Here is a 97,560-nt window from a genome sequence, read left to right as displayed (position 1 = left end):
TCGCCGGCATCGTGTCCCAGCCGGGCAGTGACGGCTGGGAAAAGACCTCGTAGCTCAGTCCGCGCGGGATTGTGACTTCGATGTAGTGCTGGTTGGGCGGCAGTCGGCCGCTGCCATGCACCAGCTTTTCCAACAGGGTCGTCGAATAGTGCTCGCTGGTGTAGATGATAGGACTTCCGGGCGTGTTCCACCGCCCAGGCGCGATTGTCGAGCCGGTCGCATCGAAGATCGGGTAGGTGCCGGCCGGATCGCCGATACGAAAGGACAATAGTGTGCGATCGAGTATCTGCGCCGTCACGCAGCACTGCCGTACTTCAGACCTGCGAGAATATCGACCACCATTTCGGCACCGAACTCGCTCATGATAACGACGTCGATCGGTCGCTTGTCCTCAATCATCGGGTGCGGCCGAAACAAGAAATCACGCGCTTCCTCTTCGTTCTGCCAGACATCGACAGCAAGGCCCCAGACGCGCGCGACGCGGGCCAATCGTGTGCCCTCGTCCGACGAGAGACGATGTACCGCCTTGCGCCGCTCATAGGTCGCCTTGGGGATCAGCCGATATTTGAACTGAGCATCGCCAGGCGCTAGAAGATGCGCAACGCGCTCGAGCGCCCCGATGGGAAGTCCATGCTCGATCCGGGAGATCAGCCCGAAAGGCGACCGCGCCGCCACCTCCTTAACGGGCAGCCCCAACACGTCGGCGACATTTCCGAGCGCTAGCATATCACTCTCCATTCCATGTGAGGCAATAGTTAGCCTCACATGATGCGTCGTGCAAGCCACCCGTTCAATCTGCGGCCTGTCTGCGAATACGAGAGCGTAACCGCAGGCAGCAGAGAACGTCGATGCGTTCATCCTCTCTCTAATCCCGATCCGGGTTTGGATAGGTAGAGCCATCGTGCCAGTCACGATCATGCGAATACCGGTCCGAACCCGGTGGTTGCGACGATACAGTCGCGCCCCCTGTTCTTTGCGACATAGAGATTCTGATCAGCGCGCAGCAAGATGTCGTTCAAGGTTTGGCCTGGTCCGTCCACGCAAATCCCGATGCTGACGGTGATTTCTCAGTCCTCGATGCCGACTGCCCGTCTGACACCCGCATGTTCTGTCTGATGCGCTCGGCTACTTCCAATGTCTTGTCGCGGCCGGCTTCGACCAGGAACACAGCGAACTCCTCGCCGCCGATGCGCGCCGCCAAGTCGCTTGCGAATAACGCTGCCCATCTCCTGAAGGACCGCATCACCGATGGCATGACCAAAAGTCTCGTTGACGGATTTGAAATGATCGGCGTCGATGAACAGTACGGCGCCTTCCTTGAAGGCCTCGGAACCCACGATTGCCTCGGCCCCCTCAAAGAAGGTTTTCCTGTTGGCGAGGCTTGTGAGGTGGTCGATGCGTGCTGCCCGGTCGAGCCTGGCGCCCATCAAGGCGAGATTCAACTGCTGTCTCAGGAAGAAATAGCCGAGCGGAAATCCAACCGCGACGGTGATGACCGTTGTCAAAAACAAGTCCAAGAGGAGGCGGTCGGCAAAGAAGATACCATAGAAAACGAGGGTGAGAGTATCCGCACCGATGATGGCCGCCAGAACCACGACGCAGGTCTGCCTGAACAGCGAGAGCTTCCCGAAGCGTGTCAGGAAATAATGTGATGCCGTCATTCCGCCAACTGCCTTTGGGTAACCCTAACCCGTGAGTGGTAAACACAAGTTACAACTAGCGGCAGCAATTTGGACACAACCCGCACGTCAGATCCTACACATTGCGCGAAAACCCTTGCACCTCGTGGGAAGTTGGGACGGGCAATAGCCTGCAGCGGATCGCATGATATTGATGCAAGTCAATGAGGTCCCTTACTAACTAAACCCTACGTTGTGGTCGATGGGATCGACGGCGCTTTCTCTGCAACGAGCAGGTTGCGCCGCTTTTGTTGAAGAAGTCGGGCGTCGAAGCGGGGCGCTGCGTCGGCTGATGAATTCCACGACTTGGCGGAAGAACCGCTTCAAGCATTCGCTTCCGGCAGGAAATCTTTCGTCGATTCCACTTTGCCACAATGTCTTAATCCGCCTTTAAGCAACCACGGGTAACATCTTTTGTGAGCTTCGGTATGTCTTGATGGGCGACGGACATGAACAGCGCGGAAACTGGGACAATAGCTATAAAGCGGCGCAATACGCGTCATCTAAAACGCAAATTACACCAGTTTCGAGAATCGTCCGGAACGTCCGCGATCGAATTCGCACTGCTTGCGCCCTTTTTTATCCTGCTTCTGCTCGGCATGGTTGCATATGGCATCTATTTTGGCGCCAGTCACTCCGTGCAGCAGATTGCAGCGGACGTCGCACGCACGGCGATTGCCGGGCTGAACGAAGTTGAGCGCCAGGCGCTGGTGACCAGTTTCGTCACCACCAATGCCGCGGGATATCCATTCGTCGAGTCCGACAAGCTGACTTACCAGGCCAAGGACAGCACGGCCGACGGAAACCAGTTCGTCGTGTCCATCCAATATGATGCCCGCAACCTGCCTGTCTGGAATCTGTTTCCGGCGCTGCCCATGCCTGGCACCACGATCTCACGCCAGTCGACAATCCGGGTCGGAGGCATCTGAATGTCGCAAACTTTGGCGCGCAGGATCGGCCGGGTCGCCCGCTCGATGCTTGGCGACCTGACGGCGAACTTCGCCGTCATGACGGCGCTGTGCGCACCGTTCGCGCTGGCGCTGGCCGCCTTCGCCATCGATGAAGGCTCGATCTATGTGGAGCGCCGGGAAGCTCAAGCAATGACCGATCTGGCGGCAATCACCGCCGCCTCCAACATCAACAACATTGACGCCGCGGTGGTGACCACGCTGGGCGACAACGGAATGCCGGGTATCGTTGTTCAGAAGGCAGGGCAGACGATCACCCCTGCCCTCGGAAAGACTGTCGTGTCGGTCACCCCCGGCCGATATTCAGCAGAGTCGTCGCTCGGCGTCGACAAGCGCTTCGAGGCCGGCAAAACGCCCTACAACGCCGTCCATGTCAGGCTAAAAAATGTTCCTGCCCGCTATTTCGCGAGTTCGCTTATCCCTACGCCGGTGATCGGCACCCAAGCCGTGGCCAGCATAGCGCCGCAGGCGATGTTCTCGGTCGGGTCCAGGCTTCTCAGCGTCAATGGCGGCACCCTCAACGCTCTTCTCAACAAGTTCCTGGGCGGCAACATCGCGCTCAGCGTCATGGACTACAACGCTCTGATCGCTGCCGACGTGAACCTGCTTTCGTTCATCGATGCCCTTGCCGTTGAGATGCAGCTGACGGGTGTCAGCTATTCGGAGGTGCTGGTTTCCAAAGCGACGGTGGGCGAGATAGCGACCGCCATGGCTAATGTTTCACCCGTTGGCAGCACCAGCAAGCTGGCTTTGCAGACAATCGCGTCAAGGACCACCAACACGGTCAAGATACCGCTCAATCATCTTGTCGATCTTGGTTCAATGGGCCAGTTGGGCCTCGGGCAAAAGTCGCCCGGCTTTTCGGTCGACGCCAGCGCCATGGGCATGCTGACCACCGCTGCTGCACTGGCCAACGGCTCGAAGCAGGTCGAGCTCAATCTCGGAGCCGCCATTCCGGGGCTTGCCTCCACCACGCTTGCGATTGCAATCGGCGAACCTGCACAATTCTCGCCATGGCTGACAATCGGCGAGAAGGGTGCTGTGGTGCGTACGGCGCAGACGCGGATCAAGCTGGTGGCGTCCGTCGGCGGCAGCAATGCGACTCTCGGTGGCGGCATCAGCCTGCTGGCCGTCAAACTGCCGTTGCATGTCGAGGTGGCCTCTGCCGAAGCCAAGCTGACCGACATCAGCTGCCCGACGGGGCACCCCGACAGTTTGAAAGTTACCATTGCCGCACGTCCGGGCCTTGCCTCGCTGCACCTCGGCGCCAGCGATGCCGATAACAGCCCCTCCGCCTTCGCCGATTTCAGCAACCCACAGTCGTTTCAAAATGCCGAAATCGCGCAGGTCAGCGTGAAGCTTCTGTTTCTCACCCTCAATCTGATCGGCGTGAATGGTTCTGCAGCCGTTGAGATCGCCAACAACGATCCGACGATCTTGATCTTCAACAGCACCGACATCGCAAGCAAGACGATAAAGAACGCCTCGACGAAGAACCTGACGCAATCTCTCACCACGTCGCTGGTAAACAATTTGTCGCTTTCGGTCAGTGCGCTGGGCCTCGGGCTTGATGTAACCGCCTTGCTCGGAACCGTGAAGCCGGCAGTGGTGGCGCTGCTGAACGGCGTGACGGCGCCGGTCGACGAATTGGTTTACAACGTGCTTGGGGCGCTGGGCGTGCGCGTCGGCGAGGCCGATGTCCGGGTCATGGGCGCGACTTGCGGGCGCTCTGTGCTTGTTCAGTGAGTTGGAGAGATCAGCCGGCTCGTCCGAGAAAGCAGCCCAACGGCGGCAGCGACAGAATCTTTTCCTGCAAGGCGGCACCAGCGCCAAGGTCGATCGTCTCTGCGACATCGCTACCCTGCGGCAACGGCCAGTTGGCCGGCTCCTCGGCGAAGTTGAAAACGCACAGCAGCTTCTCGCCGCCGCCTTCGCGAATGAAGGCAAGCACTTCGCCCTCGGCATCGAGAAAACGGATCGAACCTTGTACCAGCGCCGCATGCCGCTTGCGCAACGCCAGCATCGCCCGATAGCTGGCCAGAACTGACTTTTCCTCGCCGTTCTGGATATCGACCGCGCGGGCGCGATGGCTTTCCGGGATTGGAAGCCACGGCCTGCCGATTGAAAAGCCGGCATTGTTGGCGCCCTTCTCCCACACCATCGGCGTGCGGCAGCCATCCCTGCCCTTGAACCCCGGCCAGAAGCGGATGCCGTAAGGATCGCGCAGATCCTCGAACGCCAATTCCGCCTCCTCCAGCCCGAGTTCCTCACCCTGATAGAAGCAGATCGATCCACGCAGGCATGACAGCAGCGCGATGGAGAACTTCGCCGTCCTTTCCGGGTCGCCGCCGGACCTTGTCCATCGCGTCACATGGCGAACGACATCGTGGTTGGAAAACGCCCAGCAGACCCAGCCGTCGGAGACAGCACTCTCGAACGCTTTGACGCAGCCACGCACATGCGCCGCCGAGAATTGCGGACCGAGCAGGTCGAATGTGTAGCACATGTCGAGCTTGTCGCCGCCGCTGGTGTAGGCGGCGAGCGTCTGCAACGAACGGGCTTCGTCGCCGACCTCGCCGACAGCGACGCGGCCCTCATATTCGTCGAGCAACGCCCGAAACCGCTTGAGGAAAGCCAGGTTTTCGGGCTGCGTCTTGTCAAACAAATGCTCCTGATAGAGGTACGGATTGGTTTCGGTGTTGGTGCCTGAGACGCTTGACGCCAGGGGCGGGTTGCTGCGCAGCCAGCGGTCATGGACATAGTAGTTGACCGTATCGAGGCGAAACCCGTCGACGCCGCGCTCCAGCCAAAACCGCACCGTTTCCAGCAAGGCGTCCTGAACCTCCGGATTGTGGAAATTGAGGTCCGGCTGCGAGGCGAGGAAATTGTGCATGTAATATTGCCTGCGGGTCGCGTCCCACTCCCAGGCGGGGCCGCCGAAGACCGACAGCCAGTTGTTGGGCGCGGTGCCGTCGGGCTTCGGATCGGACCAGACATACCAGTCCGCCCTGGGATTATCGCGACTCGCGCGGCTTTCGACGAACCATTCGTGCCGGTCGGACGAATGCGACAGAACCTGGTCGATAATGACTTTCAGGCCGAGACGGTGCGCCTCGGCGACCACTGCGTCGAAATCCTCTGCTGTGCCGAACATCGGATCGACGGCTGTATAGTCGGATACGTCGTAGCCCATATCGGCCATCGGCGACTTAAAGAAGGGCGACAGCCAGACGGCGTCAGCGCCAAGCGATGCGACATGCGCCAGCCTCGATGTGATACCACGCAGATCGCCACTGCCGTCCCCCGTCGTGTCCCGGAAGGAGCGCGGGTAGATCTGGTAGATGACGCAGCCGCGCCACCACTCGGCGTGGTCACTTGCCACTCGGGTTCTCCTTTATCTGAGCCTGCGCGGCTTCGTGTTCGATCATGAAAATCACCGTTCGCCCCGGCACCGGCCGTGAAATTCCGGCTGCGCCGTCCGATGCTTCGATGGCTGGCTGCCAGCGAAATCCGTCGCGCTCCGGCAGCGTGAACATACATGCCCGGCGATCGCCATTGATGACAACGGCAAGGCGGCGATCATCGGTGCCGAGCATCATGACCAGGCGGTACCGCGCCGGATCGTGCCAGCCTGCCTTGTCGAGCGGCGTGCCGGTTTCAGTGAGCCAGACCGCGTCCGGGTGTTCTGATCCGGGCGGCGGCTCTCCAGTCAGGAAGCGCGTGTCGGAAAGCGCCGGCACGCAACGACGCATCGCGGCGAGCAAAACGGCGTATTGTTCCAGCGCCCGATCGCGCCCGGACCAGTCGAGCCAGGTGATCTCGTTGTCCTGCGCATAGGCGTTGTTGTTGCCCTTCTGGGTGCGGCCGAATTCGTCTCCGGCGGTCAGCATGATCGTGCCGCGTGAGGCAAACAGCGTGGCCAGAAGCGCACATCGGTCATCGAAACGTGCCGTAACGATCGCCCGGTCGCCGGTCTCGCCCTCGACGCCATTGTTCCAGGACAGATTGTCGTCGTGGCCATCGCGGTTCTGCTCGCCATTGGCCTCATTGTGCTTGTGCTCGTAGGCAACAATGTCGGCCAGCGTCATGCCGTCATGCGCGGCGATGAAATTGACGCTGCGGCTCGTCTGCTGGCTTGGCTTGGCAAAGACGTCGGACGAGCCGGCAAGCCGGGTGGCGAGCGGGCCGACCATCCCGCTGTCGCCGCGCCAGAACCGGCGGATGTCGTCGCGATATCTGTCGTTCCATTCGAGGAAGCGCGGCGGAAAATTGCCAAGCTGATAGCCGTCCGAGCCGATATCCCATGGCTCGGCGATGAGCACCCGGTCGCCAAGGAGCGGATCATCCCGAATAGCCATGAGCAGTGGCGCAGCGGCGTCGAACGCGCCATCGACCCGCCCCAGAATGGGCGCCAGATCGAAGCGGAAACCATCGACGCCGGCATGGCGGACAAAGTGACGAAGCGTGTCGAGGACCATTTCCCTGACGACCGGATGATCACAAGCGACGGTGTTGCCGGTGCCGGTGTCGTTGATCAAGCTGCCGTCCGGCCGATGCCGGTAGTAGGCGCGGCTGTCGAGGCCGCGCAGCGACAGCGTCGGCCCGAGCCTGTCGCTTTCGCCGGTGTGGTTGAAGACAAGATCGAGGATGACGCCGATGCCGGCCCCACGCAGCGTGGCAACCGTCTGCCGCAATTCCGCGAGACCGCCGGGCGCCAGACGCGGATCGAGCGCCATGAAGGTCACGGGATTGTAGCCCCAGGCATTGCGCAGCCCGAGCGGCGGCAAATGCCGCTCGTCGATCGATGCCGTCACCGGCATCAGTTCGACCGCCCCGACCCCGAGCTTTTTCAGGTGCTCGACGATAGCCGGATGGGCAAGGGCTGCAACCGTCCCGCGCTGGGGCTTCGGGATGTCCGGATGCAGCATGGTGAAGGCGCGCACCGGCACTTCATAGATCAGGCCACCGGGCTGGAACAGCGGCGGCAAGACGGGCACCGGCCGCGGCAGGGTGGCGGTAATCGCCTTCGGCAGCAGCGGCGCAGTGTCCGTGCCCTCGCCCCGGCGCGCGGCGAGCCTGACGTCATAGACATAAGACCTGTCGATTTCGACGGCATAGGGGTCGACCAGCAGCTTGTCGGGATCGAACCAAAGCCCGTTCTCGGGCGTATAATCGCCATCGGCGCGAAATCCGTATCGGGTGCCGGCGGCGAGGCCGGCAACGAAAAGCGCGTGAACGCCCTCGCCTTCCGGCTGGAGTTCGAGCCGGTCGATCTCCCCCTCTCCCTGCTCATCGAAGATCGAGACCCAGAGCCGGCTGGCCGCGGACGACCATGCGGCAAAGCGGATACCGCCGCGGGTGACGGTGGCACCGAGTGAGTTCATACGGCGACCCCTTCTCCCCTTGTGGGAGAAGGTGGATCGGCGCGCAGCGCCGAGACGGATGAGGGGNCCCCTCATCCGACCGAGCTTCGCTCGGCCACCTTCTCCCACAAGGGGAGAAGGGGGAGCCTCGCAACGCAGGCCGAACTCAGACGGCCGGCTGTCAACCAAACTCAAGTAATCACGCTCGGCTTGGCGCGGCCGGTATGGCTGCGAATCCCGGCGATATCTTCGGCTGCCGCAATCAGGTCGGCAAGCGCCTCCTGCGTGTCGAGATCGTGCCTGGACTTGTCCGGCTCGTAGCGCTCGATATAGACGCGCAGCGTCGCCCCCGAGGTACCGGTGCCGGAGAGACGGAAGACGACGCGCGATCCGCCTTCGAACAGCACCCTGATGCCCTGGTTCCTGGCTATCGAGCCGTCGACCGGGTCGTGATAGGCGAAATCGTCGGCGCTGGCGATCTTCATGCCGCGCACGCTGGTGCCGGGCAAGGAAGCGAGCCTGGCCCGCAATTGGTCGACCAGCGCATTGGCGCGGTCGGTCTCGACCTCCTCGTAGTCATGGCGTGAGTAGTAATTGCGGCCATAGGCGGCCCAGTGCTCGGTGACGATCTGCCTGGCGCTTTCGCCGCGGGCAGCGAGGATATTGAGCCACAAAAGCACGGCCCACAGCCCGTCCTTTTCGCGGACATGGTTGGAACCGGTTCCGGCACTTTCCTCGCCGCAGATCGTCGCCATGTCGGCATCGAGCAGATTGCCAAAGAATTTCCAGCCGGTCGGCGTTTCATAGATGCCGATGCCGAGCTTTTCGGCGACGCGGTCGGCTGCACCGCTGGTCGGCATCGAGCGGGCGATGCCTTTCAGGCCGGCCTTGTAGCCCGGCGCCAGATGAGCATTGGCGGCGAGCATAGCCACCGAATCCGACGGGGTGACGAAAATGCCCTTGCCGATGATCAGGTTGCGGTCGCCGTCGCCGTCGGAAGCGGCGCCGAAATCCGGCGCATCCGGTCCCATCATCTCGTCATAGAGGTGCTTTGCGTGGACCAGGTTCGGGTCTGGGTGGTGGCCGCCGAAATCCGGCAGGGGAACGAAGTTGCGGGCGGTGCCTTTCGGCGCGCCGAGCCGGTTTTCCAGGATCTCCTTGGCATAGGGACCGGTCACGGCATGCATGGCGTCGAAGCGCATGCGGAAGCCTGACTTGAACAGCCCACGCAGCGCATCGAAATCGAACAGATTTTCCATCAGCTCGGCATAGTCGGCGACCGGGTCGATCACCTCGACGGTCATGCCGCCCGCCTCGACGGTACCGATCGTGTCGAGGTCGACCGTGCCGATATCGGCGGTCTTGAAGCTCGAAATCATCTTGGTCTTGGCGAAGATCGCGTCGGTCAGCTTTTCCGGTGCCGGGCCGCCATTGCCGGCATTGTATTTGATGCCGAAATCCTCGTGCGGGCCGCCCGGATTGTGGCTGGCCGACAGGATGATGCCGCCGAAGGTGTTGTATTTGCGAATGATGTTGGAAGCGGCCGGCGTCGACAGGATGCCGCCCTGCCCGACCATCACCTTGCCGAAACCGTTTGCCGCGGCCATGGCGATGGCCTTCTGGATGACCTCGCGGTTGTAAAAGCGGCCGTCGCCGCCGATCACCAGCGTCTTGCCCTCGAACCCGTCCAGCGCATCGAAAATCGACTGGATGAAGTTCTCGGCATAGTGCTCCTGCTGGAACACCGGCACTTTCTTGCGCAGCCCGGACGTACCGGGCTTCTGGTCGAGATAAGGTTTGGTGGCGACGGTGCGTATCATGCGTCAAGCCCTTTTCGAAAGCAGCAAGCGATAGAGTTCGAGGTATTTTTCTGCGCTTTTATCCCACGAGACATCCGCCTTCATGCCTTGCCGCTGCATCGACGTCCAGATCGCAGGGTTGGCGTGCGCCGCGACCAGCCGGCGGATGGCGTGCAGCAAGGCGCCGGCATCGGCGGGTGCGAACTGGAAGCCGGTCGCCACACCTGCCGAAACCGCCGCTTCATTGGCGTCGATGACGGTGTCGGCAAGACCGCCGGTGCGGGCGACGACCGGCACGCAGCCATAGCGCAGGCCGTAAAGCTGCGTCAGTCCGCAAGGCTCGAAGCGCGACGGTATGATGATTGCGTCACAGCCGCCCTGCATGGTGTGGGAAAGCGCCTCGTCATAACCGACGACGACGCCGATGCGACCGCGATGGCGGGCAGCGGCGGCCAGCAGCGCGCCTTCGAGGCCGGCGTCGCCGGACCCCAGGATCGCCAGGCGGGCACCCCTCGCAACAATCCCGTCGACGACCGTTGCCAGTATGTCCATTCCCTTCTGCCAGGTGAGCCGGCTGATCACGCAGACGATCGGACTGTCGTCGCGGTCAAGGTTGAATCGATCCTCGACGGCGGTCCGGTTGGGGTGCCGCGCCTTCAACGTCCTGGCCGTGTAGTTGGAGACCAGATGCTTGTCGGTTTCAGGGTTCCATATCTCGGTGTCGATGCCGTTGACGATGCCATAGAGATCAACGGACCGCATGTTGATGAGGCCATCGAGCCCCATGCCGAATTCCGGCGAGCGGATCTCCTGCGCATAGGTCGGGCTGACTGTGGTGATGGCCCAGGCGGCCTGCAGGCCAGCCTTGAGGAAACCGACGCCGCCATAATATTCGACGCCGTCGAGCGCCATGGCCGCCGCCGGCAGGCCGAGTTCGCCAAAGGTGCCGGCGCCGAACTGGCCCTGGAAAGCGAGATTGTGGACGGTGATCATCGACGGCGTGCCGACCGCCTTGCCGTAGCGCATATAGGCCAGCGTCATCGCCGATTGCCAGTCATGGGCATGGACGATGTCGGGCTGGTAGCCCGAGACGGCGCCGCCGGCGATGTCGCCGCCAACCTGGCTCAGGGCCGCGAAACGCCGCCAATTGTCCGGCCAGTCGGCGCCGGTGGCATTGCCATAGGGGCCGCCGGGGCGATCGAACAGATGCGGCGCGTCGAGCACGAACAGGTCGAGCCCGGCGATCTGGACGGCATGGACCGAAGCCTTGCCGCCTTGCAGCAGCGGATAGTGGTGAACGGGTTTTTTCTTCTTGAAGGCATCGATGATCTGGGGATAGCCGGGAACAAGCGTGCGCATCGCCACGCCCTTGCCGGCGAGCGCGATGGGCAACGCGCCGGTCACGTCGGCAAGCCCGCCAGTCTTGATCAGAGGGAATATTTCGGGCGTGACCGACAGGACCTGCATTCACGACAGTCCCAGTTTGTCGATCATGGCCTGCGTGACGAGGCAGATGCCCTTTTCGGAAACGCGGAAGCGCTTGGCGTCGAGGACGGGATCCTCGCCGACCACGAGCCCTTCGGGAATCCTGACGCCATGATCGATCACCACGCGCTTCAATCTCGCGCTGCGGCCGACCTGGCAGTCGGGCAGCATGACGACGTCCTCGAGCGTCGAATAGGAGTTGATGCGCGCGCCGGTGAAGATCAGGCTTCGCTTCAGCGACGCGCCTGAGACGATGCAATCGCCCGAGACCAGCGAGGATACCGCCGAGCCACGGCGACCATCCTCGTCATGCACGAACTTCGCCGGCGGCTTCAGCTCGGCATAGGTCCAGATCGGCCAGTCGCGGTCGTAGAGATCGAGCTCGGGCGTGATGTCGGTGAGGTCGATATTGGCTTCCCAATAGGCGTCGACGGTCCCGACATCGCGCCAGTAGGCTTCGTTCTCGGCGGTCGAGCGCACGCAGGATTTGGCGAAGCGATGGGCGATCGCCTTGCCGTGCTCGACGACATAGGGGATGATGTCCTTGCCGAAGTCACGGCTTGAGCCCGGTTCGGCCGCGTCGCGGCGCAGCTGCTCCATCAGGAACCTGGTCTTGAACACGTAGATGCCCATCGAGGCCAGGGCAAAATCCGGCTTGTCGGGAATGCCGGGCGGATCGGCGGGCTTCTCGATGAAGGAGATGATGGTGTCCTTCTTGTCGACATGCATGACGCCGAAGCCGGTCGCCTCCATGCGCGGCACTTCGAGGCAGCCGACGGTGACGTCGGCGCCGGCGTCGACATGCTGGCGAAGCATCAGCTCATAGTCCATCTTGTAGACGTGATCGCCGGCCAGGATGACCATGTATTCGGGCCCGTAGGCCTCGATGATGTCGATGTTCTGGTAGACGGCATCGGCCGTGCCCTCATACCATTGCGTTTCCGATACGCGCTGACTGGCCGGCAGGATGTCGAAGCTCTCGTTGCGCTCGGGCCGAAGAAAGTTCCAGCCGCGCTGCAGGTGGCGGATCAGCGAGTGCGCCTTGTACTGGGTGGCCACGCCGAGGCGGCGAATACCCGAATTGAGCGCATTGGAGAGCGCAAAATCGATGATGCGCGTCTTGCCGCCGAAATAGACCGCCGGTTTGGCGCGCCGGTCGGTCAATTCCTTGAGGCGGCTGCCACGGCCGCCGGCCAGAACATAGGCCATGGCATCGCGCGCCAGCGGCTGGGTCCGTTTTATCTCTGCCATTCTTATCCTCCCAAGTTACGCGCTGCGAGACATCGCCTAGTCCGGAGCAAATTCGAGCATGATCGTCGACAGCGGCGGCAACAGCATCGTCGCCGAGATGCCTCCTGCTTCCTTCCGAGCCTCGACGGCACCGTCATTGCCCTTGCCGGAACCGCCATAGTCGGAGGCGTCCGTGTTGATGATCTCGCGCCATCTTCCAGCCATTGGCAACGGCACGCGGTAATTGTCGCGCGGCACCGGCGTAAAATTGGAGATGACGGCGACCGGGTTTCCGCCCGGCGCGCTGCGCAGCCAGGCAAAGACCGAGTTGGCGCTGTCGTCGACGATCAGCCAGGAAAAGCCCTCCGGTTCGCAATCGCGCGCATGCAACGCCGGCCGTGAGCGGTAGAGATAGTTGAGATCGCGCACCGTCTGCCAGACGCCGCGGTGGGCCCGGAAATCGAGCAGGTTCCAGTCGAGTGCGCGCGCCTCGCTCCACTCGCGGCGCTGGGCGAATTCCTGCCCCATGAACAACAGCTTCTTGCCGGGGTAGCCCCACATAAAGGCGTAGTAGGCGCGCAGCGTCGCGAATTTCTGCCAGTCGTCGCCGGCCATCTTGCCAAGCAGCGTCCCCTTGCCGTGCACGACCTCGTCATGGGAGAGCGGCAGCACGAAATTCTCTGAGAAGGCGTAGACCAGACCGAAGGTGATGTCGCCGTGGTGATGCTTGCGGAAAATCGGCTCCTTGGAGAAATACTCCAGCGTGTCGTGCATGAAGCCCATGTTCCACTTGAAGCCGAAACCCAGCCCGCCCTCATGCACCGGCTGCGAAACTTTTGGCCATGAGGTCGATTCCTCGGCGATCGTCATCACACCCGGATGATGACCATAGACTTCCTTGTTCATCCTCTGGAGGAAGCTGACCGCCTCGAGGTTTTCGCGCCCGCCTTTTTCGTTGGGAATCCATTCGCCGGCCTTGCGCGAATAGTCGAGGTAGAGCATCGAGGCGACGGCATCGACGCGCAAACCGTCGACATGGTATTTTTCGGCCCAGAACAGCGCATTGTTGACCAGGAACGAGACCACCTCGCGCCGGCCGAAATTGTAGATCGCGGTGTTCCAGTCGGGATGGAAGCCCTTGCGCGGGTCGGCATGCTCATAGAGCGCGGTGCCGTCGAAATTGGCCAGGCCATGCGCGTCCACCGGAAAATGCGCCGGCACCCAGTCCAGGATGACGCCGATGCCGGCGCGGTGGGCGCCGTCGACGAACCGGGCAAAACCGTCCGGATCGCCGAAGCGGGCCGACGGCGCGTAGAGGCCCGTCGTCTGATAGCCCCAGGACGGATCATAGGGATGTTCGGAGATCGGCATGAATTCGATATGGGTGAAACCCGTGTCGACGACATACGGGATCAGCCGGTCGGCAAGCTCGTCCCATGACAGGAAGCTGCCGTCGTCGTGAAGCTGCCAGGAGCCGGCATGGACCTCATAGATCGACACCGCCTCGCGGCGGGCGTCGGCGTTGCGCCAGAAATTGCGGTGCGCCTCGTCACCCCATTGATGCGCCGGCGGAAGCGCCGTCACCGAAGCGGTGGCCGGTCGCAGTTCGGACTTGAAAGCGAACGGATCGGCCTTCAGCGGCAGCCTCACGCCATCGGGCCCGATGATCTCGTATTTGTATGGCCGTCCGGCGCCGATGTCGGGGATGAACAACTCCCAGATGCCGGTGTCGCGGCGGACGCGCATCGTATGCCTGCGCCCGTCCCATTCGTTGAAGTCGCCGACCACCGAAACGCGCCTTGCATTGGGCGCCCAGACGGCGAAATGCACGCCGGACGCACCCTCGTGATCGATGAGATGCGCACCGAGCTTGTCGAACAGTCTGAGGTGCGAACCTTCGGCGATGTAATAGTCGTCCAGCGGACCCAGCACCGGACCGAACGAATAGGGATCGGTCAGCCACCAGTCGCCGCCGGCATTGCGTGCGTGATAGCGCAGCGGCAGTCGCTTTCTGAGCGACAGGCTGCCCTCGAAGAAGCCGGCTTCGTCGCGCCTGGCGAGTTCGCCGGCTTTCTTGCCGGTCAGCGTGTAGGCAGTGACGAACTCGGCATGAGGGACGAAGCAGCGGGCGACAAAGCCCTTGTCGACCTCGTGCACACCGAGGACAGCGAAAGGATCACCATGCGTGCCGGCGACAATTGCCGCGACATCGCCGGCTGACGCCAGTCCATCCGGCCCGCTTGTCGCAGCGGTCGCGCGCGGCTTCCTCATCAGGCAGTGACCCTCCCCGGACCACGTTGTTCGTGGGCCTCATGCAATCATATCAGACGGGCACGTTCCAGATTTCTTTCGCATATTGGCGGATCGTGCGATCGGACGAGAACCAGCCGACGCGGGCGACATTGCGGATTGCCTTGGCGTACCAATCCGGGCTGTCGCGCCAGACGGCGTCGACATCGCGCTGGGTTGACGCGTAGGCATCGAAATCCGCAGCGACCATGAACCAGTCGCTCTGATAGAGGCCGTTCATCAGGTCGCGATAGCGTTCCGGATCGTCAGGCGAAAAGACGCCCGTCGAAACGGCGGCCACGGCCTGCGCCAGTTCGGGAGAGGCTTCGATCACCGTTCGCGGATCGTAGCCGTTGCTGCGCCGCTCGGCGACCTCTTCGGTGGTCAGGCCGAAAATGAAAATGTTGTCGTCGCCGACGCATTCCTTGATCTCGACATTGGCGCCGTCGAGCGTGCCGATGGTCAGCGCACCGTTCAGCGCGAACTTCATGTTGCCGGTGCCGGAGGCTTCCATCCCGGCGGTCGATATCTGCTCCGAAAGATCGGCGGCCGGCATCATGATCTCGGCCAGGCTGACATTGTAGTTCGGCACGAATACCACTTTGAGCAAGCCGCGAACGGCCGGGTCGCGGTTGATGACTTTGGCGACGTCGTTGGCGAGCTTGATGATCAGCTTGGCATTGTGATAGCTGGGCGCCGCCTTGCCGCCGAAGAACTTGACGCGCGGCATCCAACTGCGCTCGGGATGGGAGCGGATCTGGTCGTAGAGCGCGACTGTTTCGAGGATGTTCAGGAGCTGGCGCTTGTATTCGTGGATGCGCTTGATCTGGATGTCGAACAACGCCGAGGGATCAATCCTGATGCCGAGGCGGTCGGCGACGAGATTGGCAAGCTTGGCCTTGTTCGCCCGCTTGACTGCGGCGAACTTGTCGCGGAAGGCGGCGTCGTCAGCAAAGGCATCGAGCTCCTTGATCGCGTCTATATCGTCGAGGAAGCGGTCGCCGATCGCTTCGCGGGTAAGCGCGGTGAGACCGGGATTGCACTGGATCAGCCAGCGCCGCGGCGTGATGCCGTTGGTCTTGTTGTTGATGCGGTCGGGGTAGAGTCGGTGGAGCTCGGCAAACACCGTTTCCTTCATCAGCTCGGTGTGAAGGGCAGAGACGCCGTTGATCGAGTGCGAGCCGACAAAGGCCAGATTGCCCATGCGCACCCGGCGCTCGCCGTTTTCCTGTATCAGCGAGATCTGGCTGATCTGCTCGTCAGAAAACTGCTCGGAGGCGCGCGCCTCCAGCAGCACTTCGGCGTTGATGGCGTAGACGATCTGCATGTGGCGCGGCAACAGCCGCTCGAACAGCGGCACCGGCCAGCTTTCGAGCGCTTCGGGGAGCAGCGTATGATTGGTATAGCCGAAGGTCCGCTTGGTGATACTCCAGGCCTGGTCGAAATCCATGCCGTGGACATCCATCAACAGGCGCAGCAGCTCGGCCACCGCAATGGCCGGATGGGTATCGTTCAGATGGATCGCCGCTTTGTCGGGCAGCGACTGCAGGTCGCCATACTGGCTGAGATGACGCTGAATGATGTCCTGCAACGATGCGGTAGAAAAGAAATACTCTTGCCTGAGCCGCAGCTCCTGACCGGCCTTGTGGGAATCAGCAGGGTAAAGGACGCGCGACAAGGCATCGGCCTTGTTGCTTTCGGCGAGCGCACCGATGTGATCGCCGGCGTTGAACTTATCGAGCAGTATCGGATCGATCGGCATGCCGGACCAGAGCCGCAGCGTGTTGACGCGGTTGGCCCGCCAGCCAACCACCGGCGTATCGTAGGCAACCGCCAAAACGTGTTCGATCGGTTTCCAGACGTGGCGCTCAAGCCTGCCGTCCTTCGAGGTGATCGAATCCACCGAGCCGCCGAAGCCGACCTCGAAGGCGCGTTCGCGGCGCTCGAACTCCCAGGGGTTGCCGTGATCGAGCCAGGTCTCGGGCAGCTCAACCTGCCAGCCGTCATGGATTTCCTGACGAAACATGCCGTTGGCGTAGCGAATGCCATAGCCATGCGCGGGGATGCCGACGGTTGCCATGCTTTCCATGAAGCAGGCGGCGAGCCGGCCGAGACCACCATTGCCAAGCGCTGCATCTGGTTCAAGGGCGGCGATGAGGTCAAGGTCGACGCCGAGAGACCGCAGCGCTTCGCGCATATTGTCCATCAGCCCGAGATTGGAGAAGGCGTCGCGCATCAGGCGACCGATGAGGAATTCCAGGGAGAGGTAATAGACGCGCTTTTCCTGATGGGCGTAGGCCTCTTGCGTCGCCTGCATCCAATGATCGACGATATGGTCGCGCACGACCTTGATCGAGGCGGTGAGCCAGTCGTATTGCGTCGCGACGCTGGTCCCCTTGCCAAGCCTGTATTTGAGGGCCTTCAAGACTTCCTCGGCAAGCGCCTTGGGATCGGAGTTTTCGAGAATGGGAGCTTCGGTCGTTATCGCGTGCGTCATGCTGCCTCTTGTGCGGTTGCCAAGATCATACCGGCTTTCACCATTCCTCCCAGCCCATGCTAGCTCATATTGTTAAGCGTTCAATCGAGTTAGATTGCCGCGGGGAAGCTTACCCTGCGGCAGTTTAGCAACCTAAAGTGCGTCGCGTTTGGGCCTCTGCGAGGCACCTTGCTTTGGGCGACATGCATCAGGCCGCCAGTGCCGCCTCCGGCGGAAGCTTCGCTCCGGTCATGAAGGCGACGGCGTCGGACATCGTATATTGCTTGGGATCGATGACACAGAGGCGACGGCCCAGCCGATGGATGTGAATGCGGTCGGCCACCTCGAAGACATGCGGCATGTTGTGGGAGATCAGCACGATCGGCAGGCCGCGCTTCTTCACGTCGAGGATCAGTTCGAGCACGCGGCGGCTCTCCTTGACGCCTAACGCCGCCGTCGGCTCATCCATGATGACCATCTTCGAGCCGAAGGCGGCGGCGCGCGCCACCGCCACGCCCTGGCGTTGGCCGCCCGAGAGCGTTTCCACGGCCTGGCTGATGTTCTGGATGGTCATCAGGCCAAGTTCGGTGAGCTTGTCGCGGGCGCGCTTTTCCATTGCCGGGCGGTCGAGCATGCGCAGCCAGTCGCCCAGAAAACCCGGTTTGCGGATCTCGCGACCGAGGAACATGTTGTCGGCGATCGACAGCGCCGGCGACAGCGCCAGGTTCTGGTAGACGGTTTCGATGCCGGCTTCGCGGGCTTCGATGGGCGACTTGAAGAGCACCTGCTTGCCGTCCAACTCGATGATCCCTTCGTCCGGGACAACGGCGCCCGAGATCGCCTTGATCAGCGTCGACTTGCCGGCTCCATTGTCGCCGATCACGGCCAGGATCTCTCCCGGATAGAGATCGAAGTCGCAGCTGTTCAGTGCGGTGACGCGGCCGTAGCGCTTGACGAGGCCGCGCGCGGTGAGGATGGGCTCCTGGGTCATGGTTACACCGAAACCTTTCTGATCCACTGGTCGATCGCCACGGCGCCGATGATCAGCACACCGGTGAGCAGCACTTTCCATTGCGGATCGGCGCCCAGCATGTTGAGGCCCATCGAAACGACGCCGACGATCATCGCGCCGAACAGCGTGCCCAGAATAGAGCCGCGCCCGCCGAAGAGGGAAATGCCGCCGATCACCGTCGCGGTGATCGCCTGCAAATTGTAGTCGGTGACGGCAGCGGACGGCGAGATCGAGCCGTTGCGGCCGATGGAGACCCAGGCAGCGAAAGCGGCGATCAGCCCGGCAAGCGTGTAGACCGAGATCAGCACCTTCTTGGTCTGGATGCCCGACAGCTTCGCTGCCTCCGGATCGTCGCCGACAGCGTAGACATGACGGCCCCATGCCGTGTGATTGAGCACGTACCACAAGAACAGCACCAGCACGACCATGGCAATGACGCCGAACGTCAGCACCGCCGTGCCGACCTTGAAGTTCAGGCCAAACAGATGCAGCAGCGGGGCTTGGACATCGACGTCGGCGTCACGGATCGTCTCATTGGCCGAATAGATGAAGTTCGTGGCCATGACGATGTTCCAGGTGCCGAGCGTGACGATGAAGGGCGGCAGCTTCATGTAGGCGACCAGCAGCCCGTTGAGCAGCCCGCAGGCCGCGCCGGCGGCAAGCCCGATCACCACGGCAAGCAAGGTCGGCAGGCCATAGGTGACCGCGCAATTGCCCATGATCACGGCCGAAATCACCATGATCACGCCGATTGACAGGTCGATGCCGGCTGTCAGGATGACCAGCGTCTGCGCGGCGCCGAGAATACCGACGATGGCGATCTGCTGCAGGATCAGCGTCAGCGTGTAGGACGAAAAGAACCGTCCTCCGATCGTGACGCCAAAGACAGCGATCGACAGGACCAGCACGATCAGCGGCACCGCAGCCGGAGTGGAATGCAGGAAATGCTGGATGCGCTTGACGAGCGACGTGCCATGCTCGTCAAAAGCAGCAACGCTTGTCTCGCTGTTCGCGAGAGCCTTTTCGAATTCCTGAACCTGAGACATGTTTCCTCCCATGAGGCTTCAGCCACGCGCCGACGCCCGTCCAACCGTTCCCGATCTGCCGCCGGAATTGTTCGCGCTTGCGATTTCCGCATCGTCCACCCGAAGCGGCCGGGGATCAAGCCCCTGGCCGCTTCGGTCTGTTGCCTGTCAGACCGGCATCAGCCCCAGCACTTGGCGAGGCCTTCCTTGGTGTCGATGGACTTCACGCCCTCCGCGGGCTTGTCGGTCACGAGGTTGACGCCCGTGTCGAAGAAATCCTTGCCTTCGGTCGGCTTGGGCTTCGTGCCGTCCTTGGCGTAAGCGGCGATCGCTTCGATGCCGAGTGCCGCCATCTGCAGCGGATATTGCTGTGAGGTCGCACCGATCACGCCCTCGGCGACCGACTTCACGCCGGGGCAGCCGCCATCGACCGACACGATCAGCACATTGCCTTCGAGACCCACGGCCTTGAGCGCCTGGTAGGCGCCGACGGCTGCCGGCTCGTTGATGGTGTGGATCACGTTGATGCCGGGGTCCTTCTGGAGGAGGTTCTCCATCGCCTTGCGGCCACCTTCCTCGTTGCCGTTGGTAACGTCGTGGCCGACGATGCGCGGATCGTCCTCATCGCCGATCTTGTTGGGGTCCTTCACGTCGATGCCGTAGCCCATCATGAAGCCCTGGTCGCGCAGCACGTCGACCGTCGGCTGCGAGGGCGTCAGGTCGAGGAAGCCGATCCTGGCATCCTTCGCCTTGTCGCCGAGCGTCGCTGCGGCCCACGCGCCGATCAGCTTGCCGGCCTCCAGATTGTCGGTCGCAAAGGTCGCGTCGGCGGCGTCGAGCGGATCAAGCGGCGTGTCGAGCGCGATCACGAGCAGACCGGCGTCACGTGCCTTATTCACCGCCGGGACGATGCCCTTGGTGTCCGACGCGGTGATCAGGATGCCCTTGGCGCCGTCGGCGATGCAGCTTTCGATCGCCGCCACCTGGCTTTCGCTGTCGCCGTCGATCTTGCCGGCATAGGCTTTGAGTTCGACGCCGAGTTCCTTGGCCTTGGCGCTCGCGCCTTCCTTCATCTTGACGAAGAACGGGTTGGTGTCGGTCTTGGTGATCAGGCAGGCGCCGACATCGGCGGCGGACGCAGCCGAGGTGAACGCCATCAGGCCCAGTCCGGCCGCGGCAAAAACGGTGGATCTTAGCAGTGCTGTCTTGGTCACGATATTCCTCCCAGTGGAACCAGTTCGGATGCCGGCCAACCGGCATCGCATGAGCATCCAGCGACTTCTCCCAGCGTGGACGCTTGCCCCAAGAGAATACCAGACTGAGGGACCTGTCAATAATTAAATCACTCTTATTTATTATTGACAGCGTGGCGTCGGTCACTCATTCTGGCCAAAAGCATTAAGGGAAACGACGGGAGGAGAAGGGGTGGAGACCGGCATACCAAGGCACGGTTCGCCCGAGGCAGCCAAAAGCCGCATTCACCGCGGCACCAACCAGAGCGGCATGCGGGACCACAATGAGCGGCTGGTGCTGTCGCTGGTGCGTCAGCACGGCAGCCTGGCGAAGTCCGACATTGCGCGCATGACCGGACTTTCGGCCCAGACCGTTTCGGTCATCATGCGCGAGCTCGAGGAGGACAACCTTCTTGTCCGCCAGGCGCCGCTGCGCGGCAAGATCGGCCAACCTTCCATTCCGATGGCGCTCAATCCCGATGGCGCCTATTTCATCGGCCTGAAGATCGGCCGTCGTAGCGCCGAACTCGTTCTGATCGATTTTCTCGGCAATGTGCGTTCGATGCTGCAGCATTCCTACCGCTATCCGGCACCGCGCGAGACGGTCGAGTTCGTCACCTCCGGCATGAAGACGATGCGCGGCGAACTCACCCCGGCGCAGGACAAGCGCATTGCCGGCCTTGGGATCGCCATGCCGTTCGAATTGTGGAGCTGGGCCGATACGGCAGGCGCGCCGCGCGACGTCATGGACGAATGGCGCCACCGAGACATCCGCGCCGACATCCAGGCGCAGTGCGAATTCCCGGTCTACCTGCAAAATGACGCCACCTCTGCCTGCGGCGCCGAACTGGTGTTCGGCAAGGCGGGCACGGCACGCGACTTCGTCTATTTCTACATCGGCGCCTTTGCCGGCGGCGGCATCGTGCTGAACGGTCACCTTTTCGGCGGGCCGACCGGCAATGCCGGCGCGCTGGGTTCGATGCCGGTGCCTGGACCGGACGGCAAGCCGACCCAATTGATCGGCGTGGCGTCGATCGCCATGCTGGAAAAGGCACTCAACGCGCGCGGCGTCGAAGCCTCACATCTGTGGACGTCACCGGAGGATTGGGGCGAAATCGGCGTCGAGCTCGACGATTGGATCGCCTGCGCCTCGCAGGCGCTCGCCTATGCCATCGTGGCGGCGTCATCGGTTATCGATTTCGAGGCGGCGGTGATCGACGGATGGATGCCGAAGGCCGTGCGGCGCCGGCTCGTCGATGCCGTTATCGATGCTATCGGCAAGATCGACGGTGAAGGCCTGAAGCTTCCGGCCGTGCGCGAGGGGACTGTCGGCATTCATGCACGTGCCCTGGGCGGTGCCAGTCTGCCGCTTTCCGAGCGCTTCCTCATCGGCTCGACCACGATTTCCAGGAGTGCCTGAGCAATGCTGATCGGGATTCCGGTGCTGCTCGGTCCACAGCTGCTGGCGACGCTGCGTGCCATGGGGCATGGCGACGAGATCGCCCTTGTCGACGGAAACTACCCGGCGAAAGAGCAGGCGCACCGGCTCATCCGCGCCGACGGCCATCATCTCGTACCGATGCTCGACGCCATCCTCAGCGTATTGCCTGTCGACGACGCAGTGCCGGAGGCGCTGTTTCGCGCCTCGGTCAAAGGTGATCCACTGATTGCCGATCCCGTTCATCACGAGATGGAGGCGATCTGCGCCAGGCGTGCTCCGGGCCGCAAGGTGGTTGCGCTTGCCGGCGCCGACTTCTATCAACGGGTCCGTTCCGCGCACGCGATCGTCGCGACAAGCGAGCCGCGGCTCTACGCCAACATCATCATCCGCAAGGGTGTGATCTATCCGCCGGAGACCAGGAAACCATGATCCTCTGTTGCGGCGAAGCCCTGATCGACATGCTGCCACGCACCACGACTGAGGGCGAGCCGGCCTTTGCCCCCTATGTCGGCGGCGCGGTGTTCAACACGGCAATAGCGCTCGGCCGGCTGGGCGCGCCCGCCGGTTTCTTTTCCGGCCTGTCGACGGATCTGTTCGGCAGCCAGTTCAAGGACGCGCTGAGGGCAAGCCAAGTCAGTTCCACCTATGCGCACACATCGCCCCGGCCGACCACGCTCGCCTTCGTACGGCTGGACGACGGCCAGGCGACCTACACGTTCTACGACGAAAATACAGCCGGACGCATGCTGACCATCGACGACCTGCCGAAACTCGGCAGCGAGATCAAAGCCATGCTGTTCGGCGCCATCAGCCTGATCTCGGAGCCGGCCGGATCCGCATATGAGGAATTCATGCGGCGCGAGCACAGCCGCCGCGTCATGATGCTCGACCCCAACATTCGGCCAAACTTCATCCCGGACAAGGCCAGGCATCTCAGGCGCATCCGCTCGATGATGGCCATGGCCGACATCGTAAAACTGTCGGACGAGGACCTCAACTGGTTCGGCGAAGCCGGCTCGCATGAGGACGTCGTCCGCAACTGGCTGGGTCGCGGTCCGACGCTGATCGTCGTCACCCATGGCAGCGAAGGCGCCATCGGCTACACCAGGGATCACAAGGTCACGGTCGTGCCGGACAAGGTCGAGGTGGTCGATACGGTCGGCGCCGGCGACACGTTCAACGCCGGCATCCTGGCCTCGCTGCACGAGCAAGGCCTGCTGTCGAAGGAGGCGATCGCCAATCTGTCGGAAGACGCCATCCACCAGGCGCTGGCGCTTGGCGCCAAGGCTGCGGCGGTAACCGTGTCGCGCGCCGGCGCCAATCCGCCCTGGCGGCATGAAATCGCCTGATTGGACGGCGATGCGCTGAAGATGCGCTAAAACATCATCACTTTATGTTTCGCCCAGCCGAGCGCATGCGACACCAAGGCCGTGTCGTGCGCAACAAAGCCCCGGATTTCCGGCGTCTGATGGGAACCTGTCGGACTGAGAGGTAACAGGCTGCGACATTTCAGCAATTCGTCGATTGGTCCGTGCAGCTTTCTCGGCCGCGCCAACTCTGATACCAGCGGCCGGTTACCTGGCTAGTCCCGTTTTGAGGCCGACATGCAGTTCATCGATCTTGGCGCGCAGCGCGAACGAATCCGCGACAGGCTGAAAGCCGCCATCGACCGCGTCGTCGACGAGGGGCGCTATATTCTCGGACCTGAGGTAACCGAATTCGAAAATAAGCTCGCCGCCTATGTCGGCACCAAGCATGTCGTCGCCTGCGCCAACGGCACTGACGCACTGCTGCTGCCGCTGTTTGCGGCCGGCATCGGTCCAGGTGACGCGGTGTTCGTGCCGAGCTTCACCTTCGCCGCCACAGCGGAAGTGGTGGCGCTGGCCAAGGCCGAGCCGGTTTTTGTCGATGTCGATCCGCAGACCTACAATATCGACATCGCCAGTCTCGAGGCGGCCATTGTCATGATCAAGGCGGAAGGCCGGCTGAAGCCAAGGGCGATCATACCCGTCGACCTGTTCGGGCTCGCCGCCGATTACGAGGCGATCATGGCCATCGCCAACCGCGAAGGGCTGATGGTGATCGAAGATGCCGCCCAGGCGATCGGCGGCTCGAGCGACGGCAAGATGCTGGGTTCGTTCGGCGCGGTCGGCTCGACCAGCTTCTACCCGGCAAAACCGCTCGGCTGTTATGGCGACGGCGGCGCGATGTTCACCAATGACGATGCGCTGGCCGAACAGCTCCGCTCGTTCGCCTTCCACGGCAAGGGCGAAACCCAATACGACAATGTCCGCGTCGGCATCAATTCGCGGCTCGACACTCTGCAGGCGGCGATCCTGATCGAGAAGCTGGCCATTCTCGAAGACGAGATGGTTGCCCGGCAAGCGGTCGCCAATCGGTATGCCGAAGGCCTCGGCGATATCGTCAAGGCGGCGCGCAATCTGGACGGCGGCCGTTCGGCCTGGGCGCAATATGCCATCGAGACGCCGAAGCGCGACGGGCTGAAGGCGCATCTCGGGGAAAAAGGCATCCCGTCGGTGATCTATTATGTGAAGCCGCTGCACAGCCAGATCGCCTACCGCGACTATCCGCGCACGCCGACAGGTCTTGCCGTTTCTGAGGAGCTGCCGAAGCGTATCCTGTGCCTGCCCATGCATCCCTATCTGAGCGAGGCCGACCAGGACCGGATCATCGAGACCATTCGGAACTATATCGGCTCGAATTCGGCGCAAATCGCCGCCGCATAGGCGCGCACCCTTGAGGGGGAGATGGCCGGCAGGCCAGAGGGGGTCGCCACGCGTGAAGCGCCGACTTTCCCTCCCTCTTTCGTTTCCATATGCGCGCACCTGCTGAGGCGACCCCCTCTGTCGCCTTCGGCGACATCTCCCCCTCAAGGGGGGAGATTACTGGCCCGCAGCCTTGCCGCTGGCGATAAAATGCGGATTGGCGAAGTCCACGTCATCGCTCTGGTTGCGCTTGCCGTAGGCCAGCGGCTGACCATCGAGCGAGCGCGTCATCCCGCCTGCGGCGCGCAGCACCGCGTCACCCGCCGCGGTGTCCCATTCCATGGTGCGGCCGAAGCGCGGATAGACGTCGGCCTCGGCGCTGGCGACAAGACAGAATTTCAGCGACGAGCCGACCGAGACGATCTCGGCAGCGCCCACCGTGCGGATATAGGCTTCGGTCTCCGGCGTATTGTGGGACCGGCTGGCGACGACGGTCAGTGGCGCCACGCCCGTTCTGGCCGAAATCGGCCGACGGCCGATGATCTGGTAATCGCCATTGATATCGATTGCTTCCGCCCTGCCCGGCCGGCCGGAAAAGAAGCGTCCGGTGCATGGCGCAAAGACCACACCGATCTCCGGCACGCCGTGGCGAACGAGCGCGATGTTGACGGTGAAGTCGGTCCTGCGATTGACGAATTCCTTGGTTCCGTCGAGTGGATCCACCAGGAAGAAGGCGTCGTCGACATCGGGCGGCACGATGCCGGCCGATGCCTCTTCCTCAGCCACGCAAGGGATATCAGGGAACGCCGCGCGCAGCCCGGCGAGAATGATCTTTTCGCTCTCGCGATCGGCTTCGGTCACTGGTGAGCTGTCAGATTTCTGGTCGACCGCGCAGCCGGCATCAAAAACACGCATCACCTCTCGCCCCGCCGCCAGGGCAAGGCGCTCGAACACCCCGAGCATCGCTTCGTCGTCAGATACCGCCGCCGCTATCGTATTGGTTTTCGGCAATGTCGCGCTCGTTCAGCCAGAGTTCCAGGGCCTCTACCATCTCCTCGGCCGACTTGCCGAGTGTCTTGAGATGGATTTCGGGATTTTCCGGGGCTTCATACGGTGAATCGACGCCGGTGAAATTCTTGATTTCGCCATTCAATGCCCGCGCATAGAGGCCCTTCGGATCGCGTCTGGCGCATTCCTCAAAGGGAGTGTCGACAAACACCTCGACGAATTCACCGCTGGCCATCAATTCCCTGGCCATGCGCCTTTCGGCGCTGAATGGCGAAATGAAGGAAACAATGACGATCAGCCCGGCATCGGCCATCAGGCGCGCCACTTCGGCCACGCGGCGAATGTTTTCGACGCGGTCGGCGTCGGTGAAGCCAAGATCGCGATTGAGCCCGTGGCGGACATTATCGCCATCCAGGATGTAGGTGTGGCGGCCGGTGGCGAACAGCTTCTTCTCGAAAAGGTTGGCGATGGTCGACTTGCCCGACCCCGAGAGCCCGGTGAACCAGAACACGGCAGGCCGCTGGTTCTTCAGATCGGCGCGGCCATGCTTGCCGACATCGAGCGATTGCCAATGGATGTTTTCGGCGCGGCGCAGCGAATGCAGGATCATGCCGGCGCCGACCGTGGCGTTGGTGATGCGGTCGATCAGGATGAAGGCGCCGGTCGTGCGGTTTTCAGCGAAAGTATCGAAGGCGATCGGCGCCCGCGTCGAGATGTTGCAAATGCCGACCTCGTTCATTTCCAACGACTTGGCCGCCTCATGGGCAAAATCGTTGACGTTGACGCGGTATTTCAGGTCGGTGACGGTAGCGCTGGTCTGATCGGTCTCGGTCCGCAGGATATAGGAGCGGCCCGGCAGCAGCGCGTGCTCGTCGAACCAGACGATGTTGGCGGCGAACTGGTCGGCGACCAGCGGCCGCGCCGCCGGCGACACCAGCATGTTGCCGCGCGAGACCTCGACCTCGTCGTCGAGAACAAGGGTGATGGCCTGGCCGGCCACCGCCTGGCTCAGATCCCCGCCATGCGAGACTATGCGCCTGACATGAGCGGACTTGCCGGATTTGGCGACAACGACCTCGTCGCCTGGTGAGATGGAGCCGGACGCAATCGTGCCGGCAAAACCGCGAAAATCGAGATTGGGGCGGTTCACATACTGCACCGGAAAACGGAACGGCAGTTCGACAACGGCTTCATCGACTGACACGGCTTCCAGATGTTCGATCAGCGTCGGGCCGGAATACCACGTCGTCTTATCCGAGCGGCTGGTGACGTTGTCGCCGTAACGGGCAGACATCGGGATGGGCACGATCGTCTCGAAGCCAAGCTTGTGCGAAAATTCCCGATAATCCTCAATGATCCGTTCGAACACCGCCTTGTCGAAGCCGACGAGATCGATCTTGTTGACGGCGAGCACAATGTGCCGGATGCCGAGCAGCGAAGCAATGATCGAGTGGCGCCTTGTCTGGCGCAGCACGCCCTGCCGGGCGTCGATCAGCACAATGGCCAGATCGGCAGTCGACGCGCCCGTCGCCATGTTGCGCGTGTATTGTTCGTGGCCGGGTGTGTCGGCAACGATGAATTTGCGTTTTGGCGTGGCGAAAAAGCGATAGGCGACATCGATGGTGATGCCCTGCTCGCGCTCGGCCTCGAGGCCATCGACCAGCAGCGCGAAGTCGACGTCGTCGCCCGTCGTCCCGTGCTTGCGCGAATCACGCTCGAGCGCAGCAAGCTGGTCCTCGAAAATCTGCTTGGTGTCCGAAAGCAGGCGCCCGATCAACGTCGACTTGCCGTCGTCGACGGAACCGCAGGTCAGGAAGCGCAGCAGCGATTTTTGTTCCTGCACCGCCAGATAGTCGCGAATGCCGTCGGTGGGGGCGAGGCTCTCGGCCGTGATGTGGCGCATGCTCAGAAATACCCCTCGCGCTTCTTCTTTTCCATCGACCCGGCCTCATCACGGTCGATCAGGCGGCCCTGCCGTTCTGAGGTGCGCGCCGTGAGCATTTCACCAACAATGGCCTCCAGCGTGTCGGCGGCCGATTCGATCGCGCCGGTCAGCGGATAGCAGCCGAGCGTGCGGAACCGCACCAGCCGGTTCTCCACCGTCTCGCCGGGACGCAACTGCATGCGGTCGTCGTCCCTCAGAATGAGCATGCCGTCACGTTCGACGACCGGCCGCTCCTTTGCGAAATAGAGCGGCACGATTGGGATGTCTTCCTGGAGAATGTACTGCCAGATGTCGAGTTCAGTCCAGTTCGACAACGGAAAGACCCGGATCGATTCACCGGTCGCGACGCGGGTGTTGAATATCTTCCACATCTCCGGCCGCTGGTTCTTCGGATCCCAGACGTGCTGGGCATTGCGGAAAGAGAAGATCCGCTCCTTGGCGCGCGATTTCTCCTCGTCGCGCCGCGCCCCACCGAAGGCTGCATCGAAGCCGTATTTGTCCAGCGCCTGGCGCAGCGCCACGGTCTTCATCACATGCGTATGGGTGTTGGAGCCATGGTCGAAGGGATTGATATTATCGCGCACACCATCGCCGTTGACATGGACCAGGAGATCGAAGCCGAGCTTTTGCGCCATCTGATCGCGAAAGGCGATCATCTCGCGGAATTTCCAGGTCGTGTCGACGTGGAGAAAGGGAAAGGGCGGCTTGGCCGGATAAAACGCCTTCATCGCAAGGTGCATCAGCACGGAGGAATCCTTGCCAACCGAATAGAGCATGACCGGCTTGGCGAAGGTCGCCGCAACCTCGCGAAAGATGTGAATGGATTCGGCTTCAAGCCGCTTCAGATGCGTAAGCGCGATGTTCATGGACTTTAAGCGTTCTCTCGTGCCGCCCAGGTCTTGCATCGACGCATCAGGCGCAATTTTCAGCGGCCCGGCCCAAGCTTCACTTCTGGACGATGTTCTTTTCGTGCAGGCGTTCTAGCAGATCGCCATTATCTATAACAATGCAAGACAGGCCTGCGCTGGAATGGTTCGAGAAAGAATTTTCCACGCAGGCACCAGAACCCGGAAATTCCTGCCCAGATCGCAGAGCCGTCGCCAGCAGGCGCTAGGACGGCGTTCCAATGGGGACAAGTAATTTTTCACCGTTGTGGTCGATCTCGATCAATTCACTCTTCTGGGCCGAACGGGCTGCAAATCCTTTGTGGAAGATAATGGCATTCATAAAGGCAAACGTCATTGCAAGCGCCTCGGTCCGTAAGGGATAATCGACGAGTGAATGAATGAGAAGAAACGACACCGAGAGAAACGCCGCCTTTTGAAGGGGATCGCGACGAACTCTAGTAAGCGCCATAAGAAGCATCACGAAATAAAGCGTCATCAATAGAACAGCAAGAACTCCGCCTTCGAAAGCTATTTCGAGATACTCATTGTGAACATGATTTACGTACTTCTCAAAAATCATCCCTTCTTTTTCGTATATCTGGTAGGCTTTTTGAAAATTCCCAAACCCAACGCCCGTCGCCCAATTCTCTTTGATCCCCTCGATGGTGGTGCGAGCGAACTCTCCTCGCCCGAAATCACGATCAATAGCTTCGGCCTCGACCTTCGTCCATGCGCCTATCGTAAACACTGAAAGTGCTATGAAAACGGCAAGGATGCCAATCCCACTCACCCTGGAACGCGTTGAAAGAAAGATTATGGATAGTACGGTAGTCGCCAGACCGATCAGAACGCCGGCACGCGAACCGACGGCCAAAAGGAGCAGCAAAAGTGTGACCAGCCCGAGCGATCCGGACAACAGATGCCCGCGAAACAGTCCATGATAAACGACGAAGGGAATAGATACAAAAAGCAATGCCGCAAAGTGATTCTCGTTGGCAAAAAGCCCGGCGTTTATCGTGAAAGGCAACAATCCCTCGATGGCGATGTCATCCGAAAGCGAATATTGAATCGCGCCTGCCAAGCCGTTGCAGATAACACCCATAAAAAAGAACGGCAGAAGGGCCTGGACCTGCGCGACACGCAAACGCAATACGCTCAAAAAAAACGCCGTCAACGCCACCAGATACAACAGACATTCGATCGTCCGTCCAACGCCGACACTGACAAAACGAAATCGGGTTTCTCCAACCAGCTCGGAATCTGCGAGCAACAGCTCCGGACGCAATCCGCTGAATGTCGCCGCAGGCAGCGGAACGATTTGCAATACCACCAGCGCCACAGCGAAGATAAGCAGCCACAGAACAGAATGGGGGATTCTTTGGCCAGAGGCCTGCGAAAAGACCGCCGCTGCCGAGACAATTGCCGCAACCTCAATCAGCGTATCCGTGTAAAGCCCGCTCGCAGTGCCACCGCCGATCAGCAGCGATACAAACAGAATCGAGCCGAGGAGATACTTATCCCATTCCGATGGCCGGTCGCTCAAGATGAAAGTCTCTCGATGGACAGCTTGTGCATTACCAACGTGCCGACGTAGCGAAAGCGCCAGCTCTCGGCAATGGCGGCAGTCTCCAGCCTCAATAATTGCATGGGGCACCCGGCCGATTCCACCGAAAACTCCTGACCGAGCGCTTGGCGATTGTATGTACCCTCCGGAATATTGAACCGCGCTGTTTCGCTGTCTGCACCCACGCACCAGATCGACCAGAACAATTCCTTTGGAAGCTTCAGGTTTCTTGCAGAAGCAAGCAAGGAAATCTTGTACGAACCAGGAGGCAATTCAATATACTGCGAAAGCGCTGCATGCTTAACCGGCGTATTCAAGAACCGCACCGTCGCCCCACCCTCGCCTTCGACGGAATCGGTCGATGTTGAAAACGCAATTTCCAGGCCCGACTGATCGTGGACTTGCCAATCGAAAGGCTTGCCGCTCCGCACCGGTTCAAAGGTACTGTTGAAAATATACCCGCCCAATTTCCGTTCCTGATCTGACAGACTGAAAAGGAACAACCGATACGCCCGTTCATATTCCTTTTGACCAATGTAGCCTTTGATCACAGCAGAGACTTCGTTCGAGTTTGGTGGCGCATTCGACCCAGTCAAATCGAGCTGCAGCCGATTTGCGAAATCAAGCCCGGCGGGGGTTTTGCCCAGCGCGACCAACAGATCGGCCCTCCAGGGCGCCGCGGCCCTGATGGCTGCCAGCACAGCCTGATATCCATCGGGGTTCGAGAGGATTGTCGGCAGCCCCTCGGCGATCGCCGGAAATTGATTTGGCCATCGCCGCAGCAGGATATCGATCTCGCCGACGGCCCCAGACAAATCGCCTGTTTCGATCGAGCGACCTATTGACCTCTGGAGCGCGTGGATTTCTGTCTTGGATAATTTTCGGGCTTGGTCGAAAAATTCATAGGCCCGGTCTTTTTCACCCTTTCGGTACTTGATCTCGCCGATCAGGCTATAGAGACGCGCGTCCGCAAGGTCAAAGCGAAGCGCGCTTTCGATCTCGGCAAGCATTGCGTCGAGATCAGGAGTGTTGCTCGCATCGTTCAGGTCGTTGGTAATCTCGCCTATCAAAGCATTGACGTTCAACGGATCCAGCGCGAGGGAAACGGTTGGCGTTTCAGTTTCAAGAAACCGACTTAGCCCGATCGATGAAGCCGCCAACGCTAGAACGGATGCGACGAACCAAACGCCTGAACGCCGGAGATTTCGCATAAGCGGGCTGGTCTGCTCCATCATCGACTTTGCCCTCAATTTTCGGGGTGCTCGTGCCGTAGTCGTAATACTGGTAGTTCATATATTTGTAGGCGTAGTTGTAGTCGAACTTGTTCACTGCAAACTTCGACATCGCGGCACCGACCACGTTCGCGCCGGCAGCTCGCAGGCGCTTCAACGCTGTCTTCGCCGACTTGCGCGTGACCTGATTGGTAGAAATGACCATCAATGTGCCCTCGGCAAGCCGGCTGAGTATGGGCGCATCTGAAAGGCCGACGACCGGCGGGGCATCGATTATGACAAGATCGAAGCGCTTGCCGAGATTGGTGACGATCAGCGCCATTTTTGGCGAAGAGAGAAGATCCGCAGGGTTCGGCGGGATCGTTCCGGAAGTCAGAACGGTCACATTAGGATATTTCGTCGCCCTGAAAATGCTGGCCAGATCCTCCTTGCGAACGGTGTTCGTCAGCAGATTGCTCAGCCCAATGGTGTTGTCGAGACCAAACAGCCGATGAAGGTTGGGCTTCCGAAGATCGCCGTCGACGATCAGAACCCTGGCGCCGAGCGCTGCAAAATCCTGTCCGAGCTTGAACGAGGTGGTCGACTTGCCTTCTGACGGCTCCGCACTCGTTACCAGCAACGATCGCGGCGCGCCCTCAGCGCCGGAGAATTGCAACGAGGTTCGAAGCGAACGGTAGGCTTCGGACAGTCCTGATTTCTGATCGGTGACGCTGGCTATGAGTTCCCTATCATCGACTAGCGGCAAGATGCCGAGCATCGCCAATCCCAATTCCTTTTCGATCTGCTCAGGATTGGTGAAGGTGTTGTTCAGTAGCTCAATAATGTAAATAATCGCCGCACTCAAAGCCGTAAAAAGAGCCAGTGCCAGTGCAAGATTTTTTGACAGGCTCGGAGAATAGGGTGAAGTCGGCTGTGCGGCGAAGTCAACGATTGCTGCACTCTGTGTCTTGAGTTCAGAGCTCACCCCGACCTCATTGAGCTTGGAGATCAAGCTGTCATACTGGGACCGGTTTGAATCAACCTCCCGTTTTAGGATCGTATATTTGATATTTTTGTCGTTGAAGATGACCTGCTGCTTTTCCAACTCGGCTAGTTTGAATTTAAGGTCTATCTCTTTGTTCTGCGCCTCCTGGTATTTCAACCTCAGTGAATCCGTTATAGCCAGAACACCATTATTATACAGCCGTTGCAACTCCTTGATCTGCGACTGGAGCTGCCGCATCTCCGGAAAACCAGGCTTCAATATACCCAATTTCTGCTGATACTGGCTGGTCAAATCTGCCAGCTTCTCGCTGAGCTTCTGCAGACCCTCGCTTTCCAGGACTGGGCCGAGGCTCGACCCGCGACCTTTGTCTATCTGGTCCACCACCCGTCCGGCATCGAGACGATCCTGGATTGCCGTTGCGAGGGCAGTATTCAGGGCCTCGATGTTCGATCCTATCAGCGATTTGGCGTCACCGGTTACTGTAATGCCCGCATCTTTGGCATAAGCAACCAGTTCCTCTTCGGATTTCTGGAGCCTTTGCTTTACCTGCAGAACCTGTTCCTGGATGAACTGCCGTGCCAGGTCTGAGGTTTCGCTGGTCTGATCGACGCGTTGATCGATAAAGCTTTGTGCGACCTGATTCGCTATGTCACTTGCATATTTCGGGTTCTGGTCGGCAAACGCAATCGACAGCAAGCTTGTGTTGGTGACATTAGTGACCGTGAGGTCATTCATAACGCGACCGATCGCAATCTTCTCACGTTGCTCTGGGGTTTTCTCTTCTATGGAAGGCGATTTTGATATTCCGAACGCACGATAGAAAATATTGCTAAGCGAGAAATTCGGAGTCGGAAACAGGAAATCCGGCTTTTCACTAAGCCCCAACTGGAACACGACCCGTTGTGCCAACGCACGACTTCTGAGTTTTTCCCGGGCGGTCAGAAAGGCGCGTACGTCAGCATTTTCAGAAACCACTTCGATGTCTTGAAAGACCTTGGCTGATGGAACCAGTACTTCCAACTGCGTTGTTGCACGATATTTTGGGGTCTGCATCATCGTAACAACGGTGCCGGCCACAAGTCCGGCCACCGCTAACATGACGATCAGCCACCGATACTGGACAACGTAGAAGAGTAGCTTAAGTGGATTGAACCGCTCATCCTGCTCGGAGGAATCGCGTCCATACGGGCTATAGTTTTGCGCACCGTCATAATACAGTTCGGCGGATAAGGCCTGGCCATGCGCTGGGCCCGCGATTTGATGCTGTCTGTTACGATCGAGCATGGTGCGAGGTAATCCTAGGTTTATCTGGCCGGCTGCGATTTACCGTCACGGGATCACCGCAATACGGGCTGCACTCGAGGCGACGCCGAGGGCGTCCTTGAGGTTGTTCAGCGCAATTTTCGACTTCGAGGCGAAGACGACAATCTTGTCGCCACCATAGATACGTGGATTGCGGCTCTTGCCAGCACGAATTTCTTCCACATTGTAATTTGCGACCAATGTGTTCGGGCCGATATTGCGGTAAACAAAGACCTTTTTTGCGTCTCCAACGGCATTGAACCCTCCTGCAAGGGCGATCGCATCGATAAGAGAAGAATTGCTCGACACCGGAAAAATACCGGCCCTGGTGACTTCGCCGTCGACGGTAATACGCTGTCCGATCGATTCCTTAATGTAGACCGACACATCGGGCGACTGGAGATAGTTGGCGCCGTAGGCGGTTTCGATTTCCTGCTCCAGCTGACGGACGGTCTTCCCTGCCGCGGTGACGGTTCCGATAAGTGGAAGCGAAATTTGCCCGCCGGCGTCGACTTGAACGGTTCTGTTCAGATTGTCGACCTGGAACACATTCACCTCGAGCACATCGTTAGGCGACAAGGGCTGCTCGTTGCCGTTCTGGCTGTTTTGCGGCGCAGGCAGTTCCTTTACGACCTGCAGGGCGCCGCCGCCGGAGAGCGGCGCCGACGATGACGTCAGTTGCAGCGCATCAACCGATGTTGGCGAAGACGATGATGTGGTCGATGAGGTGCTCGTGCAGGCAGACATCGAGAGCGACGCGAGCAACGCACATATCGCGCCCGCATAATTTTTTGCGAAATGAAACCGGCCCATTACGCTGCCCCACCCTTCAACATGCGCCCTAATGCTGCAAAGCGACCGACGGTGCCGGGGCTTGACTTCTTCGAGCGTGCCTTTCCGACCGGCTCGAGGGGCCGGTTTGCCAATATTTCGCCTGGACGTTTCAACACCATATTGCGGGCCTCATCTTCCCCACATCGCTTCGCGGCAACGGCAACCGCCTGCGAAAGCCCAGGGCGCCGGCGGGTGGCGCCATGGGTGTCCGAAGCGATAATATCTACTCTACCCTCGTCAATAAGCTTTTCCGAATAGTAAAGCGCCGTGCGTCCAAAAGCACCGACAATCGAGTCTGCGGTAAGTTGAATTAGGCAACCCACTGCATTCAATTTCTCGACAATGTCGTAATTTGCCTTGATCCATGTCAGCCGCTCAGGATGGGTAAGAATCGGAACGAACCCGGCGTTTATGAGGCGCAGAGCGAAATCTTCCAGCCTCGGCGGCAAGACGTGATGCGGCGGCTCCAACAAAAAATAGCGAGATCTGTTCAAGGTCGGCACGCTGCCCAGCTCCAATTGCTCCGGCAGATCGGGCGCTATATGCACGTCGGCGCCAACGTAAAGAGCAAGCGGTATTGCGGCGCGGCGCAGCGCCTGTTCCAACTCTTGAACCGCGAGGGCAATATTTGCCGATCCGTTTTCGTACATGCCTGGCACGATATGCGGCGTACACGCCATATGGGTCGTTCCGTCGGCCACCGCCAGCCGTGCCATTTCCAGCGATTCAGCAAGGCTGGGCGAGCCGTCGTCAAGACCGGGCAAGATATGGGAATGCAGGTCGATCATAGGTGGCCGCGCTGAAGCAAACTGACGACTTCTCCCGAATAAAAGGTAAATGCGCCACCCGCACGATAGCGAATGACGCATTCGTCAAGTCCATGCAATGCGGTAGATGCCAAATTCAAGCTATTCGCTGACAGCGAGCAAGCCAATGACCAGCGTTGCCGCGCCACCCGTCACGGTGCCCCCGGGTCGGGCGAGTCGAATTCGCTCAAGACGAAGCGCAATCAGCTTCAACTCAAGTGATAGAGTGGTACGGTTGACGAATTCCATTAATATCCCGACTCCATCCGCCGCGCCAACATAGCAGAGGTAGTCACATGGCTCTGCTATATTGTCTACTGGGCACCTTAAGGGCTTACGCCGCCGCCGCCGCGGCCGTCGCCGTCATCCTGCGTTGCAGCCAAGATACCAGCCGCACCAACCATGCCCCCAAAAATAAAGAGAGGGGTGTTGGACCGGTTGCCGCCCGGGGGAATCTGACCCGTATGCTCAGAGCTAACGGCGCCAGCCGTCTGCTCGGAACCCACAACTCTCAGGCAGATATTGTTCTCGACACGGGAAATGTCGAGGCTTGAATTCGCAGGCACATCCAGGCTGCAGCCACCGACATTAACAGAGGCCGCCCCGTTGGCACCGACCACTATGCGGCTGCCGAAATCCAGCGCATTTCCCGCTTTGGCCGAGCCATAGCCCGCGGCTTGCGAAACCATTACGTCGCCATTGGCGCGCCCGATGGAACCAATCGAGCTCGCGGTCCCCTGATAGGGTGTCGTACAGGTGCAAGACTCATCCTGAGCAAAAGACGAAACCGGGCCGAAACCGATCGAGGCGACAAATCCGGCCAACGCAACTTTTACAGTGAGGTTCATTCGTTTCGATCCTTTTTGTCCCGCCGCACCTCGGCCCCACCCGGGCACCAAGGTAATGAAAAGCGCGTAACAGCTTTTTGCATTGATTCCAACATGCTTCGCAATTGCGAGATGACTTTTTGGTTTCTCATGTGTTTCATTGGACACACTCGCTTGCATCTACCATTTTCGTGCCGGCCACTGTGGAAATTGTCGGAAAGGCAAGTTTATTTTGTGGCGTTTGAGGGCCATCGCGCCAATGCTTGTGGTCGACTCTGTTTAATGTGGGCCTTATCGCACATTCTGTCTTTCGTTTTATGACAGGCAGTCAGCGTGAACTATGAGCCTGACAAGCAAGATTTGTAGGCCGAACCTGCCTGCGCCGGCTGTCCGCACAAGATGCCACTCTCGGCAAGTTTGGCGGCCAAATCCGCGCCATCGGACGTGAGGCATTGCACAACGATGGCATCACCAAACTTTGAGGCGACATTGCCGTCGCAAGGCGTCCCCATGCCGACCGGCTTACAAGTCAGGGCGAGCCCTTGGTAGTCCCGGCGCGCCGCGTCCGTTACAATGGCACGCAGAGATTGAGGCTTGGTAAACGCCACGCCGCATAGCACAATTTTGCGGTTGCCGACCCGAAGATCATCGATTGCCTGGATGGAGAGCTTGCCGTCAAACGGCTCAAGTGCCGCTTGCGGCTTTGGCGGACGAACAGGCGTCCCTTTTTTCACGACAATGGCAAGGAAGCCAACCGCAAACGCCAAGGCAACGAGTGCCAGCAAGCTTATCTTCTTGAACGACAAAAATCCTCACTCCCGCCGCGGCCAAGCACGTGTCTCAATCACCTCTGGCGGAGACGTTCGGACGATCGCCTGGTCGCATCCATTTCAATCGAAGAAATTCCGTCAACTGCTCTATCGAGATTCACCGACGGTGCTGTCGAGATATTGGGTCAGCGCGCAAACCAGATGATAAAAGATGCTTGCCGGTACATCGGTCGCCAGCGAGCGGCCACGCTCGTCGATCCGGTCTATCCACAGGCCGAGCGGTGCCGGGTTGATGTGCCAACGGAACAGGCGGCCGACACGCGCTTCGATCTCGGGCTTGAGGTCGGGGCCGCCTGAACCGTCCAGTGCAATCGCCGCTTTGATTGCTTCGGCCTGCGGCCAACTGCGCGAGACAAGGTCGAGCGGCAAGCCGTGCCGCGAGACGGCGCCATAGGCGAGGCCGGTGGCGCGATTGAGGCCGTTGGCGATGGCCGAGGCATAGAGCTTTCTGGCAAAGCCGGTCAGGTCACTCTGGCCGCTGCGCCCGGCGAAGTCGACCAGCAGCGAGGCCCATTCGAAATGGTGGCCGGGTTCCGTCCAGGCACCTTTCTCGCCCTCCGCCGGCCTCCACTCGGGATCGAAATATTCGCCGAGCGTCCAGCTCTCCGGATCGAAGAAATGGCTGCGAAACAGATCGACGATGCGCGCGGCGCGGCGAAGATAGGCGAGCTCGCCGGTCGCTTGATGCCAGGCCAGAAAAGCCTCAAGCAGATGCATGTGCGGGTTGGAGCGGCGTTCGCCCTCGCCGCTCGACGTTTCGAGAAAGCCGGTCATGCGGTGATCCTCGAGATGCGCGTCGAGGAACGAAAACGTTTCTTCGGCAAGCCGCAATGCATCAGGGTTGCCGACCATATGGGCATGCGCCAGCGCCAGCAGCACGCAGGAATGATCATAGGCATCCTCGGCTGCGTCGGCGACCGTGCCGTCGACATTGAGCGTGCGCACCCAGCCGCCATTGTCGGTGCGGCCGTTCCTGGCCATGAATTCGAGGCCGTGGCCGATCAACCGGTCGGCGGGCCCGTCCCAGCCGCGCGCCCTGGCGACAGCGAAGGCGTAGACTTGCCTGGCCATGGTGCGCATGCGCTTGGGCTTCTTCAGCGGAGTGGCGTCAAAACCGAGCGCCTCGTGAAAACCGCCATGGCGCTCATCAACCCCGACCGTGGACCACAGCGGCACCGTCTCTTCAAACAGCCAGTGATGCACACGGCGCCGCCAGGCGCCGCTTTCGATCACGCGATCACCGGCGGGCGTGAACCTGGTTTCCAGCCGGCCGCTCTTTTCGAGCTGCTCGACGATCTTCTTGACGTTCTGGCTGCGGCTGACCGGGGCGACGAAGGTGGCATCGGCGGTCGAGACGATGGCAACGTCCTTCAAGCCGATGGCAGAGAGCAGGCGACTGTCGCTGCGGATGTAAGAGTTCTCGCAGTCGATGGCGACGACATCGCCGACGATGACATTGCCGTCATTGTCGGACGGACCGACATCGAGCAGTGACTGCCACGAGCCGAGATCGTTCCAGCGGAAGCCGGCCGGCACCATGGCGATGTCGCTTGCGCGCTCCATGATGGCATAGTCGATCGACGTCGAGGGAATCGCGGCGTAGAGCTCCAGAGGCATATAGAGACCGGAAAGATCCGATGTCGCCGCCTGGTGGGCAATCTCGGTGGCCTTCCAGATCTCAGGCGCAAAAGCCGTGAAGGCGTCGCGCATGGCGCTGGCGCGAAACAGGAAGATGCCGGTGTTCCAGTAGAAGTTGCCGGCCGCCAGGTAATTCTGCGCGGTCGCGAGGTCCGGTTTTTCGACGAAACGCGAGACATCGCAGATGCCATCGGTCTCGCCGGCGATCTCGATATAGCCGTAACCGGTTTCGGGGTGGCCGGGCTTAATGCCGAACACCACCAGCCGGCCCGCACGCGCAGCGCCGGCGCCGTTTTCCACACTTTGCCAGAATTGCCGCGCGGTTGCGATCTCATGATCTGACGGGACCACCAGCACCAGGCTGTCGCCAAATTCGGAGAGGGTGCGCAGCGTCGCCAAGGCGACGGCGGCGGCGGTGTTGCGTCCGGTCGGCTCGAACAAGGGGCCGCCGCCGGAAAGGTCGATGCCGGCGAGATCGGCGTGAACGCGGTCGGCGTGCCGTTCCGAGGCAATCAGGAAGACCGGCGTTTCGCCCTCCGGCCGCGCCGTAAGCCGGTGCAAAGTTTTGACCAGCATCGAGCCATCGCCCGAAAAATCATGGAACTGCTTGGGATTGTCCTCGCGCGACAGCGGCCACAGGCGTGAACCGACGCCGCCGCTCATGACAAAACTGACGATCCGCTCGGTCATGGGGTGACACCTTTAACCTTTGCTCGGCGGAAGAATGATTAATCCAGCGGTGAGATCAGGTAATTTCCCCGCTTCAATTTCTGGCTGACCACTGGTTCAATCGTCAGGCGTCGAACGACCCCCTCAGGCTGGGCCAAGCGGTGCATCTTGATCGGATAGGGGAATAGCTCCTGCACGCGCCGGAGAGAACTCAGGTCTTCAAACGTCCCGCCTCCGATCTCGATCCAGACTACCGGCTTGGATTTGGCAAGTGTCTTGTTGAGCCCGATCAGTACGTGCGGCTCAAAGCCCTGAACGTCGATCTTGATTGCATCGACCGTCGAAATTCCTTTGGCTTCGAGATAGTCATCCCCCCGTTCGACCCGGAATACACCAACCTGCTGGAGTGGACGATCATATTGCTCGATGGTTGAGAACGTCCCCAAGCCAAGATTGTCTCTGCCGATGTCAAAGAAGGGCAGATCGGCCGCAGATTCCGCCAATCCAACCCGGTGCAGATGTACGTTTTCCAGCTCGTTGAGCGCGACGTTTCGCTCGAACGTCTTCCAAAGACGCTCGTTGGGCTCAAAGGCGTGAACCGCCGCAAAGCGGCTGGTGAACGCCATACTATGTGTCCCGACATTGGCTCCGATATCAAGAGCAACCCCCCGTCTCTCTGATGGGATGAAATCGAGAAAGACGCGAATGAAGTCGGCTTCATAACTGCCGAACAAATAGACTTCGCGGTCAAGCTTTGAGGCGAAGGTTCCCGTATGAGCAACCGAACCGTTGACTACCGTGAAGGCCGCTTCACTTGGTGCAATGCGGGCGATTCGACGCCAGCCGCGGAACCGATCGAGCCAGCGCATTGCCCTGAATAGCCTGGCTGACGCGCTAGGGTGTACCTCCGATATATGCTTCATTGCGAGTTGTTCCGGTGGAGTGACTTTACCCCCTACCACGCAGACATCGCCCTTTAAAGAACGATATTTGCCGGCCCTGGTCGTGACCAAAGCATAAGATCGACATTGGATGCCGAACGTGTCGCGTTGCCGGTCAAGGTGATCGTTCCAGCGCCTGCATCCACAGCCGTGACGACAGAGTTGGTTTCCGAAAACAGTCCCGTGTTCGACCATCCCATATAAAAATCGCCAACTTGGATTGCAGATATGTGCGCCGATGATCCCGCAAGGTTCGTGACGCCCATTATGACGGCGCTTCCCGATGTCACCGTCCCTGTGGTCGTAAAGGGAAGCGCAAAAATGTTGGCGTTCAGAATGTTCATGGTTCCGGCAGCGAGGTCGAACGTCGTGAACGACTCGTCTTCATCGGACACCTTGTAGTTGTTCTGCATGATCGCTTTGACGGTCGTGCCAATGCGGGAATAGATAAACAGCACTGTGCCACTGGCCAGATCGACTAGGATGTTGCCAGGGTTCCATCCCCGGTCAAGCGCCCGCGCATCCGATAATGAGGTATGCACCATCGTTATCAACCGCCCGCTACGCGTCATGCTGGAGAGCGACGATTTTGCTATGGACTGAGAGGGAACTCCGCGTGTGTAGGCCGCGCCCATTGGTTCGCTAGCCGGACGAAACCGCCTCAGGTAGATCGGCAAGCAATATTCGCGCGTCGTTAGCGTGTAATCGCTCTGCAAGGCGCGGATAGTCTCCAGAACACCCGTTTCAACATTGACCGGCCTAAAGACTGGGTTCTGCTCCTTGATGTTCTGCGCCGAGTTCCAGCATCCGACAACAAAACCGCCTCCAAGGGCGTTGTGCGCGTATGCCTCATAAAGATTGGTGATCGTGTCATCCCGAGCGGTTTGGTTCAGTACGCACTTGTCGATGACAGTGTTGTCGGGCCTGAAGGTCAGGACAGACGGAACAAGTGTAAACGCAATTTGACTAAGGGTTATTTCGGCCATGGTGGTCCCCTCGAGGAACCAACCAGGCGATCCATAGGTGTCCTGCCATAGATAGCTCTGGAGACCCCCGCTCCATCTGATCGGATACTCATAGCTGGCGGCGGAGCTTATGTTGCCCATCCGCCACATGCTCTCGCCGTACAGATTGCTAATCGCCATGCCAGCCAGAAAAGCTGATCCAGCAAAATCAACAATCTGTACGGCACACCCAACAGAGACATTGGAAATCAACCCACCGTACCGGCCCGAAAGTTCACCATGCTTATAGTTGGTGAAAACCGTGTGGACGCGAGCGGCCTGACTGTTTTTAATCTCGATTGTGCGCGATTGCGTCCCGCCAACGCTCCAGGCATACTTGCAGTCCTCAACGCGACACTTATTCCAGCTGCTGAAGTCGCCGTTTGAGGCAGCATCCCCAAGCGAGTTTCCGAATGCCGTGTTGAATCCGATTACCTCCACTCCATCAAACGAAGTCATGGTGCTGGAGGTTTTGGTATACCCGCCTGTTGCCCCGGTCCATTCGGGAGGCGTGTAGGCTGGATAGGGGCTAACCGGCGAATCACCTATGTAGGCGTCGATCGAAATTCCGCAATGTGGCGAAAACCTATCATTGCCACCGACTGCAGTCCAAGTTGCTTCGTCAAGTATTGTTTCGCTGGCAGCAGAGATAATCGCCGCGTATGACGCCGCCTTATCCCCGGCGACCGTGAAGTCGTTCATGGAGACGCCACGTCCGGACTGAATGTTGATGAAGTGTGCCGTTCCGGTATGCAGAAGCCCTGTACCGGAACCGTTCGAAAGAGTCCCTCGATATCTCTTGCCTTGGCCGCGCAATGTGGCGTTATGAAACGTGTTTCCATAACCGAAGAACAACCTACCGGAGACCGGAATGGAAGCCCCAGGCGGCAGTTCAATCGGCGCGTTGAGTACTCCGTAAATTACGAGGTCGACCGCAGACTGGAGAATTGCAGTATTGTTGGCTCCGGTTTCGGCCGCATGAAAGCCCCACGCAGCAACCTTGATCGGACCCTGAACGTCCTTCCACGAATCGCTATCCATCGGCTGCGCATGGCGCGCTACCGCCTGCTCGATCATGGCGTGAACCTGTTCCCGAAGCTCGGCGGCGACTTCAGGAGTCAGGTTGTTTAAGAGTTCGTCGATGCTCACGCGTGGCCTGCCGCTGTTGGCAGACAAAGCGACGGCGGGCAACGATGCGACAGGTACCGCCGCCCCGACAGCAGGAATGCCCATTAGAAACGAGCGGCGACTGATACTCTGCATTTCAGTCTCCTTTGGTAGCAGTTTGGTTGGGAATTTGCGTTGGGAAGGAGGCAAATGGCGCTTTCGGCATCCGGTTCGGGCTCGTTCTGCTGCGATCCGGCCAGCAGCCTGTGGCACAGGCTGAGCTTAGCGGCGCGATTGCCGTTGGCGAGGAAGCCGTAGTGGCGGATACGATGGAAACCGTCAGGCAGCGTGTGCAGGAGAAAGCGACGGATGAACTCGTGCGCGTCGGGCGTCATGACCGATCGTTATGTCCTCGATCATGAGCCGGCGAAGCGGGCTCAACTCGGCCATCTCCTTTTCTCAAGGTTGCACTTCAACAGCAGCAATCCTTCAAAACAGAAGTGTCATCCGCAAACCGATGCACCAAATGCGGCGTCAGCGGCTTCGTTCAATCCCTTAAAACGCGACGTGCATTAGGTCGCATGACGTCCTTCCCACGAGCGCCACAGTGTTGTCAGTTAAGCTTTAATGAGGTTGGTGGCTGTTATTCCCTTTCTCGCAAACACATTTCTGGTGTCTACGATCAGTCGAGCGTGCTCGGCAACGAGGCGATAGTCGACAGCGTCATGATCTGTCGCGACGATGATAGCGTTGTAGCCTTGCACCCCGCTCCTGTTCAGCGCTACTGATTTCCGATTGGCGAAACTGGCATGCTCCCGTGTGATGGGAATAATCGCAGCATGAGGGTCATGAAAATCAACCTTGCACCCCCGCGCTTCAAGCATTTCCATCAATTTGAAGGAGGGGCTTTCACGAATGTCGGAAACGTTTTTCTTGTAGGCTAGGCCAAGAACGAGGATGCGAGCGGAACTCAGCGAGACTTGCTGGAGGCGGTCCAGCGCATTTTCGAGTTTGCCAAGAACATAGCGTGGCATCGAGATGTTGATCTCGCCAGCAAGTTCAATGAAGCGTGTCGACAGTCCGTACTCGCGAGATTTCCAGGTGAGATAGAACGGGTCGATCGGGATGCAATGACCGCCGAGGCCCGGGCCCGGATAGAACGGCATATAGCCGAACGGCTTCGTCGCGGCAGCGTCTATCACCTCCCAGATGTCGATGCCCATAGCGTCGTAGATCACCTTTAGTTCGTTCACGAGGGCGATATTGACCGCACGGAACACGTTCTCGGTGATCTTCACCGCTTCCGAAACTTTAGGCGAAGACACGGTGACGACACTTTCAACGACAGCGCCATAGAACGCCTCGATCATCGAAGCGGCCGCTGGACCGTCGCCCGCCACCACTTTCGGAATCGTCGTGGTCTTGAAAATCGCGTTACCGGGATCCTCACGTTCGGGAGAAAAACCCAGGAAAAAGTCGCTGCCGCTCTTCAATCCTTTGCGTTCGAGTATGGGCTTTACGATTTCTTCCGTTGTGCCCGGATAGGTGGTCGATTCCAGCACGATTAGCTGTCCGCGGCGCAACTCCCGCGCTATGGTTTCGGCCGTCGCCTCGACGTAGTGCAAATCGGGTTCACGATAGCGGGAAAGCGGGGTCGGGACGCAGATAATCACGACGTCGCACATCGACAGTTCGGCGAAGTCGGCGGTGGCGCGAAACCTCTTTCTGTCAATGTACCCGCCCAGATCGGTGGAACTGACGGCGTCGATATAGGACTGGCCAGCGTTAAGCTGAGTTATCTTGCTCTCGTCGACATCTAAGCCAACCGTAGGGAATCCGGCGCGCGCGCACGCCGCCGCTAACGGCAAACCGACATAACCGAGTCCGATAATCCCTACCACCGCTTGTCGCGTGGCTAGGCGCTCGGCCAGCGAGGTTTCGCCTGATACTCCGAAATGTTCGTTCATTTCTCGCCATCTTCCCTGAATTCGTTCATTTCTCGCGGTATTCCCTGAAAAAGAGGTGTTCGGATCAGTCTGCCCTCGACACCAGGTTATCCAAATATCCGAGCATCTCAGTTGCCAGCGCGTTCCTATCGTAGCGTCCGGCCGCCTTAAGTCCGTTTCGGCTCAATCGCTGCCGAAGATCCTTGTCAGCAAACAACTCGTCCAGACGCCGGCACAACGCCTCTGCATCTTCGGGCTCGAAGACCAGCCCAATATCCTCACGCTCGACGATGCCAGCCGCTTCGCCTTCGACACCAAGCAGCACAGGAATGCCCATGCCCATACATTCGAAAAGCTTCGACGGTATGACAGAATGAAACAGCTCACTCTTTCTCAGGTGGATGATTGAGGTATCAAGCAGTGACCAATATCTGACGACCTCGTCCTTGGACACAGTATCGACGAAGATCACCGAGTTGAGGCCCCGCGCGCGCGCCTGCGCCATCAGTTCCGCTTTACTGGCCCCGTCACCAAGTAACAGAAATCGGAAGACATCGCCACCGGGAGACCCGCGAAACCTTTCGGCAGCATCGAGAATTGTCTCTAGCGCATGCGCCATGCCATGCGTGCCGATGTAACCGGTGACGAACTTACCCTCTAGGCCGTGGTGGCGGACCAGTTCTTCGTCTCTGGCACGTGGCTGAAATCGAGTCGAATCGACGCCGTTCGTAATCACGCGGACTTTCGACGTATTGACGCCGCGAGCTGCTAGATTCTCGCGAAAGGAATTGGTTACCGACACAATCAACGCGGCCTTGCGGTAAAGGAACAGTTCAACACGTTCGAGCCAGATCAGCACCGCGGACTGTTTCATCGCACCGACAGCCCGGATCGATTCTGGCCAGAGATCGCGCAATTCAAAGACGAACGGAATGCGCTTCAGCCGACTGACAGTATAGGCCGCACACGCCGTGAAGAACTGCGGCGACGTACCGATGACCAGGTCGACGCCGCGAACGAAAGGTGCGGCCAGAGTCGCAGTCACCATGTAGCTGATATAGTCGGCGACGCGACGCGCAAACCCTTCGTTGGCCGTAATGTAGGACCAGACGCGTATGACCCTAATCCCAGCCATCTCCTCCTGCTGCCAGAGCCGGTTGCGATAGCCGTCGAAGACTTTTCCCTTGGGAAAGTTGGGCACACAAGTAACTACTGTAACCTTATGGCCGGCTTTCACCCACTCGCAGCAGTGCTCGAATGTACGGCTGGCCGGCGCATTTACTTCTGGCGGAAAATTGTCGGTGAGGAACAGGATGTGCATGATGAACGCGGTTACCTTTCAGACCGCTCCAGCGCAATCTTTTCGTCCCAACTGAACCGTATCGTGCTCTCGCCCTTGACGAGTGAGATGACAAGGCGTGTGGTCGGCTGGTTTAATCCAAACTCTGGATGCCAAGTCGATGGTTCCAGACGACCTGTGCCCACCTCAATTTTCCAGTACAGCTTGTTACCATCTGGAAACACCGCCTGTCCCGATGAACAAGTTTCGTCCTCCTCCAGCACAACATCTGGATGGAAATGAAAATTCGCCTCCGATCTATAATTCCCACCCGTTACCGAATCCGAAACCAAGAACTCGTTACGCCGCAGTTCCCAGTTCCGACGATGGGTCGGACTTTCGCTCAAACGTTGATAGCCATCGTGCGCGCAACTGACTTTCAGCCCGTCGTTGTCATCAAACATCAAGCCGAACGGCCGGGCGCGACGGGCCACTCGGAAGCCAGACCAGACTTCGGACGAATTCTCGTTGGCGACGACGACGGTGTTATGGGCAGAGGTGCTACGCTGGCGTACTCGTTCGGCGCCGGTTCCATAGACCGAGGTACCAGAGTTTACTAGGACACGTCGCCCGTAAAGCGATAGTTCGAACGAGAGAGTATCCGCATGTGCGTGGCCGGGCAGATAGTCGGGCCCGACGGGGGCCACATCGAGTAGGGCGACCGCGGCACCGGCGTCCAACCGTATGTAGCCGCTTTCCGCTAGCCATGTTTTCGCGTGCCGCGTCGCCTGATCGCATAGACTCGACAGCCCAAGCCGCAGCGCATAGGCTTCGATCTCCCGTGGTGACGGCGCGACTGCCAAGGCAGCATCATTGAACAAGGCGATGTCGCCGTCCGGATGGCACATCGACGCCAACCATCGTCGCATCAAATCGATTCGCTCCGGCAGCACTGCTGCGAAAGCCTGCCACCGAGCGCGGCCGTTCCCCGGAAAGCTGCAGGACAGGTTCAAGAGGTCCAGCATATCTTCCAGAGCCAGCGCATGATACATCGTGCTGCGCTCGAAATGGCCGCCGTCTTCAAGGATCTGCTCCGGAACCTCGCGCTCCAGGATCGCGCAGCCTCGCTCCAACCAACCAGCAGCCTCCGCTCCTTCGAAAAAGAGCCCTGCAAAGACGAGAGCCTTGGCGTTGGCGAACAGATGGTTGCCAAGCAGGTGGTATTCGAGACGCCGGTTCAGCCATCGCACCTGCACGGCGAGGCTCTGCAGCGCAGTTTCCGAAAGCGATCGTCCGGAAAGAGCCCATTTAATCCAATTGACGATGCGCAGCGAGGTTGGATAAGGCTCCCAGCCCGTGCCAGCTCCCGCCGGATTTTCGGCAATCCAGCGTTCCATGAGCACCCGATGCCAGTCGAGACGTCGGGCCGCCTCCAATGCGTTCAAATCGTCGAAGTAATGAAGGTTGTATCGCCACAGCTTATCCACCCTAGTGTCATCCCAGCCCTTCGGATCCAGAGACCGCTCGACGTTCAGAAAGCGAAACACTTCCGGCCCGATTTGGCTCTGCGACCTTATCGCTGGCATCACCCAGAGACCCGTGGCGGAGCGTCGGCCCGGTGCAGGGCTGAAATCCGGCTTTGGTCGGGCTAGGCGGAACCAGGCGCGCGCGTAGATCTGTACGGGCCGTAGGTAGCGGACCGTGTGCCAGAACAGCCGAGCCTGCTCCAGAGACGGCATCAGGACGGAAACAGTTCTTCCAGCGCGGCGACGATGCGCTCTCCGGTTCGACCGTCCCACAATTCTGGGATTCCGCCTTTCTTCCAGCCGGCGGCGAAGAGGCGGTCGAGCGCTCTGGACAGATTGGCCGGGTTTGTTCCCAGAATTTCATTGGTGCCGATGCTCACCGTCTCTGGCCGTTCCGTCGTGTCGCGCAGAGTCATGCAGGGAACGCCCATGACAGTCGTCTCCTCGGTGATCCCGCCGGAATCGGTGATGACCGCTTTGGCGTGCCGGACAAGATAGTTGAATTCGAGGTAGGGCTGTGGTTCGACGAAAACGAGATTGGCTGGCAAATCCTCGATCGCCTCCAGCGTCTTTCGTGTGCGCGGATGGACGGGGAAGATTGTCGGCAGACTCCGCGTCCCCTCGCCGATCGCCCGCAGCAAACGAGCAAAAGATGATCCGGCATCGACATTCGACGGGCGATGCAGCGTCACTACGAAATAACTGCCCGGTAGAAGCCCATATTCGTCCCAAAAGGGAGGCGGCCGCAGCCGATCCATATGGGCGAGCAGCGTATCGATCATCGTGTTTCCGACGAAGAACAGGCGATCGTCTTCAACGCCGGCGCGACGCAGATTGTCGTTCGCGGTCTCGCTAGTGGTAAAGAACCAGTTGGTGATGGAGTCTGTCACCATTCGGTTAATTTCCTCCGGCATCCCCCAGTCGCCCGACCGGATGCCGGCTTCAACATGCGCTACCGGCACGCGAAGCTTTTGCGCCGCAATCGCGCAAGCCATGGTCGAGGTGACGTCGCCGACGACGAGGCAAAGGCTGCTCGGATGGTCGAGCAGCAGACGCTCGTACCGAGTCATGATCGCCGCCGTCTGTTCGGCCTGGGTGCCGGAGCCGACATCGAGATTGATATCAGGCATCGGTATGTCGAGTTGTTCAAAAAAATCGGCCGACATGCGGGAGTCATAGTGCTGGCCTGTGTGAATCAGCCTGTATCTCAGGCGCCCACCTGCAACTTTTCTCTCATCAAGCGCCCTGATGATCGGCGCGATCTTCATGAAATTTGGTCGCGCACCAGCGATAATATCGATCACGGTCGGCGAAGTGTTGTTCATGCGCGTGCCGCTTCGGCCGCTTCTATGGTGACGCGACTTACTTCCAGCAACTCTTCGAACGGTATCGGCGGCGCGCCGCCCTCCTCTACCGCCCGAACGAAGGCTGCCGCGCATGCCTTCTGGCCCTTGTCCTGTCGCCACAGGTTCATTCGATTGAAGCCCGGCCAGCCATAGCCGGTCAGCTTGCGAAAATTGTCGAGTTGCAGAATCCGCCCGCTTGCGAACACCTCCAGCCGCTCCTTCGAGAAAGCCTTGCTGCCATTTGCGAAATAGAGAACCGTCCCCGTTGAACCGTCGGCGAATTCGAGCTGGATCGTTACCGTATCGCGGCTCGCTGAGGCCATGCTGCTGGTCACATGGCGAACAATCCGACTGGCGGCCAAAAATCGCAGCAGATCGATGAAGTGGCAGGCTTCGCCGGCGATCCGACCGCCGCCGACAGCTTTATCCTGGGTCCAGTGTTCAGCAGGTATCGCGCCGGCATTTACCGTCATCACGAAAGTCTTCGGACCGCCGATGCCATCGAGCAGCGATCTTATCTTTCGAACATGCGGGGCGAAGCGTCGGTTGAAGCCGAGAGCCACGACTGGTGTGAAAGCGGATGCGACAGCCTTTTCCCGCGCGGTTTCAATCCGCCGCAGATCATCGAGAGAAAGCGCTAACGGCTTTTCGACGAAGACATGCTTTCGCTTCTCGATGGCCTGGCACACGAGGTCGGCATGGCTGTCATGCCGCGTCGCGACAACCACCGCGTTGATTTCGGGATCCACAAATACTGATGATGTATCGGTCGTCGTTTTTTCGAAGCCAAATTTGCGGCCGGCGTAGACGCCGCTGACGCCGGCACTGGAGGCGACGAGGACAAGCCGGGCTTCGGTCGCCTTGAACGCCGGAATTAGCACCGCCGTGGCATAATTGCCCGCTCCGATGAAGCCGAGTGCGATTTTTCCGGCAGGCGTTCCGGCTGGATTCAATATCACCGAGCGGAGTGTAAGTGCCTCTACGGATTTGTCCGATCCGCCCGGATAGTTAAGCAGGATGCCCAGCGAAGGCTCCGCGCCGCCGATCAGCGCATAGGCTTTTTGGGCTTCAGTCACATTAAAACGATGCGAGATCAGCGGTCCGACATCGAGGCGGCCGGTGGCCATCATATCGAGCACAGCCTCCAGATTCCGCTGCTCGGTCCAGCGTACGAAACCAAAGGGATAGTCCTGCCCCTTATCCTCGTAGTTGGTATCATAGCGTCCAGGACCGTAGGAACATGACACCTGGAAAGTCAGTTCCTTCTCGTAGAAATCGGCGCGGGAAAGTTCTAGCCCCGTCACACCGACCAGGACGATGCGGCCGCGCTTGCGGCTCATTAGCGCCGCCTGATGCACGGGCTCGCTGCTCTTGGTCGACGCGGTGATGATGACGGCGTCGACGCCGCGGCCGTGGGAGAACGCCGATGCTGCTGCAATCGGATCTTCGCCGGAGCCGAGCCTGACAGTGCTAGCACCGAATTGTTCAGCGAGTGCCAACTTTTGCGCGTCGAAGTCGAGCGCTAACACGCGGCAACCATGCGCATGAAGAAGTTGCACCGCCATCAACCCGATCAGCCCTAACCCGGTCACCACCACCGCTTCGCCGAGAGTGGGTTGGAGTAACCTGATACCTTGCAATGCGATAGCGCCGAGCACGGTGAAGGCTGCCTCGTCGTCGGACACCCCGTCAGGGACTTTGGCGCAGAGATTGACCGGCACCACCACCGCTTCGGCATGCTTGCCGTTGGAAACCACGCGCTCGCCGGGTGCAAAGGCGGTCACATCCGCGCCTGCCTGCAACACCGTTCCGACATTGCAGTAGCCGAGCGGCAGCGGCTGGTCTAATTTGTTGAGTACGGCCTCGAGTGTCGGAGCAAGTCCGTCGGTTCGAATCTTATTGATAACCTGCTTGACGCGCTCAGGTTGCTGGTTCGCTTTGCCAATTAACCCGGCCTTGCCGAAATCGACCAGCATGCGTTCTGTGCCGGCGGAAACCAGCGTCCGTGACGACCGGATCAGTAGCTGTCCGCTACCTGCGGTCGGACAAGGCACTTCGGCAACCTCGGTGGTACCGGTCTTGAGAGATTGGAGGATCTGTTTCAATTGGCCACACTGTGCTGAGAAAACTGGCACCGCTCAACGCCGTACGAGGATCGAACACAAACCGGCGACAAACCACAACTCCTCGTTTCAACATATCGGCGACGATTATGGCCGGTCACTTCCGGAATTCCATTATTAAGGTTCGGGGCGCAGAAGATTCCTCTTGGCGCTCTTTCTCCATGCACACTGAAAAAATTTCTGGATAATCGGTCTCCTTTGTCGGCAACTTTACGGTTCCTGCAAGAAATCCGGCCCTCTTGGCGACTTCCTGTAGGTACGACTCCGTAAGGATGGTCAGATGTTCATTCCGGCAAAATATGAAATTCACGAACCGACCGCCAAGGCTCTCATAGCTGTCAGGCCAATCGCCAAACCAGCTCAGATCTCCTTCAACGAATTTCTTGATGGCGGAGTCACCATTTGGTCCTCCAACCCGATAGACACCACCAGGTTTTAACACACGGTAAATATCCTTAAAATGGCTTTCAATCCGCGGCAAATGCTCAACCACGTGGTGCGAGTATACATAATCCACGCTTCCGTCACGAAATGGTAAATTGTTCCTTAGGTCTGCCCATATATCGCATTTTCCGGTAAATATATTTGCGTCTACATTTATCCACCCATCAATGTAATTTCTTTGCCCTGGTCCAAGGTGCAGTTTTTTCTTTTCATCTGTTATTATTCTTGCCAATTTTGACACATAGCGGATTCGGATTCCGTTCAATGCCATGAATGGTCCGGCCATCAGATAGAATGCATGCTTTGCTCGTCTTGATAACATCTTCGTTCTCTACCCTCTGGCGGCGAATTTTAATTGAACGCAAAACTCACTTCTGCATCATCTGACTTACCTCTCCAGATGAGTCTTCTCGTAGGTCTGCTTGAACGGCGTTAGGATGAGCCGGACCAAGCACCGGGTCTGCTAGCCAGAGCTCGCGACCCCGAAGGCGCATTTCCGCCAACTTCAAGATCCGCATTCGATACACGTCGACACGAAGACGTGACCAAATGTAGCCGGGTCGACCTGCACGCCATGCGCCCTGCCAAAAATAGCAATAGACGAAAATAATGAGCGAACGAAGCGGGATGCGTGAAAGGTACAGTTTGAGCCACATGCGCCTCTCCAGCGGAACTCCGAAGAGCCGGGGCTTTGCCGAAAGCGGGGCGCCACGAAACGCGCTCAGCGCCTCCGCGGAGGAGTACCGGTTCTGCTTATCGAACCAGTGATGCAGGTCTGGGCTATCGTGGTGCTCAAGTTCGCCACGGGTATCTCCAATGCTGCCCAAGACCAACGGATGTTCATTGACAAGCACGTCGCTGAACCGACATGTGCCGGTACGCCATCCACGCAGAAGAAATTGTGTAACCGGTAGCGGGCATCCCATAAACCATAGACGCCGCCGGACTCTCCACGCACCTGCTTTTCCCTCCTTAATTGCTGCCGTTATGCTGTCTTTTAAACCGTTCGTCAGTCTCTCGTCGGGATCGAGCTTCATCGTCCAGGGCGCAGTAATGGGGAGCTCTGCTATGGCAAAATTCCATTGGTCTCCGAAGCCATGGAACCGTCTCTGAACAACATGGACTCCATGGCTCAACGCAATGTCAACCGTTTGATCAGTGCTGTAGCTGTCAACTAGAAAAACTTCTTGGGCAAATCCCTTGAGGTTTTCCAGCACGCCTCCCATGTTGTGCGCCTCGTTGTAGCTGATCATCACCACTGCCAATGGAGTCGAGCCGGCGTGCCAAACTGCCTTGGACTCACTCGTCGTCACACTTCCCCCGGCTGGTGGGTTCGTTGCCATTTAACCGATCCTAATCCAGGGCGGGATAGGACCGCCATTCTGTACCCATGAATATGTTGCAACCATTCTCGATCCAATGTTTTGCCACGAAAACTCGTCCTGCATCCAAACGCGGCCGGCAGCCCCCATGGCTCTCAACGTTTCGGGTGTTTGCGACATCGCTTGCTCGAATGCGGATACCAACGGTGCCACGCCAATATCAATCCACCATCCGGCTTGTCGCGAAATCAGACCTGACCAAGGAGCGCCTTTGGTGGTGATGACCGGGCATTCGGCCGCTAGCGCCTCGGCGACAGCGATGCCGAAATTTTCTGAATATGTCGGGAGAACGAAGAGATCCGCTGCTCGAAATGCGGCAATCTTATCAGCCCCATAGAGTGGACCGTGGAAATTGGTCCTGGCAGCCCCCAATGCGGTCGCGAGTGACAACATTTCCCGCAGATAGTCGGCGTCGCCTGGACCCACGATTAATAAATGCCATTGCGGAAACTTTTGCTGCACAGCCACCCATGCGCGCAGCAAATTATCTACGCCTTTTACGGGATGAATGCGTCCAAGGAACAGCAAAGTTTTCTTTTCGGCAACTGTGCGGCTCGGAGTACCTGGAGCAACATTGATACCATTCGGAATGATTGCAACAGGTTGGCCAAAACCGGCGCGCCGAACATCCTTGTATTCGTCCTCTGATGTGACATGAAAAAGCGTTGCGTTTTCGATGGCCCGCTTCTGCAAGACATACCAGAATGCGAACTTTGTATAACGAGACCGTTGGAGTGCCCAACTGGAAAGCGTGCCTCTAGGCGATACTATCAACGGTGTTCCAGAACGCCTTGAAACCCACCCTGGATAGACATTCGGCATCATCCACAGACTGTGGCTATGCAAGATATCAATCTTATGACCATTGGCTTCGTTGCGGAGCCAGCGAAGCATTTCCGGTGACCGGCCGAGGCGGAAGACAAACTTTTGCCTCGGAAACGTATAGATGTTCTCTGAGATCGCAGGCGCCACTCCTGTAACGGCAATCCGAGAGTGCGCACCAAGAGATCTCAGGGCAATGTTGAGTGCTTGTACCGAATAGCTTGGTCCACTTGCCTCTTCTTCAATACTAGGTACAATATGGGTGATATTCACGCTTGTAACAAACCTTCCGCGACACGACGGTATACTTCGGCGTATTTCATTGCCACGGCATTGGCCGAAAATTTTTCGGCGTTTTTGAGTCCGCTCTCCACAAGGCTATTGCGATAATCTTCGTCACAAACAACCCTCTCGATTCCTTTGCGGATCGAAACCACGTCAAATGGATCGATTAGGCAGGCCGCATCACCAGCAACTTCCGGCATTGAAGAGAGATTGCTCGTCACCACCGGGCGGCCAACCGCATTTGCCTCGACAATCGGAAGGCCAAACCCTTCATAGGTGGATGTGAAAACAATCACGTCGCAGGCAACATACTGTTGCAACAGCTCGCCGCGAGAAATCCCGACATAATTCTCGAAAGCTATGCGATGCCGCTTTAGCAGAGCGCGCTGCGGTACCGACAGTGGGCCGATCACGACAAGGACCGCGTTCATGCCTTCAAGAGCTTGGATTACCCTTTCCACGTTTTTGTTTTTTTTAGTCCCGATCTGCAGAATACGCGGCCGCTGCATGTCGAACGTTTTTGCCACAGGCCTGAATTCGTCGGACACATTATTGTGGACGACCTGAATTTTGTCCGGAGGGCAATGAACCTCATCCAGCAGCTGCCGCTTTGTGCTCTCGGAGATCACCACCACTGCCGCGCTGCGCTTGATCGGCAGCCAATACCACAGAAACCAGACAAGTAATCGCGTAAGGCCTTTGAGCCGCCCGAGCAACACAAAATCGTGAATGGTGAGAATGGTTCGGCGTTTCTCCAGGAGGAACGTCAGATAGTGAACGTCGCCGGTGACGTGGTTGACCTCCCCCTGATTTTGGCGGGCAAGCCATATGTCCTGCAGCCGCCCCCAAAGCCCAGTCGAAAAATTCCGGCAGGTGTGTACCTTGACCGCGCAGTCGGGCGGAAGGTGGGCGCGAACGTCCTCGAACAACCGTTCCATGCTGAAGGCGTTGGCTCGCGGGCGCCGCATGAACTGCGTTATCTTAATGAGCGGACGTTTTTCCGCCGGAATCCCCGCATGCCGCGCATCTGCCGCCGCTTTGTCCAACGTCTCGCGCGACCTCATCTCGTGTCCGATCATTGGGGATGGCAAAGGGACAGTTGCCGGGACTCGGCTAGCAAATCGTAATCTTCCTGCCTCATGTGACGCGGCAGGAGAAGTCGCCAGCGCCTACCTGATGGAAGTGGGCGGCCCTTCGATCGCCAAATGACGAACAGCGCGCTTCGGGACCAGCTTGAGATCGACAATCTGGCCCCCTGCTGCTCCCTTTCCGAGGCAACAAACTGAAAACACATCAAGGTCGCGATAATTGTCAAGTTTTCCGCCGGCCATGCCAAACTGAACGGTACCGACTGCATACAAAGCCATTTTTCTCAAGGCTGCAAAGAACGGCATTTTTAATTTGCTCGCTATGCAACTCGATTAGAATATGATCGACGTGCGGAAGCCACTCCTCCGGTGCGTTCTCGAAGATGGCGGCCTCGGCTCCCTCAATATCCATCTTTAAAATATCGATGTGCCCTTCAGGCAACGTCCGCAGTATCTCCTGAATCGACGTCGCGGAAATCACCGTCCCAGAATCTCCAATCGATCCGCCCAACGCTTCTCCGGAGAAGCGAAGTGTGGCCTGCTTCCACCACAGAGCGGATTTTAACAGGCGGACACGATTTCCATAAGGGGCGAGATTTCTCTCGGCTAAGTTGAAATTTCGCTCATTCGGCTCTAAGGCGACAACACGCAAATCACCGAAGCGTGAGAGAAAATAGGCGCTGGTATCGCCGATGAATGCTCCGGCATCAATCATGGTTTTCGGCCTGAGCCTAGGCGGAAGAGGGACGCCCCATTCCTCTCGGACTGCATTGTTGATGACCGCAGGAATGTCGGAAGTTCCGGTAACCACGGTGAAGGGATGGTTTAGCTTCGACAGGCGCAGCTGCCGTTCAGAGCCGCGGGTGATCCTGTTCAATTTCCTTAATTCCGCGGTGGTCTTAATCCCCTCACGAATGATCAACGTAGACGTCGCAAGCAATGACGATCCGAGTACATATACCGGGGACTGGTACCCAATTATGTTTCTGACAAATCGTCTTAATTTTTCCACTTATAGTTTCCTTAGAACGACGATTGGATCCCATGGGATGTTCGTGGCGCAAATCGTGTTGAAAACCGCAGAAATTGCGTCACGAAACCAGTATCGTAGCGCGCGAACCACACGCTTTTGCGCGCGTCCCGTCTGGAGACGGAAAAACGGACCATATCTCGACACTGTGAGCTTGCTGTCTTGCAGGAGTTGCTCGATCACGCTTCTAGACAGATAGGACCGATGCGTCGGATCGCCATGCTGCGGCACCAGTCCGAAAGGGCTTTGGGCATTCGGAAACCGAGGCGCCATATGCCCGCCCGGTTTCAGCATTCGTCCCGCGGCATCCAGGCGCCGCCACCTCGTCCAAATAAAATGTTCAAAGACATCGAAGGCAATGATCGTTTCAAATCGCGCGACCTGTTGTTCCGCGATGGTCTCGAAGTCGTCCGGCAGCAATTCGACACTATTTATGCGAGCGGCATCGAGCAGGACAGAGTTGATTTCTGTACCGGCTACCTTGGCACCTCTATCTTGCGCCCATTTCAGGAAGTCACCGGAGCCGAAGCCTATCTCCAGACCCGTCGCGCCCGAAATTGCCAAGTCGCGTGTTTCGCCGGCAAAATAGTGGGCCTTCTCGTCACCATACGAAAAAAGCTTGTCCCAGGCGTTCCACGCCTCGTACCCCGATTTTGGATATCTGCTAATACCTTCATTTTCCGAAATGGCGCGCGAGGTTTCCGAAACGGAGTGGGCCCTCAAAGCGCCAGCCGTTCGGCTATCTGACGAGCCCGTTCGCGAAAGGAATAGGCTGGGACGCAACGCCGATATGCGCGATCGATCATCGACGCTCGCAAATCAGGCCTTTGTAGATAGAAGCGAACTTTGTCGGCAAGTTCATCCGGCGATGCGAACACGTCGATTTCCAAACCCGGCTCAAAGAACTCTCGCACTTCCTCATTATCGATGTGCAGCATGAATCCGCGACAGGCAGGAATTTCGAACGTTCGTTTTGATACCATATCCTCCCAACCCGACTTCGTTTTTCCGAAGTGAACCGCGATATTAATCTTCGCCGTCTGCAGCGCTTCGGCGTAGGAAGAACTCGTTCTTACGCCAAGGAAATCGCAGCCGGCAAGCGGGCCGGAGGCAACTCGTTCATTCCACCGTCCTCCAATAATGTCGAGGCCAAGGCCCGGATGCCTAAGCATAAGCGATTCTAGCCACTCCTGCTTATGGAACGAATGGTTTCCTGCATAGAGAACATCTGTGCGATATTCGTCCTCTGCAATCCCTTGGTACATCGGGCGGATCATCGACGGCGAGTAACCATGCGGAACATATGCCGCCCGTCCGGGACCCAGCCGTTCCTCGAGATACGGAATTTGGAACCGCTTTGTAGTGCAGAACAGATCGAACTCGCCCAACACGGCCTTGTTCAGCCAAGGATGATCAAAGTCGACATCCGGATAATAATTCACTGTCCTCGCGCCGGTCTTGCGGATCTTCTCAAGTAGCTCTGGCGTCAGGAAGTCGCCCTTCACGGTCAAGAAAACGTCAGGGCGCAATGTATTGCATACATTGAGTAGATCATCACGATAGGTTTGACCCGCCTTGAAACGACTAAATCTAGCAAGGAGCCTTGAAATAGAACCAGAGGTGCGCCCAAGATAGTGACGTGAATTGACCTCCTGGACGATCCAACCCATTTCCCGGAAACCGCTCGCGATTTCTGCTCCCGGATCGCCATGACCCGCTTGTCCGCCAAAAACCATAACGGGAAAACGTTTCACGACCGACACCTTCGTGTTGCGGCCATCACGGCAGTTAGCAGCCCCGCTACGCTTGCCTGTGAACTGCATTCCTCAAATATCCGAATAGATGCCCCACCCATGGACTGACACAATGCATCGTTGGTGGCAAGGCGAACAATATTTTGCGCGAAATCAGATACGTCACCGCACTTGAAAACGATCGTGTTCTCGCCTTCTCTGGCGATGTCCGTGAGGCCGATCGTGCCGACAAGATCACTAAGTATCATCGGCAGACCAACGCAGGCGGCCTCGGAACAAATGAGTGGATGCGCGTCACGGTCCGCCGGATGCACCAAAACATCGGCAGCGGCGAAATAGTCAGGCAATCTATCAATGTTCACAAACCCGGCGAAAGTCGTAGGAGAATCCAATGATGTCACGATGCCTTCTAAATATTCCATATCCGGGCCATTGCCGCATACCAAAAGATGGATCTTGCGTCGCCCGGAGCATGCTTTTGCGGCTTGAGCCACCGCAACAACCGCATCCTGCGTTCGTTTTCGCGCGATAAGCTTTCCGACCACGATCCCGACGAATGCGTCATAGGGGATTCCATGCAGATCCCGGACCGACCGGCTGAGTGTTGAGCGTTCGGCGCGCGCGCGGCGGTACCTGTCCTCGTCGATGGTGAAAGGACACCGATACATCCGCGCACGCGGCACGCCCAGCGAGGCAAGCAAATCCTCGTTCTGATCGCCGACTGTCAGGAAACCCGTCACTTGGGAGAAAAGCATCCTGAGGACTGTTTGCCGAAGCACCATTTTCCAGCCGGGTCGTTTGGTGACCGCATTGCTGTCGCCGATCATGAGAACGGGAACCTTGTTCCAGCGGCACCAGGCAAGAGTCCGCAACTGGGTCGGTTGTGCATAGCCGTAGATTATCACGGCATCAGGACCGAACGCGTTGAGCGCGCCGGCGACGCTCGGATTGTTCAGAGACAGCCGTCGCGTGCCCCTGATCCGCATGGCTTCCGGCAGGAATTCATGGTCGAAGCCCGACAGCATGTCATCCGCCCAACGAATGATAGTGCCCATGTCCTTATCGAGGTAGGCCTCCACCCCAATGCGGGAACAGAAAAACACCTTGACAACAAGATCCTCCCGGGCCGCCAAAGCCCGATAGAAATGCACGAAGTGCTGAATCGGGTGCGATACGACGATCGCCAGCCGCGGCTTTTTCATTGTCAGGTTTCCGCGATGTTCCAAGTGGGCTGGTTAAGCGTAGGTGTTCGACTGGTCAAAAGTGCCGGAACGGGCTTCGAACCAGGAAAGAGCGGTCTCCTTAACAAGCACATAATTGGACTGATAGAAGCGCTCGAGTTCTGGATGCCAGCTATCGAACAACTCGACGTGGTCCGGCATAATCCTGCCTACCCGATATGGCAAACCATCCGAAAGTTCAAAAACGTCTTTCAAGAACGCCCCCGCGCGCACCCAGCAGTGGTTGTATTCGAACTGGAAGACGTCGATCGCACCGGCGGAAAGAAGTCGCGAGGCGCCCCGCATGACGTTTAGATCATTTCCTTCAGTATCACACTTTGCCATTTGGATATGTCGAATGCCTCGATCTAAACAATACTGGTCCAACGTGACTAGCGGAACTTCAATAAAGCCGAGGGCAGCTGTTTCCATTGTTTTGTCGAAAACGAGCGAATTGGTCCCGCCCGTGGGACTCATGACGGCCATTCTGAGATTGCCAGAGCGATCCGATGCGGCCGCGCCAGCGACTTCGACTTGCCCCGAAAAGCCTTCGGCCACCAACCTGTCTGTAAGAAAAACACGTGTCGTCGTTGTCGGCTCGAACGCATGGACTTTCAAATTGCGAATGTCAGGGCGACGCTTCTTCACATCCTTAAGGAGCGCGACCGTCCACTCGCCTCGATTAGCACCAACATCAAAAATGGTAAGTTCTTGCTCCGGCCGCGCAGCGTCAACCACCCTCGCCTGAAGATAATATTCACCATTGAACCGCATGTCGTTGTTTCCCTGCTCACCACGCGCCACACAATAGAGCCATCTGCTAGCGCGCCAGAGGAGGCGACGAACCGGGGACGAACTGACAACCGCTTTTCTAGAAATATCTACGAGCTTCGGTTTGAACCAAGGCGCCATTACTCTTACCATTCTTGCTATGAGATTGCACAGTTACAACGATCAATGAGAATTCTTAAGCTTCGTATGAGTTCTTACCTTAAGCTCTCGTATGAGGAGGAATCGCATATCCTCCGCGATCGCCGACGTCTCGACGATATCGTAAAATGCCAAACATTCTCCCTAAGCACACAAAGATGACAAGTACAATTATCGTCCGTGTAATAGTAATAAATTGATAAATTCCAATCTCATCGAACTGCGAAAGGGATAACGCCGCAACGAATACTGGGAATAGCTTGACCGGATTAACGACCCAGATTGACATAAGGATGCTGGCAATCGTCAGAAACACTCCAGTTAGAAAGCCGACGACCGCCACGCCAACTAGTCCTGCCCAGATGTATGAACCAACTGGCCTACTCGGAGCAATCGAACTGTGCGGATTCCCTGACAGTTCAGTGGAAAGGACAGCTCCCAAATTTGCCAGCGGCTTGCTAGGCCAGATTAAGCGAGGGATAACGGCCATGGCAAACCAGCCGCGGTACACTTCCTCCATCCCGACCTTATACGCGCCAAGCAGTCCGAATTCATAGCGCTCTAGTGCTCGCACCGATATTTCTGTGTAGTCAAACCTCTTCACCACCCGTTCGATAAGTGCGTCTGTGGTATAAATCTCAATGTCAGCACGTGAGCCCAACTCATTGTACGCCTCGACAACATCAACTTCCCCGGTAAGCTCGCGATATTTACGCAGCGGTTCAATCACGGTATAGGCCGCAATCATCGCCAACATAACATATGCCATGTAACGCCACCTCACGTTGCCGGCGAGCCAGCTTGCAACAACGATCATGGCGACCGGCAGGAAAACCGAGGACTTGAAACCTGAGAGAAACCCACTCCCAACCCACAGTATTGCGAGCAGGAATGCGGGACGAGGCCGGCCAGTTATCTGCCCAATCACCGCCACAATTAGGAAAAGAGCGTTCCCTAGGCTTATGTACTTCTCGACGAAGTCGAGCCAATACGGAGGATTAGTTAAATAATCAGGAACCTTAAAGTATCCAGAGTATCTGTTTAATTGCAAGTATATCTGTAGCAATACAGCCGTCGATGAAATCCAATATATTGTGTAATACAATCTGATGTTACTCAAATACAACTCTGGAAGTTTTATTTTATGTATCTTTTCTCCAAAAAAAGTAGACAAAAACCAATACCCTATCAGTATCGAAGCACTTTCGACTAACTGTAGTGTGTACATAAGCTCATATTCGGCATCAGATGCCTTAGACTCGGTCGGCCTTAACCCGAGACTGTCAAGGGAGGTCAGTACTACACTCGAGCTTATTCCGAATGCGAATAGCGCCCAGAACCAAGAGTACGGCGTCCTCACCCCTCGATACGATCGGAAAATTCCGAAGAGCATGAGCCCGACGGAAAGCCAGTTCAGGAATTCAAAGTATCTCATTTCTGACTCAAGATGACGATCTATGCCCGATGCGTTCCGCTAACAGCCCGCGCACTTCATTGAATGACCTTAATCCAAAAAGCCACCCCACGCCGGCATAGAGGGAAGCCCCGAGGATCGTCGTCAGTATAAGTGATGTGATAGGGGCTCCAGCCAATTTGTCAGAGATCAGCCATACTAAACTGGCCATGGCGACGGCGGCACCAAAGGGCGGAAAACAATCTAAGAATTGACCCTTTAAACTATATTGCAGATATCTTTTGATATACAATGCACTTATTGTGAAAGAAATCATTGATATGGCAACCTGCGCCCACGCAACCCAAATTACCCCGTATAGCGACGATACTGCGATTGCAAGAATGGCAAACAGCTTCTTCGTTAGCTCTATTCTGAAATATACATTCGCGTGTCCTTGTGCGAGAAGGGCGTTTCCGTAAATTACCTGTAGCGGCATTAGCACCGCAGCCATGCACAGGATTTGCAAAATTGGCACGCAAGGCAGCCATTGTGTACCGAACAACACAACAACAACTGGCTTCGCGACAATTATGAGCCCAAACATCAGGGGCAGATTAATGGCCATAACTATGCGTGCGGCTAGCCGCACGCCGCGAAGAAGCCGCGCTTTGTCGCTGCCAATCGTCGCAAACGTCGGATACGCAACGCTGGACAGAACCCCGGATAGTAGACTAGTCGGCAACTGCTTTGTATTATCAGCTCGGATGTAATATCCTATCTCTTCCACTCCGTACAGGCGACCGATGGTCAACGTATAGAGCCGATTGTAGGTCACGTCGAGCAAGCGTGATGCCAGCATATAGCTACTGAAGCCAAAAAGATCGCGTGCTGAACTAATGCTGATTTTCATCGTTGGACGCCATCCCTGAAGGATCCATACGAGCAACAGCAGCACTGCCGACGCAGTTACCGTCTGGGCAGCAAGCGCCCAAACACCATACCCCTTTACGGCTAGAACGATCGCCACGGTACCTGAAAAAAAGGTCGACACGCCACCCACAGCTAGGAGCAGTTTGAACCGTAAACCCTTCTTTAGCAACGTTATCTGCAAGGCTGAGAGGCCATTTAGGAAAATGCTCAGAGCCACGATTCTCGCAAGGGGAACCAGGATCGGAGCGTCGTAGAAGTCGGCGATTAAGGGAGCAAACGCAGCAAGCAAAGACGCGGTGATTGCGCCCATCAGCAGGTTGAACCAGAACACGGTCGACTCGTCGGCATGGGTGCTATCCTGCTTTTGGATTAGCGCCGATGTGAAGCCACCGTCCACAAATACATGTGCTACGCCGACAAACAGATAGAGTAGCGCGACGGTTCCGAAATCCTCTGGCGTTAGGAGTCTCGCCAATGCAATTGAAACGACGAACTGAAGGCCTGTCCTCAGAAATGCGTCGGAAGCGCTCCAAATAACCGCTTTGAAGCTGCGTTGCTTAAGCACCTCGCCTCCGGCGAAGCAGGGACGCCCTCTGCGCCGCCGGACAGCCCATAGGCGCCAGACTCATCGCGCACCGAAGCCTGTCAGCATAGTTTTGATCGTCCTCAGAACAATGACTACGTCCAGCCATGGCGAGAAGTTTTTTATATAATAGAAATCATAGTGCAGCTTCTGAAGCACTTCATCGACCGCCGCGACATGGCCCTGGTTCACCTGTGCCCAACCACTGATTCCCGGCCGCACTATGTGTCTGTAGCGATAAAACGGCAACTCCGCCTCGTACCAGCGCGACAGCACCACCGCCTCAGGGCGCGGCCCGATCCAGCTCATCTCGCCGCGAATGATGTTGATCAACTGCGGCAGCTCGTCGATCCTCGTTATTCTCATGAAGCGCCCGAACCGAGTGATGCGGTCATCGCCGCTCTTCGTCATCGCCTTGTCCTTTTCGTCGCCCGGCCCGTTGTCAGCTTTCATCGAGCGGAACTTGTAGACGGTAAACACCTGGCCGCGATAACCCATGCGCTCCTGTCGGAACAGCACCGGCCCATTCGACTCGAGGCGAACGGTCAAGGCGATCAGCGCAAAAAGCGGCAATAGGAAAATGAACGCAAGAAATGCGCTGATCCAGTCGATCGCTTGCTTGATCTTGAGATAGGCCTGGTTGGGATTAAGCGAACCCAACGTATTTTCGGACAGATGCTCGATTTCGACGCGACCCGTCAGCGATTCACTGATCTGCTTGACGTGATAGACAGGAACGCCTGCGAGAGCCTGGTCGGCTATGTAGCGCTCCCAATCATCGGATAGCTCGGCACGAAGGTCGGCAACAACGCCGCTCACGCGGTCAATGACCGTTTCGGGGGAGCGGAGCCAATGCCAATTCACACCGCCAATCTCTTCAAGACGACTGACAGCCCCGCCTGGAACCACGGCGAGACTATACGGATCCAGGCGCCGGCTCAGGATGCTCAGACCGAAATACCAGAAGATTGACAGTGTCAAACTGCCGGCTGCCTGGAAAGCGCTGTAGTCAATTCGGAACAGAAAAATAGTTAGATATACAAGTCCGTAGGAAAGCGCAAATGTTGGCATAATATAACCAGCAGCCGCAACGCCAGGCAGATTGATTATTCGGCGAAAGAAAAAAAAGCCTGCAGTATGGGCGACGATACCTGCGAAAATCGTAATCTGAACGTTTGAGTAATACAATACATTTTGACCGATTAGCATCCTAACCAGCGCGGGAGTTAGAATTGCAAAAGCCAATCCACCGAGAAGCTGAAACCTAATCCGGTGCAGCAGGTGCCGCTGATTTTTCGGCTTTATGATGGACATATTCAATTCAGAGCGCTCTCTAGTAAGGTCACCGAAAACGGTCAATGGCTACCGCACTCCCGGGTGAACCCGAGAGCCGACATTGCAGCAGCTTGCATCGCATAACCGAGCGTCAGTTGCGGTTATGCGATCGCGACGAGTTCCCTTGAATCCATGTCAACAGGGATCTCGCCATTCATGATGGCAACCAGGACTCGGGCCCTTCCGGCTGGATCGAGCCGGTCAAGGCGACCGATCATCTCCGCGAAAGGACCTGAAAGAATCCGAACCGATGCGCCCGCAGCGAGGCCTCCGCTGAAATCAAGCAGGCCATCGCTGCCAGTCAGGGCTATGAACCGCTCCACCAACCCCGACGGGACCGGCAATGGCCGTTCGCCCTGCATGATGAGTGAGCGCACACCGAACGTTCCATTGACCGAGCGCCACCGCTGCAGCGCGACATCGAGGGCGTTGAACATGTAACCTGGAAAATAGGCCGCCGGTCGCGTCTCGATGCGCCGGGCATGACGTGTGGTCTTCTCGCAGCGAGGNTGTAACCTGGAAAATAGGCCGCCGGTCGCGTCTCGATGCGCCGGGCATGACGTGTGGTCTTCTCGCAGCGAGGCGTGAACGGGTGAAATCCCTGCATCTGGAGATGCCGTTCGGCGACGTCTTCTTTTCCCGGAAATACGCTGGCGGCATACCAGCGTGCTGCGGTGCCGGTTGCGGGCCGTTGCGACGACACAGTCCTCTTAACAGTTGCTTTTTCGGGGGTGGTCACAAGTATCCTTCTCGGCGATCTTTGGCACGGTCGGGGCAAGCGTTACGACAGCGCAAAGATATCAGCAAGCAACCATGTCGCGAGAATCGATGCGGTTGGTCGAATCCTGCTAATTGTCCATTACTTTAGCTGCGCCTAATAGTCATCGCGCCGATTTCTTGTTTAGCTATCCAGCAGCGGTATCGAGCAATTGCGTCGATATGTAGCTGCTTGGTTACGCTGACTCGCGACGAACCGCTGGCTATTCTGGTCCTTAATCAGTCGATTTGACCATTGTGTGACGGTTATCGTTAGCAGAGCGTTACCGACCGCTTGGCGGTGGCCTGCTTCGACGAGAACTCGCGGCAGGCCGTCGCTGAAACGGGACCACGNGGGCGCCGACGATGAAGGGCACGACGCCGAACTGCCACGACTTTTCCGGGCCGATGAGCAGCGCCAGCCAGGCAAAGCCCATCGCCATAATGACGATTTCGGCAATCAGAATCGCGTTGAAGAGCTTGACCGGATGGCGATTCCAACCAGGATCGGCGGCCCAGACCGCCTGCTGCTGCCCCGCCATGGCGGACCAGTGACAGCGCCAAGCAGCTGAAAGCGCGTCCGAAGCAGGAGATGCTTTGGACTGGACAGTTGAATCGTGGTGGTGTTCAAATTGCCACTCGCGAACCGGGTCCCACGAAAACCTGACGTTCACTTAGCAAGATGCCGCTCTCGGCCAACGCTCGAATAGGCTATGCCTTCCTTCACGACATCCTCACCTCGGTAGACGTTTCGCAGGTCAACCATCACTGGCGTCGCCATGAGTGCACGGAGCCGCTTGAGATCCAATGACCGAAAGGCATTCCACTCGGTGACGATCACTATCGCATGGGAGCCGTCGGCTACCGCGTAGGCGCTGTCTCCGAATTCAATGCCCTCGATCAACTTGCGCGCCTGCTCCATGCCGACCGGATCATAGGCCTTGATCGAAGCGCCCGCATCCTTCAGCGCCTGAATGATGGCTAATGAGGGGGCGTCGCGCATATCGTCGGTGTTTGGCTTGAACGTAAGGCCGAGGACACCAATGGTCTTGCCGCGAACCGAGCCGCCGCAGGCATCGACCACTTTGCGCGCCATCGCCCGTTTACGCTGGTCGTTTATCGAGACCGTCGTCTCAATAAGCCGGATGGGACTTGCCGCGTCCTGCGCGGTCTTGACCAGCGCCAGCGTATCTTTCGGGAAACAGGAGCCGCCGTAGCCCGGCCCCGCGTGAAGAAACTTTGCGCCGATGCGATTGTCCATGCCGATGCCCCGCGCGACGTCCTGCACATCGGCTCCCAACCGCTCGCAGAGATCGGCAATTTCGTTGATGAAGGTGATCTTCATCGCCAGAAATGCATTCCCTGCATATTTGGTAAGCTCCGCCGTACGTCGGCTCGTATAGAAAATCGGCGCGGCATTCAGCGAGAGCGGACGGTAGACCTCGCCCATCACTGCCTTGGCCCCTGTGGCGTCGGTCCCGACAATGATGCGATCAGGTCGCTTGAAATCGTCGATCGCCGATCCCTCGCGAAGAAATTCCGGATTGGAGACCACCGCAAAATCGGCCGTTGGATTCTGCTCGCGGATAATTCGCTCGACCTCGTTACCAGTACCAACAGGCACCGTTGATTTCGTCACAACGACCGTAAATCCCTTCAGCGCCCGGCCTACTTCGGCCGCCGCGTCATAAACAAAGGATAGATCGGCAAAACCGTCGCCACGTCGCGACGGCGTGCCCACCGCAATGAAGACTACATCCGATTGAGAAACCGCGTCCGCCAGATTGTCGTCGAAACGCAAGCGACCTTGCAAAGCGTTGGTCGTGACGAGTTCCTCGAGCCCTGGCTCATAGATTGGTATCTTGCCGCCCTTGAGCATGGCAAGCTTTTCTGGGTCGCGATCAATGCAGCAGACCTGATGGCCAAAGTCGGCGAAACAGGCGCCCGAGACAAGCCCAACATAGCCGGCACCAATCATTGTTATTCGCATGCCACGTACTCCCAATCGGCGCGGATGAGGCGATCGCGCAGAGACGCAAGTCTTACCAACCGACGGCTACCGCACTTCAGGGTGAATCCCGAGAGCGGATACCACAACAATTTACATCACGCCGCCTTGATGGCGGCGCTACGCGATCGCGACGAGTTCCCTTGAATCCAGATCAACAGGGATCTCGCCATTCATGATGGCAACCAGAACCCGGGCCCTTCCGGCCGGATCGATCCGGTCAAGGCGGCCGATCATCTCGGCGAAAGGACCCGAAAGAATCCGAACCGAAGCGCCCGCAGCGAGGCCTCCGCTGAGATCAAGCAGGCCATTCGTGCCAGTCAGCGCTATAAACCGCTCCACCAACCCCGACGGGACCGGCAATGGCCGTTCGCCCTGCATGATGAGGGAGCGCACACCGAACGTTCCGTTGACCGAGCGCCATCGCTGCAGCGCGACATCGAGGGCGATGAACATGTAACCTGGAAAATAGGCCGCCGGTCGCGTCTCGATGCGCCGGGCATGACGTGTGGTCTTCTCGCAGCGAGGCNGATGAACATGTAACCTGGAAAATAGGCCGCCGGTCGCGTCTCGATGCGCCGGGCATGACGTGTGGTCTTCTCGCAGCGAGGTACAAACGAGTGAAACCCCTGTACCCGAAGATGCCGTTCGGCGACGTCTTCCTTTCCCGGAAATACGCTGGCGGCATACCAGCGTGCTGCGGTGCCGGTTGCGGGCCGCTGCAACGCTACAGTCGCCTTAACAGGTGTTTTTTCCGGGCTGGTCACGCGTCCCCTCTCGGCGGTTCTCTGCATGGTTGACGGCATGGGTTACGACAGCGTGAAGACACCAGCAAGCAACCATGTCGCGAGAATCGATGCGGTTGGTCGAATCCTGTTAATTGCCCACTACTTTAGCTGCGCCTAAAAGTCATCGCGCCGCTTTCTTTTTTAGCTATCCAGCAGCGGTATCGAGCAATTGCGTCGATATGTAGCTGCTTAGTTACGCTGACTCGCGACGAACCGCTGGCTATTCTGGTCCTTAATCAGTCGATTTGACCATTGTGTGACAGTTATCGTTAGCAAAGCGTTACCGACCGCTTGGCGGTGGCCTGCTTCGACGAGAACTCGCGGCAGGCCGTCGCTGAAACGGGACCACGATCACGTCCTGTGGTTGCGTGGACTCGATCAGTGCTGCGCCCCGATCGACCGGAGTTCAGGGGCGCCTGAGCAGCGACCAGACGGCTGGCACAAGGCTCGCCGCCAGGGCGACCTTGATCAGGTCGCCGACGATGAAGGGCACGACGCCGAACTGCCACGACTTTTCCGGGCCGATGAGCAGCGCCAGCCAGGCAAAGCCCATCGCCATCATGACGATTTCGGCAACCAGAATCGCGTTGAAGAGCTTGACCGGATGGCGATCCCAGCCGCGATCGGCAGCCCAGCCGACGATCGCCGCCATGACGATGAAGCCGGCAAGATAGCCGCCGGTCGAGCCGAGCATGTAGGCAATGCCGATGCCCTTTTCCGGCGTGCCCTGGAACACCGGCAAGCCGATGGCGCCCTCCGCCATGTAGAGAAGCAGCGTGGCGACGCCAAGGCGCATGCCGAATGCAGCGGCGATCAGAAACACGGCCAAGGTCTGCATCGAGATGTCGACCGGTCCGAGCAACACCCTGGTCTTGGCCGACAAGGTCAGCAGCAGCGTTCCAACGATCGCCAGCAAAAGCTGGGTCGCCAGGCGGGCCGCGCCCTTTTCAGGCAGAGCGAGAGAAACAAGCGGCGTCGTTGCAATTGCCATGGTCTTCCTCATTGCGGACTGCCGCAGATCGCGGCCTTGCGTTTTCCTATATTGGCTTCCGTGTTATGCGGCAATCGGTTTTGCCGCCTCTGGAACAGGGCTGAACGACTTTGCCATGGCGCTGAAATTCGACACAGACTTCGACCCGGCCTACAGCCAGGGCGTGACCGTTGCGCCCGACGTGGTTCGGGTTACCGCGGAAAATCCCAGCCCGTTCACCTTTCACGGCACCAACAGCTACATCGTCGGGCGCGAGACGCTGGCGGTGATCGATCCGGGGCCGGATGACGACGCGCATCTCAAGACACTGCTCGAGGTGATTGGAGACAGGTCGGTCAGCCACATTTTCGTCAGCCACACGCATCGCGACCATTCTCCGCTAGCAGCGCGGCTGAAGCAGCACACTGGCGCAATCATCCTGGCCGAGGGCCCGCATCGGCCAGCGAGGCCGCTGCGCATAGGCGAAATCAATCCGCTCGACGCCAGCGCCGACACCGCCTTCAATCCGGATACCGCGCTTCCCGACGATATGGTGGTCGACGGCGACGGCTGGGCGATCAGAACGGTGCTGACGCCGGGCCATGCCGCCAATCATGCAGCCTTTGCGCTGGAAGGAACCGGTATCCTGTTCTCGGCCGATCATGTCATGGCCTGGGCGACCTCCATCGTCGCGCCGCCGGACGGCGCCATGGCCGACTATATGGCCTCGCTGGATCGGCTGATCGAGCGCGACGACCGCCTGCTGCTGCCCGGCCATGGCGGGCCGGTGACCGCGCCGCGCAGCTTCATGCGCGAGTTGAAGTCGCATCGCAGGATGCGCGAGCAAGCGATCCTGGAGCGGATCAGAAGCGGCGACCGGACGATCAGGGAGATGGTCGCGGCGATCTATCACGATACCGATCCGCGCCTGCACGGCGCTGCCGGGCTGTCGGTGCTTGCCCATCTCGAGGACCTGGTGGCCCGCGGCCTGGTAAGCACCGACGACGACCCGGCGATCGACGGCATTTTCATCTCTATCGCGTAAGCACTATTCGGCCGTGGCTGTGTATTTGCCTCCAGCCGCACCGCTTCGGCGCGTTGCGGGCGCCCAGCTCGAAGGCAGGAGTTACGGTGCCCACGGAAACTTGAGCTCTATCGGCTCCTCCCAAAGATCGCGCGTTTCTATGAAACCCCACGGCCGAAATTTCTCACACATTTCTTCGGACTTGCTCTTGTGCGATTTGATTACATCTCTGTCCCTTTCAATAGCCTTCTTGAGGCGTCTCACCACCGCAGGCCTGGTTTCCTCCGCAAGCGCTTGCTCCGATACGGCAAGTCTGTTTTTGAAGACTTGGAGCATTTGGCGACAATCGTCTCGGAATTCCTCATAAAAGGCTATCGAACTGTCCTTCTCTTCCTTAGTCAACGGACCCACAATCCAGACCTCCCCATTCCGCTCATTTCGCAGGTCGAGGATAATTTGATCCGGATGCGGAATGATTTCAGGCAGCCCAGTTATGCCCAGCCGAGCGCGCCGCTCGAGCTCTTTCTCCGCGCGAATCTTGTAGTCCATCAGTGCTGAAATGTTTTCCCGTTCGATGCGCGCCCGTTCCCTTTCAGCGGTGAATAGAATCTCCGTGAACTGGCGCTGAGAGCGCGGATCGCCCTTCATCGCATTGATGCCGATGGAGCGCACCACGGCCTGGGCGACTGGTGTCTTGATAGAGCGTTCGCCGTCGTTGATCTTGATGACGCGTTGAGCCTCGCTCAAGACGAGCGAAATGATATCGCTGTCCTTGATCTTGTTTTTGGAGCCACGCGGGCGACCGGCAGGATTGCCGGAACGGCCGGGCCTGAACTTTCTCTCGGCAGGCGGCTTTCCATAGCCGACCTCATAATTCCGCTCCGGCTTGTCCGAAGGCGGTTCACTACCTCCACTGCGTGATTTACTCATTGTGCTGCCTCCTGGAATTTCGAAGTGATGCCTTCAACGATGCGGTTCGCTTCGTCCCTGGCGTACGTCTCCCAGCGTCGGATGATGCGATCGCAATAGATCGGGTCGAGTTCACACAGGAAGCCACGACGCCCTGTTTTTTCCGCAGCGATGAGGGTTGAGCCTGAGCCACCGAAGATATCGAGGATGATGTCGCCGCGGGCAGAGCAATCCTTGACGGCGTCAGCGATCATCTGAACCGGTTTGACCCTCGGATGGAGAGAAAGCTCGCCCATTCGGCCGGCCTTCGAGGTGTTGACGCTCTTGTGCTGCCAAACGTTGGTGCGGTGGTGCCCATGCTGGCCAACTTCGAAGGTGTTGATATGTGGCGCCTCGCCATTCTTGAATGCGAAGATCAGTTCGTGGCGGGAGCGGTAGAATTTGCCCGTCCCACCATTGTCCTTTGCCCAGACGATCAAGTCTTTCAGGTGGGAATAGACACCGTCGCCGGCCTTGAGCATTTCGCCCATATGGCGCCAGTCCATGCAGATGAAATGTATGGAGCCGTCACACGAGTTACGCACGAGATTGCGAAACGAGGCGGCCAGGAAATCGGTGTACTCGGAAGAGGTCATCTCGTCCGAGCCGATGGCGAACTCGCGGTGCCTGGTTACTCCCGAGCCGCCGACGTGCCCCTGGATCTCCACTTTGTAGGGCGGATTTGAAAATACCATCCTTGCGATTTCGTCATCCATCACCGTGGCGACAACCTCGGCGTCGAGTGCGTTGCCGCAGATCAGGCGGTGACGGCCAAGCTGCCAGACATCGCCGGGATTGCATCGCGGTATGCCTTCTTCGAGCTGCGGCAAGGCATCGTCCTTTGATTTGCCTTCCTCCTCGGGAACCAGCCCTTCGACGAGATGGTGGATCTCGGCGATCGAGAAACCCGTGATCTCCGCGCTGAAGTCGAGATCGACCTCGACATCGAGCAATGCCTGCAGTTCTTCAGCAAGCAGGCTTTCGTCCCAGCCCGCATTGAGTGCCAGCTTGTTGTCCGCAAGCACGAAGGCCCGCTTCTGTTGCGGGGTCATCGTATCCAACCGGACGCAAGGAACCCGGTCAATGCCGAGCAGCTTAGCCGCCTCGACCCGGCCATGGCCGGCCAGAATGGTGCCTTCCTGATCGAGCAGGACCGGGTTGGCGAAACCGAATGTCTTGATGCTTTCGGCAATCTGCTTGACCTGCTTGCGCGAGTGGGTTCGGGCGTTGCGTGCATAAGGCTTCAATGTGGAGACCTGGCGATACTCCATCTGCAGATCCTCGCTGTTGCCCCGGCCACTAGCGGGCGACTTTCCCCTAGCACCATCCTGGCCCGATTTAGATGTTCTATTTTTGTCCGTCATGTGTGATCCTTTTGTTCATGAAGGCAGACAGCGTTCAACGCGAGGCAACTGACCTAAAAAACGGTGATTCGTTCGCCCGCGTCGTCGTATTTCTGTTCACCGAGTTGGGCAGGTGGTGGATAGTGGGGATGAAGGAGATCAGGCTGATTTCGCTTGACAGCCGTCGAGGTGATTCTAGCCGAGAGAGCGCGCACCCTAAAAGCGTGCAAGATCGCTGTTAATTCCTGTAAACAGCGGAGACGGGTTCGCTTAGCCTTGTTACCGCTCTGCCCTACCACCAGCTGTGATCAGCCTGTCGACAGGTGAGGCGGCATGCAGTTTTGGCGATCCCAGCTACGCCGATGCCAACTTGACAGCCTCCTCGCCAATGCCCATCAGACGATGTCAAAGCTTGCGGCGAACGCAGCAGCGAACAGATGGCCAGGCCCGAACGAATGACAACAATCTGCCAGCAGAGCGCCGGGTCCCACGGGCGTGGTTGGATCTCTGCAACGGAGCTTTAGTCATGCAGGGAATTGATGAGCTGCTTTGCGCCACCTTACGTGGCGAAAATCCGCCTTGGCCGGAATACGGCGACAATAAGTTCTTGGACCACTTCCTCGAGCGGAGTGCCTATCACGGTGTCCAGGCTTTGCTTTACCACTGCGTTGCCGATCAAGCAGGCGTTGAGTTGGGCTGGCCGAAGGTAATTTTGGATACTTGTCGTCAGCAGGCCACTGCTCAAGCATTATGGGAGATGCGCCACCAGTACCTGCTGAATCAAGTACTGGAGCGGCTAGTCGCCATTGAGATCCACCCAGTTCTGTTCAAAGGCACGGCCTTAGCCTACGATGTGTATCCGGCGCCTTTCCTGCGTACTAGAGGTGACACGGACCTTATTGTGCCGTCGGACACCCGTGATCGGGTGGCCAAAGCATTAGAGACCTTGGGGTTTCGTGAACTTGGAACAAGAGCGGACGTCATTAGCGGTCAGACGAGCTACAGCTGGACAGACCCCGCCTCCAATCAGGAACACGCCCTCGATTTGCATTGGCGGATCAACAATTCCACAACCCTGTCAAATCTGTTCTCATATGAAGAATTGCGTTCCGAGGCTCGGCCACTGCCGGCCTTAGGCGCGAATGCCCTCGCAGCTGATCCAGTGCACGCGCTCGTGCTCGCCTGCATGCATCGAGCGGTCCACAAGCATTCTCCGTATTACGTCGACGACGTGGCCTATTATGGCGGCGATCGACTGATCTGGTTTTACGACATTCAGCTTCTGTTTTCGATGCTATCGCCGTCGCAACGCGATGAATTTGTTGGTCTTGCCGAGCGTAAAGGATTGCGGGCGACCTGCTTGGACGGCATCGAGGCGACCCGAGCCCGATTTCACACCACTATACCCGAAGCCGTGTCTGGCGCGCTTTCCCGTCCTGGACCGACAGAAACCGCGTCGAGCTATCTCAGCGGATCCAGATTGTACCGAAAATGGAGGGACTTCCAGGCCGCGAGAGGCGTGCGAAACAAATCCGGTTTTCTGACCCAACTCCTCTTCCCGCCGGCAATCCACATGCGGCAAAAATATCGCCAGGCAAACCTATCGTGGCTGCCTTGGCTCTACTTACGCCGGGCCCTAGCCGGGTCTTTGAAGTATTTACGCAGCCGGGATAGTTGAGTCTCTCTGCGGGCGCGGATTCCGAAATCGTAAGAAATTCTACCGCGGTTGAGGATGCAGCCTGCCTCTTGGTGCTCACTCCAGCAGATCACGTCGATCGATCTCTTGTGGAACTATGAACAGATTGTCGAAAATTAGTGAGACAAACATGCTGCTGACATTAGCGGCACCTTATCGCCTGGCGTTGGCCGTTGGCCTGATACTGATGCTATGCGAAAGCGCTGCTTTGTTGGTTATGCCTTGGCTTGGTGGCAGGCTTGCTGAAACGTTTCTCGAGGAACGCGCAGGCAGCAGCACGATCAATATCCAGGTACTTTTTCTAGGAGCATTGGCGCTGTTCGCAGTTCAGGCTGTTTTAAAATTCAGCAATATATACCTGCTTGGTGGAACCACCACACGAATACTGGCGGACTTGAAAATCCGAATTTACGACCATCTTCAGGCCTTGCCGCTTGCTTTCTCCCACCGGCGGCGTCACGGCGATACGCTCGCGTTACTCACTCATGATGTGTATGTCGTGAGCGATTACATCAGCGGCACCGCACTTGCTGCCTTGCCGCTCTTCTTCACCGTCAGCGGGGCATTGGCTTTAATGTTCCGAATCGATTCTCTGCTCGCAATGTTTGCGGCAATCACTATTCCATTGCTCTATTTACTGCTCAAAGTCTTCGGACGACGCATGCGGCCATTGGCGCGCCAACTTCAGGAGGAGCATGCCATTGCCATCGCCATTGCTGAAGAAAACCTTAGCTTGCTTCCCGCCATCAAGACCTTCACGCGCGAACAGCAAGAATCGCAGCGTTATCGGAACCAGATCGAGCGCGTCGTCAGCCTGAGCGCCAAGGAGCGCGCTATCCATGCCGCATTGGGGCCGGGGGTTCAGCTTGTGACGGCGGCCGCGGTCGTTGTTATGCTTTGGTTGGCCCAAGGGCAGATTGGCGATGAGGCTCTCACTGTGCCTCAATTGGTGAGTTTTCTCCTCTACGCCCAGGTAATTGCGCGACCCATGGCCGGGCTCGCAGACGTCTATGGACGGACCCAGCACGCGCGCGGAGCGCTGAGCCGGCTCGCGAGTGCCTTGGCCGAAGAGCCTGAGCCGAGCTGGCATGCGGGCAAGCGGATGGGGAAAATAAACGGCAACATCGAATTCCGCAGTGTCACGTTCGCTTATCCGGGGCGTGAGCCTGCATTGAAGTGCCTCGATCTATCCATCGCCGCCGGCGAGACAATAGCCATCATAGGTCCCAACGGCGCAGGAAAGAGCACGGTGGCGCATTTGCTTATGCGATTGCATGAGCCTGCCAAGGGAAGCATCTTCATCGACGGCGTGGATATTGCCACGGTTTCCTTGCATAGCCTGCGCAGTCAGATAGGGGTCGTGCCTCAGCACGTGTTGCTGTTCAACGCCAGCGTCCGCGACAACATCGCATATGGGCGGCCTGAGCCCACACAGGATGACGTCGAGACAGCAGCACGGTCGGCCCGCGCGCATGATTTCATCATGCAATTGCCGCAGGGTTACCAAACGCCAATCGGCGATCGCGGCGTGCGGCTGTCCGGAGGGCAACAGCAGCGGCTGGCGTTGGCTCGGGCGCTGTTGAAAGATCCGCCGATTCTAATACTCGATGAAGCTACCGCCATGTTCGATCCAGAGGGGGAGCGCGAGTTCTTGCAGGGATGCGTGGATGTGCTGCGACAGAGGACGGTGCTTCTGATAACCCACCGGCCGGCGAGTCTGGCGCTGGCTGATCGGGTGTTCAAGCTGGACAATGGCATTATGACAAGCGCCGACTAACGCCTCACCGTCACCCAGGCTGGGTCAACTGAATTCGGTGCCTCGGATCAGGCTATCGCGCCTGCTGCTGGACAATACGAATTTGTACACTCAAGCCGCTTCAATCTTGACCAGCCCTTGGCGTTCGAGCGTTTGCAACAAGCTGAGTACGTCTTTCTCCAAGGGCGCAGGCTCGACCTCGTACTCGTCGAGCATGGTTCGGCAGATTTCGCCGACGGTTTTTCCTTCGGACAGCAGTATCCAGATACGTGCCCCGACCGGGTCCAGCCCAAAATACGTTCCGCTGGCGAGGTCCAGGATCACCGTCTCCTTGCCCACCTGTCGCGCCATCACTTGCGCCGGAATCGCCACTCTGTCAGTCAAATTCATGCTGGTTCACCTATACGCGTGTTTCACAATGGCCTGCCTTACCCGCTGCAGGTCTTCAAAGCGTCGGGGATAATCCAGGCGGTAAAAAATTGGTTGCCCAACTAGGCAGGACAATTCATCGAAATGGGCGGCAAGCAGTCCGTGTGCCTCAATTTCGAGTAAGAATGAATGCTTCACTAGTTCCATCAGAGCTTCGCGCCCGGTCATACCCTCGAACACCGCTTCTTGCTGGACACCCTCGCCAAGAAAATACACCCGGCGTAAGCGCCGGGGTTGCTCGCAGAAGACGATGCCATCGCCCGCAAGAAAACGCGCCTTCGATGTGAACTGCACCGGGGGCGCTTTTCGTGCACCATCCTTGCCCACCAAGGCTTCCTCACTGTCTCCCCATAAGCGGATCGAAGGATGGCTCGGCATGATCTGAAACCCACCGTCGCAAGGCTCTACCAGCAGCCCATCATCCGTCAGGAAGCGGAACCCGTCGGTTGCAAAGCTTGCCGCCAGCGTGGACTTGCCTCGGCCTGACTCGCCGATAAATGCGATGCCCTCGCCGCGGATTTCGACCGCGCTGCCGTGCAAGACCAGCTTCCCCTGTTTGCTGAGCGCCAGGGGCAAAACCTGATTCAGATAAAGATGCTGAATGGTCGCGCCGGAGACTCCCTGCACCGGCCATGCTTGGATCTGTCCGCCATCTTCGCTCACCTGGAAATCCGCCAGTTCGGGAAAACGAAGCAGGTAGGCTCCCCCGATGCGGTAGAAATCCGTCCACAAAGTTCCGTCTGGGAAAACCCACTGGTGAAACAAGGTGGCGTCAAGTGGCATTTGAGGGCGGGCGTCCGCCACCTGAAAGTCCACCGTCATTCCGTGTCCTTGCCCAGCACCTGGGCGACAAATCGCGCTGTTTCTTCCACGGAAGGGAACAAGCCGGGGTGTTCGCGCAGCACGGCTTCTTCAACCTGCCTGACCGTCCTTTGACCGTTGCAAAGTCCTAGCACGATCATTCTTGCCTGCCCTTGGCAATTGGGTCGGGGCACATGCGCGGGATTCCGTGTGATGATCTCGGCCGGCGTCCGCAACTCGCCCTGCCAGGTCGAATGGCTGAATTTCCGCCCTCCGGACGCGATTTCGACTTCCCAGGCGATAACCGAATCCGTCGGGCGCGCCATCACCCTTGCCCTCACCACATCGCCGGATTTTACCTCGACGGCTTCGCCGATGGGCAGGAAAGCCTGAGAGCGTTTGATTGGACGATCGGCAAGCGGCGAGTTCGTCAACCACACCCCTTCGGCCAACTCACAATCGAACCAGCCGCCGAGTCCGTGCACGACGCCATCGCGCTCTATGCGCAACTCCGCATCCCAGGAGAAAAAGTCCGGATTGTCTTCACGAAAATCGATGCCGCCCAGTTCAGCGGGGGCGCCAAGCAATTCTTCCCGCTGAAGATTGACCGCATGCTTGGTGTTGACGGCGTATTGGCCCACCCAACGGAATTCGCTGGGTACGCCCTCTCGCCGCCACCCGTCGGCCAAGCCGTAACTGGTTTCCGATTCCACTGCGGCGAGTTGAAGCCTGAGCCTGGCGGGGATCAATGCCCCCCCTGGCTTCAGGAAACGCCGCCTGGCGTCCGCGAGATATTCGATGATACCGGCATCAAAGCCGAAATAGCCGACTTGATCGCAGATCACCACATCAACCCGTTCGGGCAGGTTGGCCCGCGGAGAGTAGTCCCCCATGAAAATCGCCTGGCCACCCCATCCCGCGCGAACGAAGGATTCCCGCGCGACCTCGATCATGGCGGTTGAGTCGATGGCGTACACACGGGACGCGCCCGCCTGCAAGCACAACAGTCCCAGAATCCCGGTGCCACAACCGAGATCCGTGATGTAATCCCCATGTTTGACGACTTGGGCGACAGCGGACTTGAACTGTTCAAGCCTTACCGAATCGCCGACATACCCCAAGTGTTCCTGCAGCACGGAACTCGACATTCCCCCGCAAGGCTCAGTGAATAGAGGGGTGCCGTATCCTCAGCATCCCGTAGTCCACCCTCTTGTAACCGTCAGGATGAACGCTTACGGCTTCCGGCATGACCGTCTCGACCTCGTCGGCCATTACACCAAACTGCCTGCCAAGTCCCCACTGTTCGCGGTATTCAGGCTTGTAGTCGAACAGATAGAGGCCGATTCCAAGCGAATGGGTGCCAATGCGGACGACGTTCTCTTTGGCGCGCGGGTCGGACACCATACTCATACCGGCGACGCCCCCATCTAGCCCGCTTCCGTCCCCGCCTCTAGTTAGCGCGCTTACGGAACCGTAGATTTGCAATGCGGGAGTCGAATAGGGCGCCTTGTTTGGCTCGGCAGCTTTGCTTTCAACGGAGAGGTGGGATGGCGTCGGCTGGTCGTTCAGATTGCTTTTCATTAACTCGGCCCTTTACGCTGGCTTGGTAATCTCTCAGGAAACCGTCAGATGAACTATCTGGACGTTCTCGGTGGCTTTTGAACAAGCTCGTACCTTGCCACCAAGCGAAAACGGGGACAACCTTGACGCGCAGCATCCATCGACAATTTAACCGATGTGACGATCAAGATATCTAACGGTACGTTACATGGCATCCATTAACAGTACGTAATGTGATCCATTAACAGTTCGTTATATGACCTATTAACAGTCCCTTATTTGGCATCAACGATACGTTACATGGCATCCAGAAATACTCCACAAAATCCATTTCGGCATGCCGGCCTGCGGATTGTCTCGATAAGCCCGGAATAGCCGGGCCATCCCGTCCCGATCAACCCAGGTGCTACGCTCATCGGGAATCGTCTCGGTCAATATGGCTTGCATCCGGTCCAGATGCTCATGGAGCACTATTGAAAATTCTGCCTTGCTTTTCCGTTCGAGAATCCTCTTCGGCAGGAGATTCTTCAAAGCCTGGACATGGATATATTTGGTTCTGTCTCCACGCAGCCGCAGCCTCTCGGGTAGCGAAAACGCATACTGAACGAGTTTGGGGTCGTCGAGCGGGTATCGCATTTCGATCCCGCAATGGGCGCTCATGCAATCAGCATCCTCCATCGCCTGGGCAGTATAAGCATCGTATAGAGTCGTAAGTAGCGCCCTCTGGCCTACGCTGCGCACTCGCCGATGGTGTGGTGGGAGAATACGCTCGCGACGTATCCGGATCACTTCCCCCATCCGCGGCGAGAGCCAGTAGCAGGCGTTGCTGGTCGCGCTCCCGCGCACCCTGCGAACCAGGCGGCGGAGACCCTCCTGGAGAGCGATTGGCAGAAGCGGGAAAAACCCCTGCCGTATGAGCCAGCTCACCGCCTGCCGCGTGCCGAATGCAGTCGCGTCGGTTTTGAGGCAGTCATAGAGCGTACGCAAATGCAGTTGCGCCAGTGCCTCTGCGTAATACGCCCGGGAGCCTTCCAGCCATTGATCTCCTCCGTGACCGCCTAGCGTCACGCGGCTCCCGTGCGCAACGGTTTGCTGCCATAGGCCAGCATGCATTGAGCCGTTCGGAAACCCCGGAAACTGCCGGCCGGACCGGGCGCGATCCGCAAACCATGAAAGGGGCATCCTGGAAGGGGGCGTCTCATGAATCCGGAGCCCTAAATACTCACCTACGGCCCGTGCGTAGGGGACTTCGCTGGCGCGGCCGTCCTCCTCCGTGAAGCCGAGCGTGTAACCACTTATGCCGTGCGTCAGCAGTCCGTTCGAGCGGCGCAGGTGTTCAGCCACGCAAAATATCGCGGAGGAGTCGAGTCCGCCGCTCACCTCAATGGCGACCGGCCGATGCGACCGGGATGAACGCCTGACGCACTCGAACAGTAGTTCGCGATAATGCTCTATGAATTCTTCGTCCTTGCGAAACGGCAACGTCGCCCAAAGATTCGGTTGCCAGTATTGTTCGAGTCGCAGCCCCTGGTTACCGGCGACCATTCGATGTGCTGCGATCAAGCGCAGGATACCGTTCCATAGGGTCTCATCCCTGGAATACCATTCCGCCGCCAGCATTTCGGCCAACATGCCTTCATTAGGCTCCTGCTTCACCCAAGGCAGCGCAAGGATCGCTTGCAACTCCGAGGCGAAGGCCAGTGTTTTTCCGTCCCAATGGCAATTGAAAGGCTTGTTGCCCATGCGGTCGCGGGCGCAAAAGGCCTCTTGTCGCCGGGCATCCCAGATTACCAGTGCGAAATCGCCGTCGATATGCGGCAAACATTCCCGCCCCCAAATCTGGTAGGCTCTCAGCACCAGTTCAGCATCCGAACGATCTCGAAGTACGGCGCCGCGCCCCAGCAGTTCCCCCCGCAGTTCCTCCCAGTTGTCCACCCGCCCGTCCATGACCAGGACAAGGCTTTCATCCTCATTCGTCAGCGGCTGGGTTTCTTCCAGCGACTCCGGCGTGGTGCGAAGCATGCATTGGCCGAGCCCCACGGAGCCCTTCACCCAGTGGCCGATGCCATCCGGGCCCCGGTGCGCCATGGCCGTGGTCATTTTTTCTACTAACCCGGGCTCCAGCGGCTTACCGTCAAAATGGATTATCCCGGCGATGCCGCTCATATCATCCCCATGGCATCAACCAAAATCGCGCTCGAATGCGGCAAAGCGCTCGCCAACATCGACCGTATCGTTAAGAACCTTGCCCCGGTACTCGACCCAAGCATGGGCTTCGAATTTGCCATCAGCCTTGCGAGTGCCGATGCGCAGTTCTGCTTCGATGCCTTGCCGGCGCAACAGAAACCAAAGCGTCATGGAGCGCTTTAGGCAGTTGCCGGAATATGAACCACGATACGCGGCAATGGATACCAGACGAGCGGTCTCTTGTGCCTGTCCATAAAAATCAGTCTCGCCACCCATCGAGTAAAGCCGGTCGGGGTTGCAAACCGCAACGGGAACGTTTGAAGGCGGCGGTGCTTCACGAAGCGTGAGTGACGGGATTGCAACCCCTCTCACGCTTCGATTGCAAATCCAGATCAGTATGTTTCTTGCACGTCGGAAACCAAACATCTGCAATAACAGTGCAGTGAATGGTAACAGCAACATTGCGGCGATCACTGTCCTGCGTTGTGCGGCCGTCAGGGCCAGAAATTTTTTCAATCGATTGGTCACTAGCGCCTGCGTTCGGCTGATAACTGATCTGATCGCTAATTGTAACCGCTTGCGCTCGGGTGACTACCCCTATCGAGATATGGTCATCCACGCCATTTGATCGGTCAGCACACCTCTGGCAGTGTTGTGCTTCCGGTGTGGTTAACAATCCGTCGCCGGCCATCGGGATATCATGGCATGGCCAAGGCGGGTCATTACCTGTTCTGGTGGCGGAAGCAGTGCGCGTGGCGTGGGCTTCGCAATCGCGTTCCTGAGCGGTCAATCCATGTCGCCGAGGTATCTCGGGACGCGTTCCACCGGAAAGACAATCGATGACGGCTTGTGGCCTATGATTGGGGCTGCGCTGGGCAAGCGACAGAGATCAGCCGCGCGGTGGCGGCGAAAACGGACACCTAGCGGTGGCCTCGACGCGCACCTTTGAGCCGCCAAGGTGGAACTTCGTCGCCGCTGTGGCGAAGATCGGGGAAGTGCAAATCTAGTCGGTCTTCATCTCGTGCATAGATGTGCCAATACCGTTGAGCGTCCAACGTCCTCGGCAACCCACGCAGGGTCTTTTCATCTTCAGGGCCGGAGCCTTCGCCGTGATCCTCTCCGCTGCCTCGGCTTGGAAGTCGGGGTGATGGTGCCAATAGACCGCCCGAAGGACGGCTTCGGTCATGCCGCAGAAGTCGGCGGCCGTCGAAAGGCTTGCTCCGTTCTGCATAAGCCACGTCGCGGCGGTGTGGCGTAGGACGTGAGGTGTCACGTCGGTTTCGAACTTGCCGTCTTCGTTGTACCAGCCAAGCCCGGCCGCCTCGACGACGGAGGCGAATGCTTTGCGGATTGAGCCGATGGCCTCGCCCTCCCACTCGATGACGAAGTCGTGCGCAACCATGCGGCCGACGTTGCGGCTCTTGTGGCGGCTCTCATACTTCAAGTAGACCGGCGTCCGCGCCCACCGGCGCATATGCGCAAGCAGGCGGTCGGGTATTCGCACCGGCGGCTGTCTTTTGTTCGTCTCGCGCTCGCCCTCCGCCCGGCGGAAGAAAACGCCACGATCGAGGTCAACGAAGCCTCTGCCTTCCGTAGGGCGGATAGCCGCGCCACAGATCGCGCCCGACCGCGTGCCGGTGTAGAGGCCGACCAAGATAAAGCGCGCGACGTGCCGGGCGACATAGCGGTCGCTCGGTTGCCCCTTCCATGTCTGGCGAAGCCGCCAAGCGGTGCGGAGTAGCTTTGCAGCCTCATCCCGTGTGAGCCAGCGCTGGCGCCCCACGGACTTCTCCGGCATGACGATTGCAGGGATCGAAGTCACATAGCCTTCGGCATAATAGTACTTCAGGGCGGCGCGGAGGTCTTCTAGCTGTCGACGCGCTGCCGGAACCGTAGGCGATTGCTTGACGTAATCGCGGCAGAGTTGACCATTGATATCGGCCACCATCAGACGGCCAAAAAACTTGTTGATGGCGGAGAGCCGCGCAAACGTTTCGCCTGGCGCGGCATGAGTTGGTGCGACTTCGTTCGCCTAGACGATGATAACGTCGGCGACTTTTACTTGATCGGGATCACGGTTCCGTTGCCGCGACGGGGTGTGTTTTTCCGCGAGGTAGCTTTGTAGGCGCTTCTCAGCCTCGCCAAGGTCATTTCGGCCGCATCCTGTGCTAATTCGCCTTCCGTTATCTTCGATGTACCAGCTTGCATTGCTCCGGAGCTTCCCGTCTGGTTTGCGGTTTTCCTTCCGCCAGACAAGGCGGGCTCCTTTGCTTTGACGCGGCATAGCTCTCTCATGCGCTCGATCGCGGCCAAGGTGGTATATTCCTTGTTGGCGATTATTTCTGTGGTAAGGCGACCGGCGTCGCGCTCTTTTCGAAGACCTTTGACCCCATTGATCCATCGGGAAACGCGATCCTGGCCGCAAGGTCGAGCCGGATGGGCGCTTCAACGTGGTAAGCGGAAAAGCTCTTTGGCTCCAACTCTCTGAACCGGCCCATATTTTCCTCGTACGATGCCTCGACGACCAACCTGCTCCAGCACGAAAACTAGACCTCGATCTTTCTTTTCTAACCCGCTGTTTTTGGTTCCCGGAAATGGGGTAATTAAGACCTATTCTCGGTCGCCTGATAAAGAGCGCGACTCGGAGGCTATTTTCCATTTCTATGGTGATCGACGGTTTCGTAAAGAACTCCAACCCCGTTTTTCACAGCAAAAAACACTCGCAAATTCCCACCATAGATTGGCCGACCAAAAAAAGAGCGATGCGACGATTTTCGCGTCAGGTGCCAATCCGCACTTGGGCTAATGCGGTGCCTCCCCGGCTCGCTGCGCACAGTTCATCATTGCGACGGCCTGTGCACCAGACAGGCGGCAAAAAGACCAAGAAAATCAGATAATTGTTCCCAGTCAACGGGATAGTCTGGTGCTGAGAGAGAGGTTTGAAACTCTCGTCTTCCGATTGAATTTCAGTTTTGTAGGAAACCCGGCGGGCTTCGCCGAATTTAATTGCTTGTTGCAATTCCCTGCTATGAAAAACCGGCATCGGAAACTCTAACTAACTGAATTTTATAATAAAACTGCCCTTTTTCGACCCTTCGTCGTACTCAAGAACACGTAGATTCTCTGTAAATTCCCTGTAAACAGCGGAAACTGGTCCGCTTACGTCTACATCCTCAAGCATTTCATACCGCGCCTGAAACGGCATGGCGTCGAGCAGCCAGCCATCGACCGCATGCTGATCGCCAATCCGAAAGCCGTGTTCTCGCGGCAGAATCAAGCCCAGACTTACGGCTGAGACTTACGACGGAGTTCAAATGTCCAAGAAAAAAATCCTGCTTGCCGGTGAATCCTGGGTGTCGACCGCCACCCATATCAAAGGCTTCGACCAGTTTCCGACGGTCACCTACCACACCGGGGCGGACGAATTGCTGACGGCGCTGAAAGCGACCGACTTCGACGTGACCTTCATGCCGGCGCATGAGGCACAGCGCAGCTTTCCGCAAACAATGGAGGCGCTTTCGACCTATGACGCGGTGGTGCTCTCCGACATCGGCGCCAACACGCTGCTTCTGCATCCCGACACCTGGGTTCACTCCAAGCCGACGCCGAACCGCCTGCGGCTGCTGCGCGATTATGTGCGCGACGGCGGCGGGCTTTTGATGTTCGGCGGCTACTACAGTTTCCAGGGCATCAATGGCGGCGCGCGCTACCGCAAGACGCCTGTCGAGGAGGTGCTGCCGGTCAACTGCCTCGCCTTCGACGACCGCGTCGAGGTGCCGGAAGGGTTTTCGCCTGTCCTGAAAGGCTCCTCGGACCATCCGATCCTAAGGGGTCTCGGTTCGGATTGGCCAGTCCTGCTCGGCTTCAACGAGGTGACGCTGAAAGACTGGGCGGAAGTCCTGGCAACCGTGTCGTCGGATTAGGGCTCGCTGCCGCTGCTCGTCACCGGCCACTATGGCAAGGGCCGCACTGTGGCCTGGACATCCGATGTCGGGCCGCATTGGCTGCCACCGGAGTTCATCGCCTGGAATGGCTACAAAACCCTGTTCGAGCAGATGCTGAGCTGGGCGACCGGTGAGAACTGAGCAATGCATATCCATGTCGTCGGCAATGCCTGCGTCGACACAATTTTTCGCGTCGGCCGCTTCCCCGCCGCCAGCGAGACTTTGAACGCCCGCAACTACGCCGACGGCCTCGGCGGCAAGGGAGCAAACCAGGCGGTTGCGGCCGCGCGCACGGGTGCTGCGGTAACGTTTTGGACGGCGCTCGGCAAGGACCGCGCAGGCGCATGGATCAGGAGCCGCCTCGACAGGGAGTTGTCTGACCTCGAGGCGATTGAATTCGACCTGCCAAGCGACCGCTCGACCATCGTCATTGGGGCCGGCGGCGAGAACTTCATCGTCAGCGGCGTCGCCTGCAGCGAGGCGTTCGATCCGATCGCACAAACCGCACTTGCGGGCCGAATCGCGTCTGGCGACATCGTTGTCTGCCAAGGAAACCTGCGAGGCGCCGCGATAGATGCCTGCCTGCGGGCAGCACAGGAAAATGGCGCGCGCACCGTCCTGAATGCCAGCCCTATCGATGCGGCGGCTCTGCCTGACTTCGGCCTGGCGCAGGTGTTGGTGGTGAATCAATCCGAGGCGAAAGCGCTGACCGGCCAGGATGACATGGCAGCCGCCGCCGACGCGCTGGCGGCCAAAGGCGCCGAGACAGTCGTGATCACGCTCGGTGCGGAAGGCTGTCTCGCCCTTGGCCCGGACCAGGGAGGATCGTTTCGTTTGCCGGCACCACGTGTCGAGGCGCTCGACACCAGCGGCGCCGGCGATGTGTTTTGCGGCTGTCTGGCCGGCGGGTTTGCCAAGGCAATGTCGGTTGCCCCGGCGCTGAAGTTCGCGCTCGCGGCTGCCGCAATTGCGGTGACTCGCCCGGGCACATTGATATCCTGTCCTTCCGCGTCTGAAATGGCGGCGCTCATCGATCAAACGGAGCTCTCATGACCCAACTCGGTCAATCAGGCGGCGACGCGCTCGTAGAACTTTTCGGCCGCACCAAGGTGGTGATCGGCGTCGTTCACCTGTCGCCGCTCCCCGGCGCGCCGCGCTATGACGGCGAGGCGGTCGAGGCGATCTATCAGCGCGGTCTTGACGATGCGAGATCTTATCTCGATGGCGGATGCGACGGCGTGATCGTCGAGAATCATGGCGACATCCCGTTTGCCAAACCTGACGATATCGGACCGGAGACAGCGGCCTATATGGCGGTTATTTCCGACCGTATCCGCCGCGAGTTCGGCAAGCCGATCGGCATCAATGTGCTCGCTAACGCCGCGATCCCTGCCCTTGCGATCGCCAGCGCCTCCGGCGCGGGCTTCATCCGCGTCAATCAATGGGCGAATGCCTATGTCGCCAATGAGGGCTTTGTCGAGGGCGAGTCGGGTCGCGCAGCACGCTACCGCGCCAAGCTGCGCGCCAACGGCATCCGCGTTTTCGCCGATGCGCATGTCAAGCACGGCGCGCACGCGATCGTTGCCGACCGCCCGGTGGAGGAACTGGTCAAGGATCTGGTCTTCTTCGACGCCGACGCCATCATTGCGACCGGTCAACGCACCGGGCACGCTGCGGATCTGAGCTATATCAGCATGATCAAAGAGGCCGCCGGCCTGCCGACGCTGGTCGGCAGCGGCGTGACGCCCGACAATGCCAACGATATCCTTGGCATCGTCGATGGGATCATCATCGCCAGTGCGCTGAAGCATGACGGCGTCTGGTGGAACCAGGTCGACCCTGCCCGAGTAAAGACCTTCATGGCCGGGCTGAGGCGATGACAAGCCATTGAGACACGCGTGAATCGAATCTATCGCTTCGCGCGCTTGGGCTTGGTTACGGAAGGGCTGACCTGCAGAGCCCATCCGGCTGCTCGAAGCTGCGGGGCTTCGAATGGAGGCGACGACCGGTTCGCCGCAAACGGCTGGAGGAATCAATCGAGAACCGTCGACGAAGACACGCGGACAACTCGCCCGGGCAAGCGGTTCGTCTGCGATGGCGCGACCGTCTGGCGCCGCTCGGCAACTTATGATTTCCAGGAGCCAGTCGCGCCCTGCCCGGCCGCCCACTTGGGACATTTCGGGTTCGCGGCTTGATCGCCGGCCTGAGATCGGCAACCGATATCGGCAATTGTGCTGACTTATGGCCTCAAATGCCTTACATTGCAGGTGATTGAGAGACGATTGAGATCGGCAAGAATGCTTGAAACACCTACCCGCATTGAGCCGCTGTTTTTTGACGACGCGGTACCGACCGTCCTGGCCGATCTCGCGATCGAGACGCAAAAGGCGGCCGATGAACTCGGACGAGCCTTGCATCCGGAATCGGCTGCCGAACTGGCCGATCTCGTGCGCGTCATGAATTCTTACTATTCGAATTTGATCGAAGGTCACAAAACCCGACCTCGGGACATCGAGAGTGCATTGGCCGGAGCCGAGATTGACCCTGAACGCCGATCTCTCGCCTTGGAGGCCAAGGCGCATGTCGAAGTTCAGAGGATGATTGACGGCCTCGGTTTGCGTGGGGAGTTGCCGAGCCCGACTTCGATCGATTTCATCCGGCGGGTTCATCGCGTCTTCTACGACGAGATGCCGGAGGAATTCCGGTTCGTCGACAAACCCGACGGCACCAGGGCCGAGATCGTGCCTGGCGAGTTCCGGTGGTCTCCAGAGCATGATGTTGTTGTTGGCCGCCATCAGCCGCCATCGTCTGACAGGGTGTTGGCCTTTATGGAGCACTTCGAGAAACGGTACGCGATGACCGAAAAGCAGGCCAGCCTGCGTATCATCGCGATTGCGTCAGCTCATCACCGCCTCAACTATATCCACCCTTTTCCAGACGGGAACGGCCGCGTCAGTCGCCTGATGTCTCACGCTATGGCGCTCAAGGCCGGAATCGGCGGCAATGGCCTATGGTCGATATCTCGTGGACTCGCTCGTGGGTTGAAAGATCGCGGCGAATACAAGCGCATGATGGATTACGCAGACAGTCCCAGACAGGGCGACCGCGACGGCCGAGGAAATCTTTCGGAATCAGCACTCAAGGATTTCGTCGAATGGTTCCTGACAGTCGCGCTCGACCAGGTGCGGTTCTCGATCACCATGTTCGACCTCAGACGGCTTGAGGCCCGCTATCGCGCCTTGGTGAAGGATATCGTTGACGACAAACGGGCGCCTGATCTGGTGGCGGCGGTATTGCGGCACGGCAGGCTGCCGCGTGGCGAGGCCAATTTGGTGCTGAAGACATCCGAGCGCACGGCACGGAACACGTTGTCGGAACTCGTCCACCGCGGTTTCCTGAAATCTGATACTCCGAAGGCACCGGTCCGGATCGCTTTTCCTCTCGATTTCAGGGAACGGCTGTTTCCGAATCTCTTCACCGATGCCGAAGTCGATGTCCCAGAACCACCGTCACTGTCTTTCAGGTGAGTGGAATTTCAGGAACCATCCATTTCTATTTGAGGATGACAGTGACGGCCGTGACGATTCGAGGCCTTGGGGTCGTAGGAAGAAAGGCGCGCACCGCGACGACCCGCAGGCCGCAGTCACCTTGTCGTTGATCCAGCCCATTCCGACCGGTACCAGTCGACGAATTTTTTCAGCCCGTCTTCTGTCGAAACGCTCGGCTTGAAGCCGAAATCGCGCTCCAGCGCAGTCATGTCGGCATAGGTCCGCTCGACATCGCTGCTTTGCATCGGCTCGCTGTGGCGGATCGCTTTTACGCCGAGCAGTTTTTCCAGAGTGTCGACGAAATCGCCGAGCCGCACCGGCCGGTTGTTGCCGACATTGTAGAGCCTGCTCGGCGGAACTTCAGCCGATGGCGGCTTGTCGAGCACGGCAACGACAGCTCTCACCACATCCTCGACATAAGTGAAATCGCGCCACATCTCGCCATTGTTGAACACCCGGATCGGCTTGCCTTCGAGCATTGCCTTGGTGAATATCCAATAGGCCATGTCGGGCCGGCCCCAGGGACCGTAGACGGTGAAAAATCGCAAGCCGGTCTGCGGCACCCCGAAGAGATGGGCGTAGGTGTGGCTCATCAATTCATCGGACTTCTTGGTGGCGGCGTAGAGCGAGACGGGCTTGTCGACCTGATCGGTCTCGCTGAACGGCACCTTGCGGTTGCCGCCATAGACCGAGCTCGACGAGGCATAGACCAGATGCTCGAATGCGGGCTGCGCGCGACAGAATTCGAGCACTTCGAGATGGCCGACAACATTGGAACGGACATAGAGCCTCGGATTGTCGAGTGAATAGCGCACACCCGCCTGAGCGGCGAGATGGACGATCCTGACTATGCCTTGCCCGGCCAAAGCGTCGGCAAGAGCGTCCTGTTCGGCGATGTCGATCTGGTGAAATGAAAAATCCTTGTGAGGCTGCAAGCGGGCGAGGCGCCCCTTTTTGAGCGCCAGGTCGTAATAGTCGTTCATGTTGTCGACGCCGACGACCGCTTCCCCCCTGCTCAGGAGATGATGGCAAACATGGCTGCCGATGAATCCTGCGGCTCCGGTGACAAGTACAGGCAACAAGGTTCTCCATGCATATGCTGGCACATGATCGCGAAATCGAGATCGATTTCGGAGAGGATCATGGCAACATCAAAACGCTCATCAGAATGAACGGAACCGACCCAGTCCAATTCGTGTTTTAGCCGAAAGCCCCAATAGGCGCTACCGACAAGCTGTGCGTCGACGCGTCAGCTCGCCTCGCGCAGGGCCTCGGCCGCCTGCAGGTCGACCGACACGAGTTGGCTGACGCCCTGCTCGGCCATGGTCACCCCGAACAGCCGGTTCATGCGGGCCATGGTGATCGGGTTGTGCGTGATGATGACGAAGCGCGTCTCGGTGGTGGCCGCCATTTCGTCCATCAGATTGCAGAAACGCTCGACATTGTGATCGTCGAGCGGTGCGTCGACTTCGTCGAGGACGCAGATCGGCGCGGGATTGGTCAGGAACACGGCAAAAATCAGCGACATCGCCGTCAACGCCTGCTCGCCGCCGGAAAGCAGCGTCATCGTCTGCGGCTTCTTGCCGGGTGGCCGCGCGAGGATTTCGAGACCGGCCTCGAGCGGATCGTCGGACTCGATCAGTTGCAGTTCCGCTGTGCCGCCGCCGAACAGATGCGAAAACAGCCGCTGGAAATGGCCATTGACCACGTCGAAGGCAGCCAGCAGCCGTTCGCGGCCTTCGCGGTTCAGGCTCTGGATCGCCTGCCGCAGCTTGCGGATGGCCTCGATGATGTCCTCGCGTTCTGAAACGATGGTCTCCAGCCGGTCGGACAGCTCCTTCTGCTCTTCCTCGGCGCGCAGATTGACGGCGCCGAGCCGCTCGCGCTCGATCTTCAGCCGGTCGAGCTGACGCTCGATCTCAGTCATCTCCGGCATCGGGCTGTCGGCCTCCAGGCCGGTGTGGCGGATGACCAGATGCGGCGGCGTGTTCAGCGTTTCCTGGATGCGCGCCTCGACCTCGAGCCGTCTTTCATCGGCAGCGGTCAGCCGCTCTTCGGCGCGGACGCGGGTTTCGCGCGCCTCGGCCAGCGACTGGATCGCTGATGTCGCGGCCTTGTCCAGTTCGGACTGCCTGTTTTCCGCTTCCTGCAACCGGTCGCCGGCGGCCTGGCGCAGGCTTTCGGCCTCGGCAAGCTGCGACAGCAAGGCGCGCCGCTTGGCGTCGATCTCTTCGGGTGCGTCGGCCAGCCTTTCGCGTTCGGCTTCGGCCTCGGCCTTGCGTTCGCCGAGTGCGGCGATCTGCGTCGAGGCGTTTTCGGCGCGCTCCAGCCAGTTGCGGCGCTCCGCGCCGATGGCGTCGAGTCGGCGCGTGCGCGCTTCCGCCTCCCGCCTCAAGCCTTCATGGACGGCGCGGGCATCGGCAAGGGTGGCGCGGTCGCGAGCGACGTTGGCGGCCGACTGATCGAGCTGCACCTGCAGATCACCGAGATCGGGAGCGCTTTGCAGCAGCATCTCGGCCTCGACGAAAGCCGCGGCCGTCTCTTCATGGCTGTCGACGATGCGCGCGCGCGCCTCGTCAAGTGCGGCGCGCCGGCTCGACAGCTCGCCGCCGGCCTTCTCGGCCTCGGCCAGCGCGTTGCGGGCGGCGTCCAGCCCATGCTGGGCATCACGCCCGGCCTGACGGGCGTTGCGCTCGGCCTCGCTCGCCTGGGCAAGCGCCTGCTCGGCATCGGCAAGGGCCTCTTCGGCCTGGCGCAGGATGCGGTTCGCGTGGACCGCCTCGGCGTCGAGCTCGGACAGCCGGTTTTTCTGCGCCAGCCGCTGCGCGGCGGCGGTCGGCGCGTCGGCGCTGGCGGTGAATCCGTCCCAACGCCAGAGCGCCCCTTCGCGGCTGACCAACCGCTGCCCGGGAGCAAGCTGCGCCTGCAACCGTCTTCCCTCAGCAGTGTCGACGATGCCAATCTGCGCCAATCGGCGGGCGAGTTGCGCCGGCGCGCGGACGACGCTGGCAAGGCTCTTGATGCCTTCGGGCAGAGCGGCGTCGCCGGGCTGGACCTCGCTTTGGCCCCAATGCACCGGCGCGCTGCGGTCGAGCGGCACGTCGAGATCTTCGCCAAGGGCGGCGCCCAGCGCCGTCTCGTAGCCGCGCTCGACGCTGATCTGCTCCAGCACGGACGGGAAGAGGTCGCCGCTCGCGGCATTCAGGATCTTGGCCAGCGTGCGGGCCTCGGTTTCGATTCGCGCCAGCTCGGCCTTTGCATCCTGAACCGGCGGGCGGGCGGCGCTCTCCGCCACGCGCGCCTCGGCGACAGCCTGTTCGGCGGCAATCGCCGCGGCTTCGGTTTCCTCCAGCAGCGCCAGCGCCTGTTCAACCAGAAGTTGCTTCTCGGCAGGATCGGCCAGGCCGGCGACCCTGGAGGCGATATCGGACAATTCCCGGTCGACATCGGCGAGTTGGCGGGCGAAACGGTCGCGGCGCTCCGCGGTGTCGCGCAGCGTTCGTTCGATCTGGTTGCGGGAAGCGGCGGCCTCCGCCCGTTCGGCGGTCAGCCCGGCGAGTTTGGCTTCACTGGCGGCAAGCGTCGACGCAGCCTGTTCGACCGCCGCGCGGGTGCTGGCCTCGCGGTCGGCGGCGCCGGCGTTCTCGGTGTTGAGCGCAGTTTCTTCGGCGGCGAGACGCTCAAGAATATCCGCATTGTCGCGGACCATCCGCTCCTCGCGGACGATGTCGCCGTCGAGCTGCTGGAGCCGGCGGTCGAGCTCCAGTTGGCGGGCGCGGATGCGGCCCGCTTCTTCCTCGATCTGCGTCTTGGCGATCGACAGGCGCTGGAAGGCGGCAGCGGCGGCGGCTTCCGCGTCGCGCAGGTCCGGCAACCGATGGGCGCCGATCCCTTGCTCCCTGGCGGCAGCCATCTGGGCGGCGGCGCGGTCGCCGACCAGTGCCGTGGCGATCGCCAGCGCCGAGCGCGCCTCGCCTTCCTGCGTCTTGGCCAGCGTCCAGCGCAGATGCAGCAGCGTCGCTTCAGCCTTGCGGATATCGGCCGACAGGTTCTTGAAGCGCGAGGCCTGGCGAGCCTGGCGCTTCAGGCTTTCGATCTGGCTTTCCAGCTCGCCGACGACATCGTCCAGCCGTTCCAGATTCTGTTCGGCCGCTTTCAGACGCAGTTCCGCCTCGTGGCGACGTGTGTGCAGACCCGAAATGCCGGCCGCCTCTTCCAGCAGCGCGCGACGCGCCTGCGGCTTGGCCTGGATCAGCTCGCCGATGCGGCCCTGCCCGACCATCGAGGGCGAACGGGCGCCGGTCGACTGGTCGGCGAAAAGCAGCTGCACGTCCTTGGCGCGGGCTTCCTTGCCGTTGATGCGGTAGAGCGAACCCGCCTCGCGCTCGATGCGACGCGAAACCTGCAACTCGTCCGCGTCGTTGAAGGCCGAGGGCGCGCTACGGTCGCTGTTGTCGAGGAAAAGCGTGACTTCGGCGGTGTTGCGGGCCGGACGCGTTCCGGAACCGGAAAAGATGACGTCGTCCATGCCGGACGCGCGCATGTTCTTGTACGAGCTTTCGCCCATCACCCAGCGCAGCGCCTCGACAAGGTTCGACTTGCCGCAGCCGTTGGGGCCGACGATGCCGGTCAGGCCGCGTTCGATGACGAACTCACCGGGTTCGACGAACGACTTGAAACCGAGCAGGCGAAGGCGCGAGAATTTCATTCGCGCCGCCCCAAAAGCGGGTTCTGCAAAAGTGTTCCGCGGTTTGGCGACAAGAACTCGCGGCGCAACAAAAAGTTGCGCACGCCGAAGCGCAGCCGCTTCGGCGCTGCCGAGACGTCAGAGCAGAGGGTCGATAATGGCCGAGATTTCCTCAATCGACAGCGCCCCCTTGTAGGTCTTCCCGTTGATAAAGAAGGTCGGCGTCGAGTCGACCTTGAATTCATCGGCGCCGCGCTTCTGGACCGACCTCACATCGTCCAGAAGTTTCTGGTCCGTCAAGCAGGCCTCGAACGACTCCTGTGTAAAACCGGCCATCTTGGAGATTTGCAGCAGGGCGTCCTTGGTATTGGCGACACCTGCCCAGTTCGCCTGCTGCTTGAACAGAACGTCCACCATTGGGAAATAATTGTCCTTGGAGCAGCGCGCCAGCATGAAACCGGCCTCGGCGCTGGGATCGAAGGGGAACTCGCGCAGGATAAGGCGGGCCTTGCCGGTATCGATGTATTTCGTCTTCAGCGTCGGGAGCGTGGTTTCATGGAAATGCGCGCAGTGCGGGCAGGTCATCGAGGCATATTCGACGATGGCGACCTTCGCGTCGTCCTTGCCGAGCTGCATGTCGGGCAGTGCGCCGGGCTTCAGCAAGGCAGCCATGTCCACCGTGCCCTGGGCCTCAGGCGCCTTGGCCGCGGCCGGAGCGGCCGGCTTTGCCGGATCGGCCGGCTTCATCGCATCGGCGGGGGCCGCAGGCTTCACATCCTCCGCCACGGCTTTCTCGCCCGAGTCGCTGCAGGCGGCGAGCAGAGCCACCGCCGGAATGGCGGCCAGTGACGACAGGAGGTTTCTGCGGGACAAAAGACGGAGCATACGAATCACCTGACAATGGTTGGATTTTGCAATGCAAAGGCTAGAAAAGGCGAGAGTTGGCGCGAATTAAGGCATCGCCGTCCCCATTCCAATCGCCAAAACTTGGCTATGCGATCACGAAAGCGCGAGATTATGTTTTCTTTTGACCGAGAATGGTGGCGCCGAGCCGCTCCAGCGAGGCGCGCAGCCCATCATCCTCGATCATTCCGACAGTGCCTGACAGCTTCACCTTCTCGGCCGCGGTCAGCGGCCGGATGCTTGGTTTAAGCCGCCCTTTGTCAACCGTGACCGGCTTTTGCACGATTCTGATCCGGCCGATAGCGTTGAAGCCGAGGAAGGCGTTGACCCGGTTGATGATCTCGCCGGTCTCGTGCTGCAGATGGAGCGCCGCCATGCCTTCGCAGGCGATGACCAGCACCGCCGGCTCGAACGGATCATCTTCATGCATTCGGCGCGGCCACTGGATCTTTTCAGGGCGCGAACGGCTGGCAAGCCGCGGCCCGGCAATCTCCTCCCATGACTGGACGAGCCCGATCGACATGCCGGCTCGCTTGCGCAGCACCGGATCGAGGATCTGGGTTGCGAGATCACTCACCGGAACGGGATTGCCGAAGGGCCTTTTCCCTGCCATGTGCGTTCTCCAGTCACGACCTTCACCATGCATCGGTTAGGCCAGTCCTCGATCAATGGCACTGCACGACCAGACCCGCAAGACCGCATCCGTAGACAGCGGCAAAGCCGCATCCGGAGAAAGTGGCGAGATCGCGTCCCGCCTGCTCGCCTGGTACGACGCGCATCATCGCGACTTGCCGTGGCGCATTGCGCCGCGCGAGTTGGCACGCGGCATACGACCCGATCCCTACCGGGTCTGGCTTTCCGAAGTCATGCTGCAGCAGACCACGGTCGAAGCCGTAAAATCCTATTTCCGGGCCTTTGTCGAGAAATGGCCCGATATCGAGGCGTTGGCCGCTTCAGCGACCGAAGATGTCATGAAGGCCTGGGCCGGACTCGGCTATTATTCCCGCGCGCGCAATCTCAAGGCCTGCGCCAATCTCGTCGCGCGGCAAGGCGGCAGGTTTCCGGATACGCAAGCTGGCTTGAGAGAGCTGCCCGGCATCGGCGCCTACACGGCGGCGGCGATCGCCGCGATCGCCTTCGACCAGCCCGCCGCGGTCGTCGACGGCAATGTCGAGCGGGTGGTTTCCCGGCTGTTTTCGATCGTCACGCCGCTGAGCGAGGCCAAGGGCGACATACGCACCTATGTCGAGCGCATGGTTCCAGCGACCAGGCCGGGCGACTTCGCCCAGGCGATGATGGATCTTGGCGCGACGATCTGCACGCCGCGGCGGCCGCGCTGCGGGCTCTGCCCGCTGCGCGAGGATTGCAGCGCCATTATTTCCGGCGATGCCGAACGCTTCCCTGTCCGCCTGCCGAAGGGCGAGAAACCATTGCGGCGCGGGGCTGCTTTCGTTGCCGTACGCGGCGATGGCGCCATCCTGTTGCGCAAACGTGGGGATAAGGGCCTGCTCGGCGGCATGACCGAAGTGCCGACGACCGGCTGGAACACGCGGATCGACGGCGGCACCACAGCGGCGGCGGCGCCCTTCCCCGGCAACTGGCGGCCAGCCGGGAAGATTGGCCATGTCTTCACCCATTTCGCGCTCGAACTCGAAATCTTCAAAGCGATGGCCGATGTCGCCGCCCCAGCGGGTCATTTCTGGTCGCTGGCCGACGAAATTTCCGGCGAAGCACTGCCCACCGTCATGAAAAAGGTAATCGAAGCAGCGATACCGGGCGCGACGAAGAAGCAGCGCGCACATTGAATTGCCCACGTCGCCCCATTTGAACTGCGTTGAACGAGGACAAGAATGACCGAAATCCGCCACATCGTTTTCGACATCGGCAGAGTGCTGATCCACTACGATCCGAACCTGCCGTTCAGCCGTATCATTCCGGATGCCGAGGAGAGAAAGTGGTTTTTCGACAATGTCTGCACGCATGACTGGAACATCGAGCAGGACCGCGGCCGCACCTGGGAAGAGGCCGAGGCGTTGCTGATCGCCGAATACCCGGACCACGCCGAAAACATCCGCAACTTCCGCCGCCTCTGGCACGAGATGACGCCGCACGCTTATGACGACAGCGTCCAGCTCATGGACAAGCTGATCGAGAGCGGCCACGACGTCACCATGCTGACCAATTTTGCGTCCGACACGCTTGCCGAAGCCCGGCAGCGTTTCGACTTCCTCAACCGCCCGCGCGGTGTGACCATTTCGGGCGAGATCGGCATGATCAAGCCGGATCGCGGCATTTACGACCATCACGTCGCCGCGTTCGGCCTCGAGCCCGCGGCCACGCTGTTCATCGACGACAGCCAGAAGAATGTCGACGGCGCCAAGGCGGCCGGCTGGCAGTCGGTGCTGTTCACCGACGCAAAGACACTCGAGGCGGACCTCGATCGCCTGGGGGTCAGAGTGTGATCACTGCGACGGGCCTGACCGCAGTCGCTGAGACGCGCGGTCCACGGCGCTGCCATTGGATCCGTCTCGGGCGCTACTTGACGTGAGAAGCGTAGATGCGATCGAACTCACCCGTCGCCTTGGCAAGATGCAACCATTGGTCGACATAGGCCTTGAAGACAACGGCACCCTCAGGAAGCATATAACCCATTTCGCCATATTGGAGCGGCTTCTCGGGGTTGATCGCGCAAAGGCCGGGGTGAAGTTTCTCCTGCAACTCGGTTTCGACCGATTCGGCGATCATGATATCGGCTTTGCCGTCAAGGATTTGGCGGAAGATCGTGACGTTGTCCGGGTAGATCTCAATTTTAGCGTCACTGAGTTTTTCACGCACGAATTTCTCATTGGTCCCGCCGGGATTAACAATCACAGTCACATCCGGCTTGTTGATGTCGGCAATCGATTGGAATTTCGCCTCGTCCTCGCAGCGCGCAATCGGTGCCTTGCCATTGACGAGATAGGGCTCGCTGAAGAACACCTGCTTCTGGCGTTCCAAGGTCACCGAAATACCGCCCATCGCGATGTCACACTTGCCGGTCGTAAAATCGGCAAGCAATTTTTTCCAGGTAGTCGCCACGAAGTCCGCCTCGACCCCTAGTGAGCTTGCCAGAGATTTTGCGAGATCGATATCGATGCCCTGGTAGTTGTTCGCGGGCTTGTCATGAAAGGTGAAGGGCTTGTAGTCGCCGGTCGTACAGACGCGCAGCTTGCCGTTCTTGATAACCGCATCAAGCTGGTTTTCTGCGCCGGTGTTCTGCGCAATCGCCGGAGAGGCCAACAAACCCATGACGAGGGCGGCGACAAACGGCGAGGCAAGAGCTTTCATGGATCTGGTCTCCGATGGATAAGAGAATCGAGCATTCGAGAAACGGTGGGCAAAGGTCAATAACTCTTCCTGGGGAATCGCTCACCGTGATCCTCCGGCGGCGCCGAAAACCCGAACCGGCTACCCGCGCTAGTGGTACCCACCTGACATAAGAGTCCGGCTCGGGATTCCTCTTGGCTCCACGCGAAGGAGCGGTATTTAGTTTGGCTCCACGCGAAGGAGCGGTATTTAGTTTGGGCCAACTCAGTCAGTCACCGTCGTGAAAACTTCGAGTACCAATTCCATTCCCACGTTCTGCCTGCATCAGCGGAGAACGCACGGCTGTAAATCGGGGTTTTCGGGTTGCGCTTATCCCAGTGGAATTTCACGATAGCGTCCTTGCCGGCCACAACCTCACGGCCGAAGAATTCGCCTTCGTCGCCATTGAACGAGCCCACCTTTCCGTCGTCGAGTTTGCCCGCGTTGCTGTCGGCCCAGTAGATCGTCCAGAGACGCGTCTTTGGATCGAACAATCGCACGGTGAGGCCCTCGAACGGCTTTCCTCCCAACTCCGTTTGAAAAATGTCGAAGTTGCCCAAACCCACTAGGATTTGGCGGAACTCCTAGGTCGCGTCGAATTCTTCCCACTCGTCGCCGCCGGCCAGTGGTTCCTTCAACGTACGATTCCTGATGTTCCAGTTGCCCACCAAATAGTCGAAATCATTTTTGGACGACGTCTCGCTCGCCGTTATGGCAAGTTTCCCGTCCGATGAAAGAGAGAACGCACTCATCTACTTTCCTCTGGATTGACGTCGTGCCAGCACTCCCATCGCCGCGGACATGACGAATGTATGGGCGTTTTCTTCGATGACTGCGGCGCGCTTCGCATGTCCGATCGCGGCAACAATTGGATGGGAACCCAACAGCGCGTCGTGATGCACGCGCGCCGTCACCTCCACGTTGCAACGCGTAAGCCGAAGACCCGTTCCGGGCACGGTCCACTTCGGTTAGCTCCGCACTCCGTCGCGAAGTCGCGTTGCTCCGCGCTCCACTCAGGATTCGCTAACCGCCCTGAACCCCTGAACCGACCTCCCAACCGGGTACCAAGTGTCATGTGTGGATGCCCCCGTTGATGCAAGGGGATTTTGAACGTCGAAGGCATGTGATCGGGTGCGGTCATGTG

Annotated in this window: 79 protein-coding genes and 7 pseudogenes; 17 read left to right on the top strand and 69 right to left on the bottom strand. The window is 59.0% G+C overall.

Annotated features, from left to right (window positions below; genetic code table 11):
* The 4 genes and pseudogenes from X738_RS74335 to X738_RS89330 form a co-directional block, all read right to left on the bottom strand.
* Nucleotides 1–298, bottom strand: a 298-nt coding sequence (locus X738_RS74335; protein ID WP_023802808.1) for an RES family NAD+ phosphorylase, incomplete at its 3' end; no start/stop codon positions are given.
* Nucleotides 295–726, bottom strand: a complete 432-nt coding sequence (locus tag X738_RS74330; RefSeq protein ID WP_023802807.1) for an antitoxin Xre-like helix-turn-helix domain-containing protein — start codon at nt 724–726, stop codon at nt 295–297. The genes X738_RS74330 and X738_RS74335, both read right to left, overlap by 4 nt.
* Nucleotides 727–914: 188 nt before the next feature.
* Nucleotides 915–1,040 carry a hypothetical protein gene (locus tag X738_RS89335; RefSeq protein WP_198032911.1) on the bottom strand — a complete coding sequence of 42 codons (126 nt, stop codon included), beginning with the start codon at nt 1,038–1,040 and terminating at the stop codon, nt 915–917.
* Nucleotides 1,016–1,427 (bottom strand): annotated as a pseudogene (locus tag X738_RS89330) (GGDEF domain-containing protein). The gene X738_RS89335 and the pseudogene X738_RS89330 overlap by 25 nt, the downstream one beginning before the upstream one ends.
* 701 nt (nt 1,428–2,128) lie before the next feature.
* Between X738_RS89330 and X738_RS0143705 the strand changes: the two are divergent.
* Both X738_RS0143705 and X738_RS74320 read left to right on the top strand, forming a co-directional pair.
* Complete coding sequence (locus tag X738_RS0143705; protein WP_023802805.1) at nt 2,129–2,608, top strand: TadE/TadG family type IV pilus assembly protein; 480 nt, start codon at nt 2,129–2,131, stop codon at nt 2,606–2,608.
* Nucleotides 2,609–4,393: a pilus assembly protein TadG-related protein gene (locus tag X738_RS74320; RefSeq protein ID WP_023802804.1), complete on the top strand. Its 1,785-nt coding sequence runs from the start codon at nt 2,609–2,611 to the stop codon at nt 4,391–4,393.
* Between the two features lie 10 nt (nt 4,394–4,403).
* On the opposite strand, the gene bglA is transcribed toward X738_RS74320, so the two are convergent.
* The 10 genes from bglA to X738_RS74270 form a co-directional block, all read right to left on the bottom strand.
* Nucleotides 4,404–6,029 carry a beta-galactosidase BglA gene (gene bglA / locus X738_RS74315; RefSeq protein WP_023802803.1) on the bottom strand — a complete coding sequence of 542 codons (1,626 nt, stop codon included), beginning with the start codon at nt 6,027–6,029 and terminating at the stop codon, nt 4,404–4,406.
* Nucleotides 6,019–8,031, bottom strand: a complete 2,013-nt coding sequence (gene glgX / locus X738_RS74310) for a glycogen debranching protein GlgX (protein WP_023802802.1) — start codon at nt 8,029–8,031, stop codon at nt 6,019–6,021. Before glgX ends, bglA begins: the two co-directional genes overlap by 11 nt.
* Nucleotides 8,032–8,201: 170 nt before the next feature.
* The gene (locus X738_RS74305) at nt 8,202–9,830 is read right to left on the bottom strand and encodes an alpha-D-glucose phosphate-specific phosphoglucomutase (protein WP_023802801.1); all 1,629 of its coding nucleotides are present in this window, start codon (nt 9,828–9,830) and stop codon (nt 8,202–8,204) included.
* Nucleotides 9,831–9,833: 3 nt separating this feature from the next.
* Nucleotides 9,834–11,276, bottom strand: coding sequence for a glycogen synthase GlgA (gene glgA, locus X738_RS74300; RefSeq protein ID WP_023802800.1), 1,443 nt, complete (start codon nt 11,274–11,276; stop codon nt 9,834–9,836).
* Nucleotides 11,277–12,545, bottom strand: coding sequence for a glucose-1-phosphate adenylyltransferase (glgC, locus tag X738_RS74295; RefSeq protein ID WP_023802799.1), 1,269 nt, complete (start codon nt 12,543–12,545; stop codon nt 11,277–11,279).
* Nucleotides 12,546–12,581: 36 nt separating this feature from the next.
* Nucleotides 12,582–14,795, bottom strand: a complete 2,214-nt coding sequence (gene glgB, locus X738_RS74290; RefSeq protein ID WP_023802798.1) for a 1,4-alpha-glucan branching protein GlgB — start codon at nt 14,793–14,795, stop codon at nt 12,582–12,584.
* Nucleotides 14,796–14,847: 52 nt separating this feature from the next.
* Nucleotides 14,848–17,310 (bottom strand): glycogen/starch/alpha-glucan phosphorylase, encoded by a 2,463-nt coding sequence (locus X738_RS74285; RefSeq protein ID WP_023802797.1) that lies wholly within the window; start codon nt 17,308–17,310, stop codon nt 14,848–14,850.
* A 187-nt stretch (nt 17,311–17,497) separates the two neighbouring features.
* Complete coding sequence (locus tag X738_RS74280; protein WP_023802796.1) at nt 17,498–18,280, bottom strand: ATP-binding cassette domain-containing protein; 783 nt, start codon at nt 18,278–18,280, stop codon at nt 17,498–17,500.
* Between the two features lie 2 nt (nt 18,281–18,282).
* Nucleotides 18,283–19,347 carry an ABC transporter permease gene (locus X738_RS74275; protein ID WP_023802795.1) on the bottom strand — a complete coding sequence of 355 codons (1,065 nt, stop codon included), beginning with the start codon at nt 19,345–19,347 and terminating at the stop codon, nt 18,283–18,285.
* Nucleotides 19,348–19,505: 158 nt separating this feature from the next.
* Nucleotides 19,506–20,483 (bottom strand): sugar ABC transporter substrate-binding protein, encoded by a 978-nt coding sequence (locus X738_RS74270; RefSeq protein ID WP_245277815.1) that lies wholly within the window; start codon nt 20,481–20,483, stop codon nt 19,506–19,508.
* Nucleotides 20,484–20,751: 268 nt separating this feature from the next.
* On the opposite strand from X738_RS74270, the gene X738_RS74265 reads away from it, so the two are divergent.
* From X738_RS74265 to X738_RS74250, 4 genes are all read left to right on the top strand, one after another.
* A complete protein-coding gene (locus X738_RS74265) occupies nt 20,752–21,978 on the top strand; it encodes an ROK family transcriptional regulator (RefSeq protein ID WP_023802793.1) in 1,227 nt (408 codons plus the stop codon).
* Between the two features lie 3 nt (nt 21,979–21,981).
* Nucleotides 21,982–22,428 carry an RbsD/FucU family protein gene (locus X738_RS74260; RefSeq protein ID WP_023802792.1) on the top strand — a complete coding sequence of 149 codons (447 nt, stop codon included), beginning with the start codon at nt 21,982–21,984 and terminating at the stop codon, nt 22,426–22,428.
* Nucleotides 22,425–23,348, top strand: coding sequence for a carbohydrate kinase family protein (locus X738_RS74255; RefSeq protein ID WP_023802791.1), 924 nt, complete (start codon nt 22,425–22,427; stop codon nt 23,346–23,348). Before X738_RS74260 ends, X738_RS74255 begins: the two co-directional genes overlap by 4 nt.
* A gap of 255 nt (nt 23,349–23,603) precedes the next feature.
* A complete protein-coding gene (locus tag X738_RS74250; protein ID WP_023802790.1) occupies nt 23,604–24,746 on the top strand; it encodes a DegT/DnrJ/EryC1/StrS family aminotransferase in 1,143 nt (380 codons plus the stop codon).
* A gap of 156 nt (nt 24,747–24,902) precedes the next feature.
* Here X738_RS74250 and cysQ read toward each other — a convergent pair whose 3' ends face one another.
* From cysQ to X738_RS74090, 38 genes and pseudogenes are all read right to left on the bottom strand, one after another.
* Nucleotides 24,903–25,688: a 3'(2'),5'-bisphosphate nucleotidase CysQ gene (gene cysQ, locus X738_RS74245; protein WP_023802789.1), complete on the bottom strand. Its 786-nt coding sequence runs from the start codon at nt 25,686–25,688 to the stop codon at nt 24,903–24,905.
* Nucleotides 25,689–25,698: 10 nt separating this feature from the next.
* Nucleotides 25,699–27,636, bottom strand: coding sequence for a sulfate adenylyltransferase subunit CysN (gene cysN / locus X738_RS74240; protein WP_023802788.1), 1,938 nt, complete (start codon nt 27,634–27,636; stop codon nt 25,699–25,701).
* Nucleotides 27,637–27,638: 2 nt separating this feature from the next.
* A complete protein-coding gene (gene cysD / locus X738_RS74235; RefSeq protein ID WP_023802787.1) occupies nt 27,639–28,544 on the bottom strand; it encodes a sulfate adenylyltransferase subunit CysD in 906 nt (301 codons plus the stop codon).
* A 244-nt stretch (nt 28,545–28,788) separates the two neighbouring features.
* On the bottom strand, nt 28,789–30,108 hold the full coding sequence (locus X738_RS74230) for an O-antigen ligase family protein (protein WP_023802786.1): 1,320 nt from the start codon (nt 30,106–30,108) through the stop codon (nt 28,789–28,791).
* Entirely contained in the window at nt 30,105–31,364 is a 1,260-nt protein-coding gene (locus X738_RS74225) for a tetratricopeptide repeat protein (RefSeq protein ID WP_036270281.1), read from the bottom strand. The genes X738_RS74230 and X738_RS74225 overlap by 4 nt, the downstream gene beginning before the upstream one ends.
* Nucleotides 31,252–33,630 (bottom strand): GumC family protein, encoded by a 2,379-nt coding sequence (locus X738_RS74220; protein WP_023802784.1) that lies wholly within the window; start codon nt 33,628–33,630, stop codon nt 31,252–31,254. The genes X738_RS74225 and X738_RS74220 overlap by 113 nt, the downstream gene beginning before the upstream one ends.
* Before the next feature lie 45 nt (nt 33,631–33,675).
* Nucleotides 33,676–34,461: a polysaccharide biosynthesis/export family protein gene (locus X738_RS74215; RefSeq protein ID WP_023802783.1), complete on the bottom strand. Its 786-nt coding sequence runs from the start codon at nt 34,459–34,461 to the stop codon at nt 33,676–33,678.
* Nucleotides 34,461–35,270, bottom strand: a complete 810-nt coding sequence (locus X738_RS74210; protein ID WP_023802782.1) for a tyrosine-protein phosphatase — start codon at nt 35,268–35,270, stop codon at nt 34,461–34,463. Before X738_RS74210 ends, X738_RS74215 begins: the two co-directional genes overlap by 1 nt.
* A gap of 344 nt (nt 35,271–35,614) precedes the next feature.
* Entirely contained in the window at nt 35,615–36,295 is a 681-nt protein-coding gene (locus X738_RS74205) for a hypothetical protein (RefSeq protein WP_245277813.1), read from the bottom strand.
* A gap of 158 nt (nt 36,296–36,453) precedes the next feature.
* Nucleotides 36,454–36,921 (bottom strand): hypothetical protein, encoded by a 468-nt coding sequence (locus tag X738_RS74200; protein ID WP_023802780.1) that lies wholly within the window; start codon nt 36,919–36,921, stop codon nt 36,454–36,456.
* Between the two features lie 111 nt (nt 36,922–37,032).
* Complete coding sequence (locus tag X738_RS74195) at nt 37,033–39,273, bottom strand: AGE family epimerase/isomerase (protein WP_023802779.1); 2,241 nt, start codon at nt 39,271–39,273, stop codon at nt 37,033–37,035.
* Between the two features lie 38 nt (nt 39,274–39,311).
* Nucleotides 39,312–40,121: an FkbM family methyltransferase gene (locus tag X738_RS74190; RefSeq protein ID WP_023802778.1), complete on the bottom strand. Its 810-nt coding sequence runs from the start codon at nt 40,119–40,121 to the stop codon at nt 39,312–39,314.
* Nucleotides 40,122–40,228: 107 nt separating this feature from the next.
* Nucleotides 40,229–42,460 carry a hypothetical protein gene (locus X738_RS86390; protein ID WP_198032909.1) on the bottom strand — a complete coding sequence of 744 codons (2,232 nt, stop codon included), beginning with the start codon at nt 42,458–42,460 and terminating at the stop codon, nt 40,229–40,231.
* A 65-nt stretch (nt 42,461–42,525) separates the two neighbouring features.
* Nucleotides 42,526–42,702, bottom strand: a pseudogene (locus X738_RS83540) (transposase); the annotation flags it as partial.
* 219 nt (nt 42,703–42,921) lie between these two features.
* On the bottom strand, nt 42,922–44,271 hold the full coding sequence (locus tag X738_RS74175) for a nucleotide sugar dehydrogenase (protein WP_023802774.1): 1,350 nt from the start codon (nt 44,269–44,271) through the stop codon (nt 42,922–42,924).
* Between the two features lie 64 nt (nt 44,272–44,335).
* On the bottom strand, nt 44,336–45,571 hold the full coding sequence (locus X738_RS74170; protein WP_031256484.1) for a glycosyltransferase family 4 protein: 1,236 nt from the start codon (nt 45,569–45,571) through the stop codon (nt 44,336–44,338).
* 11 nt (nt 45,572–45,582) lie between these two features.
* The gene (locus X738_RS74165) at nt 45,583–47,016 is read right to left on the bottom strand and encodes a heparinase II/III family protein (RefSeq protein WP_245277812.1); all 1,434 of its coding nucleotides are present in this window, start codon (nt 47,014–47,016) and stop codon (nt 45,583–45,585) included.
* A 251-nt stretch (nt 47,017–47,267) separates the two neighbouring features.
* A complete protein-coding gene (wecB, locus tag X738_RS74160; RefSeq protein WP_023802771.1) occupies nt 47,268–48,380 on the bottom strand; it encodes a non-hydrolyzing UDP-N-acetylglucosamine 2-epimerase in 1,113 nt (370 codons plus the stop codon).
* The gene (locus X738_RS74155) at nt 48,377–50,506 is read right to left on the bottom strand and encodes a bi-domain-containing oxidoreductase (RefSeq protein WP_031256483.1); all 2,130 of its coding nucleotides are present in this window, start codon (nt 50,504–50,506) and stop codon (nt 48,377–48,379) included. Before X738_RS74155 ends, wecB begins: the two co-directional genes overlap by 4 nt.
* A 115-nt stretch (nt 50,507–50,621) precedes the next feature.
* Nucleotides 50,622–51,239 (bottom strand): class I SAM-dependent methyltransferase, encoded by a 618-nt coding sequence (locus tag X738_RS0143700; protein ID WP_198032908.1) that lies wholly within the window; start codon nt 51,237–51,239, stop codon nt 50,622–50,624.
* Between the two features lie 97 nt (nt 51,240–51,336).
* Nucleotides 51,337–52,311, bottom strand: a complete 975-nt coding sequence (locus X738_RS74150; protein ID WP_084833893.1) for a glycosyltransferase family 2 protein — start codon at nt 52,309–52,311, stop codon at nt 51,337–51,339.
* Entirely contained in the window at nt 52,312–53,445 is a 1,134-nt protein-coding gene (locus X738_RS0143695; protein ID WP_031256480.1) for a glycosyltransferase, read from the bottom strand.
* Nucleotides 53,442–54,521 carry a glycosyltransferase family 4 protein gene (locus X738_RS74145; RefSeq protein ID WP_198032907.1) on the bottom strand — a complete coding sequence of 360 codons (1,080 nt, stop codon included), beginning with the start codon at nt 54,519–54,521 and terminating at the stop codon, nt 53,442–53,444. Before X738_RS74145 ends, X738_RS0143695 begins: the two co-directional genes overlap by 4 nt.
* A gap of 247 nt (nt 54,522–54,768) precedes the next feature.
* Nucleotides 54,769–55,422, bottom strand: a complete 654-nt coding sequence (locus X738_RS81225) for an FkbM family methyltransferase (RefSeq protein ID WP_156942704.1) — start codon at nt 55,420–55,422, stop codon at nt 54,769–54,771.
* Between the two features lie 135 nt (nt 55,423–55,557).
* Nucleotides 55,558–56,298, bottom strand: coding sequence for a class I SAM-dependent methyltransferase (locus X738_RS81220; protein WP_023802764.1), 741 nt, complete (start codon nt 56,296–56,298; stop codon nt 55,558–55,560).
* The gene (locus X738_RS74140) at nt 56,295–57,329 is read right to left on the bottom strand and encodes a CgeB family protein (protein WP_198032906.1); all 1,035 of its coding nucleotides are present in this window, start codon (nt 57,327–57,329) and stop codon (nt 56,295–56,297) included. Before X738_RS74140 ends, X738_RS81220 begins: the two co-directional genes overlap by 4 nt.
* Nucleotides 57,326–58,531, bottom strand: coding sequence for a glycosyltransferase family 4 protein (locus X738_RS74135; RefSeq protein WP_023802762.1), 1,206 nt, complete (start codon nt 58,529–58,531; stop codon nt 57,326–57,328). The genes X738_RS74140 and X738_RS74135 overlap by 4 nt, the downstream gene beginning before the upstream one ends.
* Before the next feature lie 33 nt (nt 58,532–58,564).
* Nucleotides 58,565–59,461 carry an FkbM family methyltransferase gene (locus X738_RS74130; protein ID WP_198032905.1) on the bottom strand — a complete coding sequence of 299 codons (897 nt, stop codon included), beginning with the start codon at nt 59,459–59,461 and terminating at the stop codon, nt 58,565–58,567.
* Between the two features lie 79 nt (nt 59,462–59,540).
* On the bottom strand, nt 59,541–60,914 hold the full coding sequence (locus X738_RS74125) for a hypothetical protein (protein ID WP_023802760.1): 1,374 nt from the start codon (nt 60,912–60,914) through the stop codon (nt 59,541–59,543).
* 7 nt (nt 60,915–60,921) lie between these two features.
* Nucleotides 60,922–62,370 carry a lipopolysaccharide biosynthesis protein gene (locus X738_RS74120; protein WP_023802759.1) on the bottom strand — a complete coding sequence of 483 codons (1,449 nt, stop codon included), beginning with the start codon at nt 62,368–62,370 and terminating at the stop codon, nt 60,922–60,924.
* 60 nt (nt 62,371–62,430) lie between these two features.
* On the bottom strand, nt 62,431–63,702 hold the full coding sequence (locus tag X738_RS74115; RefSeq protein ID WP_051407953.1) for a sugar transferase: 1,272 nt from the start codon (nt 63,700–63,702) through the stop codon (nt 62,431–62,433).
* A 122-nt stretch (nt 63,703–63,824) separates the two neighbouring features.
* Nucleotides 63,825–64,301 (bottom strand): transcription termination/antitermination protein NusG, encoded by a 477-nt coding sequence (nusG, locus tag X738_RS87640; RefSeq protein ID WP_280811416.1) that lies wholly within the window; start codon nt 64,299–64,301, stop codon nt 63,825–63,827.
* Nucleotides 64,302–64,312: 11 nt separating this feature from the next.
* Nucleotides 64,313–64,426: pseudogene (locus X738_RS89325) on the bottom strand (hypothetical protein); the annotation flags it as partial.
* 412 nt (nt 64,427–64,838) lie between these two features.
* Nucleotides 64,839–64,997, bottom strand: a pseudogene (locus X738_RS88795) (biotin transporter BioY); the annotation flags it as partial.
* A 152-nt stretch (nt 64,998–65,149) separates the two neighbouring features.
* Nucleotides 65,150–66,469: a UDP-glucose dehydrogenase family protein gene (locus X738_RS74100; protein WP_031256465.1), complete on the bottom strand. Its 1,320-nt coding sequence runs from the start codon at nt 66,467–66,469 to the stop codon at nt 65,150–65,152.
* A 138-nt stretch (nt 66,470–66,607) separates the two neighbouring features.
* Nucleotides 66,608–67,093 (bottom strand): transcription termination/antitermination protein NusG, encoded by a 486-nt coding sequence (gene nusG / locus X738_RS83530; RefSeq protein WP_280811412.1) that lies wholly within the window; start codon nt 67,091–67,093, stop codon nt 66,608–66,610.
* Between the two features lie 17 nt (nt 67,094–67,110).
* Nucleotides 67,111–67,281 (bottom strand): annotated as a pseudogene (locus X738_RS89320) (hypothetical protein); the annotation flags it as partial.
* 400 nt (nt 67,282–67,681) lie between these two features.
* Nucleotides 67,682–68,266: a biotin transporter BioY gene (locus tag X738_RS74090; RefSeq protein WP_031256462.1), complete on the bottom strand. Its 585-nt coding sequence runs from the start codon at nt 68,264–68,266 to the stop codon at nt 67,682–67,684.
* Between the two features lie 115 nt (nt 68,267–68,381).
* Between X738_RS74090 and X738_RS74085 the strand changes: the two genes are divergently transcribed.
* On the top strand, nt 68,382–69,290 hold the full coding sequence (locus tag X738_RS74085) for an MBL fold metallo-hydrolase (RefSeq protein ID WP_031256461.1): 909 nt from the start codon (nt 68,382–68,384) through the stop codon (nt 69,288–69,290).
* Between the two features lie 81 nt (nt 69,291–69,371).
* Here X738_RS74085 and X738_RS81215 read toward each other — a convergent pair whose 3' ends face one another.
* Both X738_RS81215 and X738_RS74080 read right to left on the bottom strand, forming a co-directional pair.
* The gene (locus X738_RS81215; RefSeq protein ID WP_023802751.1) at nt 69,372–70,199 is read right to left on the bottom strand and encodes a DUF5681 domain-containing protein; all 828 of its coding nucleotides are present in this window, start codon (nt 70,197–70,199) and stop codon (nt 69,372–69,374) included.
* Nucleotides 70,196–71,488 (bottom strand): site-specific DNA-methyltransferase, encoded by a 1,293-nt coding sequence (locus X738_RS74080; protein ID WP_023802750.1) that lies wholly within the window; start codon nt 71,486–71,488, stop codon nt 70,196–70,198. The genes X738_RS81215 and X738_RS74080 overlap by 4 nt, the downstream gene beginning before the upstream one ends.
* Before the next feature lie 598 nt (nt 71,489–72,086).
* Here X738_RS74080 and X738_RS74070 point away from each other — a divergent pair.
* Both X738_RS74070 and X738_RS74065 read left to right on the top strand, forming a co-directional pair.
* Nucleotides 72,087–73,238, top strand: coding sequence for a nucleotidyltransferase family protein (locus X738_RS74070; protein ID WP_023802748.1), 1,152 nt, complete (start codon nt 72,087–72,089; stop codon nt 73,236–73,238).
* 148 nt (nt 73,239–73,386) lie between these two features.
* Nucleotides 73,387–75,033, top strand: coding sequence for an ABC transporter ATP-binding protein (locus X738_RS74065; RefSeq protein WP_023802747.1), 1,647 nt, complete (start codon nt 73,387–73,389; stop codon nt 75,031–75,033).
* Nucleotides 75,034–75,123: 90 nt separating this feature from the next.
* Here the strand turns inward: X738_RS74065 and X738_RS74060 are convergent, their stop codons facing one another.
* From X738_RS74060 to X738_RS74045, 7 genes are all read right to left on the bottom strand, one after another.
* Entirely contained in the window at nt 75,124–75,402 is a 279-nt protein-coding gene (locus tag X738_RS74060; RefSeq protein WP_023802746.1) for a PqqD family protein, read from the bottom strand.
* A gap of 6 nt (nt 75,403–75,408) precedes the next feature.
* Nucleotides 75,409–76,263: a hypothetical protein gene (locus X738_RS74055; protein ID WP_023802745.1), complete on the bottom strand. Its 855-nt coding sequence runs from the start codon at nt 76,261–76,263 to the stop codon at nt 75,409–75,411.
* Nucleotides 76,260–77,378 carry a methyltransferase domain-containing protein gene (locus X738_RS81210; RefSeq protein WP_198032902.1) on the bottom strand — a complete coding sequence of 373 codons (1,119 nt, stop codon included), beginning with the start codon at nt 77,376–77,378 and terminating at the stop codon, nt 76,260–76,262. Before X738_RS81210 ends, X738_RS74055 begins: the two co-directional genes overlap by 4 nt.
* Nucleotides 77,379–77,403: 25 nt before the next feature.
* On the bottom strand, nt 77,404–77,823 hold the full coding sequence (locus tag X738_RS0143675) for a tail fiber domain-containing protein (RefSeq protein WP_023802743.1): 420 nt from the start codon (nt 77,821–77,823) through the stop codon (nt 77,404–77,406).
* Between the two features lie 264 nt (nt 77,824–78,087).
* On the bottom strand, nt 78,088–79,968 hold the full coding sequence (asnB, locus tag X738_RS81205; protein ID WP_023802742.1) for an asparagine synthase (glutamine-hydrolyzing): 1,881 nt from the start codon (nt 79,966–79,968) through the stop codon (nt 78,088–78,090).
* 15 nt (nt 79,969–79,983) lie between these two features.
* A complete protein-coding gene (locus X738_RS83525) occupies nt 79,984–80,505 on the bottom strand; it encodes a lasso peptide biosynthesis B2 protein (protein ID WP_198032901.1) in 522 nt (173 codons plus the stop codon).
* 487 nt (nt 80,506–80,992) lie between these two features.
* The gene (locus tag X738_RS74045; RefSeq protein WP_245277811.1) at nt 80,993–81,772 is read right to left on the bottom strand and encodes a tyrosine-type recombinase/integrase; all 780 of its coding nucleotides are present in this window, start codon (nt 81,770–81,772) and stop codon (nt 80,993–80,995) included.
* 117 nt (nt 81,773–81,889) lie between these two features.
* Between X738_RS74045 and X738_RS86385 the strand changes: the two genes are divergently transcribed.
* The gene (locus tag X738_RS86385) at nt 81,890–82,114 is read left to right on the top strand and encodes a hypothetical protein (protein ID WP_198032912.1); all 225 of its coding nucleotides are present in this window, start codon (nt 81,890–81,892) and stop codon (nt 82,112–82,114) included.
* A 654-nt stretch (nt 82,115–82,768) separates the two neighbouring features.
* Here X738_RS86385 and X738_RS85345 read toward each other — a convergent pair.
* On the bottom strand, nt 82,769–83,032 hold the full coding sequence (locus X738_RS85345) for a hypothetical protein (RefSeq protein ID WP_156942702.1): 264 nt from the start codon (nt 83,030–83,032) through the stop codon (nt 82,769–82,771).
* A gap of 117 nt (nt 83,033–83,149) precedes the next feature.
* Between X738_RS85345 and X738_RS85340 the strand changes: the two are divergent.
* The 5 genes and pseudogenes from X738_RS85340 to X738_RS74015 form a co-directional block, all read left to right on the top strand.
* Nucleotides 83,150–83,284: pseudogene (locus X738_RS85340) on the top strand (phosphotriesterase-related protein); the annotation flags it as partial.
* A gap of 19 nt (nt 83,285–83,303) precedes the next feature.
* Nucleotides 83,304–84,074, top strand: a pseudogene (locus tag X738_RS74030) (glutamine amidotransferase).
* Between the two features lie 3 nt (nt 84,075–84,077).
* Nucleotides 84,078–84,986, top strand: a complete 909-nt coding sequence (locus X738_RS74025) for a PfkB family carbohydrate kinase (protein WP_023802733.1) — start codon at nt 84,078–84,080, stop codon at nt 84,984–84,986.
* Nucleotides 84,983–85,813, top strand: coding sequence for a BtpA/SgcQ family protein (locus X738_RS74020; protein WP_023802732.1), 831 nt, complete (start codon nt 84,983–84,985; stop codon nt 85,811–85,813). Before X738_RS74025 ends, X738_RS74020 begins: the two co-directional genes overlap by 4 nt.
* Before the next feature lie 417 nt (nt 85,814–86,230).
* Nucleotides 86,231–87,460 carry a Fic family protein gene (locus X738_RS74015; protein WP_023802731.1) on the top strand — a complete coding sequence of 410 codons (1,230 nt, stop codon included), beginning with the start codon at nt 86,231–86,233 and terminating at the stop codon, nt 87,458–87,460.
* Nucleotides 87,461–87,576: 116 nt separating this feature from the next.
* Here the strand turns inward: X738_RS74015 and X738_RS74010 are convergent, their stop codons facing one another.
* The 4 genes from X738_RS74010 to X738_RS73995 form a co-directional block, all read right to left on the bottom strand.
* The gene (locus X738_RS74010) at nt 87,577–88,560 is read right to left on the bottom strand and encodes an NAD-dependent epimerase/dehydratase family protein (RefSeq protein WP_023802730.1); all 984 of its coding nucleotides are present in this window, start codon (nt 88,558–88,560) and stop codon (nt 87,577–87,579) included.
* A 170-nt stretch (nt 88,561–88,730) separates the two neighbouring features.
* Complete coding sequence (gene smc / locus X738_RS74005) at nt 88,731–92,189, bottom strand: chromosome segregation protein SMC (RefSeq protein ID WP_023802728.1); 3,459 nt, start codon at nt 92,187–92,189, stop codon at nt 88,731–88,733.
* A gap of 117 nt (nt 92,190–92,306) precedes the next feature.
* Complete coding sequence (locus X738_RS74000; RefSeq protein ID WP_023802727.1) at nt 92,307–93,053, bottom strand: DsbA family protein; 747 nt, start codon at nt 93,051–93,053, stop codon at nt 92,307–92,309.
* Between the two features lie 130 nt (nt 93,054–93,183).
* On the bottom strand, nt 93,184–93,684 hold the full coding sequence (locus tag X738_RS73995; protein ID WP_023802726.1) for a DUF721 domain-containing protein: 501 nt from the start codon (nt 93,682–93,684) through the stop codon (nt 93,184–93,186).
* A 55-nt stretch (nt 93,685–93,739) separates the two neighbouring features.
* On the opposite strand from X738_RS73995, the gene mutY reads away from it, so the two are divergent.
* Both mutY and X738_RS73985 read left to right on the top strand, forming a co-directional pair.
* Nucleotides 93,740–94,876, top strand: a complete 1,137-nt coding sequence (gene mutY / locus X738_RS73990) for an A/G-specific adenine glycosylase (RefSeq protein WP_023802725.1) — start codon at nt 93,740–93,742, stop codon at nt 94,874–94,876.
* Between the two features lie 45 nt (nt 94,877–94,921).
* Nucleotides 94,922–95,533, top strand: a complete 612-nt coding sequence (locus X738_RS73985; RefSeq protein WP_023802724.1) for an HAD family hydrolase — start codon at nt 94,922–94,924, stop codon at nt 95,531–95,533.
* A 73-nt stretch (nt 95,534–95,606) separates the two neighbouring features.
* Here the strand turns inward: X738_RS73985 and X738_RS73980 are convergent, their stop codons facing one another.
* The 3 genes from X738_RS73980 to X738_RS87635 form a co-directional block, all read right to left on the bottom strand.
* Nucleotides 95,607–96,398, bottom strand: a complete 792-nt coding sequence (locus X738_RS73980; protein WP_023802723.1) for a transporter substrate-binding domain-containing protein — start codon at nt 96,396–96,398, stop codon at nt 95,607–95,609.
* Nucleotides 96,399–96,649: 251 nt separating this feature from the next.
* Nucleotides 96,650–96,982: a hypothetical protein gene (locus X738_RS73975; protein ID WP_023802722.1), complete on the bottom strand. Its 333-nt coding sequence runs from the start codon at nt 96,980–96,982 to the stop codon at nt 96,650–96,652.
* A gap of 18 nt (nt 96,983–97,000) precedes the next feature.
* Nucleotides 97,001–97,168, bottom strand: coding sequence for a hypothetical protein (locus X738_RS87635; RefSeq protein WP_023802721.1), 168 nt, complete (start codon nt 97,166–97,168; stop codon nt 97,001–97,003).
* Between the last annotated feature and the right edge of the window lie 392 nt (nt 97,169–97,560).

Source organism: Mesorhizobium sp. L48C026A00, assembly GCF_000502375.1.
In the GTDB taxonomy this organism is placed as follows: Bacteria; Pseudomonadota; Alphaproteobacteria; order Rhizobiales; family Rhizobiaceae; genus Mesorhizobium; species Mesorhizobium muleiense.
Note: the sequence above shows the minus strand (reverse complement) of the source record. Positions and strands in the feature narration are given on the sequence as shown.

Bases quoted from the DNA above. Each gene is read 5' to 3' on its own strand.
- X738_RS74305 (WP_023802801.1), bottom strand. From the start codon at position 9,830: ATGATACGCACCGTCGCCACCAAACCTTATCTCGACCAGAAGCCCGGT.
- X738_RS74170 (WP_031256484.1), bottom strand. From the start codon at position 45,571: ATGCACATCCTGTTCCTCACCGACAATTTTCCGCCAGAAGTAAATGCG.
- cysN (WP_023802788.1), bottom strand. From the start codon at position 27,636: ATGCGCCACATCACGGCCGAGAGCCTCGCCCCCACCGACGGCATTCGC.
- X738_RS74070 (WP_023802748.1), top strand. From the start codon at position 72,087: ATGCAGGGAATTGATGAGCTGCTTTGCGCCACCTTACGTGGCGAAAAT.
- X738_RS74285 (WP_023802797.1), bottom strand. From the start codon at position 17,310: ATGACGCACGCGATAACGACCGAAGCTCCCATTCTCGAAAACTCCGAT.
- mutY (WP_023802725.1), top strand. From the start codon at position 93,740: ATGGCACTGCACGACCAGACCCGCAAGACCGCATCCGTAGACAGCGGC.
- X738_RS73985 (WP_023802724.1), top strand. From the start codon at position 94,922: ATGACCGAAATCCGCCACATCGTTTTCGACATCGGCAGAGTGCTGATC.
- X738_RS74320 (WP_023802804.1), top strand. From the start codon at position 2,609: ATGTCGCAAACTTTGGCGCGCAGGATCGGCCGGGTCGCCCGCTCGATG.
- X738_RS74085 (WP_031256461.1), top strand. From the start codon at position 68,382: ATGGCGCTGAAATTCGACACAGACTTCGACCCGGCCTACAGCCAGGGC.
- glgA (WP_023802800.1), bottom strand. From the start codon at position 11,276: ATGCAGGTCCTGTCGGTCACGCCCGAAATATTCCCTCTGATCAAGACT.
- X738_RS74215 (WP_023802783.1), bottom strand. From the start codon at position 34,461: ATGGGCCGGTTTCATTTCGCAAAAAATTATGCGGGCGCGATATGTGCG.
- X738_RS74150 (WP_084833893.1), bottom strand. From the start codon at position 52,311: ATGGCAACGAACCCACCAGCCGGGGGAAGTGTGACGACGAGTGAGTCC.
- X738_RS74175 (WP_023802774.1), bottom strand. From the start codon at position 44,271: ATGAACGAACATTTCGGAGTATCAGGCGAAACCTCGCTGGCCGAGCGC.
- X738_RS74055 (WP_023802745.1), bottom strand. From the start codon at position 76,263: ATGACGGTGGACTTTCAGGTGGCGGACGCCCGCCCTCAAATGCCACTT.
- glgX (WP_023802802.1), bottom strand. From the start codon at position 8,031: ATGAACTCACTCGGTGCCACCGTCACCCGCGGCGGTATCCGCTTTGCC.
- X738_RS74205 (WP_245277813.1), bottom strand. From the start codon at position 36,295: ATGCAAGCGAGTGTGTCCAATGAAACACATGAGAAACCAAAAAGTCAT.
- X738_RS74270 (WP_245277815.1), bottom strand. From the start codon at position 20,483: ATGGCGTTCACCTCGGCTGCGTCCGCCGCCGATGTCGGCGCCTGCCTG.
- glgB (WP_023802798.1), bottom strand. From the start codon at position 14,795: ATGAGGAAGCCGCGCGCGACCGCTGCGACAAGCGGGCCGGATGGACTG.
- X738_RS74000 (WP_023802727.1), bottom strand. From the start codon at position 93,053: ATGCTCCGTCTTTTGTCCCGCAGAAACCTCCTGTCGTCACTGGCCGCC.
- X738_RS86390 (WP_198032909.1), bottom strand. From the start codon at position 42,460: ATGCAGAGTATCAGTCGCCGCTCGTTTCTAATGGGCATTCCTGCTGTC.
- X738_RS74065 (WP_023802747.1), top strand. From the start codon at position 73,387: ATGCTGCTGACATTAGCGGCACCTTATCGCCTGGCGTTGGCCGTTGGC.
- X738_RS74080 (WP_023802750.1), bottom strand. From the start codon at position 71,488: ATGGAGTATCGCCAGGTCTCCACATTGAAGCCTTATGCACGCAACGCC.
- X738_RS74125 (WP_023802760.1), bottom strand. From the start codon at position 60,914: ATGAGATACTTTGAATTCCTGAACTGGCTTTCCGTCGGGCTCATGCTC.
- smc (WP_023802728.1), bottom strand. From the start codon at position 92,189: ATGAAATTCTCGCGCCTTCGCCTGCTCGGTTTCAAGTCGTTCGTCGAA.
- X738_RS74250 (WP_023802790.1), top strand. From the start codon at position 23,604: ATGCAGTTCATCGATCTTGGCGCGCAGCGCGAACGAATCCGCGACAGG.
- X738_RS87635 (WP_023802721.1), bottom strand. From the start codon at position 97,168: ATGAGTGCGTTCTCTCTTTCATCGGACGGGAAACTTGCCATAACGGCG.
- asnB (WP_023802742.1), bottom strand. From the start codon at position 79,968: ATGAGCGGCATCGCCGGGATAATCCATTTTGACGGTAAGCCGCTGGAG.
- X738_RS74020 (WP_023802732.1), top strand. From the start codon at position 84,983: ATGACCCAACTCGGTCAATCAGGCGGCGACGCGCTCGTAGAACTTTTC.
- X738_RS0143705 (WP_023802805.1), top strand. From the start codon at position 2,129: ATGAACAGCGCGGAAACTGGGACAATAGCTATAAAGCGGCGCAATACG.
- X738_RS74275 (WP_023802795.1), bottom strand. From the start codon at position 19,347: ATGTCTCAGGTTCAGGAATTCGAAAAGGCTCTCGCGAACAGCGAGACA.
- X738_RS74145 (WP_198032907.1), bottom strand. From the start codon at position 54,521: ATGAGGTCGCGCGAGACGTTGGACAAAGCGGCGGCAGATGCGCGGCAT.
- X738_RS74100 (WP_031256465.1), bottom strand. From the start codon at position 66,469: ATGCGAATAACAATGATTGGTGCCGGCTATGTTGGGCTTGTCTCGGGC.
- X738_RS81215 (WP_023802751.1), bottom strand. From the start codon at position 70,199: ATGAGTAAATCACGCAGTGGAGGTAGTGAACCGCCTTCGGACAAGCCG.
- X738_RS74225 (WP_036270281.1), bottom strand. From the start codon at position 31,364: ATGATGGAGCAGACCAGCCCGCTTATGCGAAATCTCCGGCGTTCAGGC.
- X738_RS74060 (WP_023802746.1), bottom strand. From the start codon at position 75,402: ATGAATTTGACTGACAGAGTGGCGATTCCGGCGCAAGTGATGGCGCGA.
- X738_RS0143700 (WP_198032908.1), bottom strand. From the start codon at position 51,239: ATGGCATTGAACGGAATCCGAATCCGCTATGTGTCAAAATTGGCAAGA.
- X738_RS74330 (WP_023802807.1), bottom strand. From the start codon at position 726: ATGCTAGCGCTCGGAAATGTCGCCGACGTGTTGGGGCTGCCCGTTAAG.
- X738_RS0143675 (WP_023802743.1), bottom strand. From the start codon at position 77,823: ATGAAAAGCAATCTGAACGACCAGCCGACGCCATCCCACCTCTCCGTT.
- X738_RS73995 (WP_023802726.1), bottom strand. From the start codon at position 93,684: ATGGCAGGGAAAAGGCCCTTCGGCAATCCCGTTCCGGTGAGTGATCTC.
- X738_RS74025 (WP_023802733.1), top strand. From the start codon at position 84,078: ATGCATATCCATGTCGTCGGCAATGCCTGCGTCGACACAATTTTTCGC.
- X738_RS74260 (WP_023802792.1), top strand. From the start codon at position 21,982: ATGCTGATCGGGATTCCGGTGCTGCTCGGTCCACAGCTGCTGGCGACG.
- X738_RS74280 (WP_023802796.1), bottom strand. From the start codon at position 18,280: ATGACCCAGGAGCCCATCCTCACCGCGCGCGGCCTCGTCAAGCGCTAC.
- X738_RS74190 (WP_023802778.1), bottom strand. From the start codon at position 40,121: ATGCGCTGGCTCGATCGGTTCCGCGGCTGGCGTCGAATCGCCCGCATT.
- X738_RS74015 (WP_023802731.1), top strand. From the start codon at position 86,231: ATGCTTGAAACACCTACCCGCATTGAGCCGCTGTTTTTTGACGACGCG.
- cysQ (WP_023802789.1), bottom strand. From the start codon at position 25,688: ATGCTCGGGGTGTTCGAGCGCCTTGCCCTGGCGGCGGGGCGAGAGGTG.
- X738_RS73980 (WP_023802723.1), bottom strand. From the start codon at position 96,398: ATGAAAGCTCTTGCCTCGCCGTTTGTCGCCGCCCTCGTCATGGGTTTG.
- X738_RS74115 (WP_051407953.1), bottom strand. From the start codon at position 63,702: ATGTCCATCATAAAGCCGAAAAATCAGCGGCACCTGCTGCACCGGATT.
- X738_RS74130 (WP_198032905.1), bottom strand. From the start codon at position 59,461: ATGGCGCCTTGGTTCAAACCGAAGCTCGTAGATATTTCTAGAAAAGCG.
- cysD (WP_023802787.1), bottom strand. From the start codon at position 28,544: ATGAACATCGCGCTTACGCATCTGAAGCGGCTTGAAGCCGAATCCATT.
- X738_RS74195 (WP_023802779.1), bottom strand. From the start codon at position 39,273: ATGACCGAGCGGATCGTCAGTTTTGTCATGAGCGGCGGCGTCGGTTCA.
- X738_RS74255 (WP_023802791.1), top strand. From the start codon at position 22,425: ATGATCCTCTGTTGCGGCGAAGCCCTGATCGACATGCTGCCACGCACC.
- glgC (WP_023802799.1), bottom strand. From the start codon at position 12,545: ATGGCAGAGATAAAACGGACCCAGCCGCTGGCGCGCGATGCCATGGCC.
- X738_RS74135 (WP_023802762.1), bottom strand. From the start codon at position 58,531: ATGAAAAAGCCGCGGCTGGCGATCGTCGTATCGCACCCGATTCAGCAC.
- X738_RS74220 (WP_023802784.1), bottom strand. From the start codon at position 33,630: ATGCTCGATCGTAACAGACAGCATCAAATCGCGGGCCCAGCGCATGGC.
- wecB (WP_023802771.1), bottom strand. From the start codon at position 48,380: ATGAACAACACTTCGCCGACCGTGATCGATATTATCGCTGGTGCGCGA.
- X738_RS85345 (WP_156942702.1), bottom strand. From the start codon at position 83,032: ATGCCGGTTTTTCATAGCAGGGAATTGCAACAAGCAATTAAATTCGGC.
- X738_RS74090 (WP_031256462.1), bottom strand. From the start codon at position 68,266: ATGGCAATTGCAACGACGCCGCTTGTTTCTCTCGCTCTGCCTGAAAAG.
- X738_RS74210 (WP_023802782.1), bottom strand. From the start codon at position 35,270: ATGATCGACCTGCATTCCCATATCTTGCCCGGTCTTGACGACGGCTCG.